Below are 115,343 nucleotides of genomic sequence, written 5' to 3' on the forward strand. Positions count from 1 at the left end.
AATAAAGCTCTGTTTCATCAGAGAGTTCTTGCATATTGTTGAAAGTTTCGTATTTCATTTTGAGCTCATTTAACTCTTGTGAAGTTTTTTGAGCTGCAATATTATCATTCCAAAAATCTGGCTCAGTCATTCGGTTTTCAAGGAGCGCAATGTCCTCTTCCAAACGATCTAAGTCAAAGAGACCTCCCGAAGCTCACGAGCTTCTCTTGATTTTCAGAGATTTTTTGGCGAATTTCTGCCACTTCCATGGATAGGTTTCCTCCATTTTATAGTATTATGCTTAATTCTAGCATAAATCACTTAAATTTGCCATTTTGCACACACAAGCTCCCACTCGGCTTGGGATTCTTCATCCTTAGGTGACAATTCCCTCATATAGTCTAACATAGCCTCATCGGGCTTCTTAACAATCTCACCGAGAGCCCAAATGGCAGTCGCCGTGTGAATGGGATTATTATTCTTATCGATAATCTCCATCAGTTTGACAATAGCATTCCGGTCATGTAAGTTGGCCAAGGCAATAATGGCATTACGTTGAAGAATATTCTTTCCTCGCCATGAACCGGCAATCATACCAAATTTCTCCTTAAAGGACTTATTGGTCAGCTCTAAAAATGGAAGCAATTCGGGCATAGCAAGCTCAGGATCAATATCTGAAGCCAGTGGATTGTCGATACCTCTGTTATATGGACAGGAAATCTGACAAATGTCACAACCATAGATAACAGTCTTGATCTTCTTTCGAAACTCCATATCCATCATCCCCTTATCTTGGGTTTGGAAGGATAGGCAACGACGAGCATTCATGGTCCCATCGCCAATGAGACAAGATGTCGGACAGGCATCCAAACAACGACGACAATCCCCACATCCATAGTCTACTTCATGATCAGGTTTTATCTCTAGATTAGTGATAAGCTCACCGAGATACATGTAGGAGCCGTATTCTTTTGAAATCACTAGTCCATTCTTTCCGATAAAACCTATTCCAGCTCGCTTGGCCACTGCTGTATCGACCAAGGCTCCAGTATCCACCATACCTTTATATTCGAAGTTTTCCGTCAGTTTTTCAATGCCTTCTGCCAAGCGTTTTAGTTTGTCCTGCAAAACATAGTGATAATCTAGGCCCCATGAATTTGGAGTGATTTTGCCCCGCTTAAATTCTGTTTTTTGGGGCTGTTGCGGCAACTTATGTGGATAGGCAACTGCAATGGAAATGATGGTTTTAGCTGATTCCAAGGTCAACTTAGGATAAATACGCTCTTCAATATTTTTATGTTCAAACCCTGTTGTCCGCCCTTCTTCGACACCAAGTCGAAGGGATTTCTCCAGATATGCGAAATCATCAGCGGTTGTAAAACCAATTTTTGAGATGCCAATTTCCTTGGCCATCTTTTGTATTTCTAACTTGATATCCATATTCTTATCATAATGAAAATGTAGTCCAAGGGCAAGTATTTTCCATCATCTTCATTTAGAGACAAGCCTTAACCTTTTTGTTACAATGTTTTTATGACAAGACTTGCAGTAATGAGTGATTTACATATTGATTTGAATCACTTTGAAACATATGAAATCGATACTCTAATAAAGTGCCTAAAAGATCAAGAAGTTAGCCATCTCCATATCGCTGGTGATATTTCTAACCATTATTATGCTGACACAAAACCTTTCCTACGAAAACTGTCCAAGGCGGTCAAGGTTACCTATAATTTAGGCAATCATGATATGCTTGATTTAGATGATGAGATTATTGATAATCTTGATTTTCAGGTGATTGATTTAGGAACTAAGACCTTATTGGCTTTTCATGGGTGGTATGATTATTCCTATTCTGATGAAAAATTGGATAAGATTCTTAAACGTAAGAAGCAACTCTGGTTCGACCGACGACTTAAGCGTTTAGGTACTGATCCGGAAATCTGTCAAACTAGTCTCAAGAAGCTAGATAATATCTTAAGTGAATTAAACACTCGTAACCTTATAGTTGCCATGCATTTTGTTCCTCATAGCCGTTTCACCATGACGCACGAACGTTTTAAACCTTTTAACGCTTATTTAGGATCTGAACAATTCCATCAGATTTTCATCAAACATGGTGTTAAAGATGTTGTTTTTGGTCATGCCCACCGCAGTTATGGCACGGTAACTATTGACGATGTAACCTATCACTCGCGTCCTCTTGGATACCGACGAGAATGGGACTTAACCATTGACTTTGTTTCCAATCACCCTGAACTCAATCCTACTGGAACATGGAACCTATCCAAGCGTTACAACCTAGTCAAGAAACGACAAGAGTTTTTAGAGTATGAAAAAAAGGAACTAGCAAATGAGTTCCTTTCATCCATGACACTATTTGATTTGTAGAACGACTCTTATGGGAGTCGTTTTTTTAGTCGATGAAAAATCCCTGTTTTTGAAGATCCTTCAAGGTATTAGCACGATTGGCAACGGATTTATCCATGGTCTTAGCAATCTGAGTCGTAAATTCATCAACCCGATTATTTAAATCGCGGAGGTCGTAATACTCATGGACTTCAGCATCGTAATCTTTTAGCTCCTCCAAAGGATTTTCCAAATCCTGATAATAATTTTCCATATAGATGACGTGACGTGGCAAACGAGGTTTTAGCTGTGGTTCCTGATATGGCCAACCAACTGCTAGGCCTACTGCAGGATAGACATACTTAGGCAGTTTGAGAAGCTCCGAAAGCTTGGCATTATCATTCAAGATACTACCCAAATAAACTGTTCCCATACCTAAACTCTCAGCAGCTACTACCACATTTTGAGCAGCAATCATTGCATCTGAGAAAGCCGAGATAAAGCGTTCGGGACTACCTTGCACCAAGGCTTCAGCACCCTTTGCCTCTGCAATCAAAGTATTACGTCTTTGGTCTACAACAAATACAAAAAGATGCCCAGCATTTGGAATATAAGACTGATTCGCAATTTCAGCAATTTCTTCCTTCAATTTTTGATCAGTAATACTGATAATCGAATAGGACTGTCTAAAATTACTAGTTGCCGTATGTCTGGCAACATCAACCAGAAGGTCAACTTCTTCCTGTGTCAAAGCTAGAGGTTTAAATTGACGGATGCTACGGTGATTGAGTTGTGTCTTAATAGTCTCGTTCATGGCCTTCTCCTTAACTTGTGATCATTTCTCTTCAATTATAAACAAGACTCCCCCTTAATTCAAGATGTGATAAGAAAAAGCCAGAGACCATTATCTCTGACTTTATGTTTTAAATAGCGTCTTTATCCTTACCAAGGGCACGTTGAATAGCTTTGACTAATTCAACCAATACCACAATCAAGAAGGAACCTACAATAACCGCAAGCCATTGTGTCAGACTAAGGTGTGACACATGGAAAAGGCTATTAAATCCAGGAACTACGATAGTTGCCATCAACAGAACGAAGGCTACTGGAATTGCCCAGTTGAAAGTCTTGTTTCTAAAGAGACCAACTTTAAAGACTGATTGATAAACTGATTTAACGTTAAAGGCATGGAGCAACTGGATTAATCCAAGTGTGGCAAAGGCCATTGTAAGGGCATCCGCATGAATTTCTGCTTGCGTATGGTGCTCTGGGAAGGCAAGGCCCCAACCATATACTGCAAGAACAAGGATAGTTTGGAAAACACCTTGATACATAATCGCTCCGAAGACACCACCATCAAAGAAGTTTGATTGGCGACCACGAGGTTTGTGAGTCATAATACCTGGTTCAGCTGGCTCAACCCCAAGTGCGATAGCTGGAAGGGTATCAGTGACTAGGTTAATCCAGAGAAGGTGTACTGGTTGAAGCACATCCCAACCAAACAGTGTGGCAAAGAAGATAATGAAGACTTCTGCCATGTTGGCTGACAAGAGGTATTGGATTGATTTTTGAATATTTGAGAAGACCTTACGTCCTTCTTCTACGGCAACGATAATTGTCGCGAAGTTATCATCGGCAAGAACCATATCTGAAGCTCCCTTAGAAACCTCTGTACCTGTGATTCCCATACCGATACCGATATCAGCTGTCTTAAGTGAAGGCGCATCATTAACCCCATCACCTGTCATGGCAACAACCTTGCCATCATTTTGCCAAGCCTTGACGATACGAACCTTGTGTTCAGGAGACACACGCGCATAGACAGAGTACTGTTTGAAGACTTTTTGGAATTCTTCATCAGAAAGCTCATTAAGCTCAGCTCCAGTAAAGACATGATCTTCTGTATCATTTGGGTCGATGATACCAAGACGCTTAGCGATTGCTTCTGCTGTATCTTGGTGGTCACCTGTGATCATGATTGGACGAATCCCCGCTTCTTTAGCGACACGGACAGCCTCTGCTGCTTCTGGACGTTCTGGGTCAATCATACCTACCAAACCTGAGAAAATCAAATCAGACTCAACAACTGCAGATTCCAAGGTAGGAATGTCATTCGTTATCTTATAAGCCATCATCAAGACACGAAGGGCTTGTTTAGCCAAGTCTTTGTTGGTAGCAAGAATAGCTTTCTTATCTTCTTCTGTGATGGGGCGAACTTCCCCATTGACTTCAATACGTGTCACACGTTTGAGCAATTGGTCAGGCGCACCCTTGACAGCGATAAAGTAAGAACCGTCTGCTTCCTTATGGATGGTAGACATAAGCTTACGGTCAGAGTCAAATGGCAATTCTGCCACACGAGGCTCTGATTTCAAGACGTCACGCACATCAAAATTATGGTCCAAACCAAATTGAACAAGGGCTGTTTCGGTTGGATCACCGATTAGTTTACCATCTGGGTCTACCTTAGTATCATTGGCAAAGTTCATAATACGAAGGGTTGTATTGTCAGCACCAAGTTCCGTAGCAGCGCTTTGCAATTGACCGTTTGTATAGACTTTTTCAACAGTCATTTGGTTCATGGTTAAGGTACCAGTCTTATCAGATGCGATAATTTCTGTTGAACCAAGGGTTTCAACAGCTGGCAATTTACGAACAATCGAATTGCGCTTAGCAAGGCTCGTTGTCCCAAGTGACAAAAGAATGGTTACAATGGCAGGTAAACCTTCAGGAATCGCTGCAACGGCAAGAGCAACGGCAACCATCAAGCCTTCAAGAGGCTGTTCGCCACGAATGAAGACACTAACCAAGAATGTCACCAAGGCAATAGCGACAATAAGATAGGTCAAGGTCTTAGACAGTTGCTCCAAGCTTTGTTTCAATGGCGTTTGTGATTCGTCCGCATTAGCCAGCATATCGGCAATCTTACCGACCTCTGTATACATACCGGTATTGGTTACAACTCCTGTACCACGACCATAAGTAACGTTAGAATTTTGATAACCCATATTTACACGGTCACCGATACCTGCTTCTGCTTCAACTGTCTCAGTAACGTCCTTTTCAACTGGTACAGATTCACCGGTAAGGGCTGCTTCTTCAATCTTAAGTGAGGCAGCTTCGAGCAAGCGCATATCCGCAGGAACAACATCACCAGCTTCAAGCAAGACGATGTCTCCAGGAACCAATTCGCGTGAATCAATTTCAACGACATGCCCATCACGACGCACACGAGCCATAGGACTAGACATGTTTTTGAGGGCTTCAATAGCCGCTTCTGCTTGACCTTCTTGATACACACCAAAGGCTGCATTCAAAACAACAACGGCTAAAATAATGCAGGCATCCGTCAAACCATGCATACCTTCTGTAATAACAGAAAGGGCGGCGGCGACAAGCAAGATGATAATCATCAAATCTTTAAACTGATCGATGAATTTTGACAAGAGGCTGCGTTTTTCACCTTCATCCAACTCGTTATAGCCATAGGCATCTAAACGTTCCTTGGCTTGTGCAGTAGACAAACCATCAACAGAAGTGTCCAAGTTTTTTAGGACTTCTTCCTCTCCTTGTGTGTAAAACAAGGCTTTATTTTGTTCTTTAGACAAAATAATCTCCTCCTTCTATATAGGGAAAAATGGCTAACAAGACTCTTTTCATATAAAAAATCATACAAAAAGAGACTTGTTTAATAAAAAACAAGTCTCGCTGTTTAAGAATATGCCGGAAATGTAAAATTTCGTAATGACGACATAATCGCAACTGTTAATCAAATCTCATGATTACAGTCACCTGCTACTCCCTTATTTGTACTAAACATTTTATCATAAATTATTCTTTATTCAAGCAAAATGATTCTATTTTTTCAAAAATTAAAACCAAGAAACTTCTAATTCATAATCAGCAAAAACGTCTTCTGTTTCTGGATGTTTCAATTGATAATGAATATCAACTGTCTGTCCATTCGGGTCATGGGCAAATAGACTAGTGTCTGTCAGAAAATGCTGGGTACCAAGCGGTGTCGGAATGTGGACCAAGGCAGGTACTTTAGCAGAAAAACGCATGATGGATTTAGGATTAGAAAAGCGTGTCATCACTAGCTCATCCTGATTCAACTTAATAACCACTTTTTCTTTCTCGGAATTATGATGAACAAGATAGGTATAATCCCCTTTTTCCATAACCTCACAAGTGTGGATTTCTTCGATAATCTCCGTTTGATCCCCTACTTTAATTTTGTTTTTTATTTTTATTTCCATTGATTACTCCTTTTCTTTCTATACTTATTTTTCCAACTCTAATGCGATACTGACAGCAATCTCGAAGAAAGTCATTACATCTGTCTTTCTCTCTTCATGTCTAGCATCCCACTCATGATTGTGATGATCAACATAGTCAGCCGTGTAGAAAAACTGATAAACATTGGCTTGTCGATATTGGGCCTAGGCCATGATAGCCGAAGATTCCATATCTACAACTTTCGCTCCTGCTTCAAGTCTTCGTTTTACCTTAGCAGCTGTTTCACGATAGAAGGCATCTGTCGTCCAAACTTTGGTCCGAATGTGCTCAATACCAGATTTGTTCAAAGCGTTCTCTATGGTTAAGAGCAAAGTTTCGTCATAAGCTATCTCATCACTTGCAGGAGCGTAATGGTAACTTGTACCTTCATCACGTAGAGCTGAACTTGGTATAATAATTTTATCTGCTTGAATTGACTGATCTAGAACTCCGCAAGAGCCCAAAACGATAAAGTTGTTAAAGCCTCTCGCTTTGAGTTCTTCTAAGAAACCCACAACCATTGGAGCTCCAATAGTAGCCATAGCAACTGCAAGTTTAAATCCATCTACTTCATAGATATACCATGGATATTTGCTATTTAGGTTGGTGAGATAACCACCTTCATAGACTCCGTCTATCTGCTTTACTCGTTCAAGGATTTCTCCATTAAAAGACAGAATAATAGTATCACAGATTTCTCCACCACTAATAAGGCTTCGATCAGTTGGCTCTATCACAGCAGGTACATTTTCAAATTCTTCTAATAACATGTAATCATTCTTTCTGCTTCAAGTAAACCACCTGGGTTTGTTTGACAAAGCCAATCTTTTGATACAAGCGTTTGGCAACTACATTGCTATCTTCCACTGCAATTTGGAAGAACTTGTCATTTTGCGCAATGAGTTGGTTGACGACTGATTTTGCTAAATAGCTTCCATAGCCTTGGCCACGATAGGCTTCTGCTACGGCAAGTCCATAAAGGTAGTTGTTATTCCCAGATAAATCGACCGTACAAACTCCAATGACCTGAGCTTCTTTGAGAAGGATGTAAAGTAGGCCATCGGAATCCTTCAAGGCCTCTGTAATGTATCTGCGACTTGCTTCAAGTGTTTCCTCTGCATCAGAAAAGGCTTGCTGGTGGAATTGGGCAATTTCATCTAGGTAAGAAGGTTCAGCTAAGAGCACCTTGACATCTGAACGGGAATCCAGAGCATATGGTGTTCTATCTCGCCCTAGCCAGGTTTCCGTCTCTTCATCCTCAACCAAACCCCAATGACTTGCCAAATCAGGATGATGATCGAGAAAAACACGCTCCGTCTGAAAGGTCACTGAGCGAATAGGGTAAGATGCCATTTCTTTTTCAAAGCTTCTATACATCGCACGCGCAATACCATGACGACGATAACTAGGGTCCACTAGGATGCTCACTTCAACGTCTTCGTTATCCGCATAAACCGTTAACAACCCAAGCAACTTTCCTTCTTGATAATAGAGGAAAAAGGCTGGCATGATGGGGTCAAAATTAAGCATATTGGAGAGATAGGGTTCTCGAAAGGTTTGATCATGGGCTTGGCAGCTAGCAATCAATGCTTTTGCTGCCTTCCGTTCTTGCTCCGTCAATTGGTTGGTTACTCGAATCACTTTATCTCTCCTTTATTTGTCTGACCTTATTTTACCAATTAAAAAGCATTTGGGCAATTCTCACCTAATCTACTTCTTTAAAGTAGGCAATATGTTTTTTCTCATGACGAACTATGACAAATCATTTAAATTTTAGTAGAATAGAAGAGAAATTAACTAAACGAAACAGGTAATTATTATGTCTATTAAACTTATTGCTGTTGATATTGATGGAACGCTTTTAAATAGCCAACGTCAAGTTACACCTGAAGTCTTTCAAGCGATTCAAGATGCTAAAGCTGCTGGTGTAAAGGTTGTCATCGCGACTGGTCGTCCCATTCCTGGAGTACTTCCACTTCTTGAAGAACTCAACCTCAACCAAGACGGAGACTATGTCATCACTTTTAATGGTGGTCTTGTCCAAGAAACTTCTACCGGTAATGAATTGATTCGTGAGACACTCTCATACGAAGACTACCTTGACATTGAGGTTTTGGCTAACAAGCTTGGTGTTCATTCTCACGCCATTACTAAAGATGGTATCTACACAAGTAATCGCAACATTGGACGCTATACAGTTCATGAGTCTACCCTTGTTCATATGCCAATTTACTATCGTACACCTGAAGAGGTAGCTGACAAGGAATTCGTTAAGGCCATGTATATCGATGAACCTGAAATTCTTGATGTAGCCATTGCCAAACTTCCACAGGAATTTTATGACCGCTTTACCATTGTAAAATCAACACCATTTTATCTAGAAATTCTTAAGAAAACAGCCAACAAAGGGATTGCTGTAACCCATCTTGCTGAAAAACTCGGTCTTTCGAAAGAAGAAACTATGGCTATCGGTGATGAAGAAAATGACCGTGCTATGCTTGAAGTCGTTGGCTCTCCTGTTGTTATGGAAAATGGTAATCCAGAATTGAAGAAAATTGCGAAACACATCACAAAATCAAATGATGAATCTGGTGTTGCTTACGCTATTAGAAAGTGGGTATTGTAATGTATAGTTATAAAATTGGAATTTCTGCTGAAGAACATGATCACTTTGTAAAAAACAGTGACCAAGTTAATCTTTTACAGAGCAGTAATTGGGCTAAAATTAAGGACAATTGGAATAATGAGCGAATCGGATTTTATAAAGATGGCAGACTAGTAGCAACTGCATCTATTCTAATACGTACGCTTCCTCTAGGTCTGACTATGCTCTACATTCCGCGTGGTCCAATAATGAACTACTCTAATATAGAATTAGTGACTTTTGTTATTGATTCTCTTAAAAAAATTGCAAAAACAAAACGTGCACTTTTTATTAAATTTGACCCATCCCTTATTCTCAAATCTTACCTCATTGGTGAGAATGTTGAAGAAAATATTAATACACTAAAAACAATAGAAATCTTACAAAAATGTGGTGCCGAATGGACAGGTCGGACCCAAAACATTTCCCAGAGTATTCAACCACGCTATCAGGCTAATGTTTATACAAAGGAGAATATTATTAATACTTTTCCTAAACACACAAAGCGTTTAATAAAAGATTCTGATAAACGTGGTGTTCAAACTTATCGAGGAACAATTGATGATCTCAAAGCATTCTCTAATGTTATTGCACTTACCGAATCTCGTAAAGGGGTTTCCCTCCGAAATGAGGAATATTTCAGAAAGTTAATGAAAATATATGGTAATGATGCTTATCTTCATCTAGCAAAAGTTAATCTACCCAAGCGTTTGGAGCAGTACAAAGCTCAGTTAATTGAAATTCAAGATAACCTTTCTGAAACTTCAGATAATCAAAAGAAACGTTTGAAAAAATTGAAACAGCAAGAGACATCTATAAAAAAATATATCACTGAGCTCGAAGATTATGTAAAAGATTATGATAAGGAACTAGTTATTGCAGGTATTTTATCAATAAAATTTGGTAATACAATGGAAATGCTCTATGCTGGGATGAATGAAGATTTTAAGAAGTTCTACCCACAGTATAAGCTATATCCTAGAGTTTTTGAAGATGCATATAATGACAACATTATATGGGCCAATATGGGAGGAGTTGAGGGTAGTCTTGATGACGGTCTAACAAAATTCAAGTCTAACTTTGCCCCTCATATCGAGGAATTTATCGGTGAATTTAATATTCCTGTAAATAAAGTATTATATAGAGTTTCAAATTTTGTATACGAACTTCGCAAAAAACTCCGAAACAAACATTAAAAACATTGCCAAAATTATTTAATCATTTTGGCAAAGAAACATTTTCTGTCTAACTTTTTTAAGGGTAGATCATCTTGCGGGTGGTTTGCTCTTCAACTAAATGTCTCTGCTACAGTTACTCTCTTACATCCTTTACACTGGGAACAGCGTTCCTTAAGACGTAGTAGTGTTGGAGTCCCAACTTGTTCGAGAAGAGTTTAGGAAGGACTTTGAAAGTCATATTTTCTCATCTTTCCTTGGTAATGAGAATAAAGTGGTGCAAGGCAATTAAGTTTTGCATGAATCTCGATGTGAGTATCAGTTTCAAAAACAAGTGAAATAATGATGTTAGGATCTTTAAATTCCGATTAATTCTGTAGTTTTCTTAATAAGTCTCATAAGTTCTTCCTAATGATGGTTTGGTCGCTTTTCATTATAGTTCTTATGGGACTTTTTGTGTACACTCAAAAAGCACTATAATCTCTGCAATAGTTCAACCCACTACAGAAATTATAGTGCTAATTAATTTTTGTATCTTCCATCTTAGAAGTCTCATTTTTGATGATAACTTAGTCTTTATCAGGAATAACCTTAAAGAGATAATAAGTGATGAAGACCGTCAGGCAAAAGAGTCCGATTTTCACCCAAAGGATAGGTGCAAAAAAGATTGAGATTCCCATCAAAACATAGATTTGGATGATAATCTTTTTCTTTCGTTCTTTGGCAATTGATTTGGTTTCTCGAAAATCGGCTACATAACTTTGATACAGCTTAGTATGATATAACCATTTCTCAAAACGTTTGGAACTTCTAGCAAAGCAAGCAATGGCTAAAAGTAGAAAAGGTGTTGTGGGTAAGATAGGGAGGGGAATCCCAAGAATTCCCAAACCGAGCGAGACAAACCCTAACGAGAGATAAATTACTTTCATAAATACATTCCTTTTAAAGAGCTGCACTAAACGCATTAGTGCAGCTCTTCTGCTATTTTTAAATGTCTGTCAGTGGAGTCGCTGTATCTGGTGAGGTATCATAAACTTTAAAGTCAGTTCCAACACCAAAGTCAGCACGTGCCAACTGATTTTCCATCGTCATGTGGGCCAACTCCTTGATATTATTTTCTTTGGAAAGGTGACCCAAGTAGATTTTTTTAGTTTTATTACCAATGGTACGAATCATAGCATCCGCTCCATCTTCATTACACAAGTGACCTTGATCAGAGAGGATACGTTGCTTGGTCGACCAAGGATATGAACCTGCTCTAAGGATTTCAACATCATGATTGGACTCAATCAGATAGCCATCGGCATTCTCAATAATACCTGCCATACGATCAGAAACATAACCCGTATCCGTCAACATGACGAAACTCTTTCCATCTTTCATAAAGCGATAGAACTGTGGATCAATAGCATCGTGACTAACTCCAAAAGACTCAATATCAATGTCTCCAAAGGTCAGAAGCTTATCACGAGAAAAAACATGTTTCTGGCTATTATCAATCTTGCCAAGCATATTTTTACTATCCATAATCTGCCAGGTTTTCTCGTTGGCGTAGATATCCATGCCATATTTACGAGCTAAAACGCCTACACCATGGATGTGATCCTTGTGTTCATGCGTTACTAAGATTGCATCCAAATCACTCGGATCACGATCAATCTCAGCTAGCAAACTTGTGATTTTCTTACCAGACAAACCAGCATCTACAAGAATCTTCTTCTCTGGAGTTTCCAAGTAAAAGGAATTACCAGTTGACCCTGAAGCCAAAATACTATATTTAAACCCTAAATCTGAGGTCATTTTTACTACATCTCCCATTCATCAACCATCATGGCATCCTTGTCATATGGAAGCACAATTGTAAAAGTTGAACCCTTACCATACTCACTCTTAGCCCAAATAAAGCCCTTATGTTGTTTAATAATTTCTTTTGCAATAGACAAGCCTAGACCAGTTCCACCCTGGGCACGACTTCTTGCCTTATCAACACGGTAAAAACGGTCGAAAATCAAAGGCAAATCTTTCTTAGGAATACCCAAACCTTGGTCAGAAATAGAAACAATCAACTGCGAATCAGTTGTCTTCATAGACACTGTAATCTTACCACCATCAGGCGAATACTTGATGGCATTATTAAGAATATTATCCACGACCTGGGTCATCTTATCTGTATCAATCTCCACCCAAATTGAGTTTACAGGATAATCGCGAATGATTTCGTAAGTTTTACCTGTATTGGTTTCTTGACTCTTAATCTGATCAAAACGATTCAAGATATAGGTCATGAAGGCTGTGAAATTAGTCATTTCAACGTCAAGTTGGGTACTCTTATTGTCAATACGAGACAGTGCCAAGAGGTCAGAAATCATTCGCATCATACGATTGGTCTCATCCAAAGAAACTTTGATAAAGTTAGGAGCAATCTCTTCATCGAGAGCTCCATCATCAAGTGCCTCCAGATAGGATTTTACAGAAGTCAAAGGTGTACGCAACTCATGACTAACGTTTGAGACGAAAAGTCGGCGTTCACGCTCTTCTTTTTCCTGCTCAGTAGCATCATGAAGAACGGCAACCAAACCTGAGATAAAACCTGATTCTTTACGAATAAGGGCAAAATTAACACGTAAGGTCACAAACTCATCGTTGGCATCTCGACGTGACAAATGAATTTCAGGAGTCTTAGAGAGCAATTCACTATAAGTATAGGGATTTTCGCCATCTAATAAATCTAAAATGGACATCTGTGTCGCTGTTTCATAATCTAGATTCAACAAACGCTGAGCTGTGCTATTAATCATGGTAATCTGACCACGACGATTTGTCGCAATAACCCCATCACTCATGTAAGAAAGGACTGATGATAAGCGGTTTTTTTCCTGGGCTAGATTTTCATGCGTCAAACGAAAGACATCCGATAAATCATTCAAGCTGTCAGCTAGCTCTAAAAGCTCTGGATCACCCTTTAAGCGTAACTCCTCGTTATAGTTACCTGCCATTAAGGACTTGACCCTCTTGGTCAACTTTCGAATATTTTTGACTCGTCGATAATCACGATATGCAAGAAAAATAAAGTAGAAAGCCACAAAGAGGAGCGTAAAGAGTAAGGCTAGTTCAAAGCTTGTGATGTTTAAGCCAATACTAGTCATAATTCTTCATATAATAACCAACACCACGACGCGTCAAAATATATTCAGGACGACTAGGTGTATCTTCAATTTTTTCACGGAGACGACGAATGGTTACGTCAACCGTACGAACATCACCAAAATAGTCATAACCCCAAACAGTTTCAAGTAAATGCTCACGCGTCATCACTTGTCCCATGTGAGTTGCCAGATGGAAAAGCAACTCAAATTCACGGTGTGTGAGCTCGACTTCATTTCCACGTTTTTTAGCAACAAACGCATCTGGAACAATAATCAACTCACCAATTGAAATCTCCTGCTTACCAGAGTTAGAGCTTTCTTCTGCTGCTGTTTCAATAGTCTCTGTACGACGCAAGTGAGCTTTGATACGTGCCAACAATTCACGATTAGAAAATGGTTTCGTCACATAGTCGTCCGCCCCAATTTCTAGCCCGATAACCTTATCAAACTCGCTATCCTTAGCGGAAAGCATGATAATCGGTGTGTGACTTGTCTTTCGAATTTCCTTAGCAACTTCTAAACCATCTAGTTCAGGCAACATCAAGTCCAGGATGACCAAGTCTGGCTTTTCAGCTTCAAACTGCTCCAAAGCTTCACGACCATCAAAGGCTGTAACCACTTCATAACCTTCTTTAGTTAGATTAAACTTGATGATATCCGAAATCGGTCTTTCATCATCAACAACTAGAATTTTTTTCATATAAACACCTCATCGGTTTCCTTAAGTCATTCAATTTGTAAAGTAGAAAACTTTACGTATCAAACATATTATACCAAAAAATAGGTTAAGGACCAAGTTTCTACTATAGATATTGAGCTGATATACAAGCTTTCCTTCTTTTTTGAGATACCTTTGCTATGTGTAATCGGTTAAAAGGCGAACATTATGATTGAATTTTCAAACATTTTTGACATTTTCCTATATCTATAGTAAAATACACTCTTGTTGTTACATATATTAATGTAAAATTTTAGGAGGCTCTTATGGCACTTATTGAATTTAAAAATGTCAATAAATATTACGGAGATTATCATGCACTTCGTGACATCAATCTAGAAATTGAAAAAGGACAAGTTGTGGTTCTCTTGGGACCTTCTGGGTCTGGGAAATCTACCCTTATCCGTACAATCAATGCCTTGGAATCCATCGATAACGGTACGCTTATCGTTAACGGACATAATGTGACGGAAGCTTCTGCCAAAGACTTGGTAGAATTGCGTAAGGAAGCGGGGATGGTATTCCAGCACTTTAACCTCTACCCGCATAAAACCGTTCTTGAAAATGTAACCTTGGCACCAATCAAGGTTCTTGGAATCAGTAAGGCAGACGCCGAAAAGACTGCTGAAAAATTCCTTCGCTACGTTAACATGTGGGACAAGAAGGATTCATACCCTGGTATGCTTTCTGGTGGGCAAAAACAACGTATCGCTATTGCCCGTGGTCTTGCCATGAATCCTGAGCTCTTGCTCTTTGACGAACCAACGTCAGCCCTTGACCCAGAGACTATCGGTGACGTGCTTGCGGTTATGCAAAACCTTGCCAAAGGTGGCATGAACATGGTTGTCGTAACCCACGAAATGGGCTTTGCCCGCAGTGTGGCTGACCGTATCATTTTCATGGCTGAAGGTCAAGTTCTTGTAGACACTACGGATGTGGATGGTTTCTTCGACAATCCAACTGAACCCCGTGCGGTTCAATTCCTTTCTAAGATTATCGACCACAACTCTGATCGTGTCCAAGTGGACGCCTAAGGAGGACTTATGTTAATCAAGAAACTTAGTCGCATTTTAGCTATCTCTGTTATAGCTTTTGTAGCAGTTCTCCTCTGGAACACTAAAAGTAGTCAGGCAGATGAAAGCAGTAAACTACTCAATAGTGCTGCAATTCAAAAAATTGTCAAAAAAGGGACTCTAAACGTTGGTGTCAAACAGGATGTCCCAAACTTTGGTTACTACTCAGCCAAAACTAATACCTATCAAGGTATAGAAATTGACCTCGCTAAGAAAATCGCCAAAGAACTTAAGGTTAAGGTGAATTTTACAGCGGTTACCCCACAAACTCGTGAAGCCCTTATGGACAACGGGACTATTGACATGCTTATCGCTACTTATACCATTACAGATGAGCGTAAGGCTTCATATGCCATGTCAACTCCTTACTACTACGACCAGATCGGTTTCCTCGTTCAAACCAAATCTGGCTATAAGAAACTTTCTGACCTAAACGGTAAAACTATTGGAGTGTCTCAAGGGTCATCTGCCAAAGCTGCTGTTGAAGAGTACGCTTCAGCTAATAACCTTAAGTTTGACTACGTTCAACTCGGATCTTATCCTGAGTTAGCCGTATCACTCTATGCTTACCGTATTGACGCTTTTGCTGGTGATAAATCAATCTTGTCAGGTTACGAAAGTGATAAAACCAAGATCCTTGATGAAGGTTTCAAAACACAAGAATACGGTATTGCCTCAAGCAAGTCTAACCAAGAGTTGATTGATTATACCAACGATTTGATTGCTAAATGGCAAAAAGATGGTAGTCTTCAAAAACTCTACGATAAGTATCACTTGAAACCAGCTAAGGCTGAAGATAAATAGAAAGGAGTCCTGAATTTATGTATCTTTTAACTGAAACAGCTAGTCCTTTCGCTCTTGAACGTTGGGCTGCTTTCTTCGCTAACTTTGGGCAATTTGCTAAAGGTTTCTTTTACACCCTCGGTATTTCAATTGGTGCCTTGATTGTTGCCCTTCTTCTTGGGCTCATCTTTGGAGCTATGAGTTCAACTCATAACAAGGTTCTCCGTGGCATCTCACGTGTGTATGTTGAAATCTTCCAGAACACACCCTTGCTCGTGCAATTTGTGGTTGTCTTCTATGGGATTTCAATCTTGACTGATGGTCATGTCATGATTCCAATTTCATTGACAGCTATCCTTTGTGTGGGTGTCTACACAGGAGCCTATATCTCTGAAATTATTCGTACAGGTATCGAGGCGGTTCCTAAAGGTCAAACCGAAGCGGCTTTGTCTCAAGGATTCACCTACGCTGATACCATGCGTATCATCATCTTGCCTCAAGCCGTGCGTACTATCTTGCCACCATTGACCAACCAAGTGGTTAACTTGATTAAGAATACTTCTACAGTTGCCATCATTTCTGGGGCCGATATCATGTTCACGGCTAAGGCTTGGGCTTATGATACCACTAACTATGTGCCGGCCTTTGCTGGGGCTGCCTTCCTCTACTTTATCATGTGTTTCCCTCTAGCTACTTGGGCACGTCGTAAAGAAGAAGAGAATAAGAAAGCTTACTAAGGAGGTCCACTATGTCAGATGTTTTATCAGCTACTAACCTTAAATTCTTGGCACAAGGGATGTGGACGACTCTTTACTTGTCTTTCTTCATCATCGTGCTATCTACCCTGTTCGGAACAATTCTGGCAGTGATGCGTAACGGAAAGAATCCTATCCTTCGTTGGATAGCTTCTATCTACGTTGAGTTCGTCCGTAACGTTCCTAACTTGCTTTGGATTTTCATCATTTTCTTGGTCTTCCAACTCAAGTCAACTGCTGCAGGGATTACCTCTTTCACGGTCTTTACCTCTGCTGCCTTGGCGGAAATCATTCGTGGGGGACTGAACTCTATCGACCATGGCCAAACGGAAGCCGGCTTGTCTCAAGGATTTAACAACAAACAAATTTTTATTTACATCATCTTCCCACAAGCTATTCGTAAGATGTTACCATCTATCATTTCTCAATTCGTAACAGTTATCAAGGATACTTCTTTCCTTTACTCTGTTATCGCCTTACAAGAATTGTTTGGTAAGAGTCAGATTTTGATGGGTGGTTACTACGAACCTAGTCAAATCTTTACCTTATACGGTATTGTGGCTTTAGCTTATTTCGTGGTTAACTTTGCCATCTCTAGCTACTCTCGCTACCTCTCTAAACAATGGGAGCAAGCTAGTGAATAAAATAAAAACTCACCTACGGGTGGGTTTTTGTTTTTCTCATATTTATATCAAAAAATGATTAATTATTTAGTAAAAACCGAACGTTTTGAAAGAATATTCGGAATTTTTTGACTTTCGACTTTACTTATGCTAAAATTCAATATATGTTAGAAAAGCTAACAAGTAAATCCATTATAGGAGGCTCTTATGGCACTTATTGAATTTAAAAATGTTAATAAATATTACGGAGACTATCATGCACTTCGTGATATCAATCTAGAAATTGAAAAAGGACAAGTTGTGGTTCTCTTGGGCCCTTCTGGATCAGGGAAATCTACCCTTATCCGTACAATCAATGCCTTGGAATCAATCGATAACGGTACACTTATCGTTAATGGACATAATGTGACGGAAGCTTCTGCCAAAGATTTGGTTGAGCTTCGTAAGGAAGCGGGGATGGTTTTCCAACACTTTAACCTTTACCCTCACAAAACCGTTCTTGAAAATGTAACCTTGGCACCTATCAAGGTTCTTGGAATCAGTAAGGCAGACGCCGAAAAGACTGCTGAAAAATTCCTTCGCTACGTTAACATGTGGGACAAGAAAGATTCTTATCCAGGCATGCTTTCTGGTGGGCAAAAACAACGTATCGCTATTGCCCGTGGTCTTGCTATGAACCCTGAGCTCTTGCTCTTTGACGAACCAACGTCAGCTCTTGACCCAGAGACTATCGGTGACGTGCTTGCGGTTATGCAAAACCTTGCCAAAGGTGGTATGAACATGGTTGTCGTAACCCACGAAATGGGCTTTGCCCGCAGTGTGGCTGACCGTATCATTTTCATGGCTGAAGGTCAAGTTCTTGTAGACACTACGGATGTGGATGGTTTCTTCGACAATCCAACTGAACCTCGTGCAGTTCAATTCCTTTCTAAGATTATTGACCACAACTCTGATCGTGTCCAAGTGGATGCCTAAGGAGGTTGCCTATGATTTTCAAAAAAATCTTACGTTACCTAACTGTTGCAAGCTTGGCAATTCTCACTATTTTTCTTATCTCGAGTCACAAGACTAAGGCGGAAGACACTAGTAAGCTTCTTGATAGTAAAGCAGTCCAAAAGATTGTTAAGCGAGGGACACTCAATGTCGGCGTGAAGCAAGACGTTCCTAACTTTGGTTACTATTCTGCTAAGACTAATACCTACGAAGGTATGGAAGTTGATCTTGCTAAGAAGATTGCTGATGAGTTAAAAGTTAAAGTGAATTATATCCCAGTAACGACGCAAACTCGTGAACCACTTATGGATAACGGTACTATCGACTTGCTTATCGCTACCTATACCATCAATGATGAACGTAAGGCTTCTTACGCCATCTCAACTCCTTACTACTATGACCAAATCGGTTTCTTGGTTCTTAAGGATTCAGGGATTAACAAAATCTCAGATTTGAATGGTAAGACTATCGGTGTTTCTCAAGGTGCGTCAACAAAGGCTGCCTTGCAGGAATATGCCTCAGCCCATAACCTTAAGTTCAACTACGTTCAACTCGGTTCTTTCCCAGAATTGGCTGTATCTCTTTATGCTCACCGTGTAGATGCTTTCTCAGTTGATAAATCTATCCTCTCTGGATATGAAAGCAAGAAAACTAAAACCTTAAAAGAAGGTTTCAAAACACAAGAGTACGGTATCGCCTCAAGCAAGTCTAACCAAGAATTGATTGATTATACCAACGATTTGATTGCTAAATGGCAAAAAGATGGTACCCTTCAAAAACTTTACGATAAGTATCACTTGAAACCAGCTAAGGCTGAAGATAAATAGAAAGGAGTCCTGAATTTATGTATCTTTTAACTGAAACGGCTAGTCCTTTCGCTCTTGAACGTTGGGCTGCTTTCTTCGCTAACTTTGGGCAGTTTGCCAAAGGTTTCTTTTACACCCTTGGCATTTCAATTGGTGCCTTGATTGTAGCTCTTCTTCTTGGGCTCATCTTTGGGGCTATGAGTTCGACTCATAACAAGGTCCTTCGTGGCATTTCACGTGTTTATGTCGAAATCTTCCAGAACACACCCTTGCTCGTGCAATTCGTGGTTGTCTTCTATGGGATTTCAATCTTGACTGATGGCCATATCATGATTCCAATTTCATTGACAGCTATCCTTTGTGTAGGGGTCTACACAGGAGCCTATATCTCTGAAATTATTCGTACAGGTATCGAGGCGGTTCCTAAAGGTCAAACCGAAGCGGCTTTGTCTCAAGGATTCACCTACGCTGATACCATGCGTATCATCATCTTGCCTCAAGCAGTCCGTACTATCTTGCCACCATTGACCAACCAAGTGGTTAACTTGATTAAGAACACTTCAACAGTTGCTATCATTTCTGGGGCGGATATCATGTTCACTGCTAAGGCTTGGGCTTATGATACCACTAACTATGTGCCGGCCTTTGCTGGGGCTGCCTTCCTCTACTTTATCATGTGTTTCCCTCTAGCTACTTGGGCACGTCGTAAAGAAGAAGAGAATAAGAAAGCTTACTAAGGAGGTCCACTATGTCAGAAGTTTTATCAGCTACTAACCTTAAATTCTTGGCACAAGGGATGTGGACGACCCTTTACTTGTCTTTCTTCATCATCGTGCTATCTACCCTGTTCGGAACAATTCTGGCGGTGATGCGTAACGGAAAGAATCCTATCCTTCGTTGGATTGCTTCTATCTACGTTGAGTTCGTCCGTAACGTTCCTAACTTGCTTTGGATTTTCATTATCTTCTTGGTCTTCCAACTCAAGTCAACTGCGGCAGGGATTACCTCTTTCACGGTCTTTACCTCTGCTGCCTTAGCAGAAATCATTCGTGGGGGACTGAACTCTATCGACCATGGCCAAACGGAAGCCGGCTTGTCTCAAGGATTTAACAACAAACAAATTTTTATTTACATCATCTTCCCACAAGCTATTCGTAAGATGTTACCATCTATCATTTCTCAATTCGTAACAGTTATCAAGGATACTTCTTTCCTTTACTCTGTTATCGCCTTACAAGAATTGTTTGGTAAGAGTCAGATTTTGATGGGTGGTTACTACGAACCTAGTCAAATCTTTACCTTATACGGTATTGTGGCTTTAGCTTATTTCGTGGTTAACTTTGCTATTTCTAGCTACTCTCGCTACCTCTCTAAACAATGGGAGCAAGCTAGTGAATAAAACAAAAAGCTCACCTACGGGTGGGTTTTGTTTTTCTAGATACTAAAAACGACTCCTATTGGAGTCGTTTGTTTTGTTAATTCACCGTTACTTTCCCTGAATAATAATCTAGGGTAATTCCCTGTTGGACATTTGGAACGAAGACGTTGAACTCAAGCGAGCCATCTACTGACTTGGCTTCAAGATGTGATCCTGATGGAATCAGGTTATCTCCTTCATAAATAAGGGTGACGCGATAACGGACACGTTTATTTTTATCCTGAGCTTTTCGTACCAGGCTTTCATAATAGTTTTGGCCTGTGGAACTTTCGCTATTAGCTTGGTTAGCCCAAGCAGTTTGAACGGCAATATTTTCTGGATTTGAAGTTGAGGCATCAAATCCTTTGAGACCACCTACAAGTGCATAACCTAACAAATGACCTCGGTCTACGGCATGGCGATACTCTCCTGAAAGATTGTGAACTTGATGCCATCCAGCTGGTGTCCAAGAGGTTGAGCCATTCCCTGTTTCTTGACGATTTTTGTACTGTCTAGTCGCTTTACTTAACAAGGCATTCGCAACTGTAGGAACCGTTTGTCCTTGAACTGTTTTGACTTGGTTATTAGCATAGGGTTGGCTAGATACCTTAGCATTAAGATTGGTCTTATTACCGTTAACAATATAGGCACCAGCCCCATTCCATTCTATAACGTTTCCTAGTTGACTCTTGACGGAGCTGGTCATCACCGTCTCTGCGAGTTGCTCTTGTGGCGTAGACTGCCCACTTGTTGAGCCATTTGATTTGACGGAGTTATTGGATTTTCCCGAGACTAGACTAGCTACCTGCTTGATTGGATTGTTAGGTGAGAGCTTATTACTCGTTCCAATGTAACCTAAAACTGCAATCAAGACCGCTATTAGTAACGAAACTAGCTGACGTTTCTGTTTATTTGTTAAAGATGTCTTTCTTTTTGCCATTGTTCTCTTTCTTTTATATGAATGTCATGACTAAAGGAGCGGGATTACTTCCCACTCCCTTTTATTTTCCTGTAAATTTAGCAACAATTGTCTGCCAAGTTTCTGGTTTTAAGATGCTTATAGGATCCTTGCCCTCTCCTAAAACAGCATAGCCAACCATCAAACCGATAGCTAGAAAAGCAAGGCCAATCACACACACACTTAAAACAAGTAATAATTGACGAAAAACATAGCCTTTACCAGTTTCCATACTAAGCCTCACTTACACGTGAAATATTTGCTCCTAGTTTAGCTAGTTTCTCATGGAATTGATAGTAACCACGATCCAAGTGAGTTAATTTACCAACAGTCGTTGTTCCTTCAGCCACCATTCCTGTAAGAATAAGTGCTGCCGAAGCTCGAAGGTCAGTAGACATAACTTGAGCACCTTGAAGTGGCAAACCACCGTGAATCATAGCCGTATCACGAAGGATTTCTGAATGAAGTCCCATACGACGCATTTCTTCCAAGTGTTGGAAGCGATTCTCAAAAACAGTTTCAATCATGGTTGATTCACCGTTTACCACTGCCATAAGTGCTGTAAATTGAGCCTGCATGTCAGTTGGGAAACCTGGGTGAGGTAGAGTTTTAACGGTTACTGGTTTCAATTGAGAAACATCAGATTTAACACGAATGCCGCCTTCTTCTTCCTTAACATCGACACCCATTTCCAATAATTTTGAAATCAAAGGACGGTTATGTTCCCAGATAGCATCTTTGATGAGGACATCTCCAGAAGTCATAGCCGCTGCTACCATAAAGGTACCTGCTTCAATACGGTCCTGAACAACTGCATGTTTAGTACCATGGAGAGCTTTAACACCTTTAATCACGAGTGTTTCAGTTCCAGCACCTTTGACGTCTGCTCCCATCTCGTTAAGAAGAAGGGCCAAGTCAACGATTTCTGGTTCACGCGCAGCATTTTCAATGGTTGTAACACCATCAGCCAAAGTTGCTGCCATCATAAGGTTTTGAGTGGCACCAACAGATGGGAAGTCCATATAAATCGTTGCACCTTTAAGGTTTTCTACCGTCGCAGTAATGTCACCACCAACTTGGGTAATTTTAGCACCCATTGCTTCCAAACCTTTGAGGTGGAGGTCGATTGGACGACTACCAATCGTACAACCGCCAGGCATTGAGACCTTAGCGTGACCATTACGGGCAAGAATAGGTCCAAGAACTACGATTGATGCACGCATCTTACTAACATACTCATATGGTGCTTGATCGAGAATTTCTCCACTAGCATCAACAACAACGGTATTGTTTTCCTCGTCAAAGTCTACAGCAATATCTAAACCACGAACAACATTATTCATCGTGTAAACATCTGACAAGATTGGAACATTAGTTAAGGTTGTTTGACCTTCCGAGGCCAAGATAGTCGCCGCCAACAAAGGGAGGACAGCGTTTTTAGCACCTTCAATGACAACCTCACCACTTAATCGAGTGTTGCCACCCTGCACAATAATTTTATCCATAAGGATTCCTTTCAAGGGTCATTTTCATCTTTTTGTATTATATCAAAAGTCTTTTAAAATCACTAATTTAAGAAATCGAGCTGGCCATATTCTGTCCAAAAGCTAAAACCGACAGAATAAAGGAACTGATAAGGTAGCCTAAGGCAATACTGATAAAGAGCAAAAAGAGTTTCAATTTTCCAGTATTTTCAATCGGATTTTTGATAATCTTCGCCCAATCAAAGAGGCTAATCAGCATATGGTAGCTCAATCCTATAAATACAAGGTGACTCGCCAAAGTGACGAATTGATTAATAATAGTCATGGTACTATTATACCATAGAAAGCTAAGCTAAAACATAAAAAGAGGGTGAGACAGTTCTAAACATTTATCATATACAATCAAAAAACTTCCCTTAATATCTGTTTCTAGAGAACAGCTTTAGGGAAGTTTCTAAGTTATTCGTGATTAATAACTACTTTGTAATTTTTCTTAATACTCTAGCTATTTAAAAGACTTTTATCAATTAACGTTCTTAAATACTGAAAAAGAATACAATCACCATCTCATATTAATAGCTCAATAGTATACCTTCAAATTTACTTAAAGTATTCTTCTATTCAAACTAAATACTATAATGATAATTTAAAAAAATTCCATGGTAACCAAAGTAATAATTGCAGAATCATAATAATTATTTACTGGTAGGTTCTGCATAAAAACTATTTTATTTTGCTGAACCAATTTCAAATATCCTGAATCTTTATCAGCTGCAAGAGCAATTGGTGCTTTAAAACATGCAGCCTGATGGTCATCTAAAAAATTACCATCTAAATTATAATTAGAAAAAATATTCTTCTGTGTCATGAAGAAATCCAATAGCTTACTGAGGACTCTCTGACTCTTTTCATCGTTACTTTGTGTAAGATTGTATGGAAGACGACAAGCGTTATAAGAATAAGTAGAGTCAAACTGGGAGGAGATAGTATGAGGCTTAACATTACGAACTCCCGATTGGTCAACCCAGATAAAATCTGGAATTAATCCGGTTTCTGTTTGAGAACTAATTGTTTCCAGACTGCTTAACATCTTATCGCTAATACTCAACCATTTTTTATCTTTAGTAACTTCATAAAATGATTGGAATTGCTTTGGTAAAGCATCAGATGTTCTCATTAGATTATAATACTTTGAATCTCTGTTTGCCCAGTTCCCAACAGTTAAGATTCCAGTATTTTCATTATAATTATATTTGAGAATATCCTGCAAGATAGCCTTAGACTGCGTTTGATACTCGTCTTTCTGACTTGGCCACTGTTTTGAGGCTTCAATTAAAGCATAAGCAATATAAAGATCTCCGTCCGTTGCATTGTGTTCGTCAACATTTTTAGAACTCTTTTGAACAATTTGTTCCCAAGACATCAATTGACTTCCTTCAATACGATGAGATAAATAATATTTGTAGAGTCTTTCAAAATCTTGTTGACTCGCTAGACCTTTCTGAGCCGCTCTAACAGTTATTAGCATCCCGTAACTTTGGGACTCCGAGAGTACAATGTCCTTATCTTTATCATTTGTAGTTTTGATATAAGCTTCATTACCATCTTTTACTACGAAGTGTCTCTCCCACTGTTGGTAAATCCTATTACGAATATCTGTCTTGGTTTTAATTCTTACTGAAAACATCAAAAAAACAAATAGACCAAGGGTTACTATAAACCAAAAATATTTAAAGTATTTTATTTTCATATACACTCCTATTCTGCAAAACGTTTAGTTTTAACCCATGTTGTTCCTTCACGGTGAAGAACTTTATCCATGATAATAGACCACAACGAATCTAAAGAAACAATAATGAACAACTGTGCGTAACTAAAATAAGAGAGAATCGCTAGCCAAACTTGCTTACTTGTCGCTTGTCCGAATTGCGATGCTAACGCAACATTGATTTGTAATAAATACAAACCAATCATTAATAGCCAATTAAATAACATCAATTGAGCTATGTATATATTACTTGCATCAAATGCAAACGGAATTTGTATAGTAGGAAAGAAAGGATGTAAAATAATAGCTAAAACATTGGCAAAGAAAATTAAATCTGATAAGACAATCGCTCCATTAAACCAGAAGAAAATACAAGAGTAATTAGCAACTTCTAGTTTTACTCGCCAATTTCCTTTACCGAACAAGTGTTTAAAATTTGATAAAACAACTTCGTAATTACCTTTGGCCCAACGTTTTCGTTGCATATAGTAACTTTTAAGGGTCTCAGGTTCTTGTTGAAACGCCTCGGAATTATATGCCAATGCAATTAATTTACCGCTTTGCATAATCTTGAAGGAAATATCTGTATCTTCTGTTAAAGCACCATTTCTCCAACCACCAATACTTTTTACAAAATCAGTTTGAATAATAAAATTAGTACCTGGAATACGACCTATTTTAAACAAATGCCACATTCCAACATGGTGTACACGTTGCGTTACGACAATTTCTTGATTTATACAACGTGTTAAGAAATTTTGTTTTGCATTTCTTGTTTTATTCCGTCCAAAAGCAGCTACTCTTCTTTCTGGATCTTTTAAAACTTCCTTAACTAAAAAGTAAAGTGCATTCTTTTCAGGCATGGCATCCGCATCATAAATACAAATATAATCACCTTCTGCCATCTTGAGCGCATCATTAAGAACACCCGCTTTTCCACCAGTTCCTTTGCGGTTAATAATTGTGATATTACGCCCTTCATATTCTGGTAATGCCTGAACAGATAGACACTCTTCATAAGTACTATCTGAACAATTGTCCGCAAATAAAAGTAACTCAACTTTGTCATGTGGATAATTCAAATTTAATATAGCTTTTGCAGTCTGTGCAATAACGACATCTTCATTATGTGCTGGGACGACAATAGTAACCTTCGGATAATAAGGCAATGCTTTCTTATCTACTTTAAAATCACTATGCTTTAGCCAAAAATGAACACCAGAAACTAGGATAACTACTCCCCAAATTAAAGAAATCCAAATCGATACTAGCGTAAAAATCATTAAAAATTGACTAACCATGTTCCACCGCCTTGAAATTATGGGAAACACGTTCATAGATAATTGTATACTGGATAAATAAAACTATGAAAGTAATAACAAAAAGAAGACTAATAGATAAAGCAAATACAAAAAACAAATTAGTAATGGTCATAATTTTTCCCCCTAATATTCAACAATTATATCTGTCTCTAGTTGACGGTTTAAATTGCTAATTAACTCACTATAATCATCAAATTTTTTTAAATTATTCTTATTAATTTCAAGAAATCCTGTCTGAAATTGAATACTTTGATGATTATTTCCCCAATCGAATGTTATCCCTTTTAACTGTCTTTCAAGACTATCTTTATAAAAATCATTTAAGTTTCTTGAATCATTTTTTGATAAAATTAAGAAACTTCCATCAGCAACATAAAAAATTTGCTCAAAACGATTCAACTGTTTTGAAATTTTAAGATAAATACTAGTAATCAAATGATTATATTCTCGAGGATCCAATTCAAAAAACTGTTCTTCATGAGAATAATGAATCAAAAGCGCATTAATAAATTTATTCTCATTCAATTTAATTTCTTTTAATACTGCTTGATAAGATTTTCTAGCTTTTCTTTCCTCAATTTGAACAGAAGAAATATATTTATAAAAATAAGACTTAATCTTTGATAAAATTCCAAGCAACAAAGGAAAACTAAAAATAAGTACTAAAGTATCTTGAAGTGATATATAGACAACACCACTAACCAAAATAAAAATACTTAAAGCAAAACTTAAAATTATCATCCAGGTAATCAGAAGTTCAGATAAAAAACATACTGCGCCAATACCTAGAACAAGAAGGATAGACTCAAACATAAAGTACTCAGGATTGGATTGATAACAATAAGAAAACAATAAAGCTTCAAAGAAAATCAAAAATAAAATCCAATACCAGACTTTTTTATCTTTTTTCACACCTAATCTCCCCCTTCATGGAACTCTGAAACAGAATCTGCTAAATTAAAGTACACTTTAATAGCTTGAACTATTCTTTCAGCTGCTTTTCCATCACCATAAGGATTGGGAGCCTCAGACATTTCTTTATATAGAGCTTCATCTGTTAAAAGCGACTCCATTGCTTCTTTCACTTTTTTTGTATCTGTCCCGACAAGTTTCAGTGTCCCAGCTTTAACACCTTCTGGACGTTCCGTTGTATCTCGTAATACTAAGACAGGCTTCCCAAGTGAGGGAGCTTCTTCTTGAACACCACCTGAATCCGACATAATAAAATAACTTCTAGATGCTAAATTATGGAAATCAAAAACATCCAAAGGAGCAATTAGATGAATTCTATCATGGTCACCCAAAACTTCTTTCGCTACTGCTTGTACAGAGGGACTCAAATGAACAGGATAAACTACTTCAATCTCAGGATGGTTATCAACCATTAGTCGAAGAGTTTTGAATACTCGATGCATTGGCTCACCTTGATTTTCTCTACGGTGCATCGTTACTAAAATAATCTTTCTTCTATCATCAATTTTATCTAGAACTTCATGATAATAATTATCTTTAACTGTTAGTTTTAGGGCATCTATCGCTGTATTACCAGTGACATAAATAGCCTCTTTTTTATGATTTTCTGACAATAAATTAGCCTTACTTTCTTGAGTAGGTGCAAAATATAAATCAGAAAAGCTATCAGTCATCTGACGGTTCATTTCCTCTGGATATGGTGAATATTTATCGTATGTTCTAAGTCCAGCCTCAACATGACCGATACTTACTTTATTGTAAAATGCAACTAAGCCGGCAGCAAAAGTTGTTGTTGTATCACCATGAACTAAAACTAAATCAGGTTTTTCTTTTTTTACAACAGGATCAAATTTAGCCAAAATTTTAGAAGTAATTTCCTGAAGCGATTGATTTTTCCCCATGATATCCAAATCATAATCAGGAACTATTTCAAAAGTATCCAAAACTTGATCAAGCATCTGACGATGTTGTGCTGTCACCACTGTAATAGTATTAATAGTTTCTTGATGTTTTTTCAACTCAAGAATTAACGGCGCCATTTTTATTGCCTCTGGCCTCGTTCCAAAGACAACCATAATATTTAATTTTCCCATTAAATCCCCCTATAACCTATACAAAATCAATATAATATTGACATATAAAACTTTACATAAACACTTTATTTTTCCAAACAAAATAGATAAAACTATTTATCTTTTAAAAAAAGCACTAAAGGGTATACTCTTATCATTGGTCTTCTTAAGTAAGTTATGTAAAGTAGATAAAGAAAAAAGGTCTCAATAAAAGACAATCATAACTAATAAAATCAAGAAATTAAGACAAAAGAATCCTAAATGTAAAGCATCAAAAGATAGTAATATTAGAAACCATTTTAATCTTTACTTCCCAATTTAAAAAATAGACTATTTGATAAATAAAAAAACTGCAGGACAAAAAACGCTTTGCTAATAAAAGTGCTTTTGAATCCAGCAGTATTGCTAACTTATATATTTCATAATAACTTCTCCCCATTTTAAAGAGCGTCCCCTTTACTTACGCTCTATCCCTATCTTATAAACTGAAACATCGGAATGACATACCTATCCAACATCATGTAGCAATAAACACAGATAAGTTGCATTTAACCCCCTTCCCCAAAGGGATTAAAGATGACTAACAAGGCTGCTCCAAATTACTAGTACCAATGTTTCATATTCATATAGATGGTATAATTATAGCATGTTATTTTTTTTTTTCAACCTTTTTCAATTTTTTATTATTTTAATTATTTTGTAATTATTTTAAAAGGTATCTCTAATTAACTATTCCTACTTAATATATATTTAAGAGGTATTTATATATCTTACTAAATTTTCAATTAATCAAACATTTATCCTTCAACCTACTTGGTATATAGTCAAAACCACTCGTTCTCTATACTCCCCGCTCCCGAAAAAAGTTAGACAAATAATTTAAGTAAAGGATTTAGTCCTGTATTGCACAGGACTAAGTCCTTTTCTACCATTGTCAAGTATATCAAAGTATTTGCCGAAAAATAGTTTGAGTTCCATAGTCAAACTAAGGAAATTGTCTTTTTTAACTATAATTCAGTGTAAAAAGTGTACACTAAACCAACACCTTATCTGATGATTTTTTTGATAAGGCGTTACAATAATATGGCATAAACAATTTTACCGATTTTGGGTAGAAGTATAATCGTAAAGTTTGTTATGCGTTATGAGGTAATACATTGTTCTAATAAGACGATGTATAGAGGCAATCGTGTGTGGTTTGGTTGAAGTCACTTGCGATTGTCTTTTCCGTTTCTCATAGAAGTCTGCGATATGACAAAGATTGGTGTGGCTAGCTGAAGCTATGTTATGAATGCACTTAAAGAGAATATTTCTGGTATAGGGATTCCCACGTTTGGTAATATGTCCTTGGCTAGAAAGTTTCAGTTTTATCTTAATACGTTTGTTGTTGTAATAATCAATATGGTCTACAATAGCTTGTTTCAAGTTCGGTGACGTTGAAAGATTATAAGCAATAATTTCACTGTTGAAACCATCTAAAACTGGTGATAAATAAAGCTTTTGAGTGCTTGCTGGGATGGCAAATCCTGTCACGTCCGTATAGCACTTTGCCATTGGTTTTGAAGCTTCAAACTGGCGTTGAATCAAGGTTATCGGCTTTCTTACCAATATCTCCTTTGTGAGAAGAATACTTGCGTTTACAGCAAATTCTAGCCATTAAACCAAGTACGCTCATCAACCGCTGCACCTCTTATGATTGACCCCAAAAACACGATTTCGTAATTTAAAAGTCATTCGACGATGGCCGTAATTTCCTTTATGCTCAGTAAAAATAGCTTGAATTTCAGCTTTAACATCATAATCCTTATCGCTTTGATCTAGCTAATTTAAGTGGTAATAATAGGTTGAACGGGCAAGCTTAATAATCTTTAGAAGCATGTCTAAAGAAAACTCAGTTACCAATCCTCGGACAATTTCCGTTTTTCTTCCCTCAATCGGAGTACTCTCATTTTTTAGAACCGCATTTTCTGCTTTAATTCAGGAGAATAGTAACAATTCTTTCCTTTTTTGGCGATTTCTATTCCGTAGCGATCAATCAATTTAATCAGGTACTTAAGATTAGAAATATTTATCCCAAATTGATTTAAAAGTCGCTTAAAGCTTTCCCCCTTGCTTTCTCAGTTCATAGATAAGAACTTTATCCTCATAATTTCATAATAAAAACACCCCAAGAGTTAGATTTTTTCTGTCTAACTTCTGGGGTGCAGGTCATATCACCAGCGGTTTGTTCTTCGACTGAATGTCTATGCTAACGACCAAGGCCTAACAAATTGTTTTCCTTCAGCACTACCTTTGCTAGCTGGTCTTATCGAGACTACTTTCTTTTATTCTTCTCACCCGTAAACGAATCATAATCCTCACAAAGACTGAGCTGCTATCACGTCTTCTTATTATTGATTACGAATATATTCTTCAATTTGCTCCTAATCCCGAACCACCGTATCAACATAAAAAATTTGACACCAAAATTTGCGATTCCCATATTTATACCTGAAATTAGCATATCACTCGAATATTATTAAGCTACTCTTTTTACGTATCCCATAAAAGAGGAAATGCCTAGTTTTGCTGGTATACTGACCTACATATAAGTATGGTTTGGGCAAGAGCCCACTTCGTATATTTCTACACCGTATTGCCAATATAATAAACGTAAGATTCGAGCTATACTTGCTTTGAACTTACCATAAATTATTTGACGTTTATATTGAGATGCAAGGGAACACGATACTCACTATTTCATTAGCAACCTTTTTTGATACATCTCTAAAAACCTTTTAACCCCACCACCAGAGCTATTAGTTTTCTAGAGCTTGAATTGTCAAATTAAGTGCATACTTTCCCCATAGAATACTTCATAAGGTGTTTTCCAGTTAAGACATTTTCGTGGCCTATTATTAAGTTTGTTCTCCCATAGCTGAATAGTCTGATCATTAACCAATGTTAGATCACTACCCTTTGGAAAATATTCTCTAAATAATCCATTCGTGTTCTCATTGGTTCCTCGTTGCCATGGAGCATGAGGGTCAGGAAAATAGACTTCAATGTTCAATTGATCACTCAATTTCTGATGATACGTGAATTCTTTCCCTCTATCAGGAGTTACTGTATACTTCGTCAAGGGTTCTAACAGTTTTACCATAGCTTCTATTACCAACTTGCTTTTCTTAACAGCTACCTTTTTGATTTTTAGAAAACGAGAATAACGGTCTGTTAGAGTAACTAAACAAGCTTTTCCAGTTTTACCTGCAACAGTATCGGCTTCCCAATCTCCTATTCTAGTTCGATTATTAGCCTCTTCTGGTCTTTCGTGAATTGTATGAGAAATGGATATTTTCCCTCTATTTTCAACATGACCTTTAGTATGACGTGTTTTCCCACGATGACGAAGTTTACGAATGACACCACGAGCACCATGAGATAATGAGTTATCCTCAAAATGTCCTCGATAAATGGCTCTATAGATTGTTTGATAACTAACAACAGTTTTCCCATACTCTAAGCGCAACCGACCTTCTATTTCTTCAGGAGACCATTGGTAATCGAGAAATAGATGTTTGATGGTATTGCTTAAATTGTGATCTATTTCAAGCATCCGTTTCCGCCCACAGTGTGATTTGGCATTATGGTACGATTCCTGTGCATGATTTGGAGAATAAGCTCCTGATTTTGTATGGCGCTTCCACTCACGACTAATACTAGATGGATGACGATGAAGTAACTTAGCAATTTGAGAAAAATTTAGGCCTTGCGTACGGTAAATGAGAATACTTTCACGCTCGTCTATGGTAAAATGATGGTAGCTCATAAGATTTCCTTTCGTAACTAGTTCGTTCAATTCTATTTTACTAGAAAATCTTATGAGTTTTTATTGTGCACTTATATTGTATATTCAAGAGACAAAAAAACAGAATTTATATTAAAATTCTGTTTTTTGGAACTAATTTTATTCGTTAAGCTTCTACAGCTGCTTTGAGGGCATCTACCTTGTCCAATTTTTCCCATGGAAGATCGACGTCCGTACGTCCCATGTGACCATAGGCCGCTGTTTGACGATAGATAGGACGTTTAAGATCAAGCATTTGAATGATACCTGCTGGACGCAAGTCAAAGAGATCGCGGACAGCAGCTTCAAGTTTGCTTTCAGCAACTGTCGCCGTTCCGAAAGTATCAACACGGACAGACACAGGGTTAGCAACACCGATAGCATAAGCCAATTGTACTTCTGCTTTCTTAGCAAGACCAGCAGCTACGATATTTTTGGCAATGTAGCGAGCTGCATATGAAGCTGAACGGTCAACCTTAGTGGCATCCTTACCAGAGAAGGCACCACCACCATGTCTTGAGTAACCACCATAAGTATCAACAATGATCTTACGACCAGTCAAACCAGAGTCTCCTTGAGGTCCTCCGATAACAAAACGACCTGTTGGGTTGATAAAGAATTTAGTCTCATCATCCAAGTATTCGGCTGGAATAACTGCCTTAATGACTTTTTCAATAACGTCTTGACGAATTTGGTCGTTAGTCGCTTCAGGATCGTGTTGTGTTGAAATAACAACTGTATCAACGCGTGCTGGTTGGTCATTCTCATCATACTCAACGGTAACCTGAGATTTAGCATCTGGACGAAGGTATGAAATCTCACCAGATTTACGCAAATCTGCCAATTTTTTAACCAATTTATGTGAGAGGCTAACTGGAAGTGGCATAAACTCAGGAGTTTCGTCAATAGCAAAACCAAACATCAAACCTTGGTCACCAGCTCCGATAAGATCAAGTGGATCTTGATCACCAGTTCCACGAACTTCAAGTGCTTCATTGACACCTTGAGCAATATCTGGAGATTGTTCAATCAATGATGGGTGAACCCCAACAGATTCTGCCGCAAAGCCGTATTCTGCATTGTTATAACCAATTTCAGCGATAGTATCACGAACCACACGGTTAATATCTACATAAGCTGTTGTAGAAACTTCACCGAAAACATGGACAGAACCAGTGTAGACAGCTGTTTCTGCTGCAACGTGTGCATCTGGATCCTCTGCTAAAATCGCATCAAGAATGGCATCTGAAATTTGGTCTGCAATTTTATCTGGATGCCCCTCAGATACTGATTCAGACGTGAAAAGTTTACGTTCTGACATATAAAATGTCCCCCTTTTAATATGAAAAATAGTATTAGACAGCACGGATTTAACCGTCTCCTAATAGGTAAAACGCTATACTCCTAATGGAGCTAGACGCCGTTAAAAAGTTACAAAGAACCAACAGCCAACTCTAGAATGACTGTTGCCTTATCGGGACTTAATAACTACCTTCCATTATATCATGTTTTTTCAGTCTAGTCATATAGTTATTTATTATCAAGCCTTATCAATAAGTTATAGTGAGCATTTTGCCATCATTTGTATTATACTTAGGATATGAAAACTTATGAACACGTTTATGACATCTTATCGAAGAGTCCTGACTTTGTGACGGGAGAGAGCTTGGCTAAAAGCCTTGGTGTCTCACGGACAGCCATTTGGAAGGCAATTCAAACACTTCAAGAACAAGGAATTGACATTACAAGTGTCCGCAAGAAAGGCTACTATTTAGAAAAGGGAGATATTCTTCTTCCTCAAGACATCTCTAAGCAACTCAACATTCCAGTCTACTTTAATCCAGATTCTAACTCTACCCAACTAGATGCTAAACATGGCATGGAAAAGAATAATCCGACGCCTGCACTTTACCTGGCATCAAGTCAAAAGGCAGCCAAAGGACGATTTGAACGTCACTTCTTTACCAGTCCACAAGGTGGTATCTACATGAGTATCCACTTAAAGCCCAACTGTCATTTTGAGGAGTTACCACCTTATACGATGATGGCGGCAGCTGCTATTGTCAAAGCTATCCAGCGTCTAACTGGCATCAATACAGAAATCAAATGGGTTAATGACATCTATCTCAACAACAAAAAAATGGCTGGTATCCTTACCGAAGCCATTAGTTCTATCGAATCTGGTCGCATCACAGATGTCATTATCGGGGTTGGGCTTAACTTCTCAATCAGTGATTTTCCTGAAGAGTTAGCTAATAAAGCTACTAGTCTTTTTACTTCTGAAAAACCAAGCATTACTCGAAACCAGCTCATTTCAGAAATTTGGAGACTCTTTTTAACCATTCCTACTAGCGATTTGGTCAAGGTCTATAAAGAAAAGTCCCTCGTTTTAGACAAACAAGTGACCTTTGAACAAGCTGGAAAGACTTATACTGGTGTTGCCAAGGAAATTGGCGATAAGGGCCAACTTCTCGTTCTTACTGATGATGGTCGGGAAAAATGGTTGACCGCTGGCGAAGTGAGCCTTACTTCTTGGTAGACTTGTCGGCTGCACGCGCAATGCGTGAAACAACGTAGGTTGTCCAAAGACGACGAAACAGTAAATACCCAAAAAAGGCTGTAAAAAAGTAATAGCCGTGTTGTAAACTGTAATTAAAACAAACCGTTTCAAAAATAGTTTCAAGCGTTATAAACAAAATTTGTTGAATCATAAGATTATTATATCAATAGATAGAGCCTAGGACAAGCAGTCTAGGCTCTTTTCATTTTTACACGGATGGACCTTCCAATTATTAGCTTCAGAAATCTATCAAATTACACTTGACTATCTCGCCATCTAACTTACTGGGATTGGACCTAAAAAGGTCCACTGAACAGCCTCGCTTTTGGGTTTCTTGGCTCGGACCTAAAAAGGTCCACTGGACCTTCCTCGCTTTCTTATTTCTAGGCTCGGACCTAAAAAGGTCCACTGGACCTTTTTAGTCCTCTATTTCTACTACATCAGAGAGAAAGTCGAGTTCTTGAGGGATATACTCTTCGCGATCTTCTTTTTCCAATTCTTCTTTGGATTTGAGACTTCGTGCAAATTCTGTTCGGAGTTTTTCAAATTCTGCTTTTGGAACAGCCATAATATTAGGTGAGAAACCGGCAGCTGAACTCATGATATTGCCAAACATATCATTGAGATCACTGCGTTTCATGACCTGTTCAGCATTAAAAGCGGCATTAAATGCCAGGATAGCATTTTCCTGATTGGCCAGTACAGGCTCGGAGCCATTCAAAAGTGCCCTATTTTGTGGGCTAATAGAATCCAAGATTTCAGGCCAAGTTGCCTTTAGGGCATCCAGACACTGGCGTGATTTCTGCGGATTTTCCATGGTTTCACGCATAATAGTAAGAATCTTTTCACGATCCACCTTGTACTGATAAGCAGGTTTGGCTTTTCGAGTTGGTGCTACTTCTCCTTGGGCTTTGCCCTCTTTAAGAGCTTTACGTAGACCTTCTACCTCGCGACGAAGACTATCTAACTCTTCTTGCAAATTCCCCGGAATTTCTTGTGAAGCCTGAGTATGAGTCTCTGACAATTTTATAGTCAGCATTTCCGCATAGATTTTAGGATGTGTTCCAGTTTTAATTTCTGGCAAGGCACTTGTAACCAAGTCAATCAATTGGAAAAGTCGGTCTTGCTCCAGAGAAAGATTCTCTTCAAAAAGGGGACTATGGTGACTGTTCTCTCCGCCCGCTTTGACAATCAAAAGATCACGGAAATACTCCAAGAGATCCGTCGCAAAACGGCTCATAGACTTGCCATTATCAAAAAGAGTTTCAAGATTTGATAAAGCTTGCGTAGTCTCTTGATTGCGAACGTTAGCGACAAAACTGTCTAGGGCTGTTAAACCAATAGAACCTGTGATTTCTTCAGCTACGGCTTGGCTGACATGATTGTCCGGAGACAGACTCAGTGCTTGGTCTAAGATTGACAAAGCATCACGCATACCACCTTCCGCACGACGAGCAATAATGGTCAAAGCCTCATCATCAAAGGTTAATCCTTCTTTTTCCAGAATTGAAGCCAAATGTTCTTTAATAGCTCCCTGCTTGATCGATTTAAACTCAAAACGTTGAACACGAGAGAGGATGGTTGCTGGAATCTTATGTAATTCAGTGGTCGCCAGGATAAAGACCACATTTTCAGTTGGTTCTTCCAAAGTCTTCAAAAGAGCATTGAAGGCACCTGTCGAAAGCATGTGAACCTCGTCGATAATATAGACCTTGTAAGTCGCACGACTTGGAGCATAGGTCGACTTATCACGAATCTCACGAATCTCATCCACACCGTTGTTGGAAGCCGCATCAATCTCGATAACATCTTCGAGACTTCCGTTAGTAATATCGCGACAAATATCGCAGTGATTACAAGGCTCACCATCAACTTGATTAGGACAGTTCATAGCCTTGGCAAAGATTTTCGCCGCACTGGTTTTACCGGTACCACGTGGCCCAGAAAAGAGATAGGCATGGCTGATTTTCCCTGACTCTACCGCCTGTCTGAGCGTGGTTGAAATCACTTTTTGACCAACCATTTCACCAAAGGTCTGACTACGGTATTTACGATATAAGGCTTGATACATTAGTTTACCTCAAACATTCCAAATGTAAGCTCGGTTTTCTCGAGTAGAATTTTGATAAACGCTTCCAGATAATCTTGGTCTACGTCGTTATAGTCTCCTACTTGGTGAGAATCCAAATCGAGAACACCAACTAATTTGCCATCTTTGACCATTGGTACAACAATTTCACTTCGAGCAGCGGAATCACAAGCAATGTAATTGGCGTGTTTGGTGACATCTTCGACAATTAGGGTTCTATTTTCTGCTGCAGACTGGCCACAAACACCCTTACCTAGGGCAATTCGAACACAAGAAACATTACCTTGGAAAGGGCCAAGGATTAACTCATTCTTGACATTATCCATCAGGTAGAAGCCTGTGAACACAGAATTTGGTAGGGTTGTATTCAAGAGAGCTGAGGCATTAGAAAAGTTGGCCATAGCATTGTCTTCATTGGCAAAAAGCACCTTAGCCTGTGCTAGCATTAATTCATAGGCTGATTTTTTTTCTTCGTTAGTCATAACTACCATTATAGCAAAGATAGGTTCTTAAAACTAAGATTGACCTACCTTTTCTCCTTCCCTTTCATTTAAAAATAATTCAAGATCTTGAACGACATTTTTAGGATATTCTGGACTAGAAATCTGATAAAACTTAACAGTCATTCGATTTCTGAACCAGGTTAATTGACGTTTAGCAAATCGACGCGTATTTTGCTTGAGTTTTTCCAAGGCTTCGTCCAAGCTCTGGTTCCCAGCAAAATAAGGAAACAACTCCTTGTAGCCTATACCACGAGCTGACTGGGCATTAGGATAATTTTCGTACAGCCACATGGCCTCTTCCAAGAGACCATGTTCAACCATCTTGTCTACTCGTGTATTGATGCGGTCATAGATCAAGGAACGTTTATCATCTAATCCGATAAGAAAGGGATCATAAGTCGTCTCAGTATTTTCAAGATTCTCCGAAAAACGATGAAGTTCAAGTGCTCTAATGGCACGACGACGGTTAATCTCTTTAATCTCAATACCTAAGCGATCAATTTTTTCAAAAAGTTCCTGATCAGATAATTGCTCTAATTCCGAGCGATAGGCTAAAACCTGCTCCTGATCTACCTGTCCCCCTAGGTGATACCCTTCTAGGAGACTTTGTAAATAGAGACCTGTTCCTCCTACTATAATAGGCAGCTTGCCACGACTAACAATGTCAGAAATGGCAACCTCTGCCTCTATCACAAAATCATAGGCTGAATAGGACTCATCAACATCGCGAACATCAATCAGATGATGCACTGCTGCTGCCTGCTCTTCAGGAGTGGCCTTGGCGGTTCCTATATTCAATTGTCGGTAAACCTGCTGGCTATCTCCTGAAATAATTTCGCCATTAAAACGCTTGGCCAATTCAATTCCAAGCGCTGTTTTTCCTACAGCAGTAGGACCAGCTACTACAATAAGTTTGGTTTTCATAATGTTTTCACTTGCTATTCTAGATATTTTTTTAGATAATATAAGCATATTATAACATATACGGAGGATAGTCTCATGGCTAAAAAACATTCATTTGCTAAAGGTCTTGCTACTGGCGTTCTTGGAACTGCTGCTACCGTTGCAGGTGCCGTTTTCGCAGTTAAAAAGACAATTATCGAACCAGAAGAAAAGAAATTGGCTTTCATCGAAGAAAATCGTAAAAAAGCAGCTCGCCGTCGTGTAAGTCGCTAATAATGAGAACCAGGGAAACCTGGTTTTTTACTGTTATTTTTAACTCTTCATCTATGACTAGGAACAGAGCCAAATTGAAAAGAAAAGAAAAAATATAATATCATTACATTTGTGAACTGCACCCCAAAAGTTAGACAGAAAAAAATTAACTTTTGAGGTGTTTTTCTTATGAAATTAACTTATGGGGACAATGTTCTGGTCTATGAATTTAGAAATCAAGAAAAAATTAGACGAACTTTCAAATAAATTTGGAATAATCGTTTACAAACATAGGTACATACTTAAATTGATTAATCGTTACGAAATAGAGAGCATCAAAAAAGGAAAGAATCATTGATACCTTGGTTTGGTTGTTAACCTAGTCGATTGTTTTAGTAGTTGTAATTGCGAAACCTTGATCAACAACTTCAACTTCTGCTTCTGGAGTATTGCCAGATTGCAAATCTGACTCTTCTGGAGTTGTACCGAAAACGGTAGAACCCAATGAACCATTTGGCACCAAAGTCAAATGACCATCTGAATAGAATTCGCCAATTGCTCCTTTGTCATTTCGATATTGTTATCTTGTTCCATAATTTCCTCCCACCTAGTCCCCTAGTTGTACACCGTCAGAGCCACGAATGAGGTAGCTATCCCCTTCTAGTCTCATCTGAAATACTACGTTACAAGCCACGCTAGTATTGTTTATTTAGGGCTTAAATTAGCCCTATGCGCTGACGAGGTATCGAACCCCAAAGCCCTTTGGCTAGCACGGCTATCAGCGCATAAGAAAAAGCCGTATTGCTACGACTTCAATTATTTATTAAGCATACCTTACTTCGACGTTTTCCATCAATTTTGGCAGTGTAACGCCGTCCAGTTTCAGTTCTATGAGCTCATCAAACGACTTTACGATTATCTCCTTGCCATCGTAAACAACAACTATGTTATTTTCTGATTCAGGAAGAATGCTAACAGTTTTACCATCAACTTCAAAATCTGCATCCCAAAGATATTCGCAAAGTTGTTTTAATTCCTTTAGGTTTTGACTATAAGACATCGCCATTCTCACTCCTCTCTTCATCAGTTAACTTCCTGGTTGTTCTCTTCTTGGCTTTTGATTTACTAGGTTCGTGGTACTCAATATCGTGAGCGTATTCCCTGTTTTTTCAAAATGAATGTTTATCTGGTTATCTGTGATTCGTGAAGTGAATATCCTTATACCTCATACCATCATAGTTATAGAAAGAACACCCAAGAATATCACCGTTCTAAGCATTGTGTTGAATCACCTTTCTCGCCTCCCCGACAGGGTGCGGAGTTCCATTGATTACTTCATCCACTTGTACAATACCATTTTCATTAATTTTATGCAATTTCTCTTTGTCCAAATACACTTCAGCAACTGCACAATGACAATATGGGGGCATAGGCGGGGCATTTAGTCCGCTATCAATCTTGTCAATTGGAACAGGTTCCTTCTCGGTATCACGGCCAACCTGTTTACAATAATCGCAAGCTCTTGAATCTGGCATGAGTTTGAAATACTCAAAACCGTTTTCTTTCATAATATCTTTCTGCGCCAAAGTTTGAACTCTAGCATGTTCCGTGATACCTAAACGCTCTGCATTAGTACGGAGCACATCCATGTGTTTTCTAATGCGTCTCGCAATCGTTAAGCCGTTATTTCCACGAATTAAAGCCCTCGTTACCTCAGTTCTAACAAGTTGCCATAGCTGAGCATTTCTACCCCAGATACGCTCTGACCATTTAGCACCTTCAAAATTAGCGTCAACGACCGTCGTCATGTACTTTTCAAGCATTTCCTTGTTAAGCACCGTCTGGTCAAGTAGGCTTCCTCTTGCAATCTCGCTCTTGTATCCATTCGTCAGATAATCGTTAGTTAATTGACGTTCGCCTTCGGACAAAGCCAATAGCTCAACTTCTAACTCTTGGATAAGAAGCTCTTGACGACCAACAGACATAGAGAAGTTGTAGTCTCGAAGCTCCTTGTTTGCCTCTGGACTAAAATCTTTGTCAGCTACATACTGTTTAGCTTATAGGTAAAACTGGCATACGTTTCGCCGAATGTTTAGGTTTGACGGTGGATGATGTTGATCACGATGCAGGCATGGTGTCCATCAATAAACAAGGGACTATAAAAATGATTCTGGTTTCATGCCTACGAAAACAAAAAGCAGTATCAGAAAAATACCAGTAAACGATGATTTTATAGAGTTCGTCCACTGGCTTCCACCAACCAAGGATGGCAGGCTACTACTTCCTTATCAAATAACGCCATAAATAAGTAAATAAACCCCTACGGAAAATCGTAGGGCGTGAGGTACGTATCCACTCCTTAAGTCATACTTATGCTAGTTACTTAATTGCTCATGATGTGGATTTAATTTCTGTGTCGCAAGCCTTAGAGCATGAAAATCTCAACATCACCTTGGAAGTCTACGCCCACCAATTACAAGAGCAGAGATCCGGAAATGACGAAAAGATAAAACAAATGTGGACAAAACGCTTTAAAACCACATGGTTAAAGGCTTAAAAATGTCCCCTGCCGGAATCGAACCAGCAACGACTCCTTAGGAGGGAGTTGTTATATCCATTTAACTAAGAGGACTTATGAAAAAATCTGCCACGAGGACAGATTTTTTATGTGAAATCTGTAAATTATTTACGGATTTCTTTGATACGTGCAGCTTTACCTTGCAAAGCACGCAAGTAGTAAAGTTTAGCACGGCGGACTTTACCGTAGCGTACAACTTCAATCTTTTCAACACGTGGAGTGTGGATTGGGAAAGTACGTTCTACACCGATACCGCTTGAAATTTTACGAACTGTGTACATTTCTGAGATCCCTTGACCTTTGCGTGAAATAACTACACCTTCAAAGATCTGGATACGTTCGCGAGTTCCTTCGACAACTTTCGCGTGAACGCGAACTGTGTCACCAGGACGGAATGATGGGATGTCAGTACGAAGTTGACCTTCTGTCAAACTTTGGATCAATGGATTCATTTTTATATACTCCTATCTTACTAATCTTAAGAGCAACCTCTGTGTCTCAGCGGATTAGCCGTTATTTTTGTGTGTCCATTACACACTCTTAGTATCTTATCAAAAAATTATCAGGATGTCTAGTATCTTATTGCATTTCTAGCATTTTTTGTTGTCCGTAAATGCTCGTCTTATGATTGATGAGATAAGCAAAAGCCATGACAATCGCATAAGGGAGTGCATTAGCGGGACCAAAGACTTCAACGCCAATGAAAATAGGTGCTAAAAGGGTATTGGTACTGCTACCAAAGACAGACAGATAGCCAAGACCTGCTACAAGTGGAATTGGAAGTCCTAGAACTGGTGCTAGAACAGCACCAAGACTGGCTCCGATAGCAAACAAAGGAGTTACTTCTCCTCCTTGGAAACCAAGAGATAGGGTAAAGACGGTCAAGAGCAATTTCAAGAGCCAATCCAATGGATAAATGGTCCCACCACCAACACTTAAAGCAATCAAATTCGTTCCAAGACCGGTATAGCGTCCCTTCCACAAAATCAAAAGAAGACAGGTTAAGACGACACTACCAAAGAGAACACGATAATAAGGATTCGGGAGCAGACTTGCTACTTTCTTTTTAGCTAGTGACAAGAGATAAGCAAAGAGATTTCCTGCTAGACCAAAGGCCAGACCTAAAAGAGCTAATTTCATAAACGTCCCAAGGTCAATAGTCAAACTTTCAGATACAAAGTGGCTAAATTTTTCAAGACCTAAGAGATGGCTTGTCGTACTAGCCACAAAAGATGCAATAAGAGTCGGTACCAAGATTGGCAGACTTAACTGTCCTAGGGTCAAGACCTCAAGCGCAAAGAAGGTCGCGGCGATTGGTGTTTGGAAGAGTCCTCCAAAACCAGCTGCCATACCCATGGTCAAGAAAATACGTGAAGCATTCGGGAGCTTAAAATAGCGACTAAAAGCATGAGAGACTGTGGCCCCCAGTTGTACAGCAACTCCCTCACGACCTGCAGAACCCCCGAAAAGGTGGGTCAGCCATGTGGTTACAGTCACTAATGGAATTAACCTTAGGGGGACTTGATCCTCCTCATTATGTCCAACTTTGAAAATCAAGCCCATTCCCTGTGCTGCCTTACCCGCAAACTTTTGATAAAGGTAAACTATCAAAAGACCTGCTAAAGGAAGTGCCGGGACTAGATAAAAGAGATGGTGGTCACGAAATTCCGAGAGTCCTATCAGCACGCGCCCAAAAACAGCATCAATCAGTCCAACAAGCACCCCCAACAAGATTGCATAAAGACTTAACGTTACTAAATGTAAGTAAGAAAGACCTTGACTATCACTTAATTGTCTTACTTTCATCCTAGTTGCCTGCTTTTCTTCTAGCTTACTTGCTTGATAAGTACGTGAATGCTTCATAATATCCGCAAAACTAGCGACGATAGCTTCTTTATATTCAGGATTAAGGACACTAGCGCCTACCTTGTCTAGCAGGGCCTGCTCTCGTTCGGGATCATAAATCGCCTTTCCAGTGCGTTGTTTATAAGCACTTACTCGAGTTACCAATTTCATACGTTCTTCCAACAAAGCCACGATCTCATTATCAACGGTGTCAATCTGTTGGCGAATCTCATTTAAGTCCATACTGACCTCCTTTTTTCTCTCCATTATAACAAAAATGACCTGAGGACAAAAGAGCCTCAAGCCATTGAATTGCTTATAAAAAGAGTTTTCTTACCTGACTGATATTACTTTCATTAACAACTAGATACAGGGTTGCTCCTGCTTTTAGACGTGTGTCTCCATGAACAACTTCAGACTGGTCTTGAAAAATCTGAGTAGAAATCAAAACTCCATCAGGTAAGGTTAAATCCTTAACCAATCGACCAGCTAGACTATCTGTAACCGGTAAGTCAATCATCGTCGGTATATTATCAACTTGCTCTGGTTTGTGAGCTATTAGATTGTGAAGCATGGCTTCATAGACAGGTTCTCCTCCCATGAAATCCATGACTAGATAGGCAATCAGGGTCACGACACCAATTGTCATCAATTGGTGAAGGTCACCCACCATCTCAGTCACTAAAATCATAGCAGTTAGCGGTGCCTTAGATACCGCACCGAAATAACCAGCCATACCAAGAATGATAAAAATAGGGAACTGACTGACTTGTAAGAATCCTAGATTTTCAAAAGCTGCCGCAAATACACTACCAGAAAGAGCACCTAGGGTCAAAATCGGCAAGAAAATCCCACCAGGAAAACCTGAACCAAAGGACAACATACTCCAAACAAAGCGAATAGCCAAATAGAGGATAGCCACAGCTAGAGCAGGATGTAAACCATTTAGAGCAAGAATCAATTCATTCCCACCACCTAAAAGATGTGGAAAATAGAGACCAATAGGAATGATAAACAGAACTGCCAAGAGGCCATGAAAATGAGATGGCAAGTGGAAGATTTTCCCTAACCCTTGGTAGGCCTTACCAATACGTAAGACAACCCACTCATAACCGTATCCAAGCACACCTAGAAAAATCCCCAAAACAATAAGAATCCAATAATCTTTCAAAGGAAATACGGGTAATTTTTCTGTCATAGCAAGGACCGGTACCTGGCCAAAGATGCGTAGAGAAACAGCATTGGCCACTAAAGATGCTGTTAAAGCAGTCACCCAAACATGACGAGAGAAATGATGATAGACTTCTTCGACGACAAACAAAAGACCAGCAATTGGGGCATTGAAGGCAGCAGATAACCCTGCTGCTGCTCCTGCAGCAATCAAGACACGCTTCTCACGCGCAGAGAGCTTAAGTCCCTTGGCTAATCCCTTAGCAGTCATAGCACCTAATTGAATACTAGGTCCCTCACGTCCCAACATCAGTCCCATTGAAATCCCAAGGACTCCACCTAGGAATTTACGCCATAAAACTGACCACCAAGACGGATGTAAGAGCCCCATCAGTTCACCTTCAACATGGGGAATCCCTGAGCCCTTTATGTCTTTTTCCTGCTTAATAAGGTAACCAATAAAAAGGGCAATCAAGAGATTAACAAGTACAATTCCCAGAATCAGAAGTGGATTACGAAGGGCGTCTTCGTAAATAGCTACAGAAAATGCGGCCCCTTTGGCAATTAACCAACGAAAAAGACTGACCACTGCTCCTGCTGTCACCCCCACTAAAAGCCCTCGCCAAACGGACCAAAGGAGATGTTGAGATTGCGTCCTAAAATCTCTTTCTATTTCATTCATAAAAACTCCATTTCTGACTACAATAAAAGCAGACTTTACTCTGCTTTTTTCTTATGCTAATGCTTCTGAAACTTTTTCAGCGAAAGCTTCGAGGTTTTCGATATCTTCATCTTCAGCAGAAAGGTCAACCTTGACGCTATCAGCACCCTTAGTCGCCCCTGTGAATGTGAATTGATTTTCAAACTCATCTACTGAATGACAGAAATAATCGTAGAAGGTATCTCCTGAACCTACAACACCAAAGATTTTACCTGACAAGTCGAGGTCAGCCAAATCTTCGTAAAAGTCAACGATTTCATCTGGCAGCTCACCATCACCATAAGTGTAAGTCGCTACGATACAGATGTCCGCATCTTCAAAATCAGCGGCATCAACCGTTGTACACTCGTCTACATCTACAGTGTGACCTAATTCTTCCAATTTTTTGGCAACGATATCTGCGATTTCTTCCGTGTTACCGGTCATACTGGCATAAACGATTTTTGCTAAAGCCATAATGTCCTCCAAAATAATAAATTAGCTATATTATATCATATTTCTTCAGAAAATAAATGACCTAATAACTCAAAAAAACTGCCCTGATTGGTAGTTTTAAATTGACATTAATTCTTCTTTTTAGACTTTTCTTAGGTGAGTACGGACGCTAGCGACTTCCTTCGGAATTCCATAGCTAAGTTTTGAGCCTAATGTCTCAAAACTTCCGAGTGCCTAAAGCTTTTAAACTTTAGGCACTTTTCTCACAACGAAAAGTCTTGTCTACAGCTCGCTCTGAAATTATTAAAGGAACTATCTCATTTCATCTACAGGAATTAGTCTATGTTTTGATAGCCAAGTCACTTGTTAGAGGAAACTAAAACTGCCCATCAGGACAGTTTTAGATTTTGTAAGAGTTCAAAGTGTCGATAGACTAGCCATAAGCCAAGACCAACTATCAGAATGAGAATCACTGCTCTCATGAGACCTCTAAGAAAAGTCAAGAGCCAAGTAAGAAGCATAGAGGTGATTAGCCAACTCCAACCAGAGGCCCCGTATAGGGTTTGAATACTCTGTATGGAATGACTGGTCAGCGTTTTTACCCAATTGGGAATATAAATCCAAATGCCATCACCTGATAGGCCCAAACGATTGGCAATCATGGTTCCTGTTGTTTGCAACCAAGTAAAGACCCCAGCATTGAAAAGAAAAAGGAAGGTTTGCATGGGGTAACGTCTAGCAAGGCGTTTCAAATAGCGCATGACAGCCCCTCCTTAATTCGCATAGAGAGCATGAACCGTATCAATATCCACCTGTTGAATCCCGTAATAAGATCCAGCTGATTGCATAACGGATGTCTTAGAGTCATCATGGTCTAAGCCAATGGCATGACCCAATTCGTGTTCAGCCGTATTCACAATACGCTTGTGAGTATAACCAAAATCACTATTCAAGAGGAAATAACGGTTCAACTTCACATCTACATGAGTGATGCGATTGGTCAAAACATTGGTTTGAGTGTCTGCTAAACCTGCTGCCTGTGAATTCGCATCGGAATAGTCAGTCGCAACAATGTCAGCTGTTGAAGCATCATCAGTTAAAGTAAAGATGAAAGCACCCGTGTTATTCCAGTTGGTGATAGCCTCCTTATAGGCAGCTACCAAGGTTTCATCGGTAGACTGAATATAGATGCTGGCAGTATTTTGCGCCCATCTAGCTCCATTAGACTCTGGAATGGTATCTGTTGTTGATAGGTTAGAGACAACTTTCTCAACGTCACTAGTACTGGTACCACTAAAACCTAGCTCTACTTGATGAAAGGCTTGATTAATGTTTGTGGCTAAGGTACTTGAAGAATTATTGGCATAGTAGACGAGTCCATAACCAATAAGGGCTAGGACTAGGGCAAGTTTAAATATAGCCCAAATAAGATTCCAAATAAATTGTAAAAGAAGTTTGGGAATATAGAAGATTACTCTGAATAATTTTTTCATTATTGAGCCTCCTTTTCGAAACTTCCCCTAGTATATCAAGCTCTAATAGTTCTGACAAGCAAAAAATACCACTTTAAGCTTTTATCATCTCTTTGATAAGATGTTACAAACTTGACCTATTAAGACAAACGTTCTTCTTTAACGTAATCAATAGGTAACCATTCTAAGTAGGCTTCTAGTTGTTTTTCCCAATAATACCACTCATGTCTTCCATGGTCTGTGCTGTAGTCAATGTCTAAACCAAGGGCCTTCAAATCAGCTACTGCTTTGTTTTGAGATTCAAAAAGGAAATCTTCAAGGCCACACCAGGCAAAGAATTTAGTTTTCTTGTTATGTTGTTTGGCTAGGTTAACCAGTTTATGCTGCTTAATATCTTTTCCTTCCAAATCACCAAAGACACCTTGCCAGTATTCCTTAGACTCACTCGTTTCGTCTGTAATCATCTCTGCTGATAATCCAAGAGCACCAGAGAAGGAACCTGCACAAGCAAAGTTATTTGTCGTTAAGGCTAGTTTGAAAGAACCATAGCCACCCATAGAAAGTCCAGCGATAAAGGTCTTTTCACGCTTCTTAGTCATACTAGGGAAGAAACGTTGCATGACTTGAGGAAGCTCCTTAGCAATGGCATCGTAATACTTAACCCCGTAATTGGTATTTGTATACCAGCCATTTTCAGAGTTAGGCATAATAACAATGAGATTAGTCTTACGAAGGAGACGCTGAATATTGGTACGGAAGGCCCAAGAATTATGATTGCCCCCCATGCCATGAAGGAGATAGAGAACTGGGATGTCCGTATCACTTTCCGTTTCAGCAATCTGATCGCGATCTGGATAGATGACATCCACTTGGCGGTATTGTCCTAGAACATCTGATGAGTATTCAATTTGAAAAAAAGCCATTTGTATTTTCCTTTCTTAATGTTAGAAAAGCTGGGACACCCCAGCTTTTGATTTTAGAACAAAGTCTTATTGAGACTTTCCTCAATGTCTATGGTGCAAACATCACGCTCACACTCTTATGTTTTAGTCAGTTATTAGCGGACTTCCATGACTACTGGAAGGATTGCAGGACGGCGTTTGGTTTGGTCAAAGAGGAACTTAGCCACATCGTCGCGGACAGCTCCTTTAAGTTCACCCCAGTCGAAGCTGTCTCCTGCCAAGTAATTTTCAACGGTAGCATTGACAATGTCAGCAGCCTCACGGAGAATGTCACGGCTCTTCTTCACATAAACGAACCCACGTGTATTCACACGCGCTTTAGAGACAATCTTACGTTCCTTCTTGTTAACAGTGATAGCTACGATAAAGATACCATCTTCAGACAAGACCTTACGGTCACGAAGGACGATATTACCTACATCACCAATGGCATTACCGTCAATCATAACATCACCAGCTGGAACAGCTCCTTCATGAAGGAAACCTTGATCTTCAGACAAGTGCATGATGTCACCGCGTTTAACGATATAAATATTTTCTGGAAGAATACCAACTTCCAAGGCTAACTCTGCATGTGCTTGAAGGTCACGGTACTCCCCTTGAATAGGGAAGAGATACTGTGGACGAAGGAGGTTAATCATCAATTGAAGTTCGCGAGCATTGGCATGTCCAGATACACGAAGGCTCTGCGTAATCATCTTAACAGTTCCCCCAGCTTTATAGATAGCGTTGTTAACACGTGCCACTACGGCTTCCTTAGCAATGCTTGGAGTTGTTACGATATAAACCAAATCTCCATCCTTGATTTGAACGTAACGGTGACGACCAACAGCCATCTTTTGAAGGCCATCGATTGGTTCACCCATACGACCATTTTCGAGGATAATCAACTCGTGGTCTTCGAACTTGTTCATGTCTTTTGGTTTAACAATAAGTTTTTCATGCTCCACAGTCAATTTTTTGAGACGAATGGCTGTGCGGACAATATTTTCTACGTCAAAACCAGTAAGAACAACACGACGTCCGTGATCAGCAGCTGAATCAAAGACTTGTTGAATACGTACCAAGTTTGAGGCAACTGCAGCAACAATAACACGTCCTTCTGCATCAGCAATAACTTGGTCAATTTCTTGGCCAACTTCTGCTTCAGAAGCTGTTTGTTCAGTACTTGTCGCATTTGCTGAGTCTGACAAGAGGGCCAAAACACCTTCACGTCCAATTTCAGCCAAACGACCTAAATCAGTTTTGTAGTAAGGACGGGCAGCTTGGTCAAACTTGAAGTCACCAGTATAGACAATATTTCCTTGGTCAGTACCAAGAACAATCCCCATTGATTCTGGAATTGAGTGAGTTGTTTTGAAGAGTGAAACCTCAGCATCCTCAAATTCGATTTCAGTTTCTGCGTCAATAACATGGAAATTATTGAATTTCTTAACGCCAGCATTCTTGACAAAAAGTTTAGCTAACTCGATTGTGAGTGACGATCCAAAGACTGGTGCTTTGACTTCTTGCAAGATATAAGGTAGGGCACCAATGGCATCAGCGTGTCCGTGAGTTAAGAAAATCCCTTGGATACGATCTCTATTTTCAATCAAGTAATCTAAGTTAGGGATGACAAAGTCAACACCTAGTTGTTCATTTTCAGGATACTTTAGACCAGCATCCAAGATAAAGATAGAGTCGTTAATCTCAACAATATAGAGGTTCTTAGCATTTTCACGTACTCCACCTAGGGCAATAATTTTAATATCGCTCATGCTTGTTTTTCTCCTTTTTAGTTTGACTCTCTTCTAGAGCCTATTTTTACAGACGGTCCAAGAAGCTGAACGTTCGTGCGAACAGTCTCCTTGTCGATTTACAGGCCACAACAAAAAGTTGCATACCCTTTAAGTATACAACTTTTTGGCTTATTTTACAATTTAGAGTCAGACTAGACTTACTCAAACATAGCGTAGTAGTCTGTGATATCCAATTGACCTTTTTCTTCCTTGGTAAGGTCTTTAATGATTTGACCATCCTTCATAACGATCAGACGATTGCCATATTTTAGGGCATCTTCCATGTGGTGGGTAATCATCAAAGCTGTTAGATGGTCACCTGTTACAAACTCATCAGTCAACTCCATGAGGGCTACACTGGTCTTAGGATCCAGGGCTGCAGTGTGCTCGTCTAAGAGCAAGAGCTCAGGACGTTTAAGTGTCGCCATCAACAGACTGAGAGCCTGACGCTGACCACCTGAAAGGAGACCTGCTGGTGTATCTAAGTGCTTTTCTAAACCATTACTGATACGTTCAATCAGACCTTGAAACTCCTCTGTGTAGAGATGAATTTGGCGTGATTTAAGCCCTCGTTTTTCACCACGGTATTTGGCAATCAAGAGGTTTTCTGCAACAGTCATACGAGGAGCTGTTCCCATTTTAGGATCTTGGAAGACTCGTGAGAGGTACTTAGCACGCTTCTCAGCAGGGAGAGCCGTAACATCCTCACCCATGATGAAAATCTGACCACTGGTCAACATGAGGGTCCCTGCAATGACATTGAAGAGGGTTGATTTTCCGGCACCATTTCCACCAAGAATGGTAATAAAGTCACCTTCTCTAATGGTAAGATTAACATGGTCCAAGATTGTTTTTTCGGTGTCAAAACCGTTATTGACCTTAACAGTCGCATCTTTGAGTTCTACAATAGCTGTCATCGTGATAAGGTCACCCCCTTAAAGAATTTTCGGCGTAGGACAGGCGAAATCAAGCAAATAGCCAAAACAATCGCACTAAAGAGTTTGAGGTAGTTCGTGTTAAAGCCAAGAGCGATAACTGCTGTCAAAAGGAACTGATAGAGGATTGAACCAATACAGATGGCAATCAAACGTTCCAACAGAGTCAAGTTAGTCGCATAGAGGACCTCACCAATAATGATGCTAGCAAGACCAATAACGATAACCCCAATCCCTTTAGAAACGTCGGCATAACCGTCCTGTTGGCTAATCAAGGCTCCTGAGAGAGCGATAATACCATTTGAGATAACAAGCCCCATCACTTCCATATTGTCTGTGTTGATACCAAAAGATTTGGCCATGTCTCTATTATCACCTGTGGCAATATAAGCTTGACCAAGGCGCGTGTTAAGAAAGGCAATCAAGGCCGTGATAACAATGGTTACCGCAATGAGACCAACAATCAAGAGGTTGTAGTCCTTGCTGAAAGGAAGCAAATCTTGGATAGTCTTGATATCTAGAAGTCCTAGGTTGGCTCTTCCCATAATCATAAGCATGACTGAGTTAAGAGAGGTCATGACCAAAATCCCTGCCAAAATAGTAGGAATCTCTCCCTTAGTATAGAGGAGACCAGTCACAAGTCCGGCACCACAGCCGGCCAAAACGGCAACCAAGGTTGCCAAGATAGGGTTCCAACCAAAGTTCATAAGGGTTACTGCTACTGCCCCACCAAGAGGGAAGGAACCTTCTGTTGTCAAATCAGGAAAATCCAAGATACGGAAAGTCATGTAAATCCCAAGACCTAGGATTCCGTATAGAAGCCCCTGATAAATAGATGAAATAATCATAAGTCCTCCTTATTTATCAGCTTTAACAGCGATGTCTGACTGTTTAAGCACATCGTCAGGGATGGTGATGTTGAGGTCTTGAGCAACTTTAAGGTTAAGCGTTGGTGTGCCATCATCGATAACATCTACAGGAACATCCTTAACTTTCTTACCTTTAAGAACCTTAACTGCACTACGAGCTGTAGCCTTTCCAAGTTCATATTGGCTTTGAGCAACTGAAGCCAAACCGCCCTCTTTCACCATCGTATCAACTGTCGTATAAACTGGAATCTTAGCCTGGTTGGCTGATGAGATTACTGTTGAAAAGGCCGAGGCAATCGTATTATCTTGAGGCGTCCAGATGGCATCTACCTTACCAGTCATGACTGACATGGTTGTATTGATTTCATTAGTTGATGGGACGGCGTACTCGACCACATTTAGACCATCTTTTTCAGCGTACTTCTTAAAGCTTTCAACCTGTGATTTGGAATTGTCCTCGCTTGAAGCGTAGAGAATACCAATCGTTTTGGCATTTGGTGTCAGTGATTTGACCAATTCTACTGTCTGCTTAATCGGCACTTGGTTTGAGGTACCAGTAACATTGCCTTCTGGATGCTTGAGATCCTTAACCAATTTGGCTCCAACAGGGTCTGAGATAGCCCCCATGATGACTGGAATATCCTTGGTAGCTGCCGCTAGCCCCTGTGCTGCTGGTGTGGCAATACCGATAACGACATCGTTCTTGTCATTAACCAATTGTTTAGACATGGTTTGAATTTTAGACTGGTCTCCTTCGGCATTTAGGAGGGTGATTTTAACCTTGTCCCCCTTATAACCAGCTTCCTTAAGGCCATCCTCAATTCCCTTCTCGATTTGATCCAGGGCGTCGTGAGTCACGAACTGGAGGATCCCTACTTTGACGACCTTATTGGCATCTTGGTGTTCTTTTTTGAAAAGATCTGTACCAATAGAACCGAGCGTCAAGATAGCTAAGAAAACCAAAGTCCAAATTAAACGCTTGTTTTTCATATGTGTCTCCTTCTATAAATTCTTCCTTTCTATTGTAAGTCATTTTCAGTCAATTAGCAATATTCTTAATTTATAAAAATCACCTTGCTCAAAGAAAAAGAATCAGAACAAGATGTCTGATTCTTTTCCCTTATTATTACTGATACTGTGCCAAGTCTAGCTTCATAATAAAAAAGTAAAGGTCACCATATTGTCCTTTGTAGCCAATATCATGTCCGTTTATTGTCACCTTAGTAACTGGTGTTGCATCTGGCAAGGCAATCCAACAAGCTTGCTGGGCTCTGACAAATTCATTGTAATCTTCAAAGGAAGTGTGTTTTTCTTGCTTGGCAGTATTTAAATAAGTTACTTCAATCATTGAGGGACCTCCTTATAATCCTTTACCTAAGGTCTAGATTACGCTTCCTAGAGAGCAAAGTCAATCATGACGACTTAAAAAACAGCAGGCTGGGCCATACAAATAATAGAAGGTCACTTAATGCCAGATCATGTTCATATGCTAGTAAGTATACAACAACGAATGAGTGTGGCTAGTTTTATGGGATATTAAAAAGGTAAAAGTGCATTAATGATGTTTGATAGAAATGCCAATTTAAAATATAAATTTGGAAACAAACATTTTGGGGCAGAAGGTTTTTATGTAAGTACGATAGGACTTAATGAAGCCACAATTAAGAAATATATCTAGGAACTAGTGAAGTATGATACCGCATTGAACAATTAAGTGTGAAAGAATATAAAAATCCCTTCAGTGATAACGGTAAGTAATGCGTCTGCCTCTTTGAGAAGCTTATGACGAATAAAAGAAATAAAGGCTTGAACAAAGTGAAAGACTTCGTCTTAAGACGCTGGTTACTATTATGGACTTATAGCCCTTAATCAAACTACCCGTGAATTAAACTGCACCCCAAAAATTAGACAGAGAAAATCTAACTTTTGGGGTATTTTTATTACTTGAATATACGATATAAGATAACAAAAAACATCGATTGATGACTTTTTCAGTGGAATCCCTATCCGGTCCTCTCTAGATGTTAGCTTTTCATCACCCACTACAGTTGACTGAGAGCTGAGAGCAAAAAAAGAAGACCCCTAGGATCTTCTTTCTATTTAAGTTCTACTTAAATTATTTTACTGTGCGGGAAAGTTAATCGGTTTTTAAATGCGTATATAATAGGAAGAAAACCTATTAAATAAGGTTATATGCGTGTAAGATATAGACGGTAAAACACTCATAAAGTTACTAAAGTTTACACTTATTGCCCCTTATTTGCCCCTTATTTATAAAAAGCCCGACATAAAGTCGGGGCAGTTCGAGAAATTTATCGAAATGACGCCAAGTATTTCATGACTATAGTATCACTTATCTATGGAAATCACAAATAAAAAAGAGCTATGAGATAACCTCGTAGCTCTTTGCCTATGATGGATAACTTAATTATACCAAATAAAAAAAGCCCCAGCAAGCGCTGAGGCTCGACCACTACTGCCATGGTATCCCTATTGCAGTGTGAGGGGAGGTGATATACTCCTTTTCGTTTTTTTAGTTTTCGTGGTCTGGTTTAATTACATATCTGTGCAATCATCCAAATACTGGTCTTCAACCCATTGAGCGCTGTCTGGGTGGTTGATTCGAGACCAGCCGTTTAGTTTCTCGTAAACACGGACTCGTGTGCCTGCCGGGAGAAATTCCTTGTCTTGGCTATCGATGCGAGGACCAGCTTCAACGTAGTAGTCAGTGGTAAGTGTGCCTTCATAGTAAGGTTTGTCTGACTTCTCTAAGCGTGTATTAACATCTAATTCACGCTCAAATTCGCTTTGGGCTGGTGCTGGAAGAGGTGTTCCGCTTTCACGGAAGACAATTTCACGAGGACGACCGTTTAGATCCCAAATATAATTATAGTCGTTTTCAGTCACACCGTCCATGCCATAGTTGCAATGGATAGCTGTGCTATCACTAGTCATAATCAATACGTGGCCAAACGCACCGAGCGAGCTTGAACCATCACGAGGTGCCCAAATTACCACATCTCCACGCTGGCCATCGAATGTGCCATCTACAGCGTCAAACACTTTTGCATAGCCAATTGCTGGTAGTGCTTGTTGAAGTGATTCTGTGTTGTTATTTAAGTTGATTTCGAGTGCATAGCTTACCGCTGATGAGCAGTCAAATTCGATGCGCCCATCTCCGTCAGCGTCATTTCCATAGCGGTCACCCATGTCATAGTGAACCGGGATTGATTGTAAGTGATACATACGTGCGATGCTTGATTCAATTTTACTCATTTTTAGTTCCTTCCTTCAATTAGTCTTGTTTTGGTTCGTGGTAGCCCAATGCTTGTTCGCTATCTCCAAGACCTTTAGTAGTAGGGTCTGTGACAATACCCAAGATTACCAAGATCACAACGAATGTATTCACACCCTCTTGGATATTGTGTGGAATCTCAAGTCCGAATTGTTGCAACATCAAAAAGATTGCTGAGATAAGAGCTACCAAAGTAGCTTTGTTTTGCAAACGTAGTTTAAAATTAATCATTTTTTTCTTCCTCCTCGATGAGATTAAATTTATCCTTATCAATATTTTTCTTGACAAACCTGTCAATAAAGGGAATTTCAACCCCTAGAGCCGATAAGCTAGCCAAAATACTAGCCCCGTACGCTGATAGCATGGCGAAAATAAAAGCATCCATAGCACCGCCTAGATTCATGAAAACCATAAACGGATAGGATACCATTACGATAATCAACATAGCCGTGTGGCTAACCAGTCCTTTTCGAAACCTACGGCTCGAAAATTCATGAAAAGCCCATGATCTTGAAACGCCCAACACAATATCAGCAACAATAACAAGCATGAGTAGGAACACCCAAAGGTGGTCGTCTATGCCATGCTCATAGAAATCTTTGACGACTTCAAACACGCCAAAAATGCCGTCTGGTTTGTGCATTTAACACTCCTTAACGTTTTTATTTAACCCCCATTCTTTAACGCATTACGCCTGTGTAGTATCCGCCAAGATTTCATCCTCCACCTTATAACGCAAGTCACGTAGAGCATGTTCGTCTGTACGCATCTCTTGACGATGTTTAGCATAGAGTTCAGCGTTAATAAGATTCTCTTGTACTGCAGATACCGCATTCTCGTCAATGCTGATGTATGTCTGTTTAACCAGAACTGTTGCTCCTTCTTCTACGACATTAAATTCTGCATTGATTGTACGTTGTTTTGTGATTTTAAGTGACATGATATTATTTTCCTTTCTTTTTATTCTTCAACCGTTGGATATTCGTCTTCGGTTATGTAAGTGACTGTCCCTGTGTAGACTGCATTTTCAGAGCTTTGGTTTGAAAAATACATGCTCCCATCGGGTTCAAGGTGCCACACTGCACATCCTTTGTGTTCGTTAAAATTGTTTTTATTAACGACCAAGTGCGTTTGCACGCAAGGTTTGAACCCATTTGGGATTTTCTCATTCAATTCTCTGTGCTCTCCCTCGACAGCAGAGTGGATACCTCTGATTAAGCTGAAGGTTACTAAGTTTCCAAGTCGTACTACATTCGCTTTTACATCGAAACCTATCGGGATTTCTTTTTTTACAACGGGTTGGTTGGCTTGCACAAACTCAACCCAATTTCCAACTGTGTTCTGCGTCAGAGTGCGCTTGAAGAACCTACCAGAACCTGTTGTCAGCGATTGATGAATACCACCCAGACCTTCTATTACTTCTAAGAGTCCTACTTGTTCTGTAGGCTTAGGCTTGCTGATAGGATAGTTCTTCATCGTACTCATTACCGAGAAGAATCCCGTCGTTCTGTAATCATCGAGGTTTGTGTTGTTATATTCAATAATCGCAGCACCTCGAACTTCTGTAAGTCGGTGGTGCTGGATTGGCTTTGAGCCTGAATAAATCAATCCGTTGACATCAAGCGCTCCGTTTTCACGGTATTTACCAATCCCCACGCCCTGTTGGTCGTAGGACACGATCAGTTTATCGGTCGGCACTGTATCTTGAAATTTTGAGTCTGAAAATTTGTCCTCCAGTTTTCCTGTGACTATGAATGAAGTATCTGCAGGATATTCCTTGCCTAGATTTGCGTTAGATGCCTTGAATTCAGAAATACTTGACCATTCACCGCCTGCCTGTCCGTTGTCCGCTACAACATTGCTCGTCCCAACTTTTGTTGTTGTAAATGTCAGCTTCATGGTGTTTTTTTGAACACCGTTGACGCTCAACGGCGCTATTTTAGCGAACCTCTTAATGGTTAGTGTATCTGACTTTGAGCCACTTCTGGTAACTTCAAATTTTAGCGTTGGACTGAAATAGAACAAGAATGTTATTTTGACTTCTTTCCAATCAGACCAAATCCCACGAGAGTCTTGAACTCTCCCCCTCAAGGTCATTTGAGTGTCTTTGTTTACAGCGACCTCACGGAATACCCCGCCGTTCAACGAAACAGAATTGCTAGCACCAACAATTTCAGCGTAGTACCCAGCTATTGTAGCTCCATCCTTCGCTTGCGCCCCGTTGAAAACGACCTTCACAAGCGACATTATGGACACGAAATGCGTTGGCTCTGGAATTATCCTTTGAGTCGTTGGATTTGTATCTGTCAAAGTAAATCCAGTGAACGAAGGTTTCATGTTGTTTGTAACAACGCATGCCGTTAGTGTTGCTGACTGCGTCTGGATCAATTTGCCGTCTATGTAGGTATCAACATATATAGTACCTCGGCCAGTTGTTGCATTCGGTATGTCGTTGGCAAAATCCGCTGGGATTGTCCACTTAAACGATGTCCCAATATTGTCAGCAATTTTACCTTGCTTGTTACCCCAAAAATAGCGCAGTGTGTGCGTAGCGCCAGCTATTTTCCTGTCGATAGTGATATCTACTTGATTGCCAATGAATCCCTCTGGAACGCTCACCGAACTTCCTCTTGGGATAGTTGTCAGTGTAAAACTATTCCCTCCGATTTCGAGTGTGTTAGGGCTATATCCCCCACCACCCGTGAAACGAGCCATAAAACCAAATATTTTTTTACCATCATCTCCGTGATTTACGGTCACTGTTTCATCTATTAGCATGATGGTCGAGTTTTGGCTGGTCATATTTGGGCTTCCAGACCAATTCAACCGACGCCCACCGTCAAAATCGATGAACGCACTGCAGGAATAGCTTGCAAATGTGGCCGCTGTGTTCAAAATAGCTAACTGGAAACGTACTCGACTAGTGTTTGCAACAGCGTCTTGGCTTACTTGGTCAACCCAAAGCCTCAACCTATACCCTCTATCGTTGTTACTCCAAAACTCTGACACGATTAACTACCTCCCACATATCTAATGACATTCCTATCAAGATTAATGAAATCTTGTTCTTCCCTAAAACGACCAATCTGGATAGTTTTTGAGAAAATACCATTCTCGATGTGAATCACACCTTTAGAAATATACATAACCTCATTACCGGCTGAGAACATTGAAATGCGTCCATTTGGGCTGAACAGCATAGAACTAGAGTTATCGGTTTTACCAATGACAAGCCCTTCGTTTGATGAGGTCATGTAGCTGTCGATGAAGTTCCAGCGCTCTGACATATCATTTAGGTTGTTCTCTAGCTTTGCGACACGAGCACTGGCATCAGCCAAATTCTTCTCAGCTTGTGCCCGGTTGGCATTGTTTGCATTAACAAAGTCTTGGTATGCTTTGACCCATTGATTAAGTGTGTCAAGAGATGCTTTCGCTTCAAGCTCGGCCTGTACCACTGAATTAACTTCGTTGAGTTTGTTGAGTTGAGCTTGTGTCAAAACTTGGTCAGCCTTAGAATCAATTTCATCTTGTACATCTTCAAGCGCAGGGGTCCAGTCCGTTTTGACTGTCCCTTTTTCGATTTTCACTTCCCAAACCGACTTGCTAGCTGTTTTGTGATATGTGTTGACACGTAGATGATAATTTCCTGTCGGTTTAACCCAAGTAATCAGCGTTCCTGTAGTACCTGTTTTTAAATCAGATACAATCTGATAATTTTGGTATTTATCATCAATCAACCAAAGCGTCACATTGTCGCTCTCAACATTTGCGTTGTGCAGGGCAGTAAAATTACCGTCCGATTTCGCACTGATGAGATACTTTTGGTTTTGCTCTAAATAGACAGAAGTTTCGTTTTTGTACAAAACATTATTATCGAAATTCGTTGGTTTTCTGTCCGGCTTAAAAGGCCCCTTCGAACCTTTTAAGAGATTCCGACCACCGACCGAGACACTACCAGCCGTGTCATTCCAAGAGTAATCAGCTGGATTAGTGCTATTTGCTTTATCAAAGTTAGTACATATCCCTAGAAAACGCTTGGTGCCGTCTTGCGTCAGACTGAAACCAGTTCGACCATCAGCGCTGTCGGCATAAGCAAAATGGACATAAGGTGTTCGTCCGTCTGCTCCGGCTTTGCCCGGAATACCGTCACGGCCATCGCTACCTTTCCATTTAGACCAGCGATAGTCTTGTGGATTCCGACTATCCGTAGTATTAAAATCTTGGTACATACCGATAAAAGCCTTGTCAGTGTCGGTTTGGCTAAAACCGCTACCGGAAACCGTGTCAGCGTAGGCAATGTGAGTGTACTGTGTTTTACCATCAGCACCCTTAACGCCGGGAATCCCTTGATCACCCTTCGGGCCTTGCAAACCTTGAGGACCAGTTAGACCACGTTCGCCCGACAATCCTCTGTCGCCTTTATCGCCTTTAGGTCCGGCTGGTCCTGGGTCGCCTTTATCTCCCTTAACTCCGTTTCTACCATCGGAGACATTTAAAAAAGTAACCTCTTCCGAAGCTACTTCTTTATTATCAACCCATGCTGAAACCGTCAAGGCAGTTGGTTGGGTAATCTGTGATGCCACCATGTCATAGGTCATGCCCACATACTTAATAGCACTATCGATCACGAAACGCCACGTTGCGCTAACGGTTTTATCGCCTTGCTTCAAGACCGGCCGAACAGTAGAGCGTCCAACACCGTTTTTAAATGCCGTTCCGTTTGTAGTTGTAATCTCGATACGATATGGTAAGGCTCTTGCTGCGATTTCATCAATGCGTTGTTGCAAATTGTCAGATGGTTTGTTTACCAACCTTCTAAAATTGGTAAATACCACCGAATTATTGAGTGGCATATCGAAACTAACAACCATCTCAGATACACGAGCTTCAAGAGCTAAACCGCCCCTAAAATTATTATTGATAATCTTAGCAGTATCACCTAAATTGACATCCTTGTAATTGTCCATAAAACTGGACTGGACATCGACGGTGTAGGTCAGCAATGGGTAAGCGTATTGCTTAATAGTACGCAATGCGTAGCCTTTAAGAGCATTGACATCTTTGTATTCTGTCTCAAAATCCTTACGTGTCCATCTATCTGTGTCGCTATCCTTCAATGTGGACGGGTATTTCTCCATAGACAGCGGTGCATAGACCATTGGACTGCCTTTCTTAGAATAAAACTCTACTTGCCCACGCTCGTTTTTTTCTTCAAACTCAACGCTCTCAAGATTAGTTCCTTCTTGTCCAATGAAATACCCAGCATTGAATAGTTGAGTTTTATCACTAGAAACTTGGACACCTTTTAACCCGTTTTGGTAGTAGAGAATAACATCCCCTCTGACCTTACCAATGCCGTGATGATTCTCGTCCGGCTGTTGGTAGATGTCAATAACAAACTTTTTCAAAGTGCCGTCTCGGTTTAAATCGGTTCTGAAAATAAATTCAGCGTCGAATTGATTCATTAAACTATGAAGTTGTTCTAACTTAGTACCGTTTTGAGAATCAAACGTGATAGTCCTTGTTTTATCAGAAATCTCATTGATACCAATTTCAAGACCGGCATACCCTAATAAGTCTAGTTCCTTCAAATACCAAGCAATATTCTGTGGTTTATCAGCCTTGCGAGACTGTGCGGATTCCATCGCTAACTCAAGGTTAGTGTTATTACAAGTCACTTGGAAACTATCATCGTTTTCAACTAACTGCGATACATAGAAAACGTGGTAAGTATTATCGTAGAAGAATGACACATACATTTGATCGTTGATGTAAGCTACATCCTCGTGCATTTTACCATTCACAATCTTAGGAATTGTGAAATCGAATGTACTGGTTGAGTATTCAAGATAAGTGTGCCATTGACTGTTAGAATAGGGCAACATGCCCGGAACGTTATTGTTTAGGGCACAAACCTTACGCATGTTCTTGTCATGAATCCAAATTTGCATTAAACAAAACGCTCCTTCCAAGAAATTTCAATCGTTGGGTCAGTTCTTATCCAACTTGATGTGTAGATGTCGATTTCAGTTTCACCAGTGCCAATACTGAACGGCTCGGATAAGTAAGCTAGCTCATTAGATGCTGGCAAGTTGTCAACAAAGGTTTTGCCTTTCGACATGTCCACTTCCAACACCGAGCCTTTGCCAAAGCGGTTAGGAATATCCTCAGTAGCACTGACGAAATCTTTGCGATAACAGAATTTATCAACATACATGTGAGTTACAAGCGAGCTCTGACCAACACCGGATAACAAAATACTAACTTTTGCTGACTTACGTCCTTTTAAAATAGGTACTTTATATTTTAAATAAGAACCCCACCAGTAGAAAATTAATTCGTCATCCCTACGTGCCATATCAGACCACCCACGTTGAGCGTTGAACGGGTTGTGTTCATCTAAATGCGTCCCCAAAAAATGCCTACTGTCGATGATTTGGTAACTGCCTTTGCCATCGGTAGTCATGATGTTGTAATCACAACCTAGACCATTTTCTTTCTTCTTGGACTCTACACCGTAAAGGAACCTTCCTTGATCGTCGGAAACACAAATTTTAAGATACCCATATTGGCTAGGCAAACCTAACCAAAAAACTTGTCTCCACCAAATATAGTCATTTAGTGAACCTCTTTCACCGTTTGAATCCGCTGGAATATCCCAAGAAATCGAGCCACCTTGAAGAAACTTACTTCCATTTCCTCTTGAAGTCAATGCGATATTTGGGCGGTTAAACACATCAACAATCCCAAGCGTTCCGTTTAAATCGGCACTGTTGTCATTGAAAATACCGTTGTTTTTTGAACCACTTGAAAAACCTTTTCGAATGCCGGTTTCGTCTCGATAATCTAGCAATATTTCCGAACGCTTAACGTTTTGTGTATCAGCTTCATTAGGATTGCCAATCTCATAGCTTTCGCTAGAAGACTTCACAATCCCAACCCAGCCATTATCTGAGTTAAACTTCAGCTTAATATCTGGGTAAGTTTCAGCCGTACCAAAGTTCTTTAACGTAGCCTTGTAATGACCAGTAGAAATTTTCTTAATACTACCGTACTTGGTTTCACCGTCGCTACTTACTAGGGCTTGTGCCTTATTCTCACCGTAACTTTTAGGTACGTCGAACGTGACCGTTACTGTTGCGGTAATTGGTGCAGTGTTCTTATCGACTGCCAGTGACGCTTGTCCGGACGGAATAGCTTCCCAAACCTTGTTAGGTTCATCGCCAAAAATCAATGGTTTCGGTTTATCTACATTGAGGTATCCGCCTAGCGTTTCAGCAATGGTATTAAAGTAATCGTAGTTTCCGACCAAGGTAAACGACACTTGAATCTGCTTAACTGACAAGGTGCTATATAGGAATTGCTGACCATAACGCCTTCGCCCTTGGTCTTGATAGTTGTTGTTGAAATTCGATGCCACGTTTTTCGTGACATCTACTGGAACGGTACGCCCTTGTCCTTCATTGAATAATTCGGTTAAGTTCTTACCGTCATAAATTACTGACATTCCTATCAAATAATGCTACCTCCTAGCAACGCTTGTCTGCGTTCGTAATCATTTGTTGCTTTTGTCATGAACGGTGCTAACCCGTTTGACACACTTCTACCATCGATGATATTTCTAACTTCGATTGGGTTAGAGCCGTTAGTTACCAATTGACCGAGTAGGTCAATCATGATGTCTAATTTGTTTTCAAGCATAGAGACACGCTCACGGTCTGAAGTGTTATCGTGATTGCCTTGTGGGGCATCACCGGCGAAACGTGCCACCGCTTCAGTAAGTAACTGCCACGCTCTGCCACGTTTGGCGATATCTGTTGGAATAACGTATTCTGGCATATCGCCTTCAGCCAGCTCATAAACACCATTCTTGCGAACTAGACCGCCGTTAGCGTAGCCATAGGCTGCGACACGGTTAAAAGCTGCATCCGATGTACCATAACGATGCTTGATGTAGTTGATCGCAGCAAGCAAGTTATCATAACCATTACGGATGTTGTTGTGTCCAGGGTGTTTATAAGCATTAAATGTAGGGCCAATGGTTTGCATCAAACCGATTGATGGTGTACCGTTGATGGCATTGATATCCCAGTTGTTTTGTACGTTAGGGTCACCACCAGATTCACGCTGGATAGTTGCCAAAATTTTAGATACACGGAAGTCAGTCGGCTCGATATCGTTTGCTTTCAATGCTCGAACAACCGACTCACGCCAACGAGAAACGCCAGTCCCTTGAGGGCCATCTTCACCACCACCCGGAGGACTGAGCAATGGACCAAGGGTTTTCTTAATCCAGTCAAACATGCCACCGACTTGACGTTTAATCAACGTTTGAAGTGGACTGTTGCGGTCTTTAAGCGGTTTGCTATTGTCTTCACCTCCGCCACCACTGTCACGCACCCCAAAATCAAGGAACGTAGCAGCGTTAGCAATATGACGGCCAGCGTATTGGTGATACTGACCGTTTCCGCCGTAGTTATACTCTTCGCCATCATAAGTGTCCCCATGAACAGCGGTTACAAAGTCAACGTGGTTGCTTGAAACTGGACCACCAGTGTAGACCGCTACCGTTCCCGGCTTAGGTCTGCTTAAATGTGGTACGCTGGCAGATATCCATTGATTACCATTACCGAGGTGACTAAACAAGCTAGGTTTAACACCCAGATTGGCCAAGCGACTGGCAACGAAGGATACACACTCACGGTAGAAATAACCCCACGGGTCAGCACCAGCGTCTTTAGCCTTGTCTTTGAAACGGTAGTCATCACCTTTAGCACCCATAGCCACCGTGCCCTCATCCATTGAGGCACTAGCCATTGACCAAAGTTCTTTCCACCAGTTCTTAGCTTCTTCGACTGGTTTCTTATACAAAGCATTACCGAGGGGGTTAAACACACCAGCTAACTTATCAGCATTAGGGCTGAATTTCTTAGCTAGCGATCCTACTGGGTCTTTAACGACATCGGTGACAAACTCAATCATTTTCATGAATTTATCGACACCGTTTTTCATTGTGTCCCAAACTGAGCCGGCAACGTTAGTAGCCGTATCCCAGATTTTAGACCAGAAACCAGTACCCTTGGCAAACGCTCCACGCTCTACGCCCATAAGCATCGCCAATTCACTAGCATTGATTACCTCTGAGCCAGCAGGCAAGAGGTATTCAACGTTTCGACCTTGTGGCAAGAATGACTTACCATTTGGCAAGATAACCATTTCTTGGTTATTAGTTTCTGGACTGTCATAGCCATCGTTTAGTGTGGCAAGCGTAGGCTTGGTGATTGGGTTTCGGTATGAGCTAAACATACCAGTACCACCGGCAAACTTAACTTTCGGAATTTTAGAGATAGCTTCTTTACTACCGCCAAAATCAGAAATCAGTTTGTTAATACCGTCAATACCAGCGTTTGGCAAGGCAATGACAGCATTAATACCGTCACCGGCAAGTTTTTTCATACCGTCCCACATCTCGCCGAAACCTTTTTTCACGTTATCCCATGTATCTTTGAAGAATTTAGCGATGTTGGTTAAGGCATCCGTGATTAGTTTGGTAATGTTAACACCGAATTTTTCTTGTGTTAACGCTCCGATTTCATCCCATTTTTTAGATAGGAATTTTTTAGAGTTTTCCCAACCGTCAAACCAGTTCTTATTGATGCCCTTGTGGTTTTTGTCAATATCCTTACCAAGAGCAATCATTGCTTCAGTGGCATTACCCTTGATGTTCTCCCATGTCTTAGATGCGAATTTCTTGACATTGTCCCACTTATCAGACCAGTCTTTTTTAAGATTAGTCATGTGTTTTGCAACGCCTTTGGCCATATCTTTGACATGGTCCACGGTGCTATCAACAAACTTTTTGAACGGCTTGTTATGCTTGTACATCAACTCAAACCCAGCGACTACTGGATTAGAGATTACAAGCAGTTTCTTAGCAGTGTTTGTGAAGGCTTTGATACCTTTTTCGCCACCAGTGAAGTATGTTTTAGTCTTTTCAAAACCTTTCTTGGTGCTCTTGGTCATTGAGTCCATCGCACCCGTCCAAGTTTTCTTCATGCCATCCCATGTCTTACCGAGCCACTTACCAGCATTAGAAAAGCCGTCTTTGATACTTTTCACAATACCATCAACGAATTTCTTAAATTTCTTATTATGCTTATAAATTAAAGCAAAAGCTCCAGCAATCGGATTGGCAATAAATAAAAGGACCTGTTTCCAGTCCTTTTTAAAGAAATCAATGATCTTACCAAAGATTTCTTTTGTCACTTTAAAAATCTTGTCAAAGGCTTTTTTAGCAGCACTGAACATGCCATCAACAAAAGCTTTGAATTTCTTATTGTGTTTGTAAAGCAACACCAAGGCAGTGATAGCCGCTGCTACCGCAACCACAATCAAACCAATCGGGTTGGAGGCCATTGCTAGATTCATTGCCTTTTGTGCCGCTGTCATTCCGACTGTAGCTGTTCGCCATGCGTGAATCCCTTTGACTACTGCCGTTATTCCAAGAGCGACCTTAGAACCTACAAAGTAAGCGGCAAACAAAGAACCGACCGTTTTAATAGCCGTCTTATGTTTTGCAATACCACCCAATGCCTTGGATAGTGATGTTACTGGCCCTTTAGCCTTTTTACCGTTGCCAGTCATGAGGTTAAAAGCACCAGCGACACCTTTAATCATATCGACGGCAACTTCCCAAACACCGCTAGCAAAGTCTTTACCAATGCTAAACACCGAACCTAAACTATCTTTAACCTCTTTAAAGAAAGCTACAATTTTAGGAGCGTTGTTAGCGATGGTTTTACTAACGTTATCAACGGCCTTGTTAAGGCCGTCCATGAAGCCATTGAGCTTGTCGGTACCACTACCGAGATTAAAGACCTTAGAAAAGGCATCCATGATAGTGCCTAGACCTTTGGAAACGTGTTCCCCTAAGTCTTTAAACTTAGTCTCAGTGTTAGGGTCAGCAACCCAATTCCCAATCTGTTGCAAGAATGGGTTTTTCATTTTATCGATTGGGTCACGGAAAGCCGCTACCACTGCCGGCATACGGGACTGAATTGTTCTTTCGAGACCACCGATGGTAGTCGAGAAGTTAGCAGTCGCGTCCTTGTACTTATCTTGCAATTCGAACAAGGCTTTTTGTGCCATTTCTGCGGTGATCTTGCCATCTTTTTGTAGCTCTGCATATTTATCGGCGGTCATGTCTGCAATGCCAAGCTCTTGTGCAGCTACTTCTTTAAGTTGGTTTTTCATTTCTGGGAAGACATTAATGATTGACATCATGTCTTGCCCTTGGACCTTACCATTGGCAATCATTTGCGCCCATTGTGTAGCAAAGTTTTCAACGGCTGCATCGGTTTGACCAAACGCATCTTGCAAGGTCAAAATGGCTTGTGTTTGCTGTTTGGTTAACTCTGTGTTGTGAGTGACGGCATAGAATTTCTGGTTCATACCGTCAACCATTTCGGTTGAGTTAGCCGCTGCTTGTGCCATTTGGTTGGTCATGTCGACCATCTTCTTACCTTCTTCAGCGTTACCGGTAAGTGTTAGCCAAGTGGCGTTCATGGTTTGTTGATATTTAACGTATTCGGCACTTGATTGGGCTATTTCGTCAAACTTGCCCTTAATAGCTCCCAATGCGTTTTGGAAACCGTTACTAATTAAATTAGCTGCAAACGTAGCCCCAAAGATACCCTTTAAGCGTGAGGTTTTCGTTTCAGTCTCACTAACTTCACTACCTAAACGTTTAAAACTATCTTTTAAGCGTCCGATGAGTGAGCTAGAACGTTGACTTTGTTCGATTTCATCGTTCAGCTTATCAGCAGCATTGCGAGTGTGTGCTAGACTTGTCGCCGTTTCATCCAAGCGTTGCTTTTGCTTGCGGTATTCATCGCTTGTTCTTCCGGACTGTTTAGCGACACGCTCAAGCATTTCTTTTTGGGTCTCGTACTGCTTGTTTAAGTTAGTAATAGAGCCCTTGTATTGCTTAAGTTGTTCTTGCCTAGCTTCGTCCTCTTTGCCTTCTGCTTTCAGACGCTTGACATAAGTTTCAGACGCTTCGTTTTGGGCTTTGTATTCCTTTTGAAGTTCTGCCAAACCAGATTTTTGATAATCTAGGCTATTCTTAGCTTGCCTTTGTTGATTTTCCAACGATGCCAAACGTGTAGTCGCTTGGTCAATCTGTTGTTGGTACTTAAGGTACTGTTCAGCGGTTTCGGCGGTACTTCCTTTAAGTTGAGACTGTTCTTGTTTCAGTTTCTCAATCTTACGTTGTTGGTTTTGGATAGCATTACCCAAACCATCATACTTAGCTTGTGCTGCTCCCAAATAGTCACCAGCACTACGCATTTGGCTTTCTTGTGCCTTCCATGCGTTAGTTGAGCTATTGACTAACTGAGTTAAACGCTTAATCGAATTGGCAGCCTGTAGCGTATCCAAGGCGATTTCCGTGGACATGGTAGCTTGTACTTTTGCCATGTAATATTTTTCCTCCTTTCCTTAAATATTTAGAGTAAAGATGTTGGGTCAACCATTCTATCTTCTTCCTCTTTGGCATTTAAGATTTTCATTAGCTCGTAATAGTCAGTGTCGTAATACTGATCTAGTGTCCACCCAAAACCTTGGATTGATTTTTTAGCAATAATTTTTAAATCTTCAATGCGATTTTCTAAATCAAAAATCTGTTCGCCTTTAGATTTTACTCTTTTGGGTCAGTTTCACCAGCGGCATTTTCAAGTTGTTCGTCTGTCAATCCGTACATATAGCCTACTAGTTTTTCAGCAATTTCTTGTGTGCGTTCATTGTCCAAATCGAGCAATTTGTCGTAGGCTTCTTCATCCAAATCGAGGACAGCACGGATGAAACCAAGCATTTCTTTAAGGATGGTAAAGCTAGCTTGTGCTTGCTCTTGTGTATCGCCTTCTTCAACGGTGTCGCTGATTTTAAGCACGGCAAGTTGGTACTCATGCATACGCAAGACATTGCGATTGCTCGTAGTGACTTTGAAGGCTTTCTTACTGATTTCCGGGATTTGAATAGTTCTGATTTCCATTTATCTTTACTCCTTTAACACAAAAATAGAGGTCAGGCCATGAGCCTGACCTCTTGCAAATTATTAAATACTATTTGATGCAGCAGGAAGGGCATAGCCCCCGAATACTTCTTTAAACATATTTGTTTTATCAAACGTAGATGCACCAGAATAGTATTTCTTGTAAGGCTCGCCGCCGAACGCAGTCGCTGACAAGGCGTTAAATGTCATGTTATCGTCTTGGCGAGTTTGGGCAGTATCAGTGTCTGTTGCAACGTTTTGAGTTGACTCTTGCATGATACCGTTAGCAAAACCAAAGAATACTGAGTGTTTGCGGTCAAGTGTTTCAGATTCAATCAAAACCGCCGTGTGTGGTTTTTCACCGTCCATAACGTAACCACCCTTGCCGTCTGGTTTAAAACCAAGCATTTTCTGTTTGATTTCAAAGTCAAGGTTATTGAAGTCGAACGCTACTGTTGGTGAACCCGGTGCAATCATAACATCTTGCACTGAGTTGTTCCCGGGAATTTTAGTCGCTTGACCTTCCAAGTTTGAGATGTTAGCGGTACGAGTACCAAGCATAGCTGAGTCAACTTCAATCACGCCATCAGTTGAAAGGCCGTCAGCACCTTTAAGTAGTTTTTGGGTTTTTGGGTCAACCAAAGCAAGTCGAACCATTTTCAAACCTACAATTGCCATATAGTAATTTCTCCTTTGTTAAATTAATTTATCGAGAGCAACAAAAAAGACCGCCGTAATCTGTAATGTATCGGGGTCTATGCTATGTTCTCTCATATCTGTAATTGAGTAGTGTTCAGATTTTAGGAATTTCAGCAATTCCATTTCAAAGGCTTCGATATCAAAATCAATATTAGCCTTGTAAAAAATCTGGACTTCCACTCTATCCGTTTTTCCGAAAAAGGTATTATTCCCACTCAAATCAAGTGATGGATTGCTTTCAGTGAGCAAAACGATTGTCTTATCGGTGTTTTCTTCGAGCTCTTTAGGCAAGTTGTTTGCATATACTTCGCTTATTTCACCAAATTCTTTGCTGTCAATGAGCTCTTTTAGTTTTACGGTTGCTAACACTTAATCACTTCCCTCCTTTTCTTCGAATGAGTTTCTCATATTCCTCTTTTTCTGCTAATAGCACTTTCTTTTGAACGTTGCTATCGTTTTGGACATTGGTAACGAAATGATCAGCACGGTATTTTTTAGTGCCGTCATTTAATCGTCTGGCATTTTGTGCGTGGTAATTATTCTTCCAGCCTACGGTTGCCACACCGTTCTTTCTGCCGTCAGCGTTAGTTGATTGGACAGATAAACCGTCAGCCATGTGTCCATACTTCAAATCTTTTTTATTTGAGTAGTGTTTCTCCCTAGTAACTTCTTCCAGTTCCTTTTGAAACACTTTCGCACCAGCGGTAGTAATTTTAGCTTGTTCCGCTGGTGTGATATCGCCAATACTGGCTACCGTTTCAAGCCAGCCCTCTAGTGCTTCATCAAGCCCTACCATAAGCTATCACCCAACTTTCTTGTGTTTTCTAAGTGTCAGAAAGTCGTAGCGGTTAAGCCCAAAGTTTTCGTTTGGACTGACATGCACAATATCATACTGAGTGCCATTTAGGACGGCCACTTGACCTTCAATCACTTTGGCATTGTGGCGAATAACAATCACTCGTGTATCGCTTTCGCCATTTTGCTGAGCAAGGTACTCTTGATTGAGCGTGCGAGTGTGGGGTTTATAGTGCAGCGTAAACTGTTTGACGAACTTTGGCACGCTCACACCCGTAAACTTGTTAGGGGTGCTTTGGTATGTGCCAAAATCAGCCTTGAAACGAAAGTCTGAGGGTAAATATCTAACTTTAGGCATTAGTCACCTCTTTCTTCACTATACGTTGCGTATAAGCCCCTTAATTGCCCGATTATGTTATTTAAAGTGAGATTGACAGGATAAGTCACCGTGTCTGTTAAAGCCACTCTGTAGGTGAAATACGAACTTGCGAGGGCTATTACAGCCGTGTCAAATAGAGATTCTACACTGTCAAGGTCGTAGAATTTTTGATCACTACCGACTGCATTGATAATGTACTGCTGAGCCGATTCAATGTAAGCTGGAATGAGTGCAGTGTCGTCTGTCTCATCCAGATTGAGGGTCTGCATGATAGTTTCCTTAGATACACTCATTACTTACCTCCTAATTAAGCTCCAGTAGTAAGATTAGCTTTTTGGTCAGCAATCGCTTTAAACGATGCTGGCACAAACGCTTCTTCATCGGTTTTAACAACGTCGAAACGGTCAATCACACGCACTTTAGTCGTATCAGTTTCAAACGCACCACCACCGATGTTAGTTGAAAGTAGTGACAAGTGTTGGCGGTCAAACAATGTTACCGCTTGTTTCAAGTCACCAAAGTACAATGGCATAGCTCCAGTAGTAGCATTAGCAAGCCAGCGGTCAGATACTTCTTTAACTGCAAAACCATCGATTGAGTATCCAGTAGGTGATTTAACGTCACGCTCCATGAGGTAGTCACCCATAGCATTCTTAACTTTCTTAAGGGCAGTGAATCCAGAAGTGTTAGTCAAGAAGAATGAAGTTTGCTTAATCGCTGGGTCAACTTTAGCCTCAAGATCAATGATGTCATCCCATTTAGCCAATGTTGGTTTAGTTGGAAGTGTAGCAATCACATCCAAGATAGCTTTGTTTCGTGTTACTACGACTTTTTTCGCAATCCAACCAGACAACCATGCAAGGATGTTTTCAGCAGAATCAGCAAGCAAGCTGTTAGTTACTGTAGAAATACCAGCATAGCGTTTGATAGTGTAGCGGATAAGAGACAATTTAGGGTCATCATTAGCACCAATTTGTCCAGCTTCATCATCGATTTTAGAAAGGCCAGTGATTTCAGCCCATTTTTCGTAAACACGAGAACCAGTAAGAGTAGTTACGTTTTCAACGTTTACATACTCTTGCAATGAATCGTATTGACGAACCAATGTATTGATAGCTGTACGGATATCTTGTGGGATAGTCAATCCAGCATCGGCACCAGTTCCGTCTGTTTTAGAATCAAGCAAGTTTTGGTAACGACCACGAACGAGGTTTTTAAAGTCTTTAACAAAAGCGTCTTTTACTTCTTCTTCGTTTTTAGTCAAAGGTTGTTTTTCTTCTTCAGTCATGTTAGCTACTTCGCTAGCACGAGCTTCAGTATATTGTTCTTTGAACATGTCACGCTTCATTTTCGCAGTGTCACGTTCGTTTTTGATGGCTTGCAATTCTTCAACGGTAACTGAATCGTCAAGCATAGCTACGTTAAGTTTTTCGTTCAAGTTTTCGACCTTATCGCCTTGAGCGATCCAAAGGTCATGCAATTCGTTTGATGTTTTCAATATTCATCTTCCTTTCATTTTTCAAGTAAAATAGCCAATTTCTGCTCACGCAAAGTATTGGTCTTAGGTGTCGCAATCATGTTTTTAAATTTAGTGATTGCTGACTTGCTTGGTAGTTGATGTACGGCATTAGTAACCATGATTTCTTCTTCATCATTATCGAAGAACATGATCTCATCCGCAAAGCCTTTATCAACGGCAGTTTTAGCATTAAGCCATGTCTCTTTAGCCATGAGATCAAGTAACTCTGGTTGCTTAAGTCCAGTTTTCATCTCGTATGCCAAAGCGATAGACTCATCAATGCTATTAAGCACCGCTGATTGGTGCTCTAGGTCATCGCTATTACCAACGATGCCAGTAGATGCCTTGTGAATCATGATGTGTGCCGTTGGACTGATACGCACGGTATCGCCAGCCATAGAAATGACACTCGCAGCACTAGCCGCAAGCCCTTGCACATTTACCACAATACGTTTGCCACTAGCTTTAAGCATTGTATAGATTTCACTTGCTGCAAACACATCACCACCATTAGACGCTATATTAAGCGTGATTTCTTCATCTTCGTCGTTTGCAATGGCATCTTGTACCAGTTTCGGATAGGTACTAGACATGCCAAAGTATTCGTAGAAAGCACCAGCATCATCACTTACAATATCGCCTTTAATGTCAATCTTGCCCATTTATCTCACCTCCTTTCAATGTGGTACGGTTAGGGTTCTTACCCTCTGGCAACTCTTTGGGTAGAATTTCAGCTTGCTGCAAAATATACAAACCTTGATTCTGTGCGAGTGTGCCACTTTTAACCATGCTATTAATACGACTGATATAGTTAGCACCAGTCGGATCAACCGCTGGGAAAATATCTGCGTCCACATCGCATGAAAGTTTCTGAGATAACTCACTAAGGAATGGTCTTAAATATCGTGCTACTGCTTTAGAATAGACGTTTGAGCTCATTTCTAGTGAAGACTGTTGGTCGCCTTGGCCACCGACAACGTTCTCTGGGATACCGTAGACCTTTGCAAATTGTCCGGTCGTCCAGTCCGCTTGCTTAAGTAGTTGGGCCACGTTGGATTTGATTTCAAGAGGCGTGAAGTCCTCTAAATCATCCAGTACCAACGGACCGCCTTGCATTTGCTTCATTGCTTGTCGAGAACGTGAGACCTTGGTTTTGAAATCGAGCAAACCCCCGCCCTTGATTTTTAAAATACCATTAGCGTTGAGGGCGTTCTTAAGGGAATTAAGCGTTAGCTTATCACTAGCCTTTTGAATATCCAGTTCTCTACCAAGAGCCATCAACGGACTTACGCTTGTCAAACCACCATCTACGGATAGCAATCTAAAATGTAAGATGTCGCTTTGTGGAACGTGCTGTTTTGGCGGTATGCGTGGGTCATCGAATGTGATGTTATAGTAAAGACCATTCTGATTATCCAATCGGTTGAAAGTGACTTGAGACGGTCTTAAATACTCCCACTTCATATCACGCCCATTGTCATTGCGCCAACGGTACGCAAAGGCTTCACCACCCAATAGCATTTGAGCAAAAATAGACTGGTAGAAGTTAAAGCGGTTAGCGTTATTTGACGGGTTGTCTACGATGCCTTGTAACTGTTTTCGGCTAGTTGTTAGCTTAGCAGTCGCAAGGTCGTTAGATAGCTGACTGATAATAGAGAATAGGTCCGAGTTTTTAAGAGCAGTTTCGGCTGAAACCCACTCACTACCGTTTAAAGTAGCTAAAAACTCTGGATCAGTGATATCAAAAAAGCCCCCTTGATTGCTCGGTGGGCTTTCGGTTGCTAAATTAAATATCGGCAATTATTATCACCTCCTTTCTAGCCTTTATTAGCGGCTAGCTCACTAATTAAACCTGCTAATACGAATGTGACGGTCATACTGACACCAAACCACACGTAACCGAGGTTATAAGTGGTTAAATTAAGCGAAATCGCAGCTAAAATAAACATCAAAATGTCAAAAATGGCCCAAATCGCTTTAAAAAACTTCAAAATCATGTATTAATACTCCTCTAGTAGCCCACTATCTGGGTTTTTCAACCAGTTTAGGACGGCCTCTTGGCTCATGTGTTCGACCTTCCACGTTGGATTATTGGTAATAGCGTAATCTTCAAACGCATACATCCCATCATAAAACGCATCGATAAGAGCGTCCACCACGTCGATTTTATAGGTCGATTTCATCTTGTTTACCTGGATACCGATGTTATCCTCTTTAATTACCGCATTTATCAAGGCTTTACGCATGATTTCATCATCCAAACGGGTGATATTACCTTCGATAAAGAGCGTTTGAAGGAATTTTGTTGGGTCTTTTAATTCACTTGTACGCTGTCTAATCGGCATGAGTGGAAAGCTAGTGTTAGATTCCAATGCTTTGATAATCTTAGACACCATCATGGCATCATAGCCAAAGAAAACTACATCAAGCTGATTATCTTCTACATATTCACAAAACCAACGGTAAACTTCCTCTGGATTAATAAGCCCTTGTGGGTGGCTTGTAATCGTACAGTATTCCTTAGCTTCCAAGTCTCGATAGTTGACACCATCTTGTTCCATTTTGGCTTCTAAAGAGCCAGCTTGTTGCCAAGGAATAAAACTGTGCTGTTCGATATGCCATTTCTGAATACCGTCTTCAGCGACGTAGGGATAAACGAACCCAATCGCCGTATTATCGCTGAACATGGACGCATCCAGTCCGACATAGACACGCTTGCCTTTGATGTCAAATTCATCAACGACTGCATTTTCAATATCGGTTAGATCAAGGAAACTATTGCTGTCAGCTAGTAACCAACAATTCATGTTTTTTACTTGGAAATCAGCTAAGTTACCACTCAATAGGTCGCTATCCCTTTTATCCATCAACCCTTTCATAAGGTTGTCACGCTCTTGTTCCAAATCTAAAAGTGGGTTGCTTTTCCCCCACGTTTCAGGTTGGAAGACCTCGTCCAAACTATCTTGAGACCACACTAAACAAAGGTATGTATCAGCATCCCTATTGTCATCATCTTCCATAGCTTGCTGCATAATTCTTTGGTCTTCCCTAAAAGGAACAGACGGATTTGGGTAAGCAGTGGAGATTTGGACAAATTGTCTATTCGGGACTTTTACTTGCCCAGAAACAATCTTAGAAACTGCATCCCTTGTTTCAATTTCTCCAATCTCATCAAAAATAGCTGTTGTTCATTCAAGTAAAATGAAAACTATCATATTGCCCACTCTCAGCAGAAATAGCCCTTAAAACGTTGTTGTTAGCTTTCATAATAACTTGGTCACTATGCAAACCTAACTCAGTTTCGTTTGCCAAGCTCTTAAAGGGCTCGTTTTGGATTATCTGCTTCATCATAGATTTGATATAACCAAGCAACTTGTTTGTTTGCTTGAAGTTGATAGAGGTTACAAGATAATCTTGGTTTGATAATCCGAAACTTTCGATAAAGTACGAATATGCCGTAAGAATAGCCATCAAATATGTTTTACCTTGACCACGACCAACCGAAACGATGGCACGGCTGAAACGTTTACCACCGTTAGCATTTCTCCACCCGAAAAGCATACATAAAATAAATTTTTGCCACGGCATCAGTTGTGTAGGCTCACCAGTATCAACGTTCGGGCATATTCTAGCAAAACGCAATAATTTGTCCGCTTCAGTCGTTTCATAGGTATACGGAAAGTCGTCGTTGCCTTGTCTTTGCAGGTCTCGTAAATGTCTGAAACACGCCAATTTAATCATGTATCCAGTTACTATTCGACCTTCCAAAGCATCAAAACAATATTTTGTTCCATCGTCTTGATATTTTTTGGCAATGTCGGTGAAATCAAATTCTTTATATGCTGCATCTATATCATGAGTTTTTGTTAAATTTGTTTTCATTTACTATTAATCACCTCCCTTCAATAAAAAAAGAACAATTACAATAATTGTTCTAGCTTTTTTTCTATATTTTCATAATATTTAATTCTAATTAGTTTTATTTTTTTATTGATACAATATTCGTTCTTAATTAAATCCCTCTTTTTCTGCAATACAAATGCTTTTTCTCCGCCCCATATTTCAACAGGTCTTATATGTTGTTCTCCATCAAATTCTATTAATACATTTAATTTCGGTAAGTAAAAGTCAAAAGGCAAGGGTTTTTTATATCTACAATCATCAAATCTAAACTGTTCGATAAATTCAATATCATTACGGTCCAAAAAATCTTTTACTTTTTTCTCTCCTTTGTATTCATTACAGTTTAAACATCTAACGCCGTTTTTAAAACTATGAGGTGATATCATTGTTTCTTTACCGCATTTTTTATGTATCATTTTTATTTTATTAATAGATTTTGTAAAATCACCAACTACAATGTACTCCCCTTTGGCGTGTTCATCTATATATTTAATAAAATCATTTTTACAAGTTATTCTATTATCGCTTCTGCTGTGTGATTCATCATCTAATTTTTTTAATATTTTTTCTCTTTTTTCACAGCTACAGTAACACCTTCCTTTATATAATGAATTAAATGATACCTCAAATACTTTATTACATTTATTATGCTTGATTCTTATTTTGGATTTACTATTTTTATAACCATCAATGTACTCATATTGTTCTCCAATAGTTTTCTTTATCATTAAGTTGATGTCTTCTGTATTATTTTTCCTAGCATTCGATAAACTTTTATATCTGCACTTTGGACAACCTTTACCTCGCAATAAATTGTCAGGAGATATTTCATATTTATGTCTACACTCGTTATTTAAAATTAAGACTTTTGATTTCGAGTCTATATATTCAGAAAGCAATTCATATTTACTACCGTATTTTTGTTTTAATTCATTATTAAATGATTCTGATGTTTTATGTTTTCCAGCGCAATATGGACAACCTTGACCAGATAGGAGATGAGTTGGGCTATTGAACCAAACATTATTGCAACTTTTACATCTTATTTTTATTTTTTCTCTAGCACCTTTATACTCTTCTAAGATTTCATATCTTCCGTTATTTATTGTTTTTATTTCACTTAAAAATTGTTCATTCGTTTTTTTAATCATACTTTATCCTTAATGTATTGTATTTACTTAACTTTACAATATTATTATACATTTTTTGTTTTACAATGCAATACTTGTAATGTATAATATTAAAAAAGGAGATAATATGGCAAAAAAAAGAATGACTTTTACATTAGATGAAGAACTACTTGTTGAATTAAAAAATATATCAAATAAATCAATGATTCCTCAAGCTAGAATAGTTCAAACAGCTATAAAAGAATATTTAAAAAAGATGTCTTTATAATAGACATCTTTTTATTTTCCTAGGAATTCCTTCAACATTTCCGTTGTTGAGGCCTTATTTGTATCTTCACTCGCAATTTCCATCAACTCTTGACGTCCTTTTGGTGTCAAGCCAAGCTGTACACCTATTTTATTTAAGGTGTCAACGGCGTCCTTCATGGTAGCGACTGCTGGGTTCTTTTTAAAACCAAGTGACTGCTCACCAAGAATCTCACCAGACCCTTGAGCTTGAATTGGCTTCTTCATTTCCTGTTGAATCCCATTTTGTTTAATATCCTCGTACGCAATTTTGTAAATTTCATAATTCGTACAGTAGGTTTCAACTAAGAACGTATCAATGCGTTGAACCTTGTTTGTACTTTCTAAAAACGGAACGATTTTGCGCCAAACTTCCCTTGCCACCGTCCCCAAGTGGTTTGGCGGGTCGCTGGGTAAACGCCCTTTGTTCTGCCGATAATAAGGATTTTTAACCAAGCAACTTTCACCTCCTAATCCGTCCCCCATGACACCGCTTAAAAACCCTCAAAACTGGCGTGCGGTGTAAGAAAACACCTTGTGGCGGCTCTCCTTGGCACGAGAAGGGGGCGGGGGTCAATTTTAAATTGGGTCGAGGGTTTATTACACCACCCCTTATTCTAAAATCGTGCTATGGGCTTATTAGAGGGGTTTAACGACGTCCTCTTTTTTGCGGGCTATTAAATCGGCCCACGATGCCACGGGAAGTCGTAGCTCGGTGTTCTGTTTCGTTCTGTTTTGACCAGTACCATAGATTTCTTGTTCCAAGGTACGTTTGGTGTTGTCGCAGCTTCTACACGTTGCTACCACGTTTGAAATTTCAGTCCGAAGTTCTGGAGCTATTTCAACGGGTGTAATGTGGTCGCCTATACGTGCGTCTGGTGTGGTCACACCCAAGGCAAGACAGTACTGACATAGATAGTTGTCACGTTCTAGTGCAATCTTACGAATAGATGACCAAGTCTTTGAGCGATAGAATGCGTAGCGTTCCTTACTCTCATCGTCTCGATTCCTCACTCGTGTGTTGTATCTAGTGCGTGAGTATCTCTGTCTCTCCTCTGTGTATGCTGCTTCCATACTGCTATGTGTACTACAGTAATGTAATGGTCTCTCTGTTAGAGCACGGCATCCCTCTGCCCTGCATCGTCTGACCATCGGCATAGATATACCTCCTCTCAGATAAACTAAAAGAGAACACCACTGTGTCCTCTTGATTCGATAATACTATATTACCACGTTGATAGTATGATGTACTATAGATTGGTATAGACCGATGTAGATTAGTCCAAATACTTCTCAGCTTGTCTTAACTTAACGTAGTATGTAGCTTTACTAAAGCCCATACGGTCACATATCTGCCAGATATCCAGCTGGTCTATATAAACCATTTGCAGTAGGGACCTGGCATCTATATCCCCCACGCTTGCTATCTGTCTACGAAACTCTAGCTTCTGCTTGATAGCTTCAGCCGTGAAGCGCTCGACTTCCTCCCTAGCCGTCGTGAGTTCCACATAGATATCATCCTTGCCCTTGCGTTTGCCACCTTGCACCATATCTGTTTGCATAGCACCAGCCGTAACTTTAAGGGCTTGTGATTCCAGACGTTTAATCTGTTCTATCTGACTGTCAATGTACCTGTCTAATGCCTTAATCTTTTGCAGCCGTTCAACTGTTCTCATAAATACGATTCCTTTATGGTATAATGATATTAATAAATTCGTAGAAGTCCTGGGCATTAGTCTGGGTCTTTTTTTATACAAGAATAAAGATTGACAGACAATAGCTAGCAAGGGAGTCGAACCCTCGTAAACCGTTCTAGCTACACGCCTAGTGCATAGGCTGTATATAAGGCTTTTCTGACCGTTGCTTTATTGCGACCTATCTTGCCCTTGGTTCTATATTTAAGAATGATGCGATCAACCTCATCATCCAATCTCTCGGCCCATTCATAGTTATTGAAAACAAAATCAATAATCTCGCTGAATAGCCCTCTTGAAAGTAGCCCTTCCATTTGGATTGCCTTCAACGGAGTTAGGGCAGCTCTTTCCGCATAGCACATATTGAAGGCGTTTTGGGTTCTGTTAGCATTTTTCTGGTCGCACCCTTTAACCTCTCTAATATAGTTATTTAGGTTGTTAGGATGCTCCTTGCGTAGTTCTTCCACTTCCTTACGAAACCGTTTAAACAGCCCCTCTGGCAGTCCTGCGTTGGTTTTATCCAACACTGGGCGCGTGGTTTTACCCCTTGTGTAATTGGTAGACAGATAGTCTTGAAGGTCGTTGAACAGTTCATCGGAAATAATACCTTCTAGTCTCTCGACTGTCGCTGGCGATATCCTCGCACGTTCCACGACTGCACTGTTAAACGCTTGATAAATGATACGAGCTTGCACTTCACTGCACTGCTTGACCTCTTGGAAGAACTGCTTATAAGAGCCTTTTTTGTGTGCTTTTTTCAGTGATGCATGCTCGCTGACTAACCGTTGATATAATTCCTCGGTCAGTCCGGAATATTGGTATGTTTTGCTCATGAGCTCCGCTCCTGTATCACTTTGCGGTCTGCGATATATCCCTCTAATGTTATTCCAACAGCTTCAAATGGGGCGAATTCGCACACAGTTCTCTTAACCACCATTGTCGTAAGCGCTCTTGTATTTCTTGGGCCTCTACCACAAACAATAGCTACGTCTCTCCTAAAGTGATTTCGCTCGAAAGCCATATCATAAAGTTTTGAGACATTTCTCATTACCAATTTTTTTCGTTGTCGTTTGTTCATTAGCTCCCTCTCCCTTTCAAGTAACTTGGAATATCATCCCCGACGTTAACGCTGTCATACTGTTCCTTGCTGACAAGGAATTTCCCGTAAGCACCACAATCAATAGTGTAGAGATCATTAATTTTCTCTTTTCCAGTAACCTTGCCGTGCATCTCTGCGCCCACGTTATCCACTTTATGGATAGTTACTGTCTCTACCCTGCGTGGAACTGTCAGAACATAGTAGACAGACAGCATGTTGATAGCTAGTGATACTAGTAGTATGATTGTAGCTATTGTTAAATCTTTATGTTTCACTCATAAACCCCTTATATACCTTTTTTAAAATCTCGCAAACCAAACTCAGAGGAATGTTTGACCTCTCATTATAGGATTTCGTCCAATCTTGAAATTTGATGTCATTTGACTTCTTTTCATTTTTAAGATTCAGTTCAATATTTCCAGAAAATCGAGTTGGTTTAGAAATCGGATAGTCGTCATAATTGTTGTATCTTGTATGATTTTCAAACGGGATTTCGAAACCCAGCACTCTCTCGATGTATTGCCAAATTCTGCCATGAGCTGGGTTCTCTATGATCCAATATTTGGGCTTGTATCGTTTGATGATTTCGACTGTATTGAACACACACAATTCACCATTGATTCGTTTCATAAGTTGTTTATTTGGATAATATTGATATCTGTTATAATCCTTATGATCACGAACGGTAAATATCGACAAGGGTTCTTGTGGTTGAAATAAAGAGTCGCCTTGCTCTTGTTTCCAACAAGCATTTCCTCTATCCATAGCGCTAGCATTAGACCAACTTTCACACGGTGGGCTAGCGATAATCAGATCAGGTTTAGGCAATTTGTCCAATGTGTCAAATAGGGTGTTATCTCCAAACAAACGGCTATAATCAGCTAAATTCAGATTGATAAAATGATGATTTTTATTTTCAATATCAATGCCTATTGGATAGATTTCAATATCTTTGTCCAGTTTCTTTACGCCTTTGGTGTAGGATCCGTTTCCACTATCGAATAATGCCCAGACAATCATCTTAGAGGTCTTCTTCTTTGACGAAAGTGCCATTAATCATCTTCCCTTTCCTGTTTTTAATCTCCTCATACGCAATACCAAGACATTCAGTTACATCGAGGTCTAACTGGTGTGCTAGAACGATAATCGTTACCAACGTATCACCGATAGCATCTTTCAACGCTGCTTGTGGTTCCGTGAATTTCGTCGGTTTCAAGAGTACATCTCGAATTTCTCCGACTTCCTCAGTGATACGCATCCACTGAATCTTTGGGTCAGCCTGTTTTAAATTGCGTTCGTCTGCCCAGTGGTTGATTTTATTAATTAAATCTGAGAATGTGTTATCAGTACCGTAACCAAGTAAGTAAGGGATTGATACATCGAAGTAGTCAGCTAACTTTTTAGCGTTACTTCCTTTGATTTCATGGGTGCCATGTTCCCAATTAAGGATGGTTAATTTTGTTGTTTCCATTTCTTGGGCTAACTCTTGTTGAGTTAAGCCTTTATCTTTCCGTAACTGTTTAAGATTATTCATCCGTTACCTCTTTCACTTCAACGCCTGGGCAGTTGAATACCCACCCAAAATCAGCATCTTCTAGTTCTTTGCGTGTAAACGATTGCGTTTTAATCTTCTTATCCACCCAATCTTCACCAAAATACCAATAATCGCCATTTTTTAATACACAATATTTATAGTCAATCCCCTTGATTCTAACCTCGTATTTAGGTTCTTTCTCGACCTCGTAGCCTAAAGTCCAAGCGAGGGCGAAGATATCTTGGTTTCTTGCCTTTTTAATCCAGCAAATAAGTTCATCACTTTTATTCCACTGTTTCAAAAAATCTGGATTCATAGCAGTATATAATCCTATTGCCAAATTTTCTTTACACACATCAATCCAATCCGCCACACATTGCGGAACGATTGGTTTAGGGAAGAATGAATCGTATAGGTCTTCTGCGTACGATACAGAGATATGCCCGATTGTCGATAATTTTTCTATTGCTTCTTGTCTAGTCATTTCGTACTCTCCTTGTAAATAATCAGTGCTGATGTATCATACGTTCTGCGAAAGTCATACTCATAGATTGCTAACGCCACATTAGATTGATATTTAATATCAATAATTTCTATATTTGGGTTTTCTGCAAGAAAATTATTGATTAATTCATCAATTTCTAGGTGGTTAAAAGTGCTAGTATTCTCACGTAAATACTTCGTTCTAATCATCGATTTCCTCCATCCAGACAGTAGCATCTACTGCCACGCTTAACTTTTTCAACGCTTCAACGTGTTTCAGTGCCTTGTTCTTATCTGTGAAATGGCACTCCTCGACATCATCCATTGTGCGTGCTGCTCTTACTATCCACCGCATTCGACTAACTCCCTTAATCAACATTTTTTAGTTTTGCAGGCACCCACATTTTAGGGTTGTAATTGATCTCATATTTGTATTTTGAAACATTCGGTACTTCAACATCTTCTACTACATAAGAGACATTATCTGACAAACCGATAATATGCTTTTGATATTTGTTCTTGCCATTTTCTACAACAATTTCAAGTTGTTTATCATGAGTATCAGCCTTGATGGACATCCTACCGCTCATTTGGAACATTACGTCATTTGTAATAGCATCAATCACCGTTACTTTTCGAACAACATTAAAGTTATCCGACTCCGTAGATAAATTTTCAGATACTCTATTTGCCTCTGAGCAACCAGTTAAAAATAATAAACCACTTACAGCAATAATTGCCATTTTACTTAATTTGTTCATGCTTCCACCTCTTCCAACTCCACTGTATACATCCTAGAATTACGATATTTAACACCTCTCAAACGATGTAGCTCGTTGATAGCGTCGTTCTTGTTGCTAAAAATATGCTCACTGTCTTGCATATTGTCGTAGTACACGATTACTTTTTATTTCATGATTCTGCTTCCTCTACTTCGTAATAATCGATTTTGGCAAAATTCTTAGGACTAATAGTAATCATCCTCTCTTCTGGCTCAATCTGCTGCAATTGAAGATAATCTATATTTCCTCGTCCAAGCCATTCCAGCATGTCACGAATGAGTTTATAACCCTCTTTAACCTTGATAGTTTCATCCATGTATGGATTTTGCAACCTAATTTCTGTCATTGCTCTACTTCCTCTACTTCCAAAACGAATTTAAATTTCCCAGACTCACCACTTAGCCCGCCATACCGAAACGACATCATTTTAATAACTTCGTGATTGTCGTCTGGCCACAAATTAGCGTCCGTTAAGCCGTCTATGAGGGCTTTAACCGTAGGATATAGGTTTGGTGGGTCTAGTCTTCGTCTAGTTGGTGCATAGACTGTTACAGCTACCGTGCAAGGCTTAGCTGGGCTATACATTGGTGTAATGTTTAGTCCAGCTTCTGCTCTTGCTATTAATCGTAGCCGTTTGACCATTCGCCCCTCTGCTTGATAGTGGAATCTGTCGTTACTGTTGATAACTAGATTTTGAGCAGGCTTAGCTTTTGACCTTGGTAATAGAAATTCTAGTCTCATGCTTCACCTCAGAATGGTAGCATATCATCCGTGATATCCATTGGGTTACTGTTCCCGTATGGGCTGTTATCTCTTGCAAAGTTTGGTCCTTGCTGTTGCGGTGCTTGTTGCCCGTAAGGTCCTGCATAGCCGTTGTCATTGCCAAATGCTCCCGATGTATTGCCTTGGCTGGCGTTGCTACCTTCACGCGCTGCACGGCTCTCCAACATTTGGAAGTTCTCAGCGACTACCTCAGTTACATACACTCGTTGACCTTGCTGATTCTCGTAGCTACGGGTCTGAATGCGTCCAGTGATTCCAATCAATGCGCCTTTTTTAGCCCAATTAGCCAAATTCTCGGCTTGCTGACGCCAGATAACACAGTTAATAAAGTCTGTTTCACGTTCACCGTTGGCGTCTTTGAAATTGCGGTTAACAGCTAGGCTAAACGTAGCTACTGCAATGTTATTTCCAGTGTATTTAAGTTCTGCGTCTCTGGTCATACGACCAACTAATACAACGTTATTAATCAATTTGATACCTCTTCCCTATTCACGGCTTAAAAAATCATCTAGCGTCAAAATTTCATGTAGCTTTTTTTGTGACTTGCAATAATCACAATGCCCACACTTCTTAGCTTCTTCGTTTCCAAGCGATACTTGATACACTCTAGGGGCGTGCTCTGTAATGTATTTAAGCCCTTCTTCCAGCCATTCTTCAGTCAATTCAATAATTTCCTTATCTGGCTGTTTCTCTTTCGATACGGCCACGATAAACGGCTTGAATGTTGGATAATCCATTTGTCGTAGCAATTCTAAATAAGTCCCTAGTTGGACATGATATTGAAACCCTAGAATGTTATTGACTGCCGTTGGTACTTTAGTTCGCAATTCCTCTGACCATTCCTTAGTCCAGATAGATTTCATAGTTTTTAAATCGACCACATAGCCTTTTGAAAAGTTGATACTATCCAACTTCCCCTTGAATGGCACGCCACCGATAAAACCAGTCACGATCTTTTCTTTTTCAACCTTATCGCCTTTTTTCCCGTGATACAGATTGTTGAAAAGCGTGTCATTTTTGAGTGTTTCGATGACTTTTTCAGCTAGTTTGAAATCAGATAGCAATCCGTAAGGTTTGCGACTAGAGAACAAAGCCTTTTTGTTATCCTCTTTAAATTTCTCATGAGCTTCTTCGCTCTCGAAGTAGCTATGAACGTAATTTCCGAATAGCAATGGCTTTTGATCTCGTTCATCATCCCATGTCCCGTCATCAATGGCTTTAGCTCTAGCTTCACATTTCATGTATTCCTTGAAACGGCTTACAGACATATAGGTTTTGTCAGAATAATAATTATCATCCGTCAAGATTGTTAGTTCAGTCATTTCCTACCTCTTTGATTTTGGTTGAATCACCTTCAAACAAGCTGACTTCTTCGATGATTTCACCAGTTTCAGAATCTACACTTTTTTCTGTTTCAGATTCAGCTTCATCGCTCATAAGGTCGCCTAGAAGCGTTTGGGTGTCCTCGTTTTTTGGTGTAACATCGATAGGATCAGATTTAACTTCCTCAGTTTGATTGTCTGAGATAAGTCCTTCTTGCATTTCGGTTGAAAGTGGGGCATACTTGCTCAAAATACTTTTAAGCACGGTTTTTTGTGCCATTGCATCGAAGTCTGTAGACCAAGGGCCTCTTGCATAAGTTTTTGAGAAACGTTTCCCGTGCGATTCTGCTTGTTCCTTCGTCCAGAATGTCAACTTTTTAAAGCCATTTACAAGCTCGAAAGTGGCAAAATAGCCATACACTTCGTCTTCTGGTTGGGTGAAATCAATGTCCAATGTTTCAAATAATGGGTCATACGATTTAAATTGTGCTTTGTAGACCTTGCCAGAATTAATAGCCTTAAACTGACCGGAGCGGATAGCTAACTGGATAAGCCCTTTATAGCCAAGTTGAAACTGTGCATCTTGCTTGTAAGGCACAATGTAAGCAAATCCTAAACTTGGTTCGATAGGCAGGTTTAATACCGCTGCTTTCATTGCCGCTGTCATAATCGAAGTGTTGCTTGCCCGTGCTAATAGATTGTTGTTGTTCACGATTGATAGCAAGCTTGCCGTGAATTGTCGTTCATTCCCGTTCAACACCTCTTGGAATTTTTGTTTGACTGCTGGCGTGTTGAAAAAATCTTTGTGTGCTAGTTGGTTTGTCATGTTGTTCTCTCTTTCATTTTTTTGTAAAAGTGCTTTCTTGCGTGTTTTTGAACTTTCATTTTTTTGTCCAAGGTATATTTATACCGGCAAGGTGCTTCTTCTTCTCAGAAGTGCTTTCTTGATACCCTCTCGCACCTTAAAATTGATTTTACGGTTGTTTTTTTCTTGGCGGTCTAGCGAATGGGCTGACTGTACCTTCTTTCAATTTTGCGTGAATGTAAATTCTGCGACCTCTATCGTCTAATTCCTCCGAAAAAATTTCATAGAGCTCTAAACGTTTTTCAATCTTGGTAATATGTCTGCGTACACTTGTTTCAAAGTACCAAGATTTTTCTAATTCGTCATATCGTACAACTGTTTCTCGTTCTTCTGGTAAATAAGCCATTTTCTTTCTTCTTTCCCTAGCGTGCTAAAAAATCAACAGTGGTTTTTTAGCAAACGCCAAATATTCGTTGATCTTGCTGATAAACGAGTATAAATCTAGCTCGTCCATCATTTTCTGTTTGTGCTCTTGTGAGAATACAAGGCCATGAATGCGCTCGTAGTCTTCAAAGAGCTTTAGTTTTACTTCTTCTTCCGTCATAGCATCATCCTTCTAGCTGTTTTAGCTGATTGAGTGTATAGCGCTTATCTTTGATGTTGAGTGCTTTAAATACATTCCCTTCCAGTCCTGTCCGAATGCGGCTTGCGACACGTTCGCTGTAAAGGTTTGCAATTTCATCATTGCTTAAGTTGGTTGAGATAATCGTATTCTTGCGATGACTGAGCACGTCAAAGATAAATTCTTCTTCCCACGCTGACTTAGAGCGCCCTGAATCACTTTGTTTAACGCCTAGATCGTCCAGGATGAGATAATCAACCTTCATCAACAGTCTTGAATAGTAACCCTCTTTGCTCTCAAACTTAAAGCTCTCTCGGACTTTCCGTAATATTTCGGTCAAATTCACGAATAGCACACTTTTTGGTGTTCCTCTTTCCTTGAAAGTCTCATTCAGCGTTTTAGCCATTGCAATAGTCAAGTGAGTTTTACCGATTCCAGTAGTTCCCGTTAGCAAGGTGTTCCCGCCTGCGCCACCAAGATATTTCTGCGTTTGTCTCTTCACGAAATCTAGCAGATTCTTTTCCTCTTGCGTTCTAGCGATGAAGTTATCAAAAGATGCTGACTTTAGCTCTTCGGGAATAGTGCTATCTCTCATAAGCACGTCATACGTTCTCAGATAGAGGTTTCTCTTCATGCTCTCTTTTGCCATCTCTTCTTCCTTTTTGTCTCTTTGCTCTTTGGCACACTTTGGACAAACTGGAGAGGGTTTGCGTGGTTGTTCTTCACCCGCAATTTTAACGAGGATATTAAGCTGTAACATCGGTACCCCATGAATAGGACAAACGTCCCCTAGCCTTTTTGTGTTTGCTATAATTTCAGCTTGCGATAGCATATAGATATCACCCCTTCCTAAAATGGGTTTTCATCCGTTCGAGTAGCTACCCATTCTTCATAAGTTTGTGGCTCTTTCTTTTGTTGTTTCTTGCCCTTATGATTTACTTTGCTATTCCTAACAAGTTCAACCGTCATTAAGTTGTCTTGTTTCCATCGGTTTAAGATAGCCTTAATATATGCAAAGTTTGCCTTACCTTGGCTTACTGCTTCTTTTAGTGCTTCAAGAATAACGTCAGCGTTAAAATCTTCTAGCATATACTGTAAGTCTTGCGTTTGGAGTGGTGATAGCGGTCTGCCTATCTCAGCTTCGAAAGATTGATAAAGATTTACAAGGTCTTGATTAAGAGGGGGAGTAGTGGTAGGTTGTTTTTCTTCTCTTACCTCTCCTCCCCTATCCTCTTCTATCCTATCCTCCCCTCCCCTATCCTCCCCTATCCTATCCTCTCCTATGCAACCATTTGTCTGACATTTGGTTGTCAGTTGGTTGTCAGTTGGTTGCACATCTGACAACCACTGATATTTATTGCCTTCTACCAGTGCTATTTGTTGCATTTCCTCTGTGAATCTAGTGGGTTTCTTTCTATCCTTCCTAATAGAATTGTGTTCTGTCCAATCTGTTATAACTACCACTCCACTGTTAAACAACAGTACATAGTTGCCCTCGATTAGAAGTTTCATGTCTTCTTTCGTTGTGCCAACCAATCGCATGATAGTTTTAGGGTTTCCGACAAAACCATCATCGTCAGCCTCTAGGTTTAAGAAGAAGTATAAAGCCTTTGTTGTAGGAGGTAAGTCAAGAAAATCATCAGTCATTACGACATCTCTACTGAACATCCTTCTATTTGCCACTTGTTCCTCCTTTTCTTTTGTGTTATAATCAAGTAAATCGTTTTGATGAACGTTGCACCTTTTGGAGTTTTCCAAGGGTGCTTTTTTTAATGCCTACCCTCCCACCACTTCTAATTATTTAATTACTTGTCTTCTTTGCCGTTGTATTTCTTAAAGCTCAATCCCAAAGTTGTGATGCCTGCTGCAATTACTACCAGCCCTAAAGTGCTAGCGATGCCCTCTTTCTCGCCGGTACTTGGTAGAGTACCACCATAAACGGCTGTTTTTGGTGTCTCTTTGCTCACTGGTGCGAGGTTGTAAGATACTGCGACAGATTGTGCCGCTTTTTTATCAACGCTCGTTTTAGGGGTCTTTTCTGGCGTGCTAGGTTTTTCTGGTGTTGGTTTAGTTGGTTCCTCTGGGATTTTAAGTTCTGGCAAGTCCAAAATTGGTGCATCGTTTGGAATTACGCCGCCCTCGAATGGTGGGAGCTCACGTACTTCTGGAATACCCGGAATACCACCTTGGAATTCTGGCTTGTCGTAAACTGGTGCTTCATTTGGTACTGTGCCACCGTTCCATTCTGGTTTGTCTAGCACTGGTGCATCATTCGGAACAGTTCCGATTGGCTCAGTATATTCTGGTTTCACACGTTCTTCCGGAATGCCAGGGATGCCGCCCTCAAATTCTGGGATGTCAACTTTTGGCGCATCGTGTGGAATTTCCCAAACTGGTTTATTCTCACCACTGGCATCACCTTTACCACCGACCAAGACGGCACGGCTAGAAGATGTAGCACCATCATTTTCGGCTTTCAACTCAACCTTGTTGGTTGGGTTGGTTGAATCTTTAACCGCATTGACAAGTTTAGTTTTGTACCAGATATAAACCATACGATCAAGGCGATCCATTTTAATTTCAAACCCGTGGTCTGATTTAGCCATTGACTTGATAAGTTCCATTGCTGACCCTTTATCCGTCCAAGGCTCAACGCTATCAACATAATTCATCACAAAGTAATCATCGACTAGTTTTTGGTTATCTGACATAGTGTCAATCAACGTTACATAATTTAGGACACGGCGTGCATAGTTAACACGAATAGTCCAGTCAATCACAGTTGGGTCATCCTTGTCTTGGCTACCCCATTTAGAGATTAATTCGTCTGAGCCAATTTCTTGCTCTTTCCCAATATTGGCAGTCACAACTGTCCCGTTGAAGTTGACTGTCACAGGCTTGCCAGATTCAACCGCATCCGTCCACTTAGCATCTAATTTAAGAGACATTTGTTTGTTCAATGGATGACTAGCAAAATAATTATTGAATACAGCAGTCACGGTTTGACTAGCTACATCAGTAGAAGCCTTACCAACTACAGCATTGTCAGGATTTGTCACATCGAAGCTATAGTTAGTTTGGAAAGTGATTTCTTTTGGAAGGTCAAATGTGACTTTATCCCCCTCATTAATAGGCATATCATCGGCAAATTTTACATCCTTGTACTCGACTGTGAAGCCAGAATACTTACCGTCACCGTTTGATTGGTCGATAGCAACGTTAGGATTTTCTACATGGATGTCTGTACCTTCTTTGGTGACAACGGTATTAGGTGTTTCTACTGGTGTAGTTGTTTCTGCCATTGGTTGGGCAACTGGCGCTGTTTCTGCGACTGGTTCTGTAACGGGTGCTGATTCCACCACTGGTGCTACTGGTGTTTCTGTAGCGACCACTGGAGCTGATTCTGACGGTGTAACAGTTACGTTGCCCGCATTGTCAGCAGTATAGACATTAGACACCGCTGGTTGAGTATCTGCCACTGGTTGTGTTGTTTCGTCCGCTGATACTTGACCAGCTCCAATCAATAGAGCTGTGGCAAGCGCGAGCGTGCCGCAAAGTCCGAATGCTTTGCTTTTTGTGAATCCTGGTTTAGCTACTGTTTGAGTGTTGAGTGTTTTCATGGTATACTCCTTATAGATGTTATTTCTTGCACAGGCCCTTACCTGTGCTTTTTTTAGTGCCTTCAACGTGCACCCATAGCCCCACCGCAGAATATTTCAATGTTTTGTTAGACTGTAAATGGGAATATTAGGAAAAAAGTAATTTAGTAAAGATTTTTTTGGGGAAAGGTATAAATTACACTCCACGGCAGGGCCATGGCTGCACGCTGAAAGATTGATGATCTATCTATCGTTAAGATACTTAGCGGCTAGATAACGCTCACGTCTCTGACGTGCTTCATATTTCTGGTCGTTGATTTCTCGTGGTGTCCATACTGGCTCGAAGAAGTATTCTTGTTGCGGTTGTTTTTTTGACCAAATCCAGTTAAATAGTTTTGATGCTTTCATTTGTTTGTTTCCTTTCGTGATACAATTGAGTTATCCCAAATGAAGGGAGGTGGAATTATGAGCGAACAATTCGATGCATTTAAACAAGCAGCTGACAAGGCACTAACCGAATTTGCGGGCGGTTCTGATGCTATCGTCAAACTTGTTGATGAATTACTCAAAGCCCAAGCAGATGATCTTGAAACTTCATTCAAGCTTCAAGAAGTTGATAAGCTTAATGCAAAGATTTCTAAACTCGAGAGCCGAGTTGCTGAATTGAATGATCAACTTTCTCGACACGATAAGTAGCTTCATTCAACCGTTTTAAAGCAGATATGCGCTCTTGCTCAACGCTGACATAGAATGCTTCTCTAGCTTTAATCCATTCCTCTAGCAAGTCGCTAGGGGTTTTTGTTATTTGCCGTGAATACGGCCATCTTGTTGGCCTCATGTTGCATTGTATTTCCTTTCTTCTATTACCCAACCGCACCAACGAACTAACGAAGCATTTAAATTTAGGAGTCATCGTTAATGATATGTTTACGTACTTACCGCTAGCCACTTGGTAGGCCTTTTGTTGATATTGTTTAAAAAAAGGATAATTATTTTTTTGCTTCGTTAGCTCGCTGCTACGGTTGGGATATTGATGTTATTTGAATCTGTTTCTAGTTTTCCATTCGATGAAGGATTTGAAGCCTTCATAGTTGATAAAAACCAGTTTATGTGTGGGGTTAAACACATATCTTTGAAAATCTTTGTTATCCCTCATTTCTCGAATGAGGTTTTTTGCCATCGACTTCCCTAGACCTTCCCACCGCTGCATGAGGTGGTCGTAGTCTCCCCACTCAGCCGTCTCATTAACTCCGACTGGTTTGTAGGTGATTTCCATAAGCGTCACCCGATTTCTTTCAATCCGTTTTCAAGAGCGATAAGCTCTTTTTGTTTTGGTGTCTCACGAATTTCAAATTTTGTGAAATCGTCGTAAGATAGATTTTCCAAGAATTTGACGGCATTTTTAGCGTCAACATGCTTGATGTTGGTGTACTTGGTCACGTTGAAAGCTTTCTTCAAACGTGAGTACATCAAGCGGATAAACTGACCTTTCTTCAAAGCGAACAGATTATCGCTAGGATGTGTTTTCTGCTCATTGAAGTACATATCTGCGAAAACACCAGCTTTACTAAAGACCACGCTTTTAATCTTGCTTGCTTCACCATCGTCGATATGGACTTTCTTGTTAACTTCTTCGACAAGCAACTCAATGTCAGTGAGCTTTTGATTTGTCTTCTTAACATTTCTGTCCATTTCTTCCTTGATTCCGATAACTTCTTCCAAAAGCTGTTGGTTAACGGTGCTTTGTGCCACAAGGTTCATGGCTTGTTTTTTCTGCATTTCAACCGTTTCGGCGAGCAGATTTTCTTTTTTCTTATCTTTCTTTTTACTCATTGATAATTTCTCCTTCTATGATTGTTCTTCCGCTTTCTGGGACAATCTTATTCATTTCGTCTAACCAGTTTTCAGTTAGCGTCAAGATGTCTCTGAGCTTTTCAATCTGGGCGTCCTTGCCAATTCCTTGGATAAGGGTTTTAAATCTGAGCGGTGCCATCTTGCTATCAAAGAAATCTTCAAATTCTGACACTAGGTTACTGAGTGTAAAGATATTAGTAACACTGTTTTCCAGCTTTTCTTTGTCCGCTCGTAAGTGTTCGATAGACTCTTTCAAGGCTAGTGCTTCCGAGGTTTCTTGCTCAAGCATTTCGTAAGACGCTTCTTTAAGTCGCAAACTTCTTTTGACCGAATCAAGCTCGTCCGATAGGTCTTTGTTCTTTCCTAGCAATTGCTTGTTAAGATCTTGTGTCGCTTGGTAATCGTCTGGGATGATTTCCTTTTCGATTACCTTTTCAATCGGTTTGACTGCTTTAGCACGTTCCAACTCACCCTTGACCGCTTCGAGTGCTTGGTCTTTGAGTTTTAGGCGACGCTCAAGCTCTTTATATTCTTTGTGGGTTTTAACATCCCCGTTGAATACTGCTTGATTGACTTCTGGATTAGCGGATGGTTTAGATACTTGGGCTTGCAACACTTTTGGTAAGCTTTCGAATTTTTCAATATTTGCTTGTTCGTTTTGCGAACAAACGAAATTGTAATGATTGATATATTCATAAGCTTTGGTTTTTTTAAACCCTAAACTTCTATACCATTCTTCAAAACAACCATAACCCCTAGTGGAAAGCTCCTCTTGAGCTTTGGCAAGTTGTTTTCCTATCTCGTAAGCACTCTTGCTTTGGATGCCGTAAATGATATTGGCACGTTCTTCCAAAAATTCTTTCGTCTTTGCATCGACTAAAGAGTAATTAAAATCATTTGTTGTCCATTCCAAAATGTTCAACTCCTAATTCTTTAATTCTTCTTTTCAGCATATTCTCGACTTCTTTATTTGAATATCTGACAGTTCTGATGCCGCATAAATAGTTAAGTAACATGTCTCTGTACTTGTCTCGCAGTCTTCCAACTTCGGTTTCGTGGGACTTTCCGTCTATTTCGTATGCTATGTTATTGTCTTTGTCATAAAAATCTAGTGTAAACTTCTTGACGCCCCATTTCTTGTACCCGCCTTTTCCGGTGCCGATAACAACCTGCTTCTCAAGCGACGGGTACATTAAGTGAAAAACTCGTTCGTGGGTTGTATCACTTGTTATCATTCTTCTTTTTGGTGGCTCGTTTATAATCCAGTCGATCAATCCGTTAATCATAGCTGTATTGTTACGAATCATGTACCATTGAAAGATTGTGTTTTCTTTTTCGGTTAATTTGATTTCGTTCATTTTTCTCTTTCTATTTTTGATATAATAGTTTTAAAAAATAATTGGAGTTTTATTGTGGAAGTTCTATCAAACAAAGCGCATTGCTTAATCAAAACATTTATTAAAATTCGGAAATCTAACAAACGGGGCCGAATTTACTACAAAGAAAATAAAGAATTAATAGATAATAACGATATTTTTATTCAGGAGCTTTGCGACAAAGGCTTATGCGTCAAAGACGTTTCTGGCGACGTAGGTCTCACGAAGAAAGGTCTTTATTATCTGCCAGAATACAAAGCATTCATGAAACGGACGCTATTAACTTCTTTATGGCTTCCATTCATAGTTTCTATTCTAGGAACATCTTTTACCTTGTTTCTTAATTATTTGATAAAACTTGTGATAGGCTTAATCAACTGTAAAGGGTAAACCAAATAACTTGTGGATAATCAGTTTGATAATAAGGAAAACCCCTACCCCAATAATTGAACCCGATATAGCGCCGACGATTGCCAAAAAGGTACAACCGATTATTAACCCGGTATCACTCCAAAACCAATCGTCAATGACGTCTTTGATTTTTTCAAAGGCTTTTTTTATTTTCTTCATGTTTGTTCCTTTCTACTCCTTTTAATTTTTAAGTTATATACGAATTTTCGTATATTTAAGTTAAAAAAATTTAGTCTTCGACACGTTCGCTAAATAGGTATTCTAATTCATATTCTGGGAAGAACGCCTTTTTGATAGCCACTGTTTCGCCAAATTTGAAATCTGAAACACCATCGATTTTGTCACGGACTGTGCGATAGCCTACTCCGAGCAAATCTGCGATATCCACTAATGTAACGCCTTTGTTCTTACGAACTTCTTCGATGTTTTTCATTTATTTCCTCCTTCCTTAAGCTTGATTTAAGTATATACTAATTTTCGTACACTGTCAACAAGAAAGTACGATTTTTTTTACTTTTTTTTATTTACCTATACGATTTTCTGTGTTAATATATAGAAAGAAAGAGAAATGAGGGTTACAAAAAATGCAGGCTGAGGAAAGAATTAAGGAACTGATTATAGCTAAATACGGGAATGTAAGAGCTTTTGCAACAGAAAGCGGCATCTCTTATACTACTGTTCGCTCTATTTTAGAACGTGGTATCATGAACGCAAAAGCTGAAAACGTCTTTAAAATCTGTCATTTGTTGGGAATTTCACCGGACACGCTCGCTGAATGGGGTGTTACGGACGAACCACAACAACCCAACGCCCATGACATCGATGAAATCATAGCCAATGCAATGATGTTTGATGGCAAACCGCTTACGGATGACGATAAGCGGGCTATTCGTGGCATAATTGCCGGCTATATGAGTAGCAAGGGGGATTGATATGGTTCGCAAATCCAAACAATCTTATAGAGATTTAGTTACTTTGCTTGACAACAATGGGGTTAGTTTTGAACTTATGTCGAAAGGTAAAGCTATTACTTTTTTAGAAAAGAACAACTACTACTATAAAGTCTCTGCTTTTCGAAAAAATTTTAAAAAGAAAAACGGGAAGTATCAACATCTTGATTTTCAGCATCTTGTAGATCTAGCCACAATTGATATGTATTTGCGAGACACGCTTCTGGATATTGCTATTAATGTTGAACATTTTATAAAAGTCGAGTTATCTAGGTTAATTACTAACAATCCTGATGAAGATGGTTATACAATTGTTCAGGAATTCGCTGTCAATTACCCAACATACTATAACAGCACCTATAATCGGTTCAGACAATCTCGATATCAAAAGGATATGTTTCTAAAACGCGGGTCTGATATCCCGATTTGGGCGTTGATGGAGCACATGGATTATGGCTGCTTGTTAAAATTAGTAGGACTTTATTTTGATAAGTATAGGCCCAACTCTCTTCAAAAAGCTGTGACATTGGGTGATAACTCGAGACATCTCAGAAACGCTTGCGCTCACAATAATGTCCTGATGGTAAATGTATTCAGAGATGACGAAAAATTGAATAGAGTTAATGCCGTAGTTAATACGTTTGCTAGACAAAAGGGCGTTCTCAAATATCGTCAATACCGCAAAGTGAATGACCTTCTTTCACTCATTGCCTTATCAAATGCCTACTGTTCCACTGCGGTTCAATATCATCAAGGTTTAAAGATCCAAAATCTTATTGACCGAATGCAAAGGTATGCATCTGATTACACAAAAACGCCAGAACTGGTTAAAATGTTTACTATTTTTTGTAAAATCATTGACAATAAGTAAAACATTTTGTAAACTATTTTTAGTGGAAGACTGATTAAGTTCAGCGCCCTATGGCTTGTGCGTGCGCAAGTGTAAGGGAACAAAACGTCTAAAAAGAGCCGGTTCGTTTGTCGAATTGGCTTTTTTGCTTTTTTCTATAGAAACTGGTGCGAGGTGCTATGACTGAAAAAGAATTGCTTGAGCGATTCAATGTCTCTATCTGTGAGTTCGATTCTAGCCAGTGGCCACGAGATGGTTTTTTAGACCCTGTTAACCGTGTGGTTTACATCAATAAGGATTTACCTGCCGAAAGACGTTTGAAGGTCTTACTGCACGAATTAGGGCACCTAGAACACAACCCCAAACACTACGAGCGCCTGCGTGAGAAATATGAAGCTCAAGCTAATAGAAATATGATCCATGAATTGCTAAAAAATGAAAATCTGGATGATTTCAATTACATACACTTCATGGAAAAATATAATCTCACCACAATTTGTGATGAGACCTTTGTAAAAAATGAGTATCTAAAAATGATGAGGAATTGATATGAAACTTTTGAAAAAATACAAATGGTATATCTTAACAATTATTGTTTTATTCTGCCTTGGCTTAATGTTTGTGCCACGGTCTGGGAAGGAATCAAAGGAAACAAAACAGTCTAAAGCTGTTAAAGTGATAAAGCACACCACAAAGCCAAGTAAACATAGTTCTTCTTCGACTTCAAAAACTTCTAGTAGTTCAAGTTCAGAACAACCACAACAACCACAACAACCACAACAACCGCAAGAACAGACGCAAACCGAAGCTTCTCAACCTCAACAAGAAAAGCCTATTGATGGTGTAGGACCTACGCAATCACAAGTAGACCAAGCAACTGAACAATATGGCTATACGCCTGGATATGGCGGAGTACCTTCCGATTCTCCTGAGGTAGCAAGAGAACAAGCAGACCAACAAGCACGCCAAAACTGGCACGATAGTCAAGTTGAGTGGGCTAGACAACAAGGACTCATGGATTAATAAAAACCAGCAAATCTTAAACGATAAACTGGATTTACAGCAAAGAAAAACAGCCAGATTGGAAGAACGCAAACTGACTGTAGAAGTTGAAACGATGGAAAAAGATGCTGCCCTGAAAGATATGCAGCGTGAACTAGAAATAGAAAAAACTCGTCAAGAATTAGAATTACTAAAAAATGTAAGAGCCTTTGAAATAACTGTCGACTCTCCTAATGTCTCTTACGAAAACGTAGCCCAAACGCAAATGGATTTCGATGAGAATCAGGGTGAGGGATGATTTTTACAACTAGAATAAAAATTACAAAAGTTATTAAAATAATACCCCTGTCTAAAAAGAAAAGAGTGAGAGAAAAAATAGAATATAACAATAAATATCCCAAAAGGATTTGAATGTTTTTCATACCAACTCCTCCTCTTTGCTTTCTTAATTTGATTTTAGCAAAAACAAACTGTTTAGTAAAGGTAGACAAGGATGACCACCTAGTAAGACCTATTGCTATTTATTTCGAGGACTAAATAGATGTCCGTAGCTCTGATTAAAACACTCTCTTTTTAAATCGAGTTCTTCCTCGCCTGTTTTAATATCCATGCGGACTCTATCAGCAAATTCATTGTGGCGCAATTCCATTTCTTTTTTAGATTGCTCCATCTTTTGACGCTCTTGATTGATGTGAGTAAAAAAAGAAAACATATCATCGCCCTACCTTTCATCACTATTTTACAACGAACAATAGTAAAAAATCAACTGTTTCCATTTTGGAAACAACTCAAAAAATCCCCACACTCTCCGACGGCCATCTTTGAGTGTGAGGATATCCCGTATAGTAAAAGGCATTAAAAAGCCCTCTTTACTATACCCATTTTATCAAAAAAGTGAGGTAAATACAATGTGGGTGGAAGAATTACCAAACGGGAAATATAAATATTTCGAAAGATATAAGGACACTTACACTGAGAAGTGGAAACGGGTATCTGTAACGCTTAATAGTGGCTCAAATCGAGCAAAGAAAGAAGCTCAACGCTTGCTTGATGATAAGATAGCTGAGAAGATGGCTGGCTTAAACACTACCGACGCATCATTTAACGATGTGTTGAACGAGTGGTGGGAATTTCACAAGAAAGGCATTCGAAGGACTTCGATTAGTTCCATGACCAGCAATGTCAGGTATGTCGAAGAGAATTTCGCTGTAGATGTCAAAATAGCAAACATTGATACACACTATATCCAACGCTTTATCAACGATGCCGATGTTCCACGTTCAATCCTTGAGCGTGTTAAATCTATTTTAAACCTAACCTTCGATTACGCTTGCACTGTTGGTTATATTCCTAGCAATCCTGCAAGGCAAGCAAAACTTCCCAAGAAACAGCAAACGATGGAAGATTACGATAAGATAAGGAACAAGTTTCTAGAGATAGACACTGAACTACTTCCGCTACTTTCAGAATTACGAAAGCAAAAACGCACTTATAGAAATGCCATCCTTGCAGAGTTTCTCTTTGTCAGTGGTGCTCGAATCGGTGAAGCGGTAGCCCTTGAAACGTGCAACTACAGAAAAGAGGATGGATATCTTGATATTTTTGGCACTCTAGATAGTGTTCAGGGCTATAAGAGAGCTAAAAAAGAACCGCCTAAGACCCCAGCAGGCTACCGTAGCAACAAACTGACTAAACGTGAGATGGAATTGTTGGATGAAGCTATACAGATTCGGGATCTAAACAGGTCGCTATCAGACGATTGGGTGACCATGGATAGGGATTATATTTTTGTGACTGACAAGGGCGTACCACTTCAACGAAACTCATTTAACAACTCTATTCAAGCAGCTAACAAGCGACTAGATAAGCCAATTAACAAACCAATATCATCACATATCTTCAGGCATACGCTGGTCAGTTATCTAGCTGAGAATGGCGTCCCGTTAAAGGCTATCATGGATAGAGTTGGGCATGATGACAGTGATACAACGATGAAGATTTATACTCACGTCACCAACAAAATGAAGAATAAGGTAGTTGAAATCATTGATAACTTGCCCCTTTCTTGCCCCTTAGAATAAAAAAAGACCTATCTACCAAGGTTTAAACCTTGATATGATAGGCTTTTTCTTTAAATCTTATTTTACTGTGCGGATACGCATAGTGTTTGTACCACCTGTACCTACAGGAACACCAGCAACGATAACAATGTTGTCACCAGATTCTACAAGACCTGATTCCAATGCAACTTTTTCAGCAACATCAAACATGTCATCAGTTGAGCTTGGTTTTTCAGTAACTACTGGAATAACACCCCAGTTAAGCATCAATGATTTTTGAGTAATTTCATCGAATGTTACAGCCAAGATATCAGCTTCTGGACGGTATTTAGAAATCAAACGAGCAGTGTTACCTGATTCAGTAAGAGCAACAACAAGTTTGATATCCATTGAGTTAGTAGCATCTTTAACTGCAGACGCAACTACTTCAGTCTTAGTTGAACGGTCAAATGTTGATGAATCAAGACGACCATACTCTTTAAGAAGAGTTTGAGCGTTTTTATCAATTGTAGCCATTGTACGAACTGATTCAACTGGGTATTTACCATTTGCAGACTCACCAGAAAGCATTGTAGCATCTGTACCATCGATAACTGCGTTGAATACGTCAGATACTTCAGAACGAGTTGCACGTGGTTTTTCTGTCATTGTTTCAAGCATGTTTGTAGCTGTAACAACAACTTTACCAGCAGCGTTAACTTTTGTGATGATCATTTTTTGGTAAACTGGAACCATTTCGAATGGTACTTCGATACCCATATCACCACGAGCAATCATGATACCGTCAGCAGCTTCGATAATTTCATCGATGTTGTCGATACCTTGTTGGTTTTCGATTTTAGCCAACAATTGAACGTGACCGTTACCAGTTTCTTCACAGATAGCACGAACTTCTTGTACGTCTTTTGCAGTACGTACGAATGAGATAGCGATAAAGTTAAGACCTTGTTCAAGACCAAAACGGATATCAGCGTTATCACGTTCAGCAAGTGCTGGGAAAGGAATTTTAGTGTAAGGGATGTTTACACCTTTTTGTTTAGCGATGATACCATCATTTTCAACTTCAACGATGAATTCACGTTTTTCAGCATCTTTGTCCACAACACGAAGACCAAGTTTACCATCATCGACAAGAACTTGTTTACCAACTTCTACATCGTCAAAAACGTCAAGTGCACCTGCAACGTTCAAAGCGATAACGTCGCGAGTTGATTTGATACCTTGTTTAGTAGCAACACGAATTTGTTCACCCGTTTTGTATGCATACTCTTTAGCATCACCTTCGAACAATTCAGTACGGATTTCAGGTCCTTTTGTATCAAGAAGGAAACCTACTTTTTGACCAGCAAGGTCTTCTGCCATACGAACGACATCCATACGTTCACCTTGTTCAGCGTGGTCACCATGTGAGAAGTTGAAACGGAAAACGTTGGCACCTTCCTTGATCAATTGAGCAATGTTTTTAGCAGATGCTTCGCGGTCAAGTTTTTCACCCCAGTAACCATCTTCACCAAATTTTTTGCCGCCACGGATTTCAACCGCAGGACCAAGTGTTGCAACGATTTTTACACGTTTATTCATGATAAATAAAAACTCCCTTATATTTTTTGTCGCCTTAGCGACGGATTAACAATAATTTAAGTAACTGAGATTAGCTCAAGTTAGACAATGAACGGTTAAGATCTGCAAAGTCAAGACGAGCTCTGTGTGGATTATTAACGATAATTTTACCGTCTTCAGTAAGACTGAACAAAGCGCCTTCTTCTGCTGTACCAAGGATTGGGCTTTCAACAAGCTCTTCATTGTGGATACCAACAGCTACACCACCAATACCTTGTTTAAGGAGGTCAACCGCATGTGCACCCATCCATGAAGCAAGAACACGGTCACGCGCAGTTGGTGAACCACCACGAACCACGTGTCCAATGTTTGTTGCACGAAGATCTGAAGTATCTCCAGCTTCTTTCATTTTAGCTGCAAATTCTTCAGCACCCATAACACCTTCAGCAAGTACGATTACGTGGTGAGTTTTAGCACCTGATTCGTAACCTTCTTTAACTTTACGGACAACTTCGTTGATGTCGTACTCTTCTTCAGGTACGATAATTTGGTCTGCACCAGAAGCAATACCAGCCCAAAGAGCGATATCACCAGCGTTACGTCCCATAACTTCAACGACAAAAGTACGTCCGTGACTGAAAGCAGTGTCTTGAATCTTATCGATAGCTTCTGTTGCAGTTGCAACAGCAGTATCAAAACCAATTGTATAGTCTGTACCAACGATATCGTTATCGATAGTTCCTGGAAGACCAACAGCTGGGAAACCATGTTCAGTCAAACGCATAGCACCATGGTAAGAACCATCTCCACCAATAACTACTACACCTTCGATTCCATGTTTTTTAAGTTGCTCAATACCTTTAAGTTGACCCTCAAGTTGGGCAAACTCAGGATAGCGAGCAGACTGAAGGAAAGTACCACCACGGCTGAGGATGTTGTCTACGCCTTTGGCATCAAGTTGGAAGATATCTCCTTCAACCATACCAGCGTATCCACGGTTAATGCCGAATACTTCGATTCCTTCAGAAATTGCTTTGAGAACAACTGCACGAGCGGCAGCGTTCATACCAGGGGCATCTCCACCACTAGTCAAAACAGCAATACGTTTCATTATTCCTGATACTCCTTTTATATATTTAACATTTTCATTATAACACAAAGAATTCTAAATGGCTTTAAATTTGAAAAGATTTATTGTTTTTTTTTTATCGTAAAACCGTTTTCAACACATAAGGTGCTAATTCCTGATTAAGTTCCTCGTTCTTGGCTACTCTATATCTTTGACTAACGATGGTTTCCTTACTTCCTTGATAACGAATAATGACAGGGATGTTTCCAGGATACTTAGCTAAGATTTGAGAAACTTCTAAGTCCTTATCATGATTCTCAAGTAGAATCCAGAAACGCTCCGTACTAGCTTCCTCCATGTTGGACAAAATTAATTGAATGCGTCCATCACGCTCCTGGGTCCGCCCATCAAGATAGAAGAGACCACCTTCACTCAACTTATCCTTATGATAGAAATAAGTTTCTGGGAATAGGGTAACATCAAGTTTATTGATCCCATCAGTGACGTTCAGAAAGGCCATCTGATCACCTTTTTTAGTTCTGATAATTCGAACGGACTCTAGCTGAACCAACACCGTCGCCTTAGTATTAACAGTCAAATCAGAAATTGCTTGATAGGGACGAGAGGCCATTTTTTGAGCTAGGTGTAGAGGATGGGGGCTAAGCCCAACTCCTAGTAACTCCTGTTCTAAATTATAACGATCCGTCTGGCTATAGTCTTCATAATCAACCCAAGAATAAGAGGACTCTGCAAACAAACTTCCTAACTCATTGACAAAAGTAAAGAGGTTGTTTAAATTGCCAATGATTTTCTGACGGTTTGGTTCAAAAATATCAAACAAACCAATCTGGATAAGAGGTGTCAAAATATCGACTTTCTGATATTTGCTTGGAATACGCGTCAAGAAATCTTCTATAGAAATATACTTTCCATTTTGCTTACGATCCTCAATAATCCAAAGGGCAAAATCTCTTGGCAAGCCTTTGATAGTCTTAAGGCCTAATACGATCTTGCCATCTGAAATCTTGTCCAGATAGGGAATCCTATTAATATCGAGGCTAGCTAGGGAGAAGCCATTTTCAATTGCATCCTTAATGTAATCACTTGACGAATAATTTAACATGACGTCATAGAATATCTGTGGGTAGTGCGTTTTGAAATAGGCTAACTGAAAGGCTAAAGCTGAGTAGGCATAGGCATGACTTCTATTAAAACCATAACCTGCAAACTTAGCCATCATACTAAAGAGTCGTTCAGCAATCTGAGGGTCACGTCCTAACTGACGACTTCCTTCCATGAACTCCTTGGACATCTTGGACATTTCATTGGCATCTTTTTTAGACATCGCTCGACGAAGCAAATCGGCTTTTCCGAGTGTAAAGCCCGCAAATACTTGGGCAATCTGCATAACCTGTTCCTGATAGAGCATGATGCCATAAGTAGGCTCAAGGATTGGCGCAACTACTAGATCAATGAGATCTACTTTTTCCTTACCATACTTACGAGCAATGAAATTATCTGTATAATCGCTAGCTCCAGGACGGTTAAGTGAGGTTGTCGCTACGACTTCTTCGAACTTAGCCGGTTTAATCCGTTTGAGAAGGTTTATAGCACCTGCCTGCTCAAACTGAAAAATCCCCTTAGTTTTACCCTTGGCAAAAAGTGCTAGGGTCTGTGAATCTTCCAAGTCAATGGATTTGATATCAATAGTGATGCCCTGCTCTTCTTCTAGCTTTTCCTTCATTTTTTGAACGAAGGTCAGATTACGGAGGCCCAAGAAATCCATCTTAAGCAAGCCATTGGCCTCGACTGCGGAGGCATCGTACTGAGTAACCATCATATCATCACCAGCTTTTAGCGGAATATGGTTGGTCAGGTCGTCATCACTCATCACTATACCAGCAGCATGGATTGAGGTCTGTCTTGGCTGGCCTTCAATAGCCTTAGCAATCTCAAAAGCCCTCTGAAATTCCTGTCTCTGATTAATCAGCTGTCTGAATGACATATTCTTCTCATAGACAGAGGTCAAATTATCACGAAAAGAAATCTTTTTACTTAGTTGGGACAGTTCAAATTCCTTAGCACCAAAACGTTTAAAAACATCTCGAATAGCCTGCTTGGCTCCAAAGGTTGAAAAGGTAACAATCTGAGCAGAGTGCTTACTACCATAACGGTCCCTAACATAATGAAGAAACTCGCTTCGATAGATATCAGGCAAGTCGATATCAATATCAGGCATGCTATAACGCTCTTCATTTAGGAAACGCTCGAAAAGCAAGTCATTTTTAACGGGATCAATTCCAGTAATATCAAGGACATAGGCCACCAAGCTTCCTGCAGCAGATCCACGTCCCATTCCCATATAATAACCACGGCTACGCCCAAAGCGTAATAAGTCCCAGACAATCAAGAAATAATCATCAAAGCCCATCTGATGAATGATAGACAATTCTTTGTCTAAACGTTCCTGATAAACTGCTGAGGTTAACTTTTTAGACTCCAATCCAGATTGAGCTAATTGACGTAATTGGTCAACAGCAGGCATATCTCGATTAAAACGTGGAAGCTTCAAATCCGTATCAAATTGATAAGTAATGTCTGAAACAAGTAGCTCCAAATTGTTCAAAGCCTCTGGGATATCACTATAGGCACTTTCCATTTCTTGAGGCGAAAAAAGAAGCTGATTCATAGGGCAAATAGAGGCCTCTGACAGGGAAACGTTTTGTGAGATGGCATGCAACATCTGAATCGTCGAGCGATCTGCATTCTCAAAATAACGCACTGTATGTAAGGGAACTACAGGATAATCAAACTCTTTGCCAGCATCTTCTGGTCTTACCCCAATGAAAACCTCTGAACCAAGAGTCATCCCTGGCTCCCAGTCTTCACTCGGAAGGATGAGGGCAATAGCATTTAGATAGTCCGAAAAAGCTGTAAATTCACGCTGTCCTGAGGAGAGTTCTGTTGCCAACTTCATCAAATTTTTATAGCCCTGATTATTTTTAGCTAACAGGCGAAAAGGAATTTTTCTACCCTCGTAAAATAGATTAGCTTCCATACCAATCAAAGGACGTAAACCGTTTCCACTTGCAAGCTGGGCAAAATGATAAGCAGCATAAAGATTATCACGATCCATCAAACCAAGGGCTTGATAGCCAAGCTCTTTGGCACGCGCAACGTAGCTGTTCAAATCTACGACACTATCCATGAAACTATAGACGGATTTTGTATCCAATTGTGCAAACATGAAGGCCTCCTTTCTATCTTTCTATTATAGCATACGCTACTAGTAAAAACGCCTCTACCATATTAACTGTTTCAAACAAAAAGAATGAGATAGAACAACATTTTTGATATTGTCCTTATCCCATTCTTTTAAGTGCTCATTATTTTTTTACTAACATATCGTTGCTTCTGATAGCAAGATTGAATATCAAAGCTTAGAGAAACAACTTAATCCCTTATTGCCAATATGATGGGCGTTGTTTTTCATAGGCAGCAATCAAATCTTCATATTGAAGAGTGATTCCAATATCGTCAAGCCCTTCAACCAATTTACGTTTCCACTCATGATCGATATCAAATGGAAACTCTCCTGCTGAAGATTTAATGACTTGGTTTGGAAGGTCAATCGTGATTTCCTCACCTGCAGGAAGAGCAGCCAATTTTTGACGTACTTCCAAGGGTTGAACGATTGGCAACATACCATTCTTCAATTCGTTGTTATAGTGGATATCTGAAAATGATCCAGCGATAACACAACGGAAACCGTAGTCTTCCAATGCCCATGCAGCGTGTTCACGAGATGACCCTGAACCAAAGTTATCACCAGTAACCAAAATAGTCGCATCGCGATACTCAGGTTTGTTGAAGACAAAATCAGGATTTTCTTCGTAGTCATCATTAAGATAACGCCATTCAAACATCAAATTCTTACCAAAGCCTTTTTTATCAACAGCTTTCAAGAATTGTTTGGGAATGAGTTGGTCCGTATCGATGTTATCATTCATCAAAGGTACTGATTTCCCTGTATAGACGGTAAATTTTTCCATTATCTTCTCCCTTATGCTTGAACTTCTGGCATATCGCGTACATCTACAAATTTACCAGCGATTGCTGCAGCTGCTGCCATTGCTGGACTACAAAGGTGAGTACGAGCTCCATATCCTTGACGTCCCTCGAAGTTACGGTTACTTGTAGATGCACAGTGAACGCCTTCTGGAACATGGTCTGGGTTCATACCAAGACACATTGAGCAACCTGGATCACGCCATTCAAATCCTGCATCCAAGAAAATTTTATCCAAACCAAGACGTTCAGCTTCTTTCTTAACTGGACGTGAACCTGGAACAACAATAGCTGTCAATGTCGGTGCGATATGTTTTCCTTTAACGAATTTAGCAGCTAACTCAAGGTCGCTAAGACGTGCGTTAGTACAAGAACCGATAAAGACATAGCCAAGATCGATATCTTTAGCATACTCGCCAGGCTTAACGTCCATATACTCGTAGGCACGTTCATCATTAAAGTCTTTGATTTCTGGGAATGGTTGATCAAACTCAACACCCATTTCAGGGTTAGTTCCCCATGTAACCATAGGTGCCAATTCTGAAACATCAATAGTGATTACTTTATCGTATTCAGCATCTGGATCTGAAACTAAAGTTTTCCAATCAGCTACTGCTTCTTCAAATTTCTCACCCTTAGGTGCGCATGGACGACCTTCTACATAGTCATAAGTTTTTTGGTCTGGATTCATAAGACCCATCTTAGCACCAAATTCAATAGACATGTTACAAATAGTCATGCGTTCATCCATTGAAAGGGCATCGATAGCTTCACCACAATATTCAACTGCGTATCCTACACCAGCATCAACGCCATAACGTGCAATAAGTGCAAGAATAAAGTCTTTTGAATAGACACCTGGCTGAGGTTTACCAACAAATTCAACCTTCATTTTCTTAGGTTTCACTTGCCACAAACATTGTGTCGCAAAGACATGTTCTACCTCAGATGTACCAATACCAAAGGCAATGGCACCAAAGGCACCGTGCGTAGCCGTATGACTATCCCCACAGACGACAAATTTACCGGGTTGACTACGACCTGTTTCAGGACCAACCATGTGGACAATCCCCTGACGAGCAGTACCGTGGGTAGCCGCATCAATACCAAATTCTTCGACGTTTTTCGCCAAAGTATCAATTTGGTTTTTAGAAATAAGGTCACGAATGTTAAAAATATCAACTGTAGGAACGTTGTGGTCTGTCGTACCGAAAGTTAGATCTGGGCGACGAACTTTACGTCCAGCATCACGAAGTCCTTGAAAGGCCTGTGGACTTGTAACCTCGTGAATATAATGCTGATCCACATACATCAATTGTGGTTCGCCCTCGTTTCCAGTAACGACATGGCGTTCCCAAAGTTTATCAAAAATTGATTTTCCGCTCATAAAATACTCCAAATATAATCTAAGGATTAGCTAATCCGAAAGTCTTGTTAGAATAAGGTATAAAAGAACGACATCAATAACAATGCCTATAAGCCAACATAGCTTAAAATACCATTTGTTAATTTTATGTCTAAAAAGTTTTCCACCTAGAAAGGCACCAATACCACCGAAAATCAGAGTCTGTAATAATAATGCCCTCTCAGAAATCCGTCTTTTATGTTGAATGGCCTTACTTTTATCAAGTCCATAAGCACATAAAACAAGGAGATTCCATACCAACAAAACACTTAGTAACACTAGTTTTAGTGTCATGAGTTTAGAGATTGCTAATAATAGCTGCTGTCATTTCAGCAGTCGAAGCCTGACCACCCAAATCACGTGTCAAGATGCCTTGGTTCAAGGTCTTATCAACAGCATTTTCAATCAATTCTGCCCCTTCAGTTTCATTGAAACTTTCACGCAACATCATCGCTACTGATAAAATCATTGAAATTGGGTTGGCAATACCTTGACCAGCGATGTCTGGTGCTGAACCATGGATTGGTTCATAAAGACTCGGACCATTTTCAGAATGACTGGCAGATGGCATAACACCTAAAGTTCCTGGAAGGACACTTGATTCATCAGACAAGATATCTCCAAAAAGGTTCTCTGTCACAACCACGTCAAAACGAGCTGGATTGGTAATCATAATCATTGCGGCACTATCAACGAGTTGGTGTTCAAGAGTTACATCTGGGAACTCCAAAGAAACTTCATCAGCAATCTTACGCCACAATTTAGAAGTTGCCAAGACATTTTGTTTATCAATGCTAGTGACCTTTTTGCCACGACCTTGGGCAATCTTGAAAGCACGACGCATGATACGACGAATCTCATCTGCTGAATAATCATTGATATCACGAGCCTTATCTTCTTCGAGAATATGCTCACCAAAGTAAATCCCACCTGTAAGCTCACGAACAACGACAAAATCTACGCCCTCGATACGCTCTGGTTTAAGAGGTGACAAGTGTTTCAAAGCATCAAAGATGCGGACAGGACGGATATTAGCAAAGAGATTCAACTCTTTACGAATGGCCAAAAGTCCTTGTTCAGGACGTACTGGCGCATTGTCATATTTAGGTCCACCAATTGCAGCCAAGAGGATAGCATCTGCTGATTTAGCAGCATCCAAAGTTGACTTAGGAAGTGGATGACCTTCGGCATCAATACCAGCACCACCAAATGGTTTAGCATCAATGTCATAATCAAATCCAATTTTTGAAGCTACTTTTTCAAGAACTTCAAGACCCGCTGCCATAATCTCAGGTCCAATTCCATCACCTGAAAGTGTTACAATTTTCTTTGTCATGTTTAAATCCTCTTTGGCTTATGGAAGGTCACGATAAGAAACCTTACGTGCCATCTCACCAGCATTTTCTTTTTGAACCAATGTATTAGCATTGATATAGGCAATTGCTGATGCTTTCAAAACATCAAAGTCCAAACCAGATGCATTGAAAATAGTATCTGTATCTACATTTTCAACAGTTACAAGTACACGCGCTTGCGCATCAATACCATCAGTTACAGCGTCAATATTATAAGAAGTCAAGCGAACTGTTTGGTTGAAGAATTTATCAATAGCATTGAAAATAGCTTCAACTGACCCTTGTCCATTGGCCAAAAATTCTACAGATTCACCGTCTTCATTAGCCAAGCTTACTGTAGCAGTGATTGTTTCATCAGCATTAGTAGTCAAGCGAAGATCTTCGAAGTGGAAACCTTCTGGATTATCTACACTAGTACCAGCAACAAGGGCACGAATGTCTGCATCTGTGATATCATGTTTTTTCCCAGCCAAGACTTTAAATTTGGCAAAGAGTGGTTTGATATCTTCTTCAACAAAGTCAAGCTCAAGTTCTTTCAATTTTTCAACAAAGGCATGACGTCCTGACAATTTACCAAGAGGAAGACTGTTACTCTTCACACCTACCAATTCTGGTGTGAAGATTTCATAAGTTTGTGGGTTCTTAAGAACACCATCTTGGTGGATACCTGATTCATGAGAGAAGGCATTTCCACCAACAACAGCTTTATTTTTAGGAACAGGAATTCCAGAGAAGCGAGAAACAAGCTCTGAAGTATTCATTGTTTCATTAAGAACAATATCACTTGTTGCTTGGAAAAAGTCTTCACGAATTTTCAAAGCGACAGCTACTTCTTCAAGAGCAACATTACCCGCACGCTCACCAATACCGTTGACTGTTCCCTGAACACGTCCAGCACCATGTTTAATTGCTGTCAAAGTATTTGCAGTTGCCATACCGAGGTCATCGTGACAGTGAACACCAAAGACAACTTTATGGTCTGATTTAATATTTTCAGTCAAGTGATCAAAAATACGTGCAAACTCTTCTGGAGTCGTAAAGCCAACTGTATCAGGAATATTAATATATGAGGCACCAGCATCAACTGCTGTTTGAACAACTTCAGTCAAGAAATCAAGCTCAGTACGAGTAGCATCTTCAGGAGAAAACTCAACAACTTCAAATTTTGAACGTGCATATGACACATGTTCTTTTACAGCTTCAAGAATTTCTTCTTTTGATTTCTTCAATTTAAACTCACGGTGAATAGGACTTGTCGCGATAAAGACATGAATTTGTGGATACTTAGCATCTTTCAAAGCTTCATAACAAGCATCAATATCAGATTTTACTGAACGAGCCAAGCCAGTAACAGAAGTTGTTGTCATAGCTTCTGCAATTTGTTTTACTGCTTCAAATGAATCTGGGCTAGCTGCAGGGAAACCAGCTTCAATTACAGAAATTCCCCATTTTTCAAGTTGCTTAGCAATAGCAACTTTTTCTTTGATTGAGAAGTTAACACCAGGTGTTTGTTCCCCATCACGAAGACTTGTATCAAAAAATTCAACTTTACGCATAGACAATCCTCTTTCTAAAAGTAAAAACGATAGTAGTAAAAAAACATCTCACTCGGAAACCCAAGCGAGATGTTTTTATCTCCCGCTTGGTAAGCCAAACAGGACTAATGCTTTTGCACTAGCCCTCATTACGCAATAGCAAAACTGTTGTAGTTGCGAATGTCATTTGACTCATTTCCTTTCGATGTATCTTGGTTAATATGATACATCTTTCCAACTTGAAAGTCAAGGAAAAAATACTGAATTGACTGACTTTTCTGACCACTATTTACAATTTTTTTCAGGAAAAGAAAAAAGCTGGCTTAAACCAACTTTTTCTTTATTATTGATAACTACTTATCTCAGCTTATTTTCCGAGGTAGTATTCGTTAACAACGTTCAATTTATCGTCAAATTCGAATACCAATGGTGGGAAGTTTGGAATTTCAACATCCATGATTTCGTCATCTGACAATTGTTTGATGTGTTTAACAAGGGCACGGATTGAGTTACCGTGTGCACCTACGAATACGTTTTTACCATCTTTAAGAGCTGGAGCGATTTTATCTTCCCAGAATGGAAGGGCACGTTCCAAAGTAACTTTCAAGTTTTCAGCATCTGGAATTACTGAATCGTCAAGTGAAGCGTAACGACGGTCAGTGTGTGCTGAGTGCTCATCATCACGATCCATTGCTGGAGGCAATACATCGTATGAACGACGCCAAATGTGAACTTGCTCATCACCAAATTGTTCAGCAGCTTCTGCTTTGTTTTTACCAGTCAAACCACCGTAGTGACGTTCGTTCAAGCGCCATGATTTTTCAACTGGAACCCAAAGTTGGTCAGATGCTTCAAGAGCCAAGTTAGTTGTTTTGATCGCACGTTTCAATACTGAAGTGTATGCTTGGTCAAATTCGATACCAGCTTCTTTGATCAATTTACCAGCGTCGATAGCTTGTTGAGTACCTTTTTCAGAAAGATCTACGTCAGCCCAACCTGTGAAAAGGTTAGCTTTGTTCCATTCAGACTCACCGTGGCGAGCGAAAACCAATTTTACCATTAGTTATGTCTCCTTTTTATTTTGGGTTATACCCATTTACTCTATCTATTCTACCCAAAAAACCTTGAAAAAGCTAGCAAAATCCAAAAAATTCTGTAAAATTCTACTGCATCCTGTCAGTCTCAAAAGCGAGGGTATTAGAAATTCACTTTAGATGCTTTTGCATATCCAACATTTCCTTGTTTTAGGCCTCTTTTCATGCTAAAATGAGATGAAATAGTAACATTTTGCTTTGTGATCTTTAAGGAGGATCTTATGGTTTCTACTGCTACAAAAGTTGGTCAGTTTACATTTTCTAACTGTCTTATGAATGCCGCTGGTGTTCATTGTATGACTAAGGAAGAATTGGCAGAGGTTGAGGCTTCAGCTGCAGGCTCATTTGTCACAAAAACAGGGACACTTGAAGCCCGCCCTGGTAATCCTGAACCACGTTATGTTAATGTACCTCTTGGGTCAATCAACTCAATGGGCTTGCCAAATAACGGTTTTGAATACTACCTTGACTATGTGATTGAATTGCAAAAGCAACCCAATACCAAAAATCATTTCCTTTCACTAGTTGGTCTCTCACCTGAAGAAACCCACACGATTCTCAAAAAAGTTCAAGAAAGCGACTATGAAGGACTTGTTGAACTCAACCTCTCATGCCCTAACGTTCCTGGTAAACCTCAAATTGCCTATGATTTTGAAACCACTACTGAGATTCTAACTGAAGTATTTTCTTACTTTACAAAGCCTCTTGGGGTGAAATTACCGCCTTACTTTGATATTGTGCACTTTGACCAAGCTGCCACCGTATTCAACCAATTCCCTCTTGTCTTTGTTAACTGTGTCAACTCAATTGGTAATGGACTTTATATTGAAGATGAATCTGTCGTCATCAAACCTAAGAATGGTTTTGGTGGTATTGGTGGTGATTATATCAAACCTACTGCCTTGGCAAATGTTCATGCTTTTTACCAACGTTTGAAACCTGAAATCCAAATTATTGGTACCGGAGGTGTTAAATCTGGTCGCGATGCTTTTGAACACATCCTTTGTGGCGCAAGCATGGTACAGATTGGTACTGCCCTTCAAAAAGAAGGTGTGGCTGTCTTTGACCGTATCACAAAAGAACTTAAAGAAATCATGGAAGAAAAGGGATATGAAACCCTTGAAGACTTCCGTGGCAAACTGCACTACATTGACTAGAATACAAAAGAGTTTGGAAAATCTTCCAAACTCTTTTTGCTTTGTTTGATGATGATTCTCTTGTTAAACAAGACCATCATCGTCACGTTCATCCCAGTCTGCAAAAGGATCCTTGCCCTCTTTTTCAGCCTGAAGACGTTTCTGACGAGCTTCTTCTATTTGTTTCTCACTTGGCTTCATCAGTTTACTAATAGCAACAATACCTGATAGTTTTATAACTGTAAAAACCAAAAGAAAAATTAATACCACTGTTATGGTTTTCATAGTTTTCCTTATATATTTTCGTATAAATCAAAACCCCTAAATGCTTAGGGGTTTTAAGATTATTTAACTGCGTCTTTAAGAGCTTTACCAGCTTTAAATGCAGGAACTTTAGAAGCTGCGATTGAGATAGCTTCACCAGTTTGTGGGTTACGACCTTGACGAGCAGCGCGTTCGCGTACTTCAAAGTTACCGAAACCAATCAATTGTACTTTTTCACCTGCAGCAAGGAATTCTTCGATAGAAGCGAAAACTGCATCTACAGCTGCTGCTGAATCTTTTTTAGTAAGCTCAGTTGCTTCTGCAACTTTAGCGATCAAATCTTGTTTGTTAGCCATTGTAACAATCCTCCAATTTATTTCTAAGCGAATAGTTTTTTAGCGCTTGAACAAGTATTATCTTATCCTAAAAGGCCTATGAGGTCAAGTAATAAACGCTAATTTAATCGCTTTTTTGCAAAAAGTAAAGGCTTTTTAATTTATTGTCTTATAGATGTCAAATTCGATACGGTCATTAACCAAATCAAGGCTTTGAGCACGTGCTGTTATCCCCTTCTCATTCTTCATAGACTGAATATTTAGGGTAACTTTTCCCTTCTTACTATCGATGGCGATGTAATCAGGAAGGTTGGTTGAACGTTTAATCATCTTAAGGGCATCTGACACAGGAAGTTTCAAGGTTCCAGCTGAAAGCTCCGAAACTTGCAGCACAATTGCTCCTGATTCACTAACAACTGGCGTAAAGTAAACATAAAGAGGAACAGGATGGCCTAAAACCTTATAGCTACTTTCAAAGACAATTCTAGAATTGGTAACCTTGACCTTGAAACGCATCTTATCAGTAGAATAGTCCTGGGCAAAGCCTGTAAGAGCAGCATCAAGCTCCTCCTTAGTCATGCTATACTTTCCAATTTTAGTCGCTCCCTTAGGTAGGGATACAGAACTGGTCGTCTCTACTGGTGTCATTATTCTAAAGGCTACAACACTTACTAAGGCTAGATTTAAGGCTAAAAGGCCTAAAAATAACCACTTCCATATCTTACTCACCGGACCACTCCTTCTTTGTTTGGTTAATACGTTTCAAAATGGCATCTGACATAATTTGATAACCTGTATTATTTGGATGAAAATGATCATCCTCAAAAAGAGCATCATTCAGGCTATCTTGAGAAGATTTACTAGATTGAGACGAATCATCAGAGCTTGTAACACCGCCCTTACCGTCAATTCCCTTATAAAGCAAATCATTTACAGGAACAAAATACACATTATCGTACTTCTTGCACACTTCTTCAGTAGATTGGTTCCAATTATCTACAATAGTTTGCATTTCTGTCATCTCTGGAAAATTAAGATAAAAAGGATTGTAAATACCAACAATATAAATTGGCAATGTTTTATTATCCTTACGAGCTAGCTCAATAATCTGTCCTAATCTCTTTTGATAGGCCTGAGCAGGCTTAGTAAAGGTGTCTACATTAAGATTAGTGATATTGTCCTTAATGACATGGATTACATCATTACCACCAACTGTCAGAGTCATCACTTTAGCCTTTTTGAGATCTCTTTGAATATCCTTCTTTTCTTGCATTCTCTTGAGAATTTGATTGCTCGTATTTCCTGCGATACCATAGTTGCGAGAAGTCACTTGCCAGTCAAAATCTGACTCTAAGGCCTGAGACAAAACAGGAACAAAGCCCCCTTGATTACTACTATCACCTACACCTTGCGTAAGGGAATCACCGATAGCAACATAGGTGACCTTTTCATTTTTAATAGATTTGATTTTTTCTGCAATTTTTGATGACTGATGCGTACTAGGAACTACAAAAATGAAGAGACCGACAAATAAAAGAAAAAGCAAGAAGAAGCCTAGGAGGCTTCTAACTAATTCTGATTCTTTCCACTTATTCATAACGAACCATTACGGCAAAGGCGCCTTCACCAGTGTGCGTTTGAATGATGGAACCAGTCTCAAGGATTGAAATTGGAGCGCCCAAAACCCCAAGTTTTTCAGCCATTTCATGTGCAAAATCAGGTGTCCCTGCATAAGAAATACCAATCTCTGCCACTTTGCGGTCCTTGATACTATCAATATAAGAATCCAACCATTTCGTGAATGTCTTAGCACCACGACCCTTCGCAATGGTATTTAACTGATAGTCTTTCAACTCCATAATGACACGGATATTGAGCAATGAAGATAGTAGACCTGTTACACGTCCAATACGACCACCTTTGACAAGATTCTCAAGGGTAGACACACCGATATGAAGTTCAGATTTACTTTTTACTTCTTCCACACGTGCTACAATCTCATCAAGACTTGCTCCTGCTTCAGCTAGTTTAGCTGCTTCAACAACCTGAAACTTGAGACACTGATCTGTAAAGCCTGAATCGATGACGGTTACATCTGCTCCTGAAAGGCTAGCTCCTTGACGTGAGGCTTCACATGTCCCAGAGAGTGTGTGCATGATGTGAATAGCCACAATCTGTTCCGCACCTTCTTTGACAAGCTTTTCATATGTCTCAGCAAACAAACCTACTGGTGGTTGGCTTGTCTTTGGTAACTCTTTACTATGCTTCATCATATCCAAGAAACGACCTTCTTCTCGAAGATCACTATCTGAATAGATGACACCGTCCACCATAACCGACAATGGAACAACAGTGATATTATATTTTTCAACCAATTCTGGTTCAATCGTAATTGACGAATCGGTTACAATTCTGATTTTACTCATATTTTTCTCGCTTAACACAAATTTTTATTCTATTATAGCATGACTGGAAAACTTTTCCCAAGTCTTTTTCTAAAGAGAGTCATCCACCTTTAACAAGGCTCTTGCTTGGCTCAAGGCAGCCTCCGTCACATTATCACCTGCTAACATCTTAGCGATTTCTTGCACCCTTTCCTCAGGTGTCAAGAGACGAACACGAGAGACAGTCGTCTCATTATCGCTTTCCTTAGAAATAAAGAACTGATAATCAGCAATGGCAATAACTTGTGGAAGGTGACTGATGGCCAAAACCTGACCATGACTCCCAATCTTATGAATTTTCTGAGCGATGGCTTGGGCAACACGACCTGAAACGCCAGTATCAACCTCATCAAAGACGATACTTGTTTTATCTTCTTTGCGGGCAAAGGCTGACTTAATCGCTAACATGAGTCGAGATAATTCTCCTCCTGAAGCAACCTTAACAAGCGGTTTAAAGCCTTCACCTGGATTGGTTGAGATGTAAAACTCAACCTGCTCATTGCCATCACGGTTAAATTTCCCTTTAGTAAAGGTAACTTTAAAATCAGCCTTATCCATGTAAAGGTCGCATAACTCGTTCTTAATCTCAGCTTCAAGGGCTGTAGCAATTTGATGGCGTGCCGTTTGTAGGGTCTCTGCAGATGCAAGCAGGTCTTTTTCAAGTTGCTTAAGCTCTTGTTCCATGGCATCTGACGAGCTGGAATTGCCAGTCAAAAGATTGTACTCTTTACTTGAATTTTCCAGATAATCTAGGACGTCATCAACAGTTCCACCATATTTACGAGTAATTGCATTAATCGTATCTAAGCGGTGTTCAATCTCTTGCAAACGCCCAGCATCAAAATCCAAATTATCCAAAAGGTCACCAAGTTGCTTAGTGACATCTTCAAGAACATAATAGGCTTCTGATAGATTTCCAGAGAGTTCTTTGTAATCAGAGTCATACTCTTCAAGAGACTGGAGGTCGTTCATAGCAGAACGGACATTTGAAAGGCTTGAAAAATCTTCATTATCCAGCATGACATAGGCATTGGTTAAGGTATCCGCAATCTGCTTATGGTTAAGAAGCTTGTCTCGCTCCTTCATCAATGCCAAATCTTCTCCTGATTTTAGAGAGACTGCTTCAATTTCTGCAATCTGAAAAGCTAGCATTTCAATTCGAGCCTTATGCTCCTGCTCATTTTTCTGCTTTTCAAGAACGGCTTTTCTTAACTCACGATAGCGGTCAAAATACACTTGGTATTCTTTCTTAGTTTGGAAAAATTCCTTGTCACCAAAGGCATCAAGCATGGTAATATGCAGAGCAGGTTTCATAAGTTCTTCCTGGTCATGCTGTCCATGGATATCTACCAAGAAGTGCCCAACAGCTTTAAGCGTCGTTAAATTGACCATCTGTCCATTGATACGACTAACACTTCTACCATTTTGGAAGATTTCACGACGGATAATCAATTCATCCTCGACAGGAATCCCATTATCTTCCAAGATACTAACCAAGGAAGGATTTTGTTCGATTGAAAAGAAGCCTTGAATTTCAGCCTTAGATGCTGAATGACGGACGACTTCACTAGAAGCACGTGCG

The 115,343-nt window shown here is 39.8% G+C and carries 122 protein-coding genes, 1 tRNA gene and 11 pseudogenes (2 of these 134 only partly in view); 25 read left to right on the forward strand and 109 right to left on the reverse strand.

The window, feature by feature from the left end; translation table 11 throughout:
* Together prfB and queG are read right to left on the reverse strand one after the other, a co-directional pair.
* Window positions 1-248 (reverse strand): peptide chain release factor 2 gene (gene prfB, locus NST80_RS05460; RefSeq protein WP_096833329.1). Its coding sequence is split into 2 segments (ribosomal slippage): window positions 1-175 and window positions 177-248, totalling 1,098 coding nucleotides; it reaches 851 nt to the left of the window's first position; the frame shifts between segments, so codons are not numbered across the junction.
* 52 nt (window positions 249-300) lie between these two features.
* Window positions 301-1,419 (reverse strand): tRNA epoxyqueuosine(34) reductase QueG, encoded by a 1,119-nt coding sequence (gene queG, locus NST80_RS05465; protein ID WP_118172424.1) that lies wholly within the window; start codon window positions 1,417-1,419, stop codon window positions 301-303.
* Between the two features lie 93 nt (window positions 1,420-1,512).
* Between queG and NST80_RS05470 the strand changes: the two genes are divergently transcribed.
* Window positions 1,513-2,370, forward strand: coding sequence for a metallophosphoesterase (locus NST80_RS05470; RefSeq protein WP_183138211.1), 858 nt, complete (start codon window positions 1,513-1,515; stop codon window positions 2,368-2,370).
* A 25-nt stretch (window positions 2,371-2,395) separates the two neighbouring features.
* On the opposite strand, the gene NST80_RS05475 is transcribed toward NST80_RS05470, so the two are convergent.
* The 5 genes and pseudogenes from NST80_RS05475 to NST80_RS05495 all read right to left on the reverse strand — a co-directional run bounded on the left by NST80_RS05475 (window position 2,396) and on the right by NST80_RS05495 (window position 8,247).
* A complete protein-coding gene (locus NST80_RS05475; RefSeq protein ID WP_183138212.1) occupies window positions 2,396-3,142 on the reverse strand; it encodes an NADPH-dependent oxidoreductase in 747 nt (248 codons plus the stop codon).
* Window positions 3,143-3,251: 109 nt separating this feature from the next.
* On the reverse strand, window positions 3,252-5,936 hold the full coding sequence (locus tag NST80_RS05480) for a cation-translocating P-type ATPase (protein ID WP_183138213.1): 2,685 nt from the start codon (window positions 5,934-5,936) through the stop codon (window positions 3,252-3,254).
* Between the two features lie 264 nt (window positions 5,937-6,200).
* Window positions 6,201-6,587, reverse strand: a complete 387-nt coding sequence (locus NST80_RS05485; RefSeq protein WP_002884910.1) for a DUF1934 domain-containing protein — start codon at window positions 6,585-6,587, stop codon at window positions 6,201-6,203.
* Window positions 6,588-6,611: 24 nt separating this feature from the next.
* Window positions 6,612-7,376 (reverse strand): annotated as a pseudogene (locus NST80_RS05490) (nucleoside phosphorylase).
* Window positions 7,377-7,380: 4 nt separating this feature from the next.
* A complete protein-coding gene (locus NST80_RS05495) occupies window positions 7,381-8,247 on the reverse strand; it encodes a GNAT family N-acetyltransferase (protein ID WP_183138214.1) in 867 nt (288 codons plus the stop codon).
* A 178-nt stretch (window positions 8,248-8,425) separates the two neighbouring features.
* On the opposite strand from NST80_RS05495, the gene yidA reads away from it, so the two are divergent.
* Window positions 8,426-9,232: a sugar-phosphatase gene (gene yidA, locus NST80_RS05500; protein ID WP_004182607.1), complete on the forward strand. Its 807-nt coding sequence runs from the start codon at window positions 8,426-8,428 to the stop codon at window positions 9,230-9,232.
* Window positions 9,232-10,446, forward strand: coding sequence for an aminoacyltransferase (locus tag NST80_RS05505; RefSeq protein ID WP_014633201.1), 1,215 nt, complete (start codon window positions 9,232-9,234; stop codon window positions 10,444-10,446). Before yidA ends, NST80_RS05505 begins: the two co-directional genes overlap by 1 nt.
* A 101-nt stretch (window positions 10,447-10,547) precedes the next feature.
* On the opposite strand, the pseudogene NST80_RS05510 reads toward NST80_RS05505, so the two are convergent.
* The 5 genes and pseudogenes from NST80_RS05510 to yycF all read right to left on the reverse strand — a co-directional run.
* Window positions 10,548-10,824, reverse strand: a pseudogene (locus NST80_RS05510) (ISL3 family transposase); the annotation flags it as partial.
* A gap of 170 nt (window positions 10,825-10,994) precedes the next feature.
* A complete protein-coding gene (locus NST80_RS05515; RefSeq protein WP_045769141.1) occupies window positions 10,995-11,354 on the reverse strand; it encodes a YbaN family protein in 360 nt (119 codons plus the stop codon).
* Window positions 11,355-11,412: 58 nt separating this feature from the next.
* A complete protein-coding gene (locus NST80_RS05520) occupies window positions 11,413-12,225 on the reverse strand; it encodes an MBL fold metallo-hydrolase (protein ID WP_013990680.1) in 813 nt (270 codons plus the stop codon).
* A 5-nt stretch (window positions 12,226-12,230) separates the two neighbouring features.
* The gene (gene vicK, locus NST80_RS05525; protein ID WP_002885062.1) at window positions 12,231-13,571 is read right to left on the reverse strand and encodes a cell wall metabolism sensor histidine kinase VicK; all 1,341 of its coding nucleotides are present in this window, start codon (window positions 13,569-13,571) and stop codon (window positions 12,231-12,233) included.
* Window positions 13,564-14,271: a response regulator YycF gene (gene yycF / locus NST80_RS05530; RefSeq protein WP_002884978.1), complete on the reverse strand. Its 708-nt coding sequence runs from the start codon at window positions 14,269-14,271 to the stop codon at window positions 13,564-13,566. The genes vicK and yycF overlap by 8 nt, the downstream gene beginning before the upstream one ends.
* A 284-nt stretch (window positions 14,272-14,555) precedes the next feature.
* Here yycF and NST80_RS05535 point away from each other — a divergent pair, with 284 nt between their 5' ends.
* The 8 genes from NST80_RS05535 to NST80_RS05570 all read left to right on the forward strand — a co-directional run bounded on the left by NST80_RS05535 (window position 14,556) and on the right by NST80_RS05570 (window position 20,721).
* On the forward strand, window positions 14,556-15,323 hold the full coding sequence (locus NST80_RS05535; protein ID WP_038675884.1) for an amino acid ABC transporter ATP-binding protein: 768 nt from the start codon (window positions 14,556-14,558) through the stop codon (window positions 15,321-15,323).
* Window positions 15,324-15,332: 9 nt separating this feature from the next.
* Window positions 15,333-16,166, forward strand: coding sequence for a transporter substrate-binding domain-containing protein (locus tag NST80_RS05540; RefSeq protein ID WP_013990682.1), 834 nt, complete (start codon window positions 15,333-15,335; stop codon window positions 16,164-16,166).
* 17 nt (window positions 16,167-16,183) lie between these two features.
* Window positions 16,184-16,882 (forward strand): amino acid ABC transporter permease, encoded by a 699-nt coding sequence (locus NST80_RS05545; protein ID WP_002886251.1) that lies wholly within the window; start codon window positions 16,184-16,186, stop codon window positions 16,880-16,882.
* Between the two features lie 11 nt (window positions 16,883-16,893).
* Entirely contained in the window at window positions 16,894-17,544 is a 651-nt protein-coding gene (locus tag NST80_RS05550; protein ID WP_045769140.1) for an amino acid ABC transporter permease, read from the forward strand.
* Between the two features lie 186 nt (window positions 17,545-17,730).
* Window positions 17,731-18,498 (forward strand): amino acid ABC transporter ATP-binding protein, encoded by a 768-nt coding sequence (locus tag NST80_RS05555; protein ID WP_038675884.1) that lies wholly within the window; start codon window positions 17,731-17,733, stop codon window positions 18,496-18,498.
* 11 nt (window positions 18,499-18,509) lie between these two features.
* Entirely contained in the window at window positions 18,510-19,343 is an 834-nt protein-coding gene (locus NST80_RS05560; RefSeq protein WP_111686600.1) for a transporter substrate-binding domain-containing protein, read from the forward strand.
* A gap of 17 nt (window positions 19,344-19,360) precedes the next feature.
* A complete protein-coding gene (locus NST80_RS05565) occupies window positions 19,361-20,059 on the forward strand; it encodes an amino acid ABC transporter permease (RefSeq protein ID WP_014633207.1) in 699 nt (232 codons plus the stop codon).
* An 11-nt stretch (window positions 20,060-20,070) separates the two neighbouring features.
* On the forward strand, window positions 20,071-20,721 hold the full coding sequence (locus NST80_RS05570) for an amino acid ABC transporter permease (protein WP_002886253.1): 651 nt from the start codon (window positions 20,071-20,073) through the stop codon (window positions 20,719-20,721).
* A 76-nt stretch (window positions 20,722-20,797) separates the two neighbouring features.
* On the opposite strand, the gene NST80_RS05575 is transcribed toward NST80_RS05570, so the two are convergent.
* The 13 genes and pseudogenes from NST80_RS05575 to metK form a co-directional block, all read right to left on the reverse strand.
* Window positions 20,798-21,679 carry a DNA/RNA non-specific endonuclease gene (locus NST80_RS05575; RefSeq protein WP_342504526.1) on the reverse strand — a complete coding sequence of 294 codons (882 nt, stop codon included), beginning with the start codon at window positions 21,677-21,679 and terminating at the stop codon, window positions 20,798-20,800.
* Window positions 21,680-21,740: 61 nt separating this feature from the next.
* The gene (locus NST80_RS05580) at window positions 21,741-21,929 is read right to left on the reverse strand and encodes a DNA-directed RNA polymerase subunit beta (protein WP_118172461.1); all 189 of its coding nucleotides are present in this window, start codon (window positions 21,927-21,929) and stop codon (window positions 21,741-21,743) included.
* Window position 21,930: 1 nt separating this feature from the next.
* Window positions 21,931-23,202: a UDP-N-acetylglucosamine 1-carboxyvinyltransferase gene (gene murA / locus NST80_RS05585; protein ID WP_045769137.1), complete on the reverse strand. Its 1,272-nt coding sequence runs from the start codon at window positions 23,200-23,202 to the stop codon at window positions 21,931-21,933.
* Between the two features lie 67 nt (window positions 23,203-23,269).
* Window positions 23,270-23,506, reverse strand: a complete 237-nt coding sequence (locus NST80_RS05590) for a DUF1146 family protein (RefSeq protein ID WP_002890830.1) — start codon at window positions 23,504-23,506, stop codon at window positions 23,270-23,272.
* Window positions 23,507-23,827: 321 nt separating this feature from the next.
* The gene (locus tag NST80_RS05595; protein ID WP_013990687.1) at window positions 23,828-24,931 is read right to left on the reverse strand and encodes a glycosyl hydrolase family 8; all 1,104 of its coding nucleotides are present in this window, start codon (window positions 24,929-24,931) and stop codon (window positions 23,828-23,830) included.
* A gap of 8 nt (window positions 24,932-24,939) precedes the next feature.
* Window positions 24,940-26,250: a glycosyltransferase gene (locus NST80_RS05600; RefSeq protein WP_014633211.1), complete on the reverse strand. Its 1,311-nt coding sequence runs from the start codon at window positions 26,248-26,250 to the stop codon at window positions 24,940-24,942.
* 144 nt (window positions 26,251-26,394) lie between these two features.
* A complete protein-coding gene (locus tag NST80_RS05605; RefSeq protein ID WP_265107600.1) occupies window positions 26,395-27,183 on the reverse strand; it encodes a hypothetical protein in 789 nt (262 codons plus the stop codon).
* Between the two features lie 2 nt (window positions 27,184-27,185).
* On the reverse strand, window positions 27,186-28,337 hold the full coding sequence (gene wecB / locus NST80_RS05610; protein ID WP_045772069.1) for a UDP-N-acetylglucosamine 2-epimerase (non-hydrolyzing): 1,152 nt from the start codon (window positions 28,335-28,337) through the stop codon (window positions 27,186-27,188).
* 1,077 nt (window positions 28,338-29,414) lie between these two features.
* Window positions 29,415-29,660: pseudogene (locus tag NST80_RS05615) on the reverse strand (IS110 family transposase); the annotation flags it as partial.
* Between the two features lie 15 nt (window positions 29,661-29,675).
* Window positions 29,676-30,446 (reverse strand): annotated as a pseudogene (locus tag NST80_RS05620) (IS3 family transposase); the annotation flags it as partial.
* Window positions 30,447-30,630: 184 nt separating this feature from the next.
* A pseudogene (gene tnpA, locus NST80_RS05625) lies at window positions 30,631-31,032 on the reverse strand (IS200/IS605 family transposase); the annotation flags it as partial.
* 105 nt (window positions 31,033-31,137) lie between these two features.
* The gene (locus NST80_RS05630) at window positions 31,138-32,124 is read right to left on the reverse strand and encodes an IS30 family transposase (protein WP_342504527.1); all 987 of its coding nucleotides are present in this window, start codon (window positions 32,122-32,124) and stop codon (window positions 31,138-31,140) included.
* 145 nt (window positions 32,125-32,269) lie between these two features.
* The gene (gene metK, locus NST80_RS05635; RefSeq protein ID WP_049528879.1) at window positions 32,270-33,463 is read right to left on the reverse strand and encodes a methionine adenosyltransferase; all 1,194 of its coding nucleotides are present in this window, start codon (window positions 33,461-33,463) and stop codon (window positions 32,270-32,272) included.
* Between the two features lie 279 nt (window positions 33,464-33,742).
* Here metK and birA point away from each other — a divergent pair, with 279 nt between their 5' ends.
* Entirely contained in the window at window positions 33,743-34,681 is a 939-nt protein-coding gene (gene birA / locus NST80_RS05640; protein ID WP_049528876.1) for a bifunctional biotin--[acetyl-CoA-carboxylase] ligase/biotin operon repressor BirA, read from the forward strand.
* Here birA and NST80_RS05645 read toward each other — a convergent pair.
* The 4 genes from NST80_RS05645 to miaA all read right to left on the reverse strand — a co-directional run bounded on the left by NST80_RS05645 (window position 34,668) and on the right by miaA (window position 38,218).
* Window positions 34,668-34,853 (reverse strand): DUF3272 family protein, encoded by a 186-nt coding sequence (locus NST80_RS05645; RefSeq protein ID WP_002883500.1) that lies wholly within the window; start codon window positions 34,851-34,853, stop codon window positions 34,668-34,670. The two genes, birA and NST80_RS05645, sit on opposite strands and share 14 nt — an antisense overlap.
* Window positions 34,854-35,120: 267 nt before the next feature.
* Complete coding sequence (gene dnaX, locus NST80_RS05650; protein ID WP_013990696.1) at window positions 35,121-36,773, reverse strand: DNA polymerase III subunit gamma/tau; 1,653 nt, start codon at window positions 36,771-36,773, stop codon at window positions 35,121-35,123.
* Complete coding sequence (locus tag NST80_RS05655; RefSeq protein ID WP_282098161.1) at window positions 36,773-37,273, reverse strand: GAF domain-containing protein; 501 nt, start codon at window positions 37,271-37,273, stop codon at window positions 36,773-36,775. The genes dnaX and NST80_RS05655 overlap by 1 nt, the downstream gene beginning before the upstream one ends.
* 33 nt (window positions 37,274-37,306) lie before the next feature.
* On the reverse strand, window positions 37,307-38,218 hold the full coding sequence (gene miaA / locus NST80_RS05660; protein WP_013990698.1) for a tRNA (adenosine(37)-N6)-dimethylallyltransferase MiaA: 912 nt from the start codon (window positions 38,216-38,218) through the stop codon (window positions 37,307-37,309).
* A gap of 75 nt (window positions 38,219-38,293) precedes the next feature.
* On the opposite strand from miaA, the gene NST80_RS05665 reads away from it, so the two are divergent.
* Window positions 38,294-38,470: a DUF3042 family protein gene (locus NST80_RS05665; protein ID WP_003092510.1), complete on the forward strand. Its 177-nt coding sequence runs from the start codon at window positions 38,294-38,296 to the stop codon at window positions 38,468-38,470.
* 168 nt (window positions 38,471-38,638) lie between these two features.
* Window positions 38,639-38,801 (forward strand): annotated as a pseudogene (locus NST80_RS05670) (IS3 family transposase); the annotation flags it as partial.
* A 30-nt stretch (window positions 38,802-38,831) separates the two neighbouring features.
* Here NST80_RS05670 and NST80_RS05675 read toward each other — a convergent pair.
* From NST80_RS05675 to NST80_RS05685, 3 genes and pseudogenes are all read right to left on the reverse strand, one after another.
* Window positions 38,832-38,999 (reverse strand): annotated as a pseudogene (locus NST80_RS05675) (major capsid protein E); the annotation flags it as partial.
* A gap of 273 nt (window positions 39,000-39,272) precedes the next feature.
* A complete protein-coding gene (locus NST80_RS05680; protein ID WP_013990700.1) occupies window positions 39,273-39,515 on the reverse strand; it encodes a hypothetical protein in 243 nt (80 codons plus the stop codon).
* 205 nt (window positions 39,516-39,720) lie between these two features.
* A complete protein-coding gene (locus tag NST80_RS05685; protein ID WP_118058222.1) occupies window positions 39,721-40,434 on the reverse strand; it encodes a phage minor head protein in 714 nt (237 codons plus the stop codon).
* A 413-nt stretch (window positions 40,435-40,847) separates the two neighbouring features.
* Here NST80_RS05685 and NST80_RS05690 point away from each other — a divergent pair, with 413 nt between their 5' ends.
* A complete protein-coding gene (locus NST80_RS05690) occupies window positions 40,848-41,006 on the forward strand; it encodes a hypothetical protein (protein WP_236578003.1) in 159 nt (52 codons plus the stop codon).
* Between the two features lie 3 nt (window positions 41,007-41,009).
* Here NST80_RS05690 and NST80_RS05695 read toward each other — a convergent pair.
* The 13 genes from NST80_RS05695 to NST80_RS05755 form a co-directional block, all read right to left on the reverse strand.
* A tRNA-Arg gene (locus tag NST80_RS05695) sits at window positions 41,010-41,081 on the reverse strand.
* Between the two features lie 50 nt (window positions 41,082-41,131).
* A complete protein-coding gene (gene rplS / locus NST80_RS05700) occupies window positions 41,132-41,479 on the reverse strand; it encodes a 50S ribosomal protein L19 (RefSeq protein ID WP_002883489.1) in 348 nt (115 codons plus the stop codon).
* A gap of 127 nt (window positions 41,480-41,606) precedes the next feature.
* Window positions 41,607-43,115 carry a chorismate mutase gene (locus NST80_RS05705; protein ID WP_342504528.1) on the reverse strand — a complete coding sequence of 503 codons (1,509 nt, stop codon included), beginning with the start codon at window positions 43,113-43,115 and terminating at the stop codon, window positions 41,607-41,609.
* A 73-nt stretch (window positions 43,116-43,188) separates the two neighbouring features.
* Window positions 43,189-44,724 (reverse strand): ClC family H(+)/Cl(-) exchange transporter, encoded by a 1,536-nt coding sequence (locus NST80_RS05710; protein ID WP_049553838.1) that lies wholly within the window; start codon window positions 44,722-44,724, stop codon window positions 43,189-43,191.
* Between the two features lie 51 nt (window positions 44,725-44,775).
* A complete protein-coding gene (locus tag NST80_RS05715) occupies window positions 44,776-45,219 on the reverse strand; it encodes a flavodoxin (RefSeq protein ID WP_002883520.1) in 444 nt (147 codons plus the stop codon).
* A gap of 368 nt (window positions 45,220-45,587) precedes the next feature.
* The gene (locus NST80_RS05720) at window positions 45,588-45,959 is read right to left on the reverse strand and encodes a hypothetical protein (protein ID WP_037611697.1); all 372 of its coding nucleotides are present in this window, start codon (window positions 45,957-45,959) and stop codon (window positions 45,588-45,590) included.
* Between the two features lie 12 nt (window positions 45,960-45,971).
* Window positions 45,972-46,691 carry a matrixin family metalloprotease gene (locus tag NST80_RS05725; RefSeq protein WP_004182633.1) on the reverse strand — a complete coding sequence of 240 codons (720 nt, stop codon included), beginning with the start codon at window positions 46,689-46,691 and terminating at the stop codon, window positions 45,972-45,974.
* 119 nt (window positions 46,692-46,810) lie between these two features.
* Window positions 46,811-47,593, reverse strand: a complete 783-nt coding sequence (locus tag NST80_RS05730) for an alpha/beta hydrolase family protein (RefSeq protein WP_118172017.1) — start codon at window positions 47,591-47,593, stop codon at window positions 46,811-46,813.
* Window positions 47,594-47,727: 134 nt separating this feature from the next.
* A complete protein-coding gene (locus tag NST80_RS05735) occupies window positions 47,728-49,389 on the reverse strand; it encodes a ribonuclease J (RefSeq protein WP_118172016.1) in 1,662 nt (553 codons plus the stop codon).
* 179 nt (window positions 49,390-49,568) lie between these two features.
* Window positions 49,569-50,327 carry an ABC transporter ATP-binding protein gene (locus tag NST80_RS05740; protein WP_002883503.1) on the reverse strand — a complete coding sequence of 253 codons (759 nt, stop codon included), beginning with the start codon at window positions 50,325-50,327 and terminating at the stop codon, window positions 49,569-49,571.
* The gene (locus tag NST80_RS05745) at window positions 50,324-51,193 is read right to left on the reverse strand and encodes a branched-chain amino acid ABC transporter permease (protein ID WP_002883493.1); all 870 of its coding nucleotides are present in this window, start codon (window positions 51,191-51,193) and stop codon (window positions 50,324-50,326) included. Before NST80_RS05745 ends, NST80_RS05740 begins: the two co-directional genes overlap by 4 nt.
* A 9-nt stretch (window positions 51,194-51,202) precedes the next feature.
* Window positions 51,203-52,204: a tryptophan ABC transporter substrate-binding protein gene (gene trpX / locus NST80_RS05750; protein WP_013990710.1), complete on the reverse strand. Its 1,002-nt coding sequence runs from the start codon at window positions 52,202-52,204 to the stop codon at window positions 51,203-51,205.
* 136 nt (window positions 52,205-52,340) lie between these two features.
* Complete coding sequence (locus NST80_RS05755) at window positions 52,341-52,562, reverse strand: DUF4649 family protein (protein ID WP_014633227.1); 222 nt, start codon at window positions 52,560-52,562, stop codon at window positions 52,341-52,343.
* A 96-nt stretch (window positions 52,563-52,658) separates the two neighbouring features.
* On the opposite strand from NST80_RS05755, the pseudogene tnpA (NST80_RS05760) reads away from it, so the two are divergent.
* Window positions 52,659-52,972, forward strand: a pseudogene (gene tnpA, locus NST80_RS05760) (IS200/IS605 family transposase); the annotation flags it as partial.
* 798 nt (window positions 52,973-53,770) lie between these two features.
* Here tnpA (NST80_RS05760) and NST80_RS05765 read toward each other — a convergent pair.
* From NST80_RS05765 to NST80_RS05865, 21 genes and pseudogenes are all read right to left on the reverse strand, one after another.
* Window positions 53,771-54,016: pseudogene (locus NST80_RS05765) on the reverse strand (lysin); the annotation flags it as partial.
* 45 nt (window positions 54,017-54,061) lie between these two features.
* Window positions 54,062-54,490 (reverse strand): annotated as a pseudogene (locus NST80_RS05770) (peptidoglycan amidohydrolase family protein); the annotation flags it as partial.
* 19 nt (window positions 54,491-54,509) lie between these two features.
* Window positions 54,510-54,740 carry a phage holin gene (locus tag NST80_RS05775; RefSeq protein WP_118172015.1) on the reverse strand — a complete coding sequence of 77 codons (231 nt, stop codon included), beginning with the start codon at window positions 54,738-54,740 and terminating at the stop codon, window positions 54,510-54,512.
* Window positions 54,733-55,152 (reverse strand): phage holin family protein, encoded by a 420-nt coding sequence (locus NST80_RS05780; RefSeq protein WP_342504529.1) that lies wholly within the window; start codon window positions 55,150-55,152, stop codon window positions 54,733-54,735. Before NST80_RS05780 ends, NST80_RS05775 begins: the two co-directional genes overlap by 8 nt.
* A gap of 45 nt (window positions 55,153-55,197) precedes the next feature.
* Complete coding sequence (locus NST80_RS05785) at window positions 55,198-55,449, reverse strand: hypothetical protein (protein WP_342504530.1); 252 nt, start codon at window positions 55,447-55,449, stop codon at window positions 55,198-55,200.
* 20 nt (window positions 55,450-55,469) lie between these two features.
* Window positions 55,470-57,518: a DUF859 domain-containing protein gene (locus NST80_RS05790; RefSeq protein WP_342504531.1), complete on the reverse strand. Its 2,049-nt coding sequence runs from the start codon at window positions 57,516-57,518 to the stop codon at window positions 55,470-55,472.
* A gap of 2 nt (window positions 57,519-57,520) precedes the next feature.
* Window positions 57,521-60,460, reverse strand: a complete 2,940-nt coding sequence (locus NST80_RS05795) for a phage tail protein (protein WP_342504532.1) — start codon at window positions 60,458-60,460, stop codon at window positions 57,521-57,523.
* On the reverse strand, window positions 60,460-62,016 hold the full coding sequence (locus NST80_RS05800; protein WP_342504533.1) for a distal tail protein Dit: 1,557 nt from the start codon (window positions 62,014-62,016) through the stop codon (window positions 60,460-60,462). The genes NST80_RS05795 and NST80_RS05800 overlap by 1 nt, the downstream gene beginning before the upstream one ends.
* A 5-nt stretch (window positions 62,017-62,021) precedes the next feature.
* On the reverse strand, window positions 62,022-66,986 hold the full coding sequence (locus NST80_RS05805) for a tape measure protein (RefSeq protein WP_342504534.1): 4,965 nt from the start codon (window positions 66,984-66,986) through the stop codon (window positions 62,022-62,024).
* A gap of 220 nt (window positions 66,987-67,206) precedes the next feature.
* On the reverse strand, window positions 67,207-67,560 hold the full coding sequence (locus NST80_RS05810) for a phage tail tube assembly chaperone (RefSeq protein ID WP_342504535.1): 354 nt from the start codon (window positions 67,558-67,560) through the stop codon (window positions 67,207-67,209).
* 63 nt (window positions 67,561-67,623) lie between these two features.
* Window positions 67,624-68,238, reverse strand: coding sequence for a phage tail protein (locus NST80_RS05815; RefSeq protein ID WP_342504536.1), 615 nt, complete (start codon window positions 68,236-68,238; stop codon window positions 67,624-67,626).
* Between the two features lie 18 nt (window positions 68,239-68,256).
* Complete coding sequence (locus NST80_RS05820) at window positions 68,257-68,628, reverse strand: DUF806 family protein (RefSeq protein WP_342504537.1); 372 nt, start codon at window positions 68,626-68,628, stop codon at window positions 68,257-68,259.
* A gap of 4 nt (window positions 68,629-68,632) precedes the next feature.
* Window positions 68,633-69,055 carry an HK97 gp10 family phage protein gene (locus NST80_RS05825; RefSeq protein WP_342504538.1) on the reverse strand — a complete coding sequence of 141 codons (423 nt, stop codon included), beginning with the start codon at window positions 69,053-69,055 and terminating at the stop codon, window positions 68,633-68,635.
* Window positions 69,056-69,061: 6 nt separating this feature from the next.
* Complete coding sequence (locus tag NST80_RS05830) at window positions 69,062-69,412, reverse strand: phage head closure protein (protein ID WP_342504539.1); 351 nt, start codon at window positions 69,410-69,412, stop codon at window positions 69,062-69,064.
* Window positions 69,412-69,726 carry a head-tail connector protein gene (locus NST80_RS05835; protein WP_342504540.1) on the reverse strand — a complete coding sequence of 105 codons (315 nt, stop codon included), beginning with the start codon at window positions 69,724-69,726 and terminating at the stop codon, window positions 69,412-69,414. Before NST80_RS05835 ends, NST80_RS05830 begins: the two co-directional genes overlap by 1 nt.
* 14 nt (window positions 69,727-69,740) lie before the next feature.
* Window positions 69,741-70,931 carry a phage major capsid protein gene (locus NST80_RS05840; RefSeq protein ID WP_342504541.1) on the reverse strand — a complete coding sequence of 397 codons (1,191 nt, stop codon included), beginning with the start codon at window positions 70,929-70,931 and terminating at the stop codon, window positions 69,741-69,743.
* A 14-nt stretch (window positions 70,932-70,945) separates the two neighbouring features.
* Window positions 70,946-71,614: a head maturation protease, ClpP-related gene (locus NST80_RS05845; RefSeq protein WP_342504542.1), complete on the reverse strand. Its 669-nt coding sequence runs from the start codon at window positions 71,612-71,614 to the stop codon at window positions 70,946-70,948.
* On the reverse strand, window positions 71,601-72,752 hold the full coding sequence (locus NST80_RS05850; protein ID WP_342504543.1) for a phage portal protein: 1,152 nt from the start codon (window positions 72,750-72,752) through the stop codon (window positions 71,601-71,603). The genes NST80_RS05845 and NST80_RS05850 overlap by 14 nt, the downstream gene beginning before the upstream one ends.
* Window positions 72,753-72,769: 17 nt before the next feature.
* Complete coding sequence (locus NST80_RS05855) at window positions 72,770-72,949, reverse strand: DUF1056 family protein (protein ID WP_342504544.1); 180 nt, start codon at window positions 72,947-72,949, stop codon at window positions 72,770-72,772.
* Window positions 72,950-72,952: 3 nt separating this feature from the next.
* Window positions 72,953-74,834 (reverse strand): annotated as a pseudogene (locus NST80_RS05860) (terminase TerL endonuclease subunit).
* A 38-nt stretch (window positions 74,835-74,872) separates the two neighbouring features.
* Complete coding sequence (locus NST80_RS05865; protein WP_342504545.1) at window positions 74,873-76,006, reverse strand: hypothetical protein; 1,134 nt, start codon at window positions 76,004-76,006, stop codon at window positions 74,873-74,875.
* Window positions 76,007-76,112: 106 nt separating this feature from the next.
* On the opposite strand from NST80_RS05865, the gene NST80_RS05870 reads away from it, so the two are divergent.
* Window positions 76,113-76,253, forward strand: coding sequence for a ribbon-helix-helix domain-containing protein (locus NST80_RS05870; protein ID WP_233047134.1), 141 nt, complete (start codon window positions 76,113-76,115; stop codon window positions 76,251-76,253).
* An 11-nt stretch (window positions 76,254-76,264) separates the two neighbouring features.
* Here NST80_RS05870 and NST80_RS05875 read toward each other — a convergent pair whose 3' ends face one another.
* The 21 genes from NST80_RS05875 to NST80_RS05975 form a co-directional block, all read right to left on the reverse strand.
* Window positions 76,265-76,726 carry a phage terminase small subunit P27 family gene (locus NST80_RS05875; protein WP_342504546.1) on the reverse strand — a complete coding sequence of 154 codons (462 nt, stop codon included), beginning with the start codon at window positions 76,724-76,726 and terminating at the stop codon, window positions 76,265-76,267.
* Between the two features lie 183 nt (window positions 76,727-76,909).
* Window positions 76,910-77,428 (reverse strand): HNH endonuclease, encoded by a 519-nt coding sequence (locus NST80_RS05880; protein ID WP_342504547.1) that lies wholly within the window; start codon window positions 77,426-77,428, stop codon window positions 76,910-76,912.
* A 119-nt stretch (window positions 77,429-77,547) separates the two neighbouring features.
* A complete protein-coding gene (locus NST80_RS05885) occupies window positions 77,548-77,946 on the reverse strand; it encodes a DUF1492 domain-containing protein (protein WP_342504548.1) in 399 nt (132 codons plus the stop codon).
* A gap of 140 nt (window positions 77,947-78,086) precedes the next feature.
* Window positions 78,087-78,797: a DUF1340 domain-containing protein gene (locus NST80_RS05890; RefSeq protein WP_342504549.1), complete on the reverse strand. Its 711-nt coding sequence runs from the start codon at window positions 78,795-78,797 to the stop codon at window positions 78,087-78,089.
* 244 nt (window positions 78,798-79,041) lie between these two features.
* Window positions 79,042-79,338 carry a DUF1372 family protein gene (locus NST80_RS05895; RefSeq protein ID WP_342504550.1) on the reverse strand — a complete coding sequence of 99 codons (297 nt, stop codon included), beginning with the start codon at window positions 79,336-79,338 and terminating at the stop codon, window positions 79,042-79,044.
* Complete coding sequence (locus NST80_RS05900) at window positions 79,328-80,116, reverse strand: DNA methyltransferase (protein ID WP_342504551.1); 789 nt, start codon at window positions 80,114-80,116, stop codon at window positions 79,328-79,330. The genes NST80_RS05895 and NST80_RS05900 overlap by 11 nt, the downstream gene beginning before the upstream one ends.
* Window positions 80,085-80,597, reverse strand: coding sequence for a helix-turn-helix domain-containing protein (locus NST80_RS05905; protein WP_342504552.1), 513 nt, complete (start codon window positions 80,595-80,597; stop codon window positions 80,085-80,087). The genes NST80_RS05900 and NST80_RS05905 overlap by 32 nt, the downstream gene beginning before the upstream one ends.
* On the reverse strand, window positions 80,590-81,081 hold the full coding sequence (locus NST80_RS05910; RefSeq protein WP_342504553.1) for a DUF1642 domain-containing protein: 492 nt from the start codon (window positions 81,079-81,081) through the stop codon (window positions 80,590-80,592). The genes NST80_RS05905 and NST80_RS05910 overlap by 8 nt, the downstream gene beginning before the upstream one ends.
* Window positions 81,078-81,290, reverse strand: coding sequence for a sporulation protein Cse60 (locus NST80_RS05915; RefSeq protein ID WP_342504554.1), 213 nt, complete (start codon window positions 81,288-81,290; stop codon window positions 81,078-81,080). The genes NST80_RS05910 and NST80_RS05915 overlap by 4 nt, the downstream gene beginning before the upstream one ends.
* A 158-nt stretch (window positions 81,291-81,448) precedes the next feature.
* Window positions 81,449-81,841, reverse strand: a complete 393-nt coding sequence (locus NST80_RS05920) for a hypothetical protein (protein WP_342504555.1) — start codon at window positions 81,839-81,841, stop codon at window positions 81,449-81,451.
* A gap of 151 nt (window positions 81,842-81,992) precedes the next feature.
* Window positions 81,993-82,208, reverse strand: coding sequence for a hypothetical protein (locus NST80_RS05925; protein ID WP_342504556.1), 216 nt, complete (start codon window positions 82,206-82,208; stop codon window positions 81,993-81,995).
* Window positions 82,205-82,603, reverse strand: a complete 399-nt coding sequence (locus tag NST80_RS05930; RefSeq protein WP_342504557.1) for a hypothetical protein — start codon at window positions 82,601-82,603, stop codon at window positions 82,205-82,207. Before NST80_RS05930 ends, NST80_RS05925 begins: the two co-directional genes overlap by 4 nt.
* A gap of 8 nt (window positions 82,604-82,611) precedes the next feature.
* Complete coding sequence (gene ssb, locus NST80_RS05935) at window positions 82,612-83,115, reverse strand: single-stranded DNA-binding protein (protein ID WP_342504558.1); 504 nt, start codon at window positions 83,113-83,115, stop codon at window positions 82,612-82,614.
* Between the two features lie 15 nt (window positions 83,116-83,130).
* Window positions 83,131-83,967, reverse strand: coding sequence for a PD-(D/E)XK nuclease-like domain-containing protein (locus tag NST80_RS05940; protein ID WP_342504559.1), 837 nt, complete (start codon window positions 83,965-83,967; stop codon window positions 83,131-83,133).
* On the reverse strand, window positions 83,960-84,871 hold the full coding sequence (locus NST80_RS05945; RefSeq protein WP_342504656.1) for a recombinase RecT: 912 nt from the start codon (window positions 84,869-84,871) through the stop codon (window positions 83,960-83,962). The genes NST80_RS05940 and NST80_RS05945 overlap by 8 nt, the downstream gene beginning before the upstream one ends.
* A 70-nt stretch (window positions 84,872-84,941) precedes the next feature.
* Entirely contained in the window at window positions 84,942-85,178 is a 237-nt protein-coding gene (locus NST80_RS05950) for a hypothetical protein (RefSeq protein ID WP_342504560.1), read from the reverse strand.
* A gap of 24 nt (window positions 85,179-85,202) precedes the next feature.
* Window positions 85,203-85,376 carry a hypothetical protein gene (locus tag NST80_RS05955; RefSeq protein ID WP_342504561.1) on the reverse strand — a complete coding sequence of 58 codons (174 nt, stop codon included), beginning with the start codon at window positions 85,374-85,376 and terminating at the stop codon, window positions 85,203-85,205.
* 4 nt (window positions 85,377-85,380) lie between these two features.
* Window positions 85,381-86,226: an ATP-binding protein gene (locus NST80_RS05960; RefSeq protein WP_342504562.1), complete on the reverse strand. Its 846-nt coding sequence runs from the start codon at window positions 86,224-86,226 to the stop codon at window positions 85,381-85,383.
* A gap of 17 nt (window positions 86,227-86,243) precedes the next feature.
* Window positions 86,244-87,077 carry a DnaD domain protein gene (locus tag NST80_RS05965; protein WP_342504563.1) on the reverse strand — a complete coding sequence of 278 codons (834 nt, stop codon included), beginning with the start codon at window positions 87,075-87,077 and terminating at the stop codon, window positions 86,244-86,246.
* Between the two features lie 122 nt (window positions 87,078-87,199).
* Window positions 87,200-89,014 carry an SIALI-17 repeat-containing surface protein gene (locus tag NST80_RS05970; protein ID WP_342504564.1) on the reverse strand — a complete coding sequence of 605 codons (1,815 nt, stop codon included), beginning with the start codon at window positions 89,012-89,014 and terminating at the stop codon, window positions 87,200-87,202.
* Window positions 89,015-89,236: 222 nt separating this feature from the next.
* Window positions 89,237-89,401 carry a hypothetical protein gene (locus NST80_RS05975; protein ID WP_215644256.1) on the reverse strand — a complete coding sequence of 55 codons (165 nt, stop codon included), beginning with the start codon at window positions 89,399-89,401 and terminating at the stop codon, window positions 89,237-89,239.
* A gap of 57 nt (window positions 89,402-89,458) precedes the next feature.
* Here NST80_RS05975 and NST80_RS05980 point away from each other — a divergent pair, with 57 nt between their 5' ends.
* Window positions 89,459-89,689: a hypothetical protein gene (locus tag NST80_RS05980; RefSeq protein ID WP_215644255.1), complete on the forward strand. Its 231-nt coding sequence runs from the start codon at window positions 89,459-89,461 to the stop codon at window positions 89,687-89,689.
* A gap of 340 nt (window positions 89,690-90,029) precedes the next feature.
* Here NST80_RS05980 and NST80_RS05985 read toward each other — a convergent pair whose 3' ends face one another.
* The 6 genes from NST80_RS05985 to NST80_RS06010 form a co-directional block, all read right to left on the reverse strand.
* Window positions 90,030-90,269, reverse strand: a complete 240-nt coding sequence (locus NST80_RS05985) for an excisionase (protein ID WP_252307175.1) — start codon at window positions 90,267-90,269, stop codon at window positions 90,030-90,032.
* 5 nt (window positions 90,270-90,274) lie between these two features.
* A complete protein-coding gene (locus NST80_RS05990) occupies window positions 90,275-90,826 on the reverse strand; it encodes an ORF6C domain-containing protein (RefSeq protein WP_342504565.1) in 552 nt (183 codons plus the stop codon).
* Window positions 90,819-91,760 (reverse strand): hypothetical protein, encoded by a 942-nt coding sequence (locus tag NST80_RS05995; protein ID WP_342504566.1) that lies wholly within the window; start codon window positions 91,758-91,760, stop codon window positions 90,819-90,821. Before NST80_RS05995 ends, NST80_RS05990 begins: the two co-directional genes overlap by 8 nt.
* Window positions 91,741-92,205 carry a DUF559 domain-containing protein gene (locus tag NST80_RS06000; RefSeq protein ID WP_342504567.1) on the reverse strand — a complete coding sequence of 155 codons (465 nt, stop codon included), beginning with the start codon at window positions 92,203-92,205 and terminating at the stop codon, window positions 91,741-91,743. The genes NST80_RS05995 and NST80_RS06000 overlap by 20 nt, the downstream gene beginning before the upstream one ends.
* A 387-nt stretch (window positions 92,206-92,592) precedes the next feature.
* The gene (locus tag NST80_RS06005) at window positions 92,593-92,793 is read right to left on the reverse strand and encodes a hypothetical protein (protein ID WP_342504568.1); all 201 of its coding nucleotides are present in this window, start codon (window positions 92,791-92,793) and stop codon (window positions 92,593-92,595) included.
* 70 nt (window positions 92,794-92,863) lie between these two features.
* Window positions 92,864-93,067 (reverse strand): XRE family transcriptional regulator, encoded by a 204-nt coding sequence (locus NST80_RS06010; protein WP_195310515.1) that lies wholly within the window; start codon window positions 93,065-93,067, stop codon window positions 92,864-92,866.
* A 151-nt stretch (window positions 93,068-93,218) separates the two neighbouring features.
* Between NST80_RS06010 and NST80_RS06015 the strand changes: the two genes are divergently transcribed.
* From NST80_RS06015 to NST80_RS06035, 5 genes are all read left to right on the forward strand, one after another.
* A complete protein-coding gene (locus NST80_RS06015; RefSeq protein WP_342504569.1) occupies window positions 93,219-93,566 on the forward strand; it encodes a helix-turn-helix transcriptional regulator in 348 nt (115 codons plus the stop codon).
* A 1-nt stretch (window position 93,567) separates the two neighbouring features.
* Complete coding sequence (locus tag NST80_RS06020; protein WP_342504570.1) at window positions 93,568-94,455, forward strand: Abi family protein; 888 nt, start codon at window positions 93,568-93,570, stop codon at window positions 94,453-94,455.
* Between the two features lie 158 nt (window positions 94,456-94,613).
* Complete coding sequence (locus NST80_RS06025; RefSeq protein WP_118171972.1) at window positions 94,614-94,982, forward strand: ImmA/IrrE family metallo-endopeptidase; 369 nt, start codon at window positions 94,614-94,616, stop codon at window positions 94,980-94,982.
* 1 nt (window position 94,983) lies between these two features.
* Window positions 94,984-95,457 carry a hypothetical protein gene (locus NST80_RS06030; protein WP_118171971.1) on the forward strand — a complete coding sequence of 158 codons (474 nt, stop codon included), beginning with the start codon at window positions 94,984-94,986 and terminating at the stop codon, window positions 95,455-95,457.
* 58 nt (window positions 95,458-95,515) lie between these two features.
* Window positions 95,516-95,734 (forward strand): hypothetical protein, encoded by a 219-nt coding sequence (locus NST80_RS06035; protein ID WP_155214048.1) that lies wholly within the window; start codon window positions 95,516-95,518, stop codon window positions 95,732-95,734.
* Between the two features lie 219 nt (window positions 95,735-95,953).
* Here NST80_RS06035 and NST80_RS06040 read toward each other — a convergent pair whose 3' ends face one another.
* Window positions 95,954-96,148, reverse strand: coding sequence for a hypothetical protein (locus tag NST80_RS06040; protein ID WP_155214047.1), 195 nt, complete (start codon window positions 96,146-96,148; stop codon window positions 95,954-95,956).
* 196 nt (window positions 96,149-96,344) lie between these two features.
* On the opposite strand from NST80_RS06040, the gene NST80_RS06045 reads away from it, so the two are divergent.
* Entirely contained in the window at window positions 96,345-97,517 is a 1,173-nt protein-coding gene (locus NST80_RS06045; RefSeq protein ID WP_342504571.1) for a site-specific integrase, read from the forward strand.
* A gap of 57 nt (window positions 97,518-97,574) precedes the next feature.
* Here the strand turns inward: NST80_RS06045 and pyk are convergent, their stop codons facing one another.
* The 9 genes from pyk to NST80_RS06090 form a co-directional block, all read right to left on the reverse strand.
* Window positions 97,575-99,077, reverse strand: a complete 1,503-nt coding sequence (pyk, locus tag NST80_RS06050; RefSeq protein WP_004182640.1) for a pyruvate kinase — start codon at window positions 99,075-99,077, stop codon at window positions 97,575-97,577.
* Window positions 99,078-99,147: 70 nt separating this feature from the next.
* On the reverse strand, window positions 99,148-100,167 hold the full coding sequence (gene pfkA, locus NST80_RS06055; protein ID WP_049528851.1) for a 6-phosphofructokinase: 1,020 nt from the start codon (window positions 100,165-100,167) through the stop codon (window positions 99,148-99,150).
* 94 nt (window positions 100,168-100,261) lie between these two features.
* Window positions 100,262-103,372 (reverse strand): DNA polymerase III subunit alpha, encoded by a 3,111-nt coding sequence (locus NST80_RS06060; protein ID WP_118171969.1) that lies wholly within the window; start codon window positions 103,370-103,372, stop codon window positions 100,262-100,264.
* Window positions 103,373-103,586: 214 nt separating this feature from the next.
* Entirely contained in the window at window positions 103,587-104,177 is a 591-nt protein-coding gene (leuD, locus tag NST80_RS06065) for a 3-isopropylmalate dehydratase small subunit (protein WP_002884116.1), read from the reverse strand.
* Between the two features lie 11 nt (window positions 104,178-104,188).
* Window positions 104,189-105,580 (reverse strand): 3-isopropylmalate dehydratase large subunit, encoded by a 1,392-nt coding sequence (gene leuC / locus NST80_RS06070; RefSeq protein ID WP_013990716.1) that lies wholly within the window; start codon window positions 105,578-105,580, stop codon window positions 104,189-104,191.
* 30 nt (window positions 105,581-105,610) lie between these two features.
* A complete protein-coding gene (locus tag NST80_RS06075; protein WP_064520722.1) occupies window positions 105,611-105,892 on the reverse strand; it encodes a DUF1294 domain-containing protein in 282 nt (93 codons plus the stop codon).
* Between the two features lie 4 nt (window positions 105,893-105,896).
* Window positions 105,897-106,934 (reverse strand): 3-isopropylmalate dehydrogenase, encoded by a 1,038-nt coding sequence (leuB, locus tag NST80_RS06080; RefSeq protein WP_002884071.1) that lies wholly within the window; start codon window positions 106,932-106,934, stop codon window positions 105,897-105,899.
* An 18-nt stretch (window positions 106,935-106,952) separates the two neighbouring features.
* Window positions 106,953-108,509: a 2-isopropylmalate synthase gene (locus tag NST80_RS06085; RefSeq protein ID WP_004182645.1), complete on the reverse strand. Its 1,557-nt coding sequence runs from the start codon at window positions 108,507-108,509 to the stop codon at window positions 106,953-106,955.
* A gap of 346 nt (window positions 108,510-108,855) precedes the next feature.
* Window positions 108,856-109,548 (reverse strand): phosphoglycerate mutase, encoded by a 693-nt coding sequence (locus tag NST80_RS06090; protein ID WP_004182646.1) that lies wholly within the window; start codon window positions 109,546-109,548, stop codon window positions 108,856-108,858.
* 255 nt (window positions 109,549-109,803) lie between these two features.
* Between NST80_RS06090 and NST80_RS06095 the strand changes: the two genes are divergently transcribed.
* Complete coding sequence (locus NST80_RS06095; protein WP_118171968.1) at window positions 109,804-110,739, forward strand: dihydroorotate oxidase; 936 nt, start codon at window positions 109,804-109,806, stop codon at window positions 110,737-110,739.
* Between the two features lie 63 nt (window positions 110,740-110,802).
* Here NST80_RS06095 and NST80_RS06100 read toward each other — a convergent pair whose 3' ends face one another.
* The 6 genes from NST80_RS06100 to recN form a co-directional block, all read right to left on the reverse strand.
* Complete coding sequence (locus NST80_RS06100) at window positions 110,803-111,003, reverse strand: hypothetical protein (protein WP_118171967.1); 201 nt, start codon at window positions 111,001-111,003, stop codon at window positions 110,803-110,805.
* 59 nt (window positions 111,004-111,062) lie between these two features.
* Window positions 111,063-111,338: an HU family DNA-binding protein gene (locus NST80_RS06105; protein ID WP_002884048.1), complete on the reverse strand. Its 276-nt coding sequence runs from the start codon at window positions 111,336-111,338 to the stop codon at window positions 111,063-111,065.
* 135 nt (window positions 111,339-111,473) lie between these two features.
* Window positions 111,474-112,046 carry a YpmS family protein gene (locus tag NST80_RS06110; protein WP_175060672.1) on the reverse strand — a complete coding sequence of 191 codons (573 nt, stop codon included), beginning with the start codon at window positions 112,044-112,046 and terminating at the stop codon, window positions 111,474-111,476.
* Window positions 112,039-112,914 carry an SGNH/GDSL hydrolase family protein gene (locus tag NST80_RS06115; RefSeq protein WP_022496504.1) on the reverse strand — a complete coding sequence of 292 codons (876 nt, stop codon included), beginning with the start codon at window positions 112,912-112,914 and terminating at the stop codon, window positions 112,039-112,041. Before NST80_RS06115 ends, NST80_RS06110 begins: the two co-directional genes overlap by 8 nt.
* Window positions 112,907-113,743, reverse strand: coding sequence for a DegV family protein (locus NST80_RS06120; RefSeq protein WP_175060673.1), 837 nt, complete (start codon window positions 113,741-113,743; stop codon window positions 112,907-112,909). The genes NST80_RS06115 and NST80_RS06120 overlap by 8 nt, the downstream gene beginning before the upstream one ends.
* A gap of 69 nt (window positions 113,744-113,812) precedes the next feature.
* Window positions 113,813-115,343, reverse strand: the 3' portion of a protein-coding gene (gene recN / locus NST80_RS06125) for a DNA repair protein RecN (RefSeq protein WP_175060674.1). The gene runs 140 nt beyond the window's last position; only the last 1,531 of its 1,671 coding nucleotides appear in the window; its start codon lies beyond the right edge, outside the window; the stop codon is at window positions 113,813-113,815.

The sequence above is a fragment of the Streptococcus sp. FSL K6-1323 genome (assembly GCF_038630745.1).
Classification (GTDB): Bacteria; Bacillota; Bacilli; order Lactobacillales; family Streptococcaceae; genus Streptococcus; species Streptococcus salivarius_D.

Coding starts and splice junctions, on each gene's coding strand:
- NST80_RS05975 (WP_215644256.1), bottom strand. CDS start 89,401: ATGAAAGCATCAAAACTATTTAACTGGATTTGGTCAAAAAAACAACCG.
- NST80_RS06005 (WP_342504568.1), bottom strand. CDS start 92,793: ATGAAGAAAATAAAAAAAGCCTTTGAAAAAATCAAAGACGTCATTGAC.
- NST80_RS05475 (WP_183138212.1), bottom strand. CDS start 3,142: ATGAACGAGACTATTAAGACACAACTCAATCACCGTAGCATCCGTCAA.
- NST80_RS06085 (WP_004182645.1), bottom strand. CDS start 108,509: ATGCGTAAAGTTGAATTTTTTGATACAAGTCTTCGTGATGGGGAACAA.
- NST80_RS05885 (WP_342504548.1), bottom strand. CDS start 77,946: ATGAGAACAGTTGAACGGCTGCAAAAGATTAAGGCATTAGACAGGTAC.
- NST80_RS05810 (WP_342504535.1), bottom strand. CDS start 67,560: ATGGAAATCAGAACTATTCAAATCCCGGAAATCAGTAAGAAAGCCTTC.
- NST80_RS05545 (WP_002886251.1), top strand. CDS start 16,184: ATGTATCTTTTAACTGAAACAGCTAGTCCTTTCGCTCTTGAACGTTGG.
- NST80_RS05570 (WP_002886253.1), top strand. CDS start 20,071: ATGTCAGAAGTTTTATCAGCTACTAACCTTAAATTCTTGGCACAAGGG.
- NST80_RS06075 (WP_064520722.1), bottom strand. CDS start 105,892: ATGACACTAAAACTAGTGTTACTAAGTGTTTTGTTGGTATGGAATCTC.
- NST80_RS05540 (WP_013990682.1), top strand. CDS start 15,333: ATGTTAATCAAGAAACTTAGTCGCATTTTAGCTATCTCTGTTATAGCT.
- NST80_RS05925 (WP_342504556.1), bottom strand. CDS start 82,208: ATGACAGAAATTAGGTTGCAAAATCCATACATGGATGAAACTATCAAG.
- NST80_RS05715 (WP_002883520.1), bottom strand. CDS start 45,219: ATGGCTTTAGCAAAAATCGTTTATGCCAGTATGACCGGTAACACGGAA.
- leuB (WP_002884071.1), bottom strand. CDS start 106,934: ATGACAAAGAAAATTGTAACACTTTCAGGTGATGGAATTGGACCTGAG.
- NST80_RS06105 (WP_002884048.1), bottom strand. CDS start 111,338: ATGGCTAACAAACAAGATTTGATCGCTAAAGTTGCAGAAGCAACTGAG.
- NST80_RS05485 (WP_002884910.1), bottom strand. CDS start 6,587: ATGGAAATAAAAATAAAAAACAAAATTAAAGTAGGGGATCAAACGGAG.
- leuC (WP_013990716.1), bottom strand. CDS start 105,580: ATGAGCGGAAAATCAATTTTTGATAAACTTTGGGAACGCCATGTCGTT.
- NST80_RS05955 (WP_342504561.1), bottom strand. CDS start 85,376: ATGACGGAAGAAGAAGTAAAACTAAAGCTCTTTGAAGACTACGAGCGC.
- NST80_RS05560 (WP_111686600.1), top strand. CDS start 18,510: ATGATTTTCAAAAAAATCTTACGTTACCTAACTGTTGCAAGCTTGGCA.
- NST80_RS06010 (WP_195310515.1), bottom strand. CDS start 93,067: ATGAAAAACATCGAAGAAGTTCGTAAGAACAAAGGCGTTACATTAGTG.
- NST80_RS05865 (WP_342504545.1), bottom strand. CDS start 76,006: ATGATTAAAAAAACGAATGAACAATTTTTAAGTGAAATAAAAACAATA.
- NST80_RS05795 (WP_342504532.1), bottom strand. CDS start 60,460: ATGCAAATTTGGATTCATGACAAGAACATGCGTAAGGTTTGTGCCCTA.
- NST80_RS05870 (WP_233047134.1), top strand. CDS start 76,113: ATGGCAAAAAAAAGAATGACTTTTACATTAGATGAAGAACTACTTGTT.
- NST80_RS05740 (WP_002883503.1), bottom strand. CDS start 50,327: ATGACAGCTATTGTAGAACTCAAAGATGCGACTGTTAAGGTCAATAAC.
- NST80_RS05855 (WP_342504544.1), bottom strand. CDS start 72,949: ATGATTTTGAAGTTTTTTAAAGCGATTTGGGCCATTTTTGACATTTTG.
- NST80_RS05595 (WP_013990687.1), bottom strand. CDS start 24,931: ATGAAAATAAAATACTTTAAATATTTTTGGTTTATAGTAACCCTTGGT.
- rplS (WP_002883489.1), bottom strand. CDS start 41,479: ATGAATCCATTGATCCAAAGTTTGACAGAAGGTCAACTTCGTACTGAC.
- NST80_RS05745 (WP_002883493.1), bottom strand. CDS start 51,193: ATGATTATTTCATCTATTTATCAGGGGCTTCTATACGGAATCCTAGGT.
- NST80_RS06015 (WP_342504569.1), top strand. CDS start 93,219: ATGCAGGCTGAGGAAAGAATTAAGGAACTGATTATAGCTAAATACGGG.
- NST80_RS05880 (WP_342504547.1), bottom strand. CDS start 77,428: ATGCCGATGGTCAGACGATGCAGGGCAGAGGGATGCCGTGCTCTAACA.
- NST80_RS06090 (WP_004182646.1), bottom strand. CDS start 109,548: ATGGTAAAATTGGTTTTCGCTCGCCACGGTGAGTCTGAATGGAACAAA.
- NST80_RS05930 (WP_342504557.1), bottom strand. CDS start 82,603: ATGAGACTAGAATTTCTATTACCAAGGTCAAAAGCTAAGCCTGCTCAA.
- pyk (WP_004182640.1), bottom strand. CDS start 99,077: ATGAATAAACGTGTAAAAATCGTTGCAACACTTGGTCCTGCGGTTGAA.
- NST80_RS05845 (WP_342504542.1), bottom strand. CDS start 71,614: ATGGGCAAGATTGACATTAAAGGCGATATTGTAAGTGATGATGCTGGT.
- NST80_RS05835 (WP_342504540.1), bottom strand. CDS start 69,726: ATGAGTGTATCTAAGGAAACTATCATGCAGACCCTCAATCTGGATGAG.
- NST80_RS05555 (WP_038675884.1), top strand. CDS start 17,731: ATGGCACTTATTGAATTTAAAAATGTTAATAAATATTACGGAGACTAT.
- NST80_RS05915 (WP_342504554.1), bottom strand. CDS start 81,290: ATGATTAGAACGAAGTATTTACGTGAGAATACTAGCACTTTTAACCAC.
- NST80_RS05890 (WP_342504549.1), bottom strand. CDS start 78,797: ATGAGCAAAACATACCAATATTCCGGACTGACCGAGGAATTATATCAA.
- NST80_RS06000 (WP_342504567.1), bottom strand. CDS start 92,205: ATGAACGAAATCAAATTAACCGAAAAAGAAAACACAATCTTTCAATGG.
- NST80_RS06040 (WP_155214047.1), bottom strand. CDS start 96,148: ATGTTTTCTTTTTTTACTCACATCAATCAAGAGCGTCAAAAGATGGAG.
- NST80_RS05710 (WP_049553838.1), bottom strand. CDS start 44,724: ATGAATGAAATAGAAAGAGATTTTAGGACGCAATCTCAACATCTCCTT.
- NST80_RS05985 (WP_252307175.1), bottom strand. CDS start 90,269: ATGGAAATCACCTACAAACCAGTCGGAGTTAATGAGACGGCTGAGTGG.
- NST80_RS05780 (WP_342504529.1), bottom strand. CDS start 55,152: ATGCACAAACCAGACGGCATTTTTGGCGTGTTTGAAGTCGTCAAAGAT.
- NST80_RS05515 (WP_045769141.1), bottom strand. CDS start 11,354: ATGAAAGTAATTTATCTCTCGTTAGGGTTTGTCTCGCTCGGTTTGGGA.
- NST80_RS05990 (WP_342504565.1), bottom strand. CDS start 90,826: ATGAGTAAAAAGAAAGATAAGAAAAAAGAAAATCTGCTCGCCGAAACG.
- NST80_RS05825 (WP_342504538.1), bottom strand. CDS start 69,055: ATGGTAGGGCTTGATGAAGCACTAGAGGGCTGGCTTGAAACGGTAGCC.
- NST80_RS05900 (WP_342504551.1), bottom strand. CDS start 80,116: ATGGCACTTTCGTCAAAGAAGAAGACCTCTAAGATGATTGTCTGGGCA.
- trpX (WP_013990710.1), bottom strand. CDS start 52,204: ATGAAAAACAAGCGTTTAATTTGGACTTTGGTTTTCTTAGCTATCTTG.
- NST80_RS05470 (WP_183138211.1), top strand. CDS start 1,513: ATGACAAGACTTGCAGTAATGAGTGATTTACATATTGATTTGAATCAC.
- queG (WP_118172424.1), bottom strand. CDS start 1,419: ATGGATATCAAGTTAGAAATACAAAAGATGGCCAAGGAAATTGGCATC.
- wecB (WP_045772069.1), bottom strand. CDS start 28,337: ATGGGAAAATTAAATATTATGGTTGTCTTTGGAACGAGGCCAGAGGCA.
- murA (WP_045769137.1), bottom strand. CDS start 23,202: ATGGATAAAATTATTGTGCAGGGTGGCAACACTCGATTAAGTGGTGAG.
- NST80_RS05655 (WP_282098161.1), bottom strand. CDS start 37,273: ATGACTAACGAAGAAAAAAAATCAGCCTATGAATTAATGCTAGCACAG.
- NST80_RS06030 (WP_118171971.1), top strand. CDS start 94,984: ATGAAACTTTTGAAAAAATACAAATGGTATATCTTAACAATTATTGTT.
- NST80_RS05520 (WP_013990680.1), bottom strand. CDS start 12,225: ATGACCTCAGATTTAGGGTTTAAATATAGTATTTTGGCTTCAGGGTCA.
- NST80_RS05980 (WP_215644255.1), top strand. CDS start 89,459: ATGAGCGAACAATTCGATGCATTTAAACAAGCAGCTGACAAGGCACTA.
- miaA (WP_013990698.1), bottom strand. CDS start 38,218: ATGAAAACCAAACTTATTGTAGTAGCTGGTCCTACTGCTGTAGGAAAA.
- NST80_RS05665 (WP_003092510.1), top strand. CDS start 38,294: ATGGCTAAAAAACATTCATTTGCTAAAGGTCTTGCTACTGGCGTTCTT.
- yidA (WP_004182607.1), top strand. CDS start 8,426: ATGTCTATTAAACTTATTGCTGTTGATATTGATGGAACGCTTTTAAAT.
- NST80_RS05680 (WP_013990700.1), bottom strand. CDS start 39,515: ATGGCGATGTCTTATAGTCAAAACCTAAAGGAATTAAAACAACTTTGC.
- NST80_RS05785 (WP_342504530.1), bottom strand. CDS start 55,449: ATGTCACTTAAAATCACAAAACAACGTACAATCAATGCAGAATTTAAT.
- NST80_RS05725 (WP_004182633.1), bottom strand. CDS start 46,691: ATGAAAAAATTATTCAGAGTAATCTTCTATATTCCCAAACTTCTTTTA.
- NST80_RS05580 (WP_118172461.1), bottom strand. CDS start 21,929: ATGGAAACTGGTAAAGGCTATGTTTTTCGTCAATTATTACTTGTTTTA.
- NST80_RS05960 (WP_342504562.1), bottom strand. CDS start 86,226: ATGCTATCGCAAGCTGAAATTATAGCAAACACAAAAAGGCTAGGGGAC.
- NST80_RS05685 (WP_118058222.1), bottom strand. CDS start 40,434: ATGTCTGTTGGTCGTCAAGAGCTTCTTATCCAAGAGTTAGAAGTTGAG.
- NST80_RS05535 (WP_038675884.1), top strand. CDS start 14,556: ATGGCACTTATTGAATTTAAAAATGTCAATAAATATTACGGAGATTAT.
- NST80_RS06115 (WP_022496504.1), bottom strand. CDS start 112,914: ATGAATAAGTGGAAAGAATCAGAATTAGTTAGAAGCCTCCTAGGCTTC.
- metK (WP_049528879.1), bottom strand. CDS start 33,463: ATGTCAGAACGTAAACTTTTCACGTCTGAATCAGTATCTGAGGGGCAT.
- NST80_RS05565 (WP_014633207.1), top strand. CDS start 19,361: ATGTATCTTTTAACTGAAACGGCTAGTCCTTTCGCTCTTGAACGTTGG.
- dnaX (WP_013990696.1), bottom strand. CDS start 36,773: ATGTATCAAGCCTTATATCGTAAATACCGTAGTCAGACCTTTGGTGAA.
- NST80_RS06060 (WP_118171969.1), bottom strand. CDS start 103,372: ATGTTTGCACAATTGGATACAAAATCCGTCTATAGTTTCATGGATAGT.
- NST80_RS05720 (WP_037611697.1), bottom strand. CDS start 45,959: ATGCGCTATTTGAAACGCCTTGCTAGACGTTACCCCATGCAAACCTTC.
- NST80_RS05805 (WP_342504534.1), bottom strand. CDS start 66,986: ATGGCAAAAGTACAAGCTACCATGTCCACGGAAATCGCCTTGGATACG.
- NST80_RS05910 (WP_342504553.1), bottom strand. CDS start 81,081: ATGACTAGACAAGAAGCAATAGAAAAATTATCGACAATCGGGCATATC.
- NST80_RS05735 (WP_118172016.1), bottom strand. CDS start 49,389: ATGAGCGATATTAAAATTATTGCCCTAGGTGGAGTACGTGAAAATGCT.
- birA (WP_049528876.1), top strand. CDS start 33,743: ATGAAAACTTATGAACACGTTTATGACATCTTATCGAAGAGTCCTGAC.
- NST80_RS05815 (WP_342504536.1), bottom strand. CDS start 68,238: ATGGCAATTGTAGGTTTGAAAATGGTTCGACTTGCTTTGGTTGACCCA.
- NST80_RS05630 (WP_342504527.1), bottom strand. CDS start 32,124: ATGAGCTACCATCATTTTACCATAGACGAGCGTGAAAGTATTCTCATT.
- NST80_RS05550 (WP_045769140.1), top strand. CDS start 16,894: ATGTCAGATGTTTTATCAGCTACTAACCTTAAATTCTTGGCACAAGGG.
- NST80_RS05705 (WP_342504528.1), bottom strand. CDS start 43,115: ATGGACTTAAATGAGATTCGCCAACAGATTGACACCGTTGATAATGAG.
- NST80_RS06095 (WP_118171968.1), top strand. CDS start 109,804: ATGGTTTCTACTGCTACAAAAGTTGGTCAGTTTACATTTTCTAACTGT.
- NST80_RS05970 (WP_342504564.1), bottom strand. CDS start 89,014: ATGAAAACACTCAACACTCAAACAGTAGCTAAACCAGGATTCACAAAA.
- NST80_RS06020 (WP_342504570.1), top strand. CDS start 93,568: ATGGTTCGCAAATCCAAACAATCTTATAGAGATTTAGTTACTTTGCTT.
- NST80_RS05590 (WP_002890830.1), bottom strand. CDS start 23,506: ATGACTATTATTAATCAATTCGTCACTTTGGCGAGTCACCTTGTATTT.
- NST80_RS05730 (WP_118172017.1), bottom strand. CDS start 47,593: ATGGCTTTTTTTCAAATTGAATACTCATCAGATGTTCTAGGACAATAC.
- NST80_RS05950 (WP_342504560.1), bottom strand. CDS start 85,178: ATGGCTTATTTACCAGAAGAACGAGAAACAGTTGTACGATATGACGAA.
- yycF (WP_002884978.1), bottom strand. CDS start 14,271: ATGAAAAAAATTCTAGTTGTTGATGATGAAAGACCGATTTCGGATATC.
- NST80_RS05800 (WP_342504533.1), bottom strand. CDS start 62,016: ATGTCAGTAATTTATGACGGTAAGAACTTAACCGAATTATTCAATGAA.
- vicK (WP_002885062.1), bottom strand. CDS start 13,571: ATGACTAGTATTGGCTTAAACATCACAAGCTTTGAACTAGCCTTACTC.
- NST80_RS05575 (WP_342504526.1), bottom strand. CDS start 21,679: ATGGCAAAAAGAAAGACATCTTTAACAAATAAACAGAAACGTCAGCTA.
- NST80_RS05920 (WP_342504555.1), bottom strand. CDS start 81,841: ATGAACAAATTAAGTAAAATGGCAATTATTGCTGTAAGTGGTTTATTA.
- NST80_RS05775 (WP_118172015.1), bottom strand. CDS start 54,740: ATGATTAATTTTAAACTACGTTTGCAAAACAAAGCTACTTTGGTAGCT.
- leuD (WP_002884116.1), bottom strand. CDS start 104,177: ATGGAAAAATTTACCGTCTATACAGGGAAATCAGTACCTTTGATGAAT.
- NST80_RS06045 (WP_342504571.1), top strand. CDS start 96,345: ATGTGGGTGGAAGAATTACCAAACGGGAAATATAAATATTTCGAAAGA.
- pfkA (WP_049528851.1), bottom strand. CDS start 100,167: ATGAAACGTATTGCTGTTTTGACTAGTGGTGGAGATGCCCCTGGTATG.
- NST80_RS06100 (WP_118171967.1), bottom strand. CDS start 111,003: ATGAAAACCATAACAGTGGTATTAATTTTTCTTTTGGTTTTTACAGTT.
- NST80_RS05600 (WP_014633211.1), bottom strand. CDS start 26,250: ATGGTTAGTCAATTTTTAATGATTTTTACGCTAGTATCGATTTGGATT.
- NST80_RS06025 (WP_118171972.1), top strand. CDS start 94,614: ATGACTGAAAAAGAATTGCTTGAGCGATTCAATGTCTCTATCTGTGAG.
- NST80_RS05505 (WP_014633201.1), top strand. CDS start 9,232: ATGTATAGTTATAAAATTGGAATTTCTGCTGAAGAACATGATCACTTT.
- NST80_RS05905 (WP_342504552.1), bottom strand. CDS start 80,597: ATGAATAATCTTAAACAGTTACGGAAAGATAAAGGCTTAACTCAACAA.
- NST80_RS05645 (WP_002883500.1), bottom strand. CDS start 34,853: ATGATTCAACAAATTTTGTTTATAACGCTTGAAACTATTTTTGAAACG.
- NST80_RS06120 (WP_175060673.1), bottom strand. CDS start 113,743: ATGAGTAAAATCAGAATTGTAACCGATTCGTCAATTACGATTGAACCA.
- NST80_RS05755 (WP_014633227.1), bottom strand. CDS start 52,562: ATGATTGAAGTAACTTATTTAAATACTGCCAAGCAAGAAAAACACACT.
- NST80_RS05940 (WP_342504559.1), bottom strand. CDS start 83,967: ATGACTGAACTAACAATCTTGACGGATGATAATTATTATTCTGACAAA.
- NST80_RS05830 (WP_342504539.1), bottom strand. CDS start 69,412: ATGCCTAAAGTTAGATATTTACCCTCAGACTTTCGTTTCAAGGCTGAT.